General features: G+C 63.7%; 90 protein-coding genes (1 of these 90 running past the window's edge). 9 read left to right on the top strand and 81 right to left on the bottom strand.

Annotated features, from left to right (window positions below; all coding sequences use genetic code 11):
- Positions 1-146 precede the first annotated feature (146 nt).
- Genes H040_RS05125 through ccmA form a run of 10 tightly spaced genes read right to left on the bottom strand, consistent with a single transcriptional unit; the run spans position 147 to position 7,489 of the window.
- Entirely contained in the window at positions 147-566 is a 420-nt protein-coding gene (locus H040_RS05125; protein WP_027921219.1) for a hypothetical protein, read from the bottom strand.
- A 12-nt stretch (positions 567-578) separates the two neighbouring features.
- Positions 579-1,772, bottom strand: coding sequence for a c-type cytochrome biogenesis protein CcmI (gene ccmI / locus H040_RS05120; protein ID WP_027921218.1), 1,194 nt, complete (start codon positions 1,770-1,772; stop codon positions 579-581).
- Positions 1,765-2,241, bottom strand: coding sequence for a cytochrome c-type biogenesis protein (locus H040_RS05115; RefSeq protein ID WP_027921217.1), 477 nt, complete (start codon positions 2,239-2,241; stop codon positions 1,765-1,767). Before H040_RS05115 ends, ccmI begins: the two co-directional genes overlap by 8 nt.
- Entirely contained in the window at positions 2,238-2,774 is a 537-nt protein-coding gene (locus H040_RS05110) for a DsbE family thiol:disulfide interchange protein (protein ID WP_027921216.1), read from the bottom strand. Before H040_RS05110 ends, H040_RS05115 begins: the two co-directional genes overlap by 4 nt.
- Positions 2,771-4,744 carry a heme lyase CcmF/NrfE family subunit gene (locus tag H040_RS05105; protein WP_177326734.1) on the bottom strand — a complete coding sequence of 658 codons (1,974 nt, stop codon included), beginning with the start codon at positions 4,742-4,744 and terminating at the stop codon, positions 2,771-2,773. Before H040_RS05105 ends, H040_RS05110 begins: the two co-directional genes overlap by 4 nt.
- Before the next feature lie 11 nt (positions 4,745-4,755).
- Positions 4,756-5,211 (bottom strand): cytochrome c maturation protein CcmE, encoded by a 456-nt coding sequence (gene ccmE / locus H040_RS05100; protein ID WP_027921214.1) that lies wholly within the window; start codon positions 5,209-5,211, stop codon positions 4,756-4,758.
- The gene (ccmD, locus tag H040_RS05095) at positions 5,208-5,384 is read right to left on the bottom strand and encodes a heme exporter protein CcmD (protein ID WP_027921213.1); all 177 of its coding nucleotides are present in this window, start codon (positions 5,382-5,384) and stop codon (positions 5,208-5,210) included. The genes ccmE and ccmD overlap by 4 nt, the downstream gene beginning before the upstream one ends.
- On the bottom strand, positions 5,381-6,148 hold the full coding sequence (locus H040_RS05090) for a heme ABC transporter permease (protein WP_027921212.1): 768 nt from the start codon (positions 6,146-6,148) through the stop codon (positions 5,381-5,383). The genes ccmD and H040_RS05090 overlap by 4 nt, the downstream gene beginning before the upstream one ends.
- A 43-nt stretch (positions 6,149-6,191) precedes the next feature.
- Positions 6,192-6,860, bottom strand: a complete 669-nt coding sequence (ccmB, locus tag H040_RS05085; RefSeq protein ID WP_008096270.1) for a heme exporter protein CcmB — start codon at positions 6,858-6,860, stop codon at positions 6,192-6,194.
- A complete protein-coding gene (gene ccmA / locus H040_RS05080) occupies positions 6,857-7,489 on the bottom strand; it encodes a cytochrome c biogenesis heme-transporting ATPase CcmA (protein ID WP_027921211.1) in 633 nt (210 codons plus the stop codon). The genes ccmB and ccmA overlap by 4 nt, the downstream gene beginning before the upstream one ends.
- 132 nt (positions 7,490-7,621) lie before the next feature.
- On the opposite strand from ccmA, the gene fliK reads away from it, so the two are divergent.
- The 3 genes from fliK (at position 7,622) to H040_RS05065 (ending at position 12,359) form a co-directional block, all read left to right on the top strand.
- Positions 7,622-9,181: a flagellar hook-length control protein FliK gene (fliK, locus tag H040_RS05075; protein WP_027921210.1), complete on the top strand. Its 1,560-nt coding sequence runs from the start codon at positions 7,622-7,624 to the stop codon at positions 9,179-9,181.
- Complete coding sequence (locus H040_RS05070) at positions 9,178-9,516, top strand: EscU/YscU/HrcU family type III secretion system export apparatus switch protein (RefSeq protein WP_027921209.1); 339 nt, start codon at positions 9,178-9,180, stop codon at positions 9,514-9,516. Before fliK ends, H040_RS05070 begins: the two co-directional genes overlap by 4 nt.
- A gap of 83 nt (positions 9,517-9,599) precedes the next feature.
- The gene (locus H040_RS05065) at positions 9,600-12,359 is read left to right on the top strand and encodes a dermonecrotic toxin domain-containing protein (protein ID WP_027921208.1); all 2,760 of its coding nucleotides are present in this window, start codon (positions 9,600-9,602) and stop codon (positions 12,357-12,359) included.
- Between the two features lie 42 nt (positions 12,360-12,401).
- On the opposite strand, the gene H040_RS05060 is transcribed toward H040_RS05065, so the two are convergent.
- The 71 genes from H040_RS05060 to H040_RS04705 all read right to left on the bottom strand — a co-directional run bounded on the left by H040_RS05060 (position 12,402) and on the right by H040_RS04705 (position 87,078).
- Positions 12,402-12,797, bottom strand: a complete 396-nt coding sequence (locus H040_RS05060; protein WP_027921207.1) for a DUF2802 domain-containing protein — start codon at positions 12,795-12,797, stop codon at positions 12,402-12,404.
- A gap of 1 nt (position 12,798) precedes the next feature.
- A complete protein-coding gene (locus tag H040_RS05055; RefSeq protein WP_016393802.1) occupies positions 12,799-13,278 on the bottom strand; it encodes a chemotaxis protein CheW in 480 nt (159 codons plus the stop codon).
- A 43-nt stretch (positions 13,279-13,321) separates the two neighbouring features.
- Entirely contained in the window at positions 13,322-14,206 is an 885-nt protein-coding gene (locus H040_RS05050; RefSeq protein WP_027921206.1) for a CheW domain-containing protein, read from the bottom strand.
- Complete coding sequence (locus tag H040_RS05045; RefSeq protein WP_027921205.1) at positions 14,203-14,994, bottom strand: ParA family protein; 792 nt, start codon at positions 14,992-14,994, stop codon at positions 14,203-14,205. Before H040_RS05045 ends, H040_RS05050 begins: the two co-directional genes overlap by 4 nt.
- 193 nt (positions 14,995-15,187) lie before the next feature.
- Positions 15,188-16,045 (bottom strand): flagellar motor protein MotD, encoded by an 858-nt coding sequence (gene motD / locus H040_RS05035; protein WP_027921204.1) that lies wholly within the window; start codon positions 16,043-16,045, stop codon positions 15,188-15,190.
- 3 nt (positions 16,046-16,048) lie between these two features.
- Positions 16,049-16,789 carry a flagellar motor protein gene (locus H040_RS05030; RefSeq protein WP_027921203.1) on the bottom strand — a complete coding sequence of 247 codons (741 nt, stop codon included), beginning with the start codon at positions 16,787-16,789 and terminating at the stop codon, positions 16,049-16,051.
- Positions 16,789-17,919 carry a protein-glutamate methylesterase/protein-glutamine glutaminase gene (locus tag H040_RS05025; protein ID WP_027921202.1) on the bottom strand — a complete coding sequence of 377 codons (1,131 nt, stop codon included), beginning with the start codon at positions 17,917-17,919 and terminating at the stop codon, positions 16,789-16,791. The genes H040_RS05030 and H040_RS05025 overlap by 1 nt, the downstream gene beginning before the upstream one ends.
- A gap of 47 nt (positions 17,920-17,966) precedes the next feature.
- The gene (locus tag H040_RS05020; RefSeq protein ID WP_027921201.1) at positions 17,967-20,183 is read right to left on the bottom strand and encodes a chemotaxis protein CheA; all 2,217 of its coding nucleotides are present in this window, start codon (positions 20,181-20,183) and stop codon (positions 17,967-17,969) included.
- Positions 20,184-20,195: 12 nt separating this feature from the next.
- Complete coding sequence (locus H040_RS05015; protein ID WP_027921200.1) at positions 20,196-20,984, bottom strand: protein phosphatase CheZ; 789 nt, start codon at positions 20,982-20,984, stop codon at positions 20,196-20,198.
- An 18-nt stretch (positions 20,985-21,002) separates the two neighbouring features.
- A complete protein-coding gene (locus H040_RS05010; protein WP_104881405.1) occupies positions 21,003-21,377 on the bottom strand; it encodes a chemotaxis response regulator CheY in 375 nt (124 codons plus the stop codon).
- Positions 21,378-21,497: 120 nt separating this feature from the next.
- Positions 21,498-22,238, bottom strand: a complete 741-nt coding sequence (gene fliA, locus H040_RS05005; RefSeq protein ID WP_027921199.1) for an RNA polymerase sigma factor FliA — start codon at positions 22,236-22,238, stop codon at positions 21,498-21,500.
- Entirely contained in the window at positions 22,235-23,068 is an 834-nt protein-coding gene (gene fleN, locus H040_RS05000) for a flagellar synthesis regulator FleN (protein WP_016393812.1), read from the bottom strand. Before fleN ends, fliA begins: the two co-directional genes overlap by 4 nt.
- Positions 23,069-23,161: 93 nt before the next feature.
- The gene (flhF, locus tag H040_RS04995; RefSeq protein ID WP_027921198.1) at positions 23,162-24,469 is read right to left on the bottom strand and encodes a flagellar biosynthesis protein FlhF; all 1,308 of its coding nucleotides are present in this window, start codon (positions 24,467-24,469) and stop codon (positions 23,162-23,164) included.
- 11 nt (positions 24,470-24,480) lie between these two features.
- Positions 24,481-26,610, bottom strand: coding sequence for a flagellar biosynthesis protein FlhA (gene flhA, locus H040_RS04990; RefSeq protein ID WP_027921197.1), 2,130 nt, complete (start codon positions 26,608-26,610; stop codon positions 24,481-24,483).
- 350 nt (positions 26,611-26,960) lie between these two features.
- Positions 26,961-28,103 (bottom strand): flagellar biosynthesis protein FlhB, encoded by a 1,143-nt coding sequence (flhB, locus tag H040_RS04985; RefSeq protein ID WP_027921196.1) that lies wholly within the window; start codon positions 28,101-28,103, stop codon positions 26,961-26,963.
- A 2-nt stretch (positions 28,104-28,105) separates the two neighbouring features.
- Entirely contained in the window at positions 28,106-28,882 is a 777-nt protein-coding gene (fliR, locus tag H040_RS04980; protein ID WP_027921195.1) for a flagellar biosynthetic protein FliR, read from the bottom strand.
- Between the two features lie 7 nt (positions 28,883-28,889).
- On the bottom strand, positions 28,890-29,159 hold the full coding sequence (gene fliQ, locus H040_RS04975; RefSeq protein ID WP_027921194.1) for a flagellar biosynthesis protein FliQ: 270 nt from the start codon (positions 29,157-29,159) through the stop codon (positions 28,890-28,892).
- Between the two features lie 21 nt (positions 29,160-29,180).
- On the bottom strand, positions 29,181-29,960 hold the full coding sequence (fliP, locus tag H040_RS04970; protein ID WP_050437269.1) for a flagellar type III secretion system pore protein FliP: 780 nt from the start codon (positions 29,958-29,960) through the stop codon (positions 29,181-29,183).
- The gene (fliO, locus tag H040_RS04965; protein ID WP_027921192.1) at positions 29,960-30,418 is read right to left on the bottom strand and encodes a flagellar biosynthetic protein FliO; all 459 of its coding nucleotides are present in this window, start codon (positions 30,416-30,418) and stop codon (positions 29,960-29,962) included. Before fliO ends, fliP begins: the two co-directional genes overlap by 1 nt.
- Positions 30,419-30,883, bottom strand: coding sequence for a flagellar motor switch protein FliN (fliN, locus tag H040_RS04960; protein WP_027921191.1), 465 nt, complete (start codon positions 30,881-30,883; stop codon positions 30,419-30,421).
- A 47-nt stretch (positions 30,884-30,930) separates the two neighbouring features.
- Positions 30,931-31,899, bottom strand: a complete 969-nt coding sequence (gene fliM / locus H040_RS04955; RefSeq protein WP_027921190.1) for a flagellar motor switch protein FliM — start codon at positions 31,897-31,899, stop codon at positions 30,931-30,933.
- 9 nt (positions 31,900-31,908) lie between these two features.
- On the bottom strand, positions 31,909-32,406 hold the full coding sequence (fliL, locus tag H040_RS04950; protein WP_027921189.1) for a flagellar basal body-associated protein FliL: 498 nt from the start codon (positions 32,404-32,406) through the stop codon (positions 31,909-31,911).
- A 356-nt stretch (positions 32,407-32,762) separates the two neighbouring features.
- The gene (locus H040_RS04945) at positions 32,763-34,073 is read right to left on the bottom strand and encodes a flagellar hook-length control protein FliK (RefSeq protein ID WP_027921188.1); all 1,311 of its coding nucleotides are present in this window, start codon (positions 34,071-34,073) and stop codon (positions 32,763-32,765) included.
- Between the two features lie 71 nt (positions 34,074-34,144).
- Positions 34,145-34,492, bottom strand: a complete 348-nt coding sequence (locus H040_RS04940; protein ID WP_027921187.1) for an Hpt domain-containing protein — start codon at positions 34,490-34,492, stop codon at positions 34,145-34,147.
- A gap of 60 nt (positions 34,493-34,552) precedes the next feature.
- The gene (locus tag H040_RS04935; RefSeq protein ID WP_027921186.1) at positions 34,553-36,244 is read right to left on the bottom strand and encodes a fused response regulator/phosphatase; all 1,692 of its coding nucleotides are present in this window, start codon (positions 36,242-36,244) and stop codon (positions 34,553-34,555) included.
- A gap of 8 nt (positions 36,245-36,252) precedes the next feature.
- On the bottom strand, positions 36,253-36,558 hold the full coding sequence (locus H040_RS04930; protein WP_027921185.1) for an STAS domain-containing protein: 306 nt from the start codon (positions 36,556-36,558) through the stop codon (positions 36,253-36,255).
- Positions 36,559-36,759: 201 nt separating this feature from the next.
- Positions 36,760-37,212 carry a flagellar export protein FliJ gene (gene fliJ / locus H040_RS04925; RefSeq protein WP_027921184.1) on the bottom strand — a complete coding sequence of 151 codons (453 nt, stop codon included), beginning with the start codon at positions 37,210-37,212 and terminating at the stop codon, positions 36,760-36,762.
- Between the two features lie 6 nt (positions 37,213-37,218).
- Positions 37,219-38,577, bottom strand: coding sequence for a flagellar protein export ATPase FliI (fliI, locus tag H040_RS04920; RefSeq protein ID WP_027921183.1), 1,359 nt, complete (start codon positions 38,575-38,577; stop codon positions 37,219-37,221).
- Entirely contained in the window at positions 38,567-39,331 is a 765-nt protein-coding gene (gene fliH, locus H040_RS04915) for a flagellar assembly protein FliH (protein WP_027921182.1), read from the bottom strand. Before fliH ends, fliI begins: the two co-directional genes overlap by 11 nt.
- A gap of 189 nt (positions 39,332-39,520) precedes the next feature.
- The gene (gene fliG, locus H040_RS04910) at positions 39,521-40,540 is read right to left on the bottom strand and encodes a flagellar motor switch protein FliG (protein WP_027921181.1); all 1,020 of its coding nucleotides are present in this window, start codon (positions 40,538-40,540) and stop codon (positions 39,521-39,523) included.
- The gene (gene fliF, locus H040_RS04905) at positions 40,533-42,308 is read right to left on the bottom strand and encodes a flagellar basal-body MS-ring/collar protein FliF (RefSeq protein ID WP_027921180.1); all 1,776 of its coding nucleotides are present in this window, start codon (positions 42,306-42,308) and stop codon (positions 40,533-40,535) included. The genes fliG and fliF overlap by 8 nt, the downstream gene beginning before the upstream one ends.
- A 15-nt stretch (positions 42,309-42,323) precedes the next feature.
- Positions 42,324-42,656, bottom strand: a complete 333-nt coding sequence (gene fliE / locus H040_RS04900; RefSeq protein WP_027921179.1) for a flagellar hook-basal body complex protein FliE — start codon at positions 42,654-42,656, stop codon at positions 42,324-42,326.
- A gap of 104 nt (positions 42,657-42,760) precedes the next feature.
- Positions 42,761-44,137 carry a sigma-54-dependent transcriptional regulator gene (locus tag H040_RS04895; protein ID WP_027921178.1) on the bottom strand — a complete coding sequence of 459 codons (1,377 nt, stop codon included), beginning with the start codon at positions 44,135-44,137 and terminating at the stop codon, positions 42,761-42,763.
- Positions 44,137-45,354 (bottom strand): sensor histidine kinase, encoded by a 1,218-nt coding sequence (locus H040_RS04890; RefSeq protein WP_027921177.1) that lies wholly within the window; start codon positions 45,352-45,354, stop codon positions 44,137-44,139. The genes H040_RS04895 and H040_RS04890 overlap by 1 nt, the downstream gene beginning before the upstream one ends.
- Positions 45,355-45,729: 375 nt before the next feature.
- Positions 45,730-47,205 (bottom strand): transcriptional regulator FleQ, encoded by a 1,476-nt coding sequence (gene fleQ, locus H040_RS04885; protein ID WP_027921176.1) that lies wholly within the window; start codon positions 47,203-47,205, stop codon positions 45,730-45,732.
- Positions 47,206-47,372: 167 nt separating this feature from the next.
- Entirely contained in the window at positions 47,373-47,669 is a 297-nt protein-coding gene (locus H040_RS04880; protein WP_027921175.1) for a hypothetical protein, read from the bottom strand.
- An 8-nt stretch (positions 47,670-47,677) separates the two neighbouring features.
- Entirely contained in the window at positions 47,678-48,061 is a 384-nt protein-coding gene (gene fliS, locus H040_RS04875; protein ID WP_027921174.1) for a flagellar export chaperone FliS, read from the bottom strand.
- Positions 48,062-48,225: 164 nt separating this feature from the next.
- Positions 48,226-49,635 (bottom strand): flagellar filament capping protein FliD, encoded by a 1,410-nt coding sequence (gene fliD / locus H040_RS04870; RefSeq protein ID WP_027921173.1) that lies wholly within the window; start codon positions 49,633-49,635, stop codon positions 48,226-48,228.
- Between the two features lie 83 nt (positions 49,636-49,718).
- Positions 49,719-50,072: a flagellar protein FlaG gene (locus H040_RS04865; protein ID WP_027921172.1), complete on the bottom strand. Its 354-nt coding sequence runs from the start codon at positions 50,070-50,072 to the stop codon at positions 49,719-49,721.
- Positions 50,073-50,142: 70 nt separating this feature from the next.
- Complete coding sequence (locus H040_RS04860; protein WP_027921171.1) at positions 50,143-50,997, bottom strand: flagellin domain-containing protein; 855 nt, start codon at positions 50,995-50,997, stop codon at positions 50,143-50,145.
- 217 nt (positions 50,998-51,214) lie between these two features.
- Entirely contained in the window at positions 51,215-51,463 is a 249-nt protein-coding gene (locus H040_RS04855) for a hypothetical protein (RefSeq protein ID WP_027921170.1), read from the bottom strand.
- A complete protein-coding gene (locus tag H040_RS04850) occupies positions 51,460-52,752 on the bottom strand; it encodes a motility associated factor glycosyltransferase family protein (RefSeq protein ID WP_027921169.1) in 1,293 nt (430 codons plus the stop codon). The genes H040_RS04855 and H040_RS04850 overlap by 4 nt, the downstream gene beginning before the upstream one ends.
- A 53-nt stretch (positions 52,753-52,805) precedes the next feature.
- Entirely contained in the window at positions 52,806-53,750 is a 945-nt protein-coding gene (locus tag H040_RS04845) for a ketoacyl-ACP synthase III (protein ID WP_027921168.1), read from the bottom strand.
- A 280-nt stretch (positions 53,751-54,030) separates the two neighbouring features.
- The gene (pseI, locus tag H040_RS04840) at positions 54,031-55,083 is read right to left on the bottom strand and encodes a pseudaminic acid synthase (protein WP_027921167.1); all 1,053 of its coding nucleotides are present in this window, start codon (positions 55,081-55,083) and stop codon (positions 54,031-54,033) included.
- Positions 55,084-55,086: 3 nt separating this feature from the next.
- Positions 55,087-56,562: a UDP-2,4-diacetamido-2,4,6-trideoxy-beta-L-altropyranose hydrolase gene (gene pseG / locus H040_RS04835; RefSeq protein WP_027921166.1), complete on the bottom strand. Its 1,476-nt coding sequence runs from the start codon at positions 56,560-56,562 to the stop codon at positions 55,087-55,089.
- On the bottom strand, positions 56,559-57,284 hold the full coding sequence (gene pseF, locus H040_RS04830) for a pseudaminic acid cytidylyltransferase (protein ID WP_027921165.1): 726 nt from the start codon (positions 57,282-57,284) through the stop codon (positions 56,559-56,561). The genes pseG and pseF overlap by 4 nt, the downstream gene beginning before the upstream one ends.
- Positions 57,281-58,447 (bottom strand): UDP-4-amino-4,6-dideoxy-N-acetyl-beta-L-altrosamine transaminase, encoded by a 1,167-nt coding sequence (gene pseC / locus H040_RS04825; RefSeq protein WP_027921164.1) that lies wholly within the window; start codon positions 58,445-58,447, stop codon positions 57,281-57,283. The genes pseF and pseC overlap by 4 nt, the downstream gene beginning before the upstream one ends.
- Positions 58,444-59,445, bottom strand: a complete 1,002-nt coding sequence (pseB, locus tag H040_RS04820; protein ID WP_027921163.1) for a UDP-N-acetylglucosamine 4,6-dehydratase (inverting) — start codon at positions 59,443-59,445, stop codon at positions 58,444-58,446. The genes pseC and pseB overlap by 4 nt, the downstream gene beginning before the upstream one ends.
- Before the next feature lie 145 nt (positions 59,446-59,590).
- A complete protein-coding gene (locus H040_RS04815; protein WP_027921162.1) occupies positions 59,591-62,494 on the bottom strand; it encodes a TIGR00180 family glycosyltransferase in 2,904 nt (967 codons plus the stop codon).
- A gap of 55 nt (positions 62,495-62,549) precedes the next feature.
- On the bottom strand, positions 62,550-63,284 hold the full coding sequence (locus tag H040_RS04810) for a cephalosporin hydroxylase family protein (RefSeq protein WP_027921161.1): 735 nt from the start codon (positions 63,282-63,284) through the stop codon (positions 62,550-62,552).
- A complete protein-coding gene (locus H040_RS04805; RefSeq protein ID WP_027921160.1) occupies positions 63,281-64,375 on the bottom strand; it encodes a class I SAM-dependent methyltransferase in 1,095 nt (364 codons plus the stop codon). Before H040_RS04805 ends, H040_RS04810 begins: the two co-directional genes overlap by 4 nt.
- The gene (locus H040_RS04800) at positions 64,365-65,225 is read right to left on the bottom strand and encodes an NAD-dependent epimerase/dehydratase family protein (RefSeq protein WP_027921159.1); all 861 of its coding nucleotides are present in this window, start codon (positions 65,223-65,225) and stop codon (positions 64,365-64,367) included. Before H040_RS04800 ends, H040_RS04805 begins: the two co-directional genes overlap by 11 nt.
- Before the next feature lie 5 nt (positions 65,226-65,230).
- Complete coding sequence (locus tag H040_RS04795) at positions 65,231-66,454, bottom strand: class I SAM-dependent methyltransferase (RefSeq protein ID WP_027921158.1); 1,224 nt, start codon at positions 66,452-66,454, stop codon at positions 65,231-65,233.
- Positions 66,451-67,011, bottom strand: a complete 561-nt coding sequence (locus H040_RS04790) for a dTDP-4-dehydrorhamnose 3,5-epimerase family protein (protein ID WP_027921157.1) — start codon at positions 67,009-67,011, stop codon at positions 66,451-66,453. Before H040_RS04790 ends, H040_RS04795 begins: the two co-directional genes overlap by 4 nt.
- Positions 67,008-68,090, bottom strand: coding sequence for a CDP-glucose 4,6-dehydratase (gene rfbG, locus H040_RS04785; RefSeq protein WP_027921156.1), 1,083 nt, complete (start codon positions 68,088-68,090; stop codon positions 67,008-67,010). The genes H040_RS04790 and rfbG overlap by 4 nt, the downstream gene beginning before the upstream one ends.
- Positions 68,072-68,845, bottom strand: coding sequence for a glucose-1-phosphate cytidylyltransferase (gene rfbF / locus H040_RS04780; protein WP_027921155.1), 774 nt, complete (start codon positions 68,843-68,845; stop codon positions 68,072-68,074). Before rfbF ends, rfbG begins: the two co-directional genes overlap by 19 nt.
- Before the next feature lie 428 nt (positions 68,846-69,273).
- A complete protein-coding gene (locus H040_RS04775; protein WP_027921154.1) occupies positions 69,274-72,855 on the bottom strand; it encodes a glycosyltransferase in 3,582 nt (1,193 codons plus the stop codon).
- A 117-nt stretch (positions 72,856-72,972) separates the two neighbouring features.
- Positions 72,973-74,544 carry a flagellar hook-associated protein 3 gene (locus tag H040_RS04770; RefSeq protein ID WP_027921153.1) on the bottom strand — a complete coding sequence of 524 codons (1,572 nt, stop codon included), beginning with the start codon at positions 74,542-74,544 and terminating at the stop codon, positions 72,973-72,975.
- A 13-nt stretch (positions 74,545-74,557) separates the two neighbouring features.
- A complete protein-coding gene (flgK, locus tag H040_RS04765; protein WP_027921152.1) occupies positions 74,558-76,606 on the bottom strand; it encodes a flagellar hook-associated protein FlgK in 2,049 nt (682 codons plus the stop codon).
- Between the two features lie 12 nt (positions 76,607-76,618).
- Entirely contained in the window at positions 76,619-77,785 is a 1,167-nt protein-coding gene (flgJ, locus tag H040_RS04760) for a flagellar assembly peptidoglycan hydrolase FlgJ (protein ID WP_027921151.1), read from the bottom strand.
- An 11-nt stretch (positions 77,786-77,796) separates the two neighbouring features.
- On the bottom strand, positions 77,797-78,906 hold the full coding sequence (locus H040_RS04755) for a flagellar basal body P-ring protein FlgI (RefSeq protein WP_027921150.1): 1,110 nt from the start codon (positions 78,904-78,906) through the stop codon (positions 77,797-77,799).
- Between the two features lie 12 nt (positions 78,907-78,918).
- A complete protein-coding gene (flgH, locus tag H040_RS04750) occupies positions 78,919-79,614 on the bottom strand; it encodes a flagellar basal body L-ring protein FlgH (RefSeq protein ID WP_027921149.1) in 696 nt (231 codons plus the stop codon).
- A 61-nt stretch (positions 79,615-79,675) separates the two neighbouring features.
- Positions 79,676-80,461, bottom strand: coding sequence for a flagellar basal-body rod protein FlgG (gene flgG / locus H040_RS04745; protein ID WP_027921148.1), 786 nt, complete (start codon positions 80,459-80,461; stop codon positions 79,676-79,678).
- A 47-nt stretch (positions 80,462-80,508) separates the two neighbouring features.
- The gene (flgF, locus tag H040_RS04740; protein WP_027921147.1) at positions 80,509-81,249 is read right to left on the bottom strand and encodes a flagellar basal-body rod protein FlgF; all 741 of its coding nucleotides are present in this window, start codon (positions 81,247-81,249) and stop codon (positions 80,509-80,511) included.
- Between the two features lie 228 nt (positions 81,250-81,477).
- Positions 81,478-81,663 carry a hypothetical protein gene (locus tag H040_RS04735; RefSeq protein ID WP_027921146.1) on the bottom strand — a complete coding sequence of 62 codons (186 nt, stop codon included), beginning with the start codon at positions 81,661-81,663 and terminating at the stop codon, positions 81,478-81,480.
- Positions 81,664-81,798: 135 nt separating this feature from the next.
- Positions 81,799-83,151: a flagellar hook protein FlgE gene (flgE, locus tag H040_RS04730; protein WP_027921145.1), complete on the bottom strand. Its 1,353-nt coding sequence runs from the start codon at positions 83,149-83,151 to the stop codon at positions 81,799-81,801.
- Between the two features lie 31 nt (positions 83,152-83,182).
- On the bottom strand, positions 83,183-83,890 hold the full coding sequence (gene flgD / locus H040_RS04725) for a flagellar hook assembly protein FlgD (RefSeq protein WP_027921144.1): 708 nt from the start codon (positions 83,888-83,890) through the stop codon (positions 83,183-83,185).
- A 15-nt stretch (positions 83,891-83,905) separates the two neighbouring features.
- Positions 83,906-84,349, bottom strand: coding sequence for a flagellar basal body rod protein FlgC (gene flgC, locus H040_RS04720; protein ID WP_027921143.1), 444 nt, complete (start codon positions 84,347-84,349; stop codon positions 83,906-83,908).
- Between the two features lie 3 nt (positions 84,350-84,352).
- On the bottom strand, positions 84,353-84,760 hold the full coding sequence (gene flgB / locus H040_RS04715) for a flagellar basal body rod protein FlgB (protein ID WP_027921142.1): 408 nt from the start codon (positions 84,758-84,760) through the stop codon (positions 84,353-84,355).
- A gap of 509 nt (positions 84,761-85,269) precedes the next feature.
- Entirely contained in the window at positions 85,270-86,097 is an 828-nt protein-coding gene (cheR, locus tag H040_RS04710) for a protein-glutamate O-methyltransferase CheR (protein ID WP_027921141.1), read from the bottom strand.
- 51 nt (positions 86,098-86,148) lie between these two features.
- Positions 86,149-87,078 (bottom strand): chemotaxis protein CheV, encoded by a 930-nt coding sequence (locus H040_RS04705; protein WP_027921140.1) that lies wholly within the window; start codon positions 87,076-87,078, stop codon positions 86,149-86,151.
- 78 nt (positions 87,079-87,156) lie between these two features.
- On the opposite strand from H040_RS04705, the gene flgA reads away from it, so the two are divergent.
- The 6 genes from flgA to H040_RS04675 form a co-directional block, all read left to right on the top strand.
- On the top strand, positions 87,157-87,909 hold the full coding sequence (gene flgA / locus H040_RS04700; protein WP_027921139.1) for a flagellar basal body P-ring formation chaperone FlgA: 753 nt from the start codon (positions 87,157-87,159) through the stop codon (positions 87,907-87,909).
- A 150-nt stretch (positions 87,910-88,059) separates the two neighbouring features.
- Positions 88,060-88,374 carry a flagellar biosynthesis anti-sigma factor FlgM gene (flgM, locus tag H040_RS04695; protein WP_027921138.1) on the top strand — a complete coding sequence of 105 codons (315 nt, stop codon included), beginning with the start codon at positions 88,060-88,062 and terminating at the stop codon, positions 88,372-88,374.
- A gap of 50 nt (positions 88,375-88,424) precedes the next feature.
- Positions 88,425-88,892, top strand: coding sequence for a flagella synthesis protein FlgN (locus H040_RS04690; RefSeq protein WP_027921137.1), 468 nt, complete (start codon positions 88,425-88,427; stop codon positions 88,890-88,892).
- An 80-nt stretch (positions 88,893-88,972) separates the two neighbouring features.
- Positions 88,973-89,716, top strand: coding sequence for a flagellar brake protein (locus tag H040_RS04685; RefSeq protein WP_027921136.1), 744 nt, complete (start codon positions 88,973-88,975; stop codon positions 89,714-89,716).
- A 164-nt stretch (positions 89,717-89,880) separates the two neighbouring features.
- Positions 89,881-90,444 carry a hypothetical protein gene (locus H040_RS04680; RefSeq protein ID WP_027921135.1) on the top strand — a complete coding sequence of 188 codons (564 nt, stop codon included), beginning with the start codon at positions 89,881-89,883 and terminating at the stop codon, positions 90,442-90,444.
- A 170-nt stretch (positions 90,445-90,614) separates the two neighbouring features.
- Positions 90,615-90,978 carry the 5' portion of a hypothetical protein gene (locus H040_RS04675; RefSeq protein WP_027921134.1) on the top strand. It continues 200 nt past the right edge of the window, so only the first 364 of its 564 coding nucleotides appear in the window; it begins with the start codon at positions 90,615-90,617; its stop codon lies beyond the right edge, outside the window.

Below are 90,978 nucleotides of genomic sequence, written 5' to 3'. Positions count from 1 at the left end.
CGCCAAGGCAGGCAACCATGGCGTAACAGGTTCGGCACGTTGCAACAAATGTAGGAGCGGATTCATCCGCGATGCGCCGCGCGGGCGGCGCTCGATCCCACAGGCACCCAACTTCTAACGGCGAACACCCGCAAGCCTCAACAAATTTATTGCCCGTAAGCGCGCCCCAGCCCCCCGGGCACACCGCTGCTGTCAGTTTCCTGCCATGGCCCATCCGGGTTGAGCGACCAGCTCCAGCCATTGTCATAGCGGTAGTAGGTGCGCTGCCGGTAAAAGACATTGGTCTTTTTCTCCAGTACATACACCCCAAGCTTCGGATCCCAGTGGCTCGCTCCACCCGGTGGTGGTGCGAAACTGGCAGAGGTACGCGGCATCGGTTTGGGGATCGCCGCCGGTTTGCTCGGCTGTGTCGACGGCTGGCCACCCGGCAGCGGCTTTACCGCTGGCCCTTGATGCGGTGGCACGGTCTCGATCGGCGGCGACGGCTGCTCGTACGGTTGATGCGCCGTACACGCGGACAAACCCACGGCCAGGGTGATCAGGGTCAGGCGGACGGCGCTATGCATGGCGTGGCTCTCTTACGGGTCGGGGCTGTCGATGGTCAGGTGCTGGGTGGCCTGGGTGGTATTGGCCAGGGGCGCGCCCAGGCCGATCCACTCGCCGCGGGTCGGCTGGCCGGCGCGGGAAACACGTGCAACCAGTTGGACTTCGGCAAACTGGGACAGTTTCATCTGCGGCAGCATAGCGTCAGCGTCAGACAATTCCACCTCCAGTGGCAACTGCGCCACGGTCACCCGCTTGGCCGCCAGCGGCATTGGCGGGCCGTTGCTGGCACGGGCGAAGATGAACACGGTATCGTCAGGCTTGACCTTGTCCTTGAGCGCCGCTGCCAGCTCCACCCGCACCTTCAGGCGGGCTGGCGAAGAGGCCTGCGCTTTGGTGCCACCGGCACCACCCAGTCGCTCTGCCGCACGGTCGATGCCACCTTGCAGCGCCGCCCGCGAGGCATCACCTTCGGGCAGTTGCGCCAGCAGGCGGTTCCAGTAGTCGATGGCTTCCTGGTAACGCTCGCCCTCGAAGGCGGCGATGCCCCGCAAGCCAAGGCTGGTGACCTCGTTCGGGTCGGCCTTCAGTGCCTCGTCCGTCAGCGCCTGCACCTGGGGGCTCCACTGCTTGTCCGCCGCGAAGTACAGCGCCTGGGCCCACTGGCCAAGCAGCTCGGGCTGGCGGCCGGCAAGGGCCACGGCGCGCTCGTAGGCACGTGCCGCATCGGCCGGGCGTTGCTGGGCCATGTAGGCCCGGCCAAGGAAGTACAGGCCTTCGGCCGAGTCCGGCTGAGCCTCCACGGCGCGCTCGAGGCGCGTGGTCATTTCGTCCATGGTTTTCGGCGCCGCGGCAAATTCCTGGGTCAGTTCAACTTTGTCCGCCGCACCAAAGTGCAGGTACAGCCCCAGTGCCAGTGCGGGCACCAGCACGGCCGCGAGCAATGGCAAGGCCTTGCCCAGGTGCCCCTGACGCGCAGGTTCGGCGCCTTCGGTGTCGGCCAGCAGCTCGCGGGCAGCTTCGTCACGGCCCTTGGCCATCTGCGCCTCATCGAGTACACCGGCGGCCTGCTGGGCGGCCAGTTCGGCAACGCGTTCCTGGTACAGGGCGACGTTGAGGGCGGTGCGGTCTTCTTCCTGCTGCTGGCGACGGCCACGCAGGATCGGAATCAGCAGAAAGCCGAGGGCGGCGAGCAGCAACAGGCCCGCGCTAAGCCAGAATTCAGTCATGGGTCTGTTCTTTTTCCAGCAGTTTGGCGAGACGCTCGCGTTCTTCGACGGACAGTTGCTGTGCAACCTGGGCGGCCGGGCCACGGCGCCGGCGGACGATCACCGCCAGCACCACGAAACCACCCGCCAACAGAATGCCCGGGCCGAACCACAGCAACCAGGTGCGGCCACTGAGCGCCGGCTTGTAGCGCACGAAGTCGCCATAGCGGTCGACCATGAAGTCGACGATCTGCTGGTTGCTCTTGCCTTCGCCGAGCATGCGGAAGATCTCGCGACGCAGGTCCGCGGCAATCGGTGCGTTGGAGTCGGCGATGTCCTGGTTCTGGCACTTGGGGCAGCGCAGTTCCTTGGTCAACTGCTGGTAACGCTCGCGCTCGGCGTCGTCACGGAACTGGTAGGTATCGATGGCCGCCCTGGCCACACCGGCCAGGCTCAGGCCCAGCACGGCGGCTGCCAGCCAGCGCTTCATGGCTTGGCCTCGTCGACCAGGCCCTGGTACAGCGGTGCCAGCTGCTCGCGCCACACGCTGGCATCGACGATGCCGACGTGCTTGTAGCGAATGATGCCCTTGGCGTCGATCAGGAAGGTTTCCGGCGCGCCATACACGCCCAGGTCCAGCCCCAGGCTGCCCTGCTCGTCGCGGATATCCAGCTGGTACGGGTTGTGGAACTCGGCCAGCCACTTCTGCGCGGCGGCGTTGTCGTCCTTGTAGTTGATGCCGTGGATCACCACGCCCTGTTGGGCCAGCTGGTTCAGGTACGGGTGCTCGACCTTGCACGACGGGCACCAGGTGGCCCACACATTGACCAGTGCCGGCCGCCCCTGGAGGTCGGCCTGGGTCAGGTTGCGGTCACCCTGCGTCGAAGCCAGAGCGAACGCCGGGAACGGCTTGCCGATCATCGCCGACGGCAGCTCGTCGGGCTTGAGAAACAGCCCCTTGTAGAGGAAAACCGCCATCAGCAGAAACACCGCCAGTGGCACGACCATGATCCAACGCTTCATGCAGCAGCTCCAGACACGCCCAGGGCCTCACGCACCCGGGTCTTGACCTTGACGCGATAGCGCCGGTCGAAGGCCGCCAGCAACCCGCCCAGGCCAGTCAGCAGACCGCCCAGCCAGATCCAGCGGACATAAGGCTTGATATGCACGCGCACTGCCCAGGCTCCGTTTTCCAGCGGCTCGCCCAGGGCGACGTACAAGTCACGGGTGAAACCAGCATCGATGCCGGCTTCGGTCATCATCGATTGCTGCACGGTGTACAGGCGCTTTTCCGGGTGCAGGGTGGTCACTTCACGGCCGTCACGGGTGACCACGATGGTGCCCTTGTCGGAGATGAAGTTCGGCCCTTCGAAGTGCTTCGCCCCTTCGAACAGGAAGTGGTAACCGCCAAGCTCGACACTTTCGCCCGGCGCCAGGCGCAGGTCGCGCTCGGCGCTGTTGTTGCTCGACAGCACCACACCCAGGGCACACACCGCCAGGCCCAGGTGCGCCAGCTGCATGCCCCAGTAGCTGCGGGTCAGGCCGCGCACGCCCTTGGCCAGGCCTTTATGGCGGGTCTTGTCGAAGATGTCACGCAGGCCGCCCAGCACCACCCAGGCCGCCAGGGCGAAGGCGCTGAGCACCGGCCAGTCGAGGTCGTCGACCATGAAGCCGGCGATTGGCGCCAGCACCGCGCTGCCGATCAGTACCGGGGTCATCATGCTGACCAGCCATTTGACCGGGGTGTCTTTCCAACGCACCACCACGCCCAGGCTCAGCACCACCATCAGCAGCGCCATCAACGGCAGGAACAGGGCATCGAAGTAAGGTGGGCCGACCGACAGCTTGGCCCCGGTCAGGGCGTCGAGCACCAGCGGGTAGAGGGTGCCCAGCAGAATCATCGAGGCCGCCACCACCAGCACCAGGTTGTTGGCCAGCAGCAGCGTTTCACGGGACCACAGGGCAAAGCCGACCTGGCTCTTGACCACCGGGGCGCGCAGGGCGAACAGGGTCAGCGAGCCACCGACCACGAACAGCAGGAAGATCAGGATGAACACGCCGCGCGCCGGGTCGGCAGCGAAGGCGTGCACCGAGGTCAGCACGCCGGAGCGGACCAGGAAGGTTCCCAGCAGGCTCAGGGAGAACGCAGCGATCGCCAGCAGCACGGTCCAGCTCTTGAATACCCCGCGTTTTTCGGTCACCGCCAGCGAGTGGATCAGCGCGGTGCCCACCAGCCAAGGCATGAACGAGGCGTTCTCCACCGGGTCCCAGAACCACCAGCCGCCCCAGCCCAGTTCGTAGTACGCCCACCACGAACCAAGGGTGATGCCCACGCCGAGGAAGGCCCAGGCGACGATGGTCCAGGGCCGCGACCAGCGCGCCCAGGCCGCGTCCAGCCGCCCGCCCAGCAGTGCGGCGATGGCGAAGGCGAAGGCCACCGAGAAGCCCACATAGCCCATGTACAGCATCGGCGGGTGGACGATCAGGCCGAAGTCCTGCAACAGCGGATTGAGGTCACGGCCGTCGGTCGGCACCTGCGGCAGCAGGCGCTGGAACGGGTTGGAGGTGATGATCAGGAAGCTCAGGAAGCCGACGCTGATCATGCCCATCACCGCCAACACACGGGCCAGCATGACCTGCGGCAGTTGGCGGGAGAAGATCGACACGGCAAAGGTCCAGCCACCGAGGATCAGCGCCCACAGCAGCAGCGAGCCTTCGTGGGCGCCCCATACCGCACTGAACTTGTAGTACCAGGGCAAGGCGCTGTTGGAGTTGCTGGCCACGTAGGCGACCGAGAAATTGTCGGTCATGAACGCGTGGGTCAGGCAGGCAAAGGCGAACACCAGGAAGGTGAACTGGCCCCAGGCTGCCGGGCGCGCCAGGCTCATCCACAGGCTGTCACCGCGCCAGGCACCGAGCAGCGGCAGCGTGGCCTGCACGGCGGCAAAGCAGATCGCCAGGATCATCGCCAGCTGGCCGAGCTCGGGAATCACCAGTGCCGCATTCATGGCTTGGCCCCCGCGCCGCTGGCCGCCTGGCCGCTTTCTTTCAGGGCCTTGGTAACCTCCGGCGGCATGTACTTCTCGTCGTGCTTGGCCAGCACCTCGTCGGCGACCACCACACCGTCACCGTTGAGCTTGCCAAGGGCAACGATGCCCTGCCCTTCACGGAACAGGTCCGGCAGGATGCCGCGGTAGGTGATCGGCACGGACTTGTTGAAGTCGGTAACCACGAAACGCACGTCGAGCGAATCCGATGAACGCTGCACCGAGCCCTTCTCGACCATGCCACCGGCACGGATGCGCGTGTCCAGCGGCGCCTCGCCGTTGGCGATCTGGGTGGGTGTGTAGAACAGGTTGATATTCTGCTGCAGGGCGCTCAAGGCAAAGCCGACGGCAACCGCAACCCCGACCAGCAGGCCGAGGATCAGGAACAGGCGTTTCTTGCGCTGCGGATTCACTGGTTGTTCTCCCGGCGCAAACGGCGCGCCTCATCTTGCAGGTAGCGGCGACGGGCCAACAGGGGGGCGGCGACATTCAGCGCCAGCACCGCCAGGCAGATGCCATAGGCCGACCAGACATACAGGGCATGGTGGCCCATGGCGAGAAAATCGCCAAAGGAAGCGAAACTCATCGCGCGGCCCTCCGCCCCAGGCTGTTCAACACTTCATCTTTGACCCAACTGGCGCGCGCCTCGCGCTTGAGCACTTCCAGGCGCATGCGCAGCAGCAGCACGGCACCGAAGAAGCAATAGAAGCCCAGCGCCGTGCACAGCAGCGGCAGCCACATTTCGGCTGGCATCGCCGGTTTTTCGGTGAGGGTGAAGGTGGCGCCCTGGTGCAGGGTGTTCCACCACTCCACCGAGTACTTGATGATCGGAATGTTGATCACCCCGACGATGGCTAGCACCGCGCAGGCCTTGGCGGCGCTGTCACGGTTGCTGATGGCCTGGCCAAGGGCAATGATGCCGAAGTACAGGAACAGCAGGATCAGCATCGAGGTCAGCCGGGCGTCCCAGACCCACCAGCTACCCCAGGTCGGTTTGCCCCAGATGGCCCCGGTGACCAGCGCCACGGCGGTCATCCAGGCGCCAATGGGCGCTGCGCATTGCAGGGCGACATCGGCCAGTTTCATCTTCCACACCAGCCCCACCGCGCCAGCCACAGCCAGCAGTACATAGCAGGACTGTGCCAGCATGGCCGCAGGCACGTGGATATAGATGATGCGGAAGCTGTTGCCCTGCTGATAGTCCTCGGGGGCGAACGCCAGGCCCCAGACCACACCGGTGACCAGCAAAAGGGTGGCAGAGATGGCCAGCCATGGCAGCATGCGGCCGCTGATGGCATAGAACCATTTCGGCGAACCCAGTTTGTGGAACCACGTCCAGCTAATTTTCATCAGGTACATCCGGTATTAGCCGGGCTTGGGAGCCCGGGACTCGTTATTCGCCGACGCTGATCTTCAGGCCGGCCGCTATCGCAAAGGGTGCCAGGGTAACCGCCAGGGCTGTAAGGCTGGCGAGCCAGAGCAGATGGCCGGTGGCTGGCATATTCTGCAATGCCGCCTGCAACGCGCCACTGCCCAGGATCAATACAGGGATATACAACGGCAGAATCAGCAACGCCAGTAACAAACCACCACGTTTGAGACCGACCGTCAGCGCAGCGCCGACCGCCCCCAACAGGCTCAAAACCGGCGTGCCCAGCAGCAGTGAGCCGAGCAGCACCGGCAGGCAATGGCTGGGCAACCCCAGCATCAGTGCCAGCAATGGCGCCAACAATACCAGCGCCAGCCCGGAAAAGATCCAGTGCGCCAGCACCTTGGCCAGCACCAGCATGGCCAGCGGATGCGGTGACAGCACCCACTGCTCCAGCGATCCATCTTCAAAATCACTACGAAACAGGCCATCGAGCGACAGCAGCACGGCCAACAAGGCCGCGACCCAGACCAGCCCAGGCGACAAGGTTTGCAACAATTGGCTTTCCGGGCCAACTGCCAACGGGAACAGGGCCACGACGATGGCGAAGAATACCAATGGGTTGGCCAGTTCTGCCGGGCGGCGGAACAGCAAGCGCGCTTCGCGGCGCAGCAACAGGATGAATACGCTCATGCCGCCCACTGCCCCAGGTTGAGTTCGCGGTAGCCGCTCGGCTTGCGCTCCAGGCTATGGTGCGTCGTCAGCACGACCGTACCGCCCTGTTCGCAGTGGGCGGCCAGGTGCGCTTCGAGCTGGGCCACGCCCTGCTTGTCGAGGGCGGTGAAGGGTTCGTCGAGAATCCACAACGTCGGGCTGCTCAGGTGCAACCGGGCCAGTGCCACACGGCGCTGCTGCCCGGCGGACAAGGTATGGCAGGGGACGTCTTCGAAACCGCGCAGGCCGACCGCCGCAAGTGCCGCCCAGATGGCTTCACGGGTGGCCGGTTGGTGCAGGGCGCAGAGCCAGGTGAGGTTCTCCTCGGCGGTGAGCAGGTCCTTGATGCCGGCGGCGTGGCCGATCCACAGCAGGATGCTGGCCAGGGCATGGCGCTGTTCGCCAAGTGGCTTGCCACCCAGCAGGATCTGCCCGGCAGTTGGCTGCATCAGCCCGGCCAACAGTCGCAACAGGCTGGTCTTGCCGCTGCCGTTGGGGCCGCTGATCTGCAGCATGTCGCCGGGGCGCAACTCGAAATCGAGGTGCTCGAACAACAGGCGCCAGTCGCGCTCGCAGGCCAGGCCCACGGCTTGGAGGTGAAGGGTCACGGATTCGCCTTATCTATATGCTTCTCAAGTCGCCCACCCCGCGGCCGTTATACTGGCAGTGGCGGGCGGCAGGCATTATTACATGAGCTGCCGCGCTGCCAAGAGGGCGGGCTCCACAGGTTGTATACAATCATGACTGAAATCAATAGTCTCGGCGCACAAACCGCCATCAATCCGCAGGCGATCAAGGCCCAGCTGACCGGTGAACTGCTCAACCTGACCCAGGCCCAACCCGGCTTGCTCAAGCCAGGCGAAACCGCTCAGGCCGAAGTGCTGACCATGCGCCAGAGCGGCAGTACCTTCCAGTTGGTGCTGCAAGTGATTCAGGCCAACGGCAGCCAGACCCAGGTCCAGGCCAGTGCCAATCAGCCCATTCCACAGGGCAGCCAGCTCACCGTCAGCCAGCCCGAAGGCAGCCGCCTGGCCATCATGGTGCAGCAGGCCAGTGCCAGCAATGTCGCCACCCTCACCCAGCTCGACACCAGCAAGGTGCCGGTTGGTACCCTGCTGCAGGGCAAGGTGTTGACCAACCAGCCGTTGCCTCAGGCTGCGGGCGAGGCGGCCAGCTTCCGCTCGCTGGTCAGCCTGCTCAACACGGCTCAGGCTGGCGCCACACTCAGCATCGACAGCCCGCGCCCACTGCCGATCGGCAGCCTGCTCAGCGCCCTGGTGCAGGGCGATCAGTCGCTGCGTTTCGTGCCGCTCAGCGGTCGCCAGGAACAACTGAACATTGCCCAGCAGTTGCTGACCCAGCAAGGCCGCCAGGCGTCCCTGCCCGGCCTGCTCGCTGCGCTGCAGCAGATAGCCAGCAGCCCGAGCAGCGACGGCGAACTGCGCAGCACCGCCAGCAGCCTGCTGGCCAGCCTGCCGGATGCCCGTCAGCTCAGCGACGGCAAAGCACTGGCCCAGGCCCTGAACAACAGTGGCACCTTCCTCGAAGCAAAACTGCTGGGCGGCCTCGGTAGCGCCGTGCCCACTGACCTCAAGGCGCAGCTGATCCGGCTGGTGGCCCAGGCCACCGTGAGCGCGCCGACCAGTCCGGTGGTCGCCAGCACTGCCCTGGCCCAGGCCCTGCCGGCCATGGCCCGCAGCGCCCTGGGCATGCTCGACCGGGTCAGCCCGAGAACACTACCGGGCGCATTCCCGCTACCGTCACGCCTGCTGCAGGCCATGGAAAATGAAGGTGACCTGCAACAGCTGCTGCGCTTGGCCGCCGCCGCCATTTCGCGCCTGCAGAGCCACGCCCTGAGCAGCTTGCAGCAATCCGGCACGCTGGATAACGGCAACCTGCAGACCACCTGGCAGACCGAAGTGCCGGTGCGCCACGGCCAGGAGTTCATCCCCCTGCAAGTGAAGCTGCAGCGCGAAGAAACCCCGGAGCAGCAGGGCAAACGCCAGCAACGCGAACAGCCGGACCCGCTGCAGGCACTGTGGCGGATCGACCTGGCGTTCGACCTGGCCCCCCTGGGCCCATTGCAGGTGCAGGCACAACTGCTCGAGGGGCGCTTGTCCGGCCATCTGTGGGCCGAGCGCGAACAGACCGCACGGCTGATCGACAGCCAGCTCGGCGCCCTGCGCGAACGCCTGCTGGCCCGTGGCCTGGATGTCGGCGACCTGGAGTGCCACGCTGGCATTCCACCACAAGGCCCGCGCACACGGGTGGAACAACGCTGGGTGGACGAAAACGCATGATCGACAAGCAACCACGCCAGGCCATCGCCCTGAGCTACGACGGCCAGCAGGCCCCGACCTTGACCGCCAAGGGCGATGACGAGCTGGCCGAGGCTATTCTCGCCCTGGCCCGCGAGCACGAAGTACCAATCTACGAGAATGCCGAACTGGTGCGCCTGCTGGCACGCCTGGAGCTGGGCGAACAGATCCCCGAGGCGCTGTACCTGACCATTGCCGAAATCATCGCCTTTGCCTGGCAGCTGCGCGGCAAGGTGCCGTACGGCTTCGAGGATGCGCCCCAGGGGGAACGTGACGTGACCGAAGTGCAGCCACGTCTGGCCGGGCCACCCGCCTGAATCGCCGCGGCCAGCACTATTTACCGCTTTGCAGCTAACCGATCGTTCGACTCTGTGGCCTTTTGCTTGCCACGGAGACCGCAATGCCTACCCCCCCAATCAATGCTGCCGGTGTGCAGTTCGTTCGCAACCACCTGGCCGCTCTACCCCGCCCCGACCGGGAGGCCAGGCACGCGATAAGCAGCTGGCTGTCGGCACAAGGCGTGAACCTTGACCCCGACCAGATCGACGTCGTCACGCTGCATGTCCACCGAGCCGGGATCGCCAGCTACCAGGCAGTTGTGGTCCAGCGCCTCAGCCTGACCCAGGCCGTACTGACGAACTGGCAAGGCGAATCCAACAATGATTTTTTCGGCGGGCTGTTCAGGCAACCCTGGGCCGGGCAGCTTCCTGATGATGGCCCGATCGCTGTCGTCGACAAACTGCCTCAACAACCCATTGCCGATAACGGTGCATGGTACGAAGTGTTCAACGGCCTGTTCAGGCGCTCGGCGCCCGCCCGCTACGATCACTCGACGCTGCTCGATATTCGCGCCGAAGCCCTGTATGCGCATATCGAGGCGCTCGACTTCCACAGCGGCTACAAGGCCTCGCTCGACACGTTCTGGCACCAACACCTTCAGGACTACCGCCTATGCTGCAAACTCAATTTCATCGCGGCCTGCAACCAGCAGGTCGCCGAAGGTAGCCTGAGCGATGCCGCACGCAAGCTGGCCTGGCGTGCAGCCGAGCTGATTCCCCGAGGCAAGGGCTTGCGCCTGAGCACGTTGAGCATTTATGGCTATGCGGCCAGCGACCTGCTCTACATCAACGATGTCAGCAGCGACCTCACACTGCTGTACGCGCCCGGCAACAGTTCGCCCCTGCTGGAATTCGCCAGTGAAAACCTGCTCAAGGACTGGGTTGGCCAGCAGTGCAAGGAGGCGACCGGGCGTCAGGCGTTGAAACAGCATTTCCGCCTGGCCGACGGCCCGCAGGGTATCGACTTCAGCGGCCTGGACACCGCACTGGAAGGCTTGGGCGTATACCCGCGTAACCACAGGCTGCCCCCGGAACATGGCTTTTTCAATGACGACGGTACCTGGCCGCCGCGTACCTACGTCAACTACCGCCCCGGCAAGTACAACCCCAGAATCACCGGCGACCTGTTCCAGGCGATGGCCGAACGTCAGCGCCAGCGCAGCTACGACGATGCCGACTTCCTGATTACCAGCAACAGCGAAGTCATCACGTCCCGGTGGGCGGGCTACCTCAACACCACACTCACCTTGCTGGCCCCCCTGACCTTCGTGGTGCCGGGCCTCGCGCCTTTGCTGGCACTGGGCGGCATCGCCCAGGTCGGGTTCGGCCTGGACCAGGCAATCAACGGCAAGACCTTGCAAGATAAAAAGCAGGGCATAGGCAACATTACCTACGGCCTGTTGAATGCAACGCCTTTGGCCGCTGAAGCAGTACTCAAGGGCGACGCCCTGTTTAGCTGGCAGCAGGACGGTTTCGTTGCGCCGCGCCAGGTCAACGAGCAATGGGGCTACCCGCTGAGCCCAGTCAGCCCGCCCCACTTGCCCGAGCTGGATGTCGCCCCCTACTTCCGCCGCCCTGTACGAATCGCCCCATTGCCGGATGGCAACGCCGCAGTGGCCAACTCGGTGGAGCGCTTTGCACGCTACAACGGTGATGTCGATCATCTCCTGGGCTATCTGGAAGAGTCCCCTGGGTATTTGGAAACACTGGACCTGGTCTACGACGTGCAGGCCGACCTGTTCATCACCGAAGAAGGCACCAACGAAGTAAGCCCGACCTACTATGAAGCCGAGCCAGGGACCGGCAACATGCGCATCGTCAGCAACGCAGGGCGGCAGGTGACGGACGCGATGCGCATGTCGTCCCTTCGCGCGCTAGGCATCGACGTGCGGTTTCCGGTGCAACTCCCCGCTGCGGCAATCGAAGGCGCTCACCCCATACCCAAACTGATCTCCTCGCTTTGGGTCGGTGACAAGACGCTGGGCAACGCGCTGATCGATACCTTGTCAGCCAATGCGGCAAAGCTGCGAAACAGCCCCTATCAGTATCGGCTGTTCCTGTCGAAGGCAAACCCGGAGGCGTTCGCGCAAAACCTCGAAAAGCTGAGTGCAAACGTGCCTGGCTTGGAGGTTTTGGCACTGGAAGAACAACCGTTTTTCGAGGCCTTCGCACAGAGCGAGTACTTCGACCAATATCAAGCCGCGATCGCCGGCAATGGCGGAGTGGCCACCAACTACGCTTCCGCATCGGATGTATTGCGCTATCCCATGCTGCATGCCGAAGGCGGGCTGTACATGGACGTCGATGACCAACTGCTGAGCCAGGCGCTGACTGTAGGCGGCCCGCACGACAGTGCAGCCATCGACACGCTCGAACTGGCAACCAGCGATGATGGCCTGCTGCTGCATCCGCCCCTGCAAAACGAAAAGCTGGGCATGAACAGCCTGTACAACACCAGCATGATCGGCAGCCACCCGGGCAACCCGACACTGCGGGCCATTTCCGAAGAGATGCATGCGCGCTACAGGCTCAATACCGATTTCTATCACGCCCGCCCCACACTGGCCGACGATCCGGAAGGCTTCTACCGTTACGCCAGCCGCTTGAGCCAGCTGACCGGCCCGGCGATGTTAAGCGCCGTGATAGACAGGCTGTTGCCTGACCTTTACCAATTGCGCCAGTTGCACAACCTGTACATGATGCCGCGCATCAACAGCTACCTGTACATTGACCTGGACGCCTTCAAGGCCGTGCAACGTGAACGCCTGCCGCTCAACCGCCTGGCAAGGGTTGGCGGCCTGCACTCGTGGGCCAGCACCTGAAGCAGGCACAAAAAAGGCGACCTCAGGGTCGCCTTTTTTCTTTCATTCCGAGCGGTGCAACTTGCGCATCAGCTCCGCCTCGGCCTGGGTCAAGCCACAGGTCTCGGTCAATTCCGACACACTCGCCCCCATCCCCACCAGCTTGGCGGCCTGACTGAAGGTGACGTTGTTGGGGTCGCGCTGCTCCAGGCGTTCCAGGCGGTCAGGCAAGGTCGCCACTGCCGCGCGCAGCTCGTGGATGGCCTCACCCATGCGCACGGTACCGTTCTGGTAGTCGTCCAGGCGCTTGCCCAGGTCCTTGATGCGCTGGTCGCGCAAGGCATCGCCCGCGGCCTGCTGCGCCGCCAGTTCGCGCTGGCGCTTGCTGTAGTTGAGAAAGAACCACAGGCTCACAGCCCACAGCAGCGCCAGGAAAATTACCGCCACCTCGAAGATCAACTCAGATGTTCTCCAGCTCGGACCACTCTTCCTCGGTCATCATCTTGTCCAGCTCGACCAGGATCAGCAGCTCGCCATTCTTGTTGCATACGCCCTGGATGAACTTGGCCGACTCTTCGTTGCCGACGTTCGGCGCCGTCTCGATTTCCGACTGACGCAGGTACACCACCTCGGCAACGCTGTCGACCAGGATGCCAACCACTTGCTTGTCAGCCTCGATGATCACGATACGGGTGTTGTCGGTCACGTCCGATGGCATCAGGCCAAAGCGCTGGCGGGTGTCGATCACCGTCACCACATTGCCGCGCAGGTTGATGATGCCCAGCACGTAGCTAGGTGCGCCCGGCACCGGTGCGATCTCGGTGTAGCGCAGCACTTCCTGCACTTGCATGACGTTGATGCCGTAGGACTCGTTGTCCAGACGGAAGGTTACCCACTGCAGGATCGGATCTTCAGAACCTTGCGCAGACGACTTTTTCATTCCCCTAGCCCTCTAAATCCGCTGTTAACGGTTGTGTTCGGTGTCATTTCTGTTTGGCGTGCAACTGCTTGACCGCGCCGCTGGCGATCAGCTCGGCCAGTTTGGCGACGTCGAGCAGTGCACACATGTGTTCGATGACCGTGCCGGCCAACCAGGGGCGCTGACCACGCTGGCTGCGCCACTTGATCTCGGCCGGGTCCAGGCGCAGCGAACGGCTGACCTGATGCACCGCCAGGCCCCATTCGTAGCCCTGCACGGAAATCACGTAATTCAAGCCTTGGCGAAAGTCTTCGCGGTAGCGGTCGGGCATGACCCAGCGCGCGGTATCCAGCACCTTGAGGTTGCCAGCCTGGCAAGTGAGGATGCCAAGGAACCAGTCCGGCTGGCCGAACAGCGGTGTCAGCTCCTGGCCTTCCAGGCTGTAGATCGAGCCCAGGCATACCAGCGGTACGGCCAAGGTCAACCCGGCAACGTCAAACAGCAGGCATTCGAACGGCTCGGCAGCCCAGGCCGGGCGGCCATCGATGCTGGCCGGCGGGACCGGTGTGTCTGCCATGCCTGCCGCAGGCAGGTGTACTTCGACCAAGGGTGCGACCGGTTCCGGTGCTGGCGCCTCAATCAGCACCGGGATGCTGGCCTCGGCTACCACCTCAGCCTCGACCAGTGCCACCACGGGCTGCTCGACCGGCAACACGGCTGGCAGCACCTTCACCTGTGGCTCGGCGAAAGGCCTGGCTACCGGTGCTGGCTTACGTGCATCACGCGCCTGCTCTTCACGCACGGCAGCAGCGAATTCGTCGTTGGCCGTGGGCGCCTCGGCCGGCGCGGGCAGGTCGAGAATAGCTTCGGCCTCGGTGGCCTCCTGCAACAGCCCATCCAGGTACGACTGCAGCGCCAGTTGCGGCTTGGTGCCGACAGGACGGTTCATGAAGCCACCTGCGTGGCCGGCTTGTAGGTAAGCATGTGCTTGAGCAGTGCCCGGTAGGCGATCACCCCGCGGCTCTTGCCATCGAACTGCGACGGCGTGACCCCATTGCGGCTGGCATCGCGCAGGCGCGTATCGACCGGGATATAACCCTGCCACACCTGGTGTTCATAGGTGTCGCGCAGCACCTTGAGGGTGCCCAGCGAAGCCTGGGTACGTCGGTCGAACAGGGTCGGCACGATCTGGTACGGCAATGCCTGCTTGCGCGAGCGGTTGACCATGGCCAAGGTGCCGATCATGCGCTCCAGGCCCTTCACCGCAAGGAATTCGGTCTGCACCGGGATCACCAGCTGCTGGCTGGCAGCCAGGGCGTTGACCATCAGCACGCCCAGCAAGGGCGGGCTATCGATCAGGGCAAAATCGAAATCCTGCCACAACTGCGCCAGACTCTTGGCGATCACCAGGCCCAGGCCACTCTGCCCCGGCGACTGACGCTCCAGCACGGCCAGCGCGGTGCTCGACGGCAGCAACGAGATACGCTCATCGCTGGTGGGCAACAACAACTGACCTGGCAGGCCTTCAGGCACGCTGCCCTTGTGCAGGAACAGGTCGTAGCAGCTGTGCTCCAGGGCGTCCGGATTGTGCCCGAAATAGCTGGTCATAGAGCCATGCGGGTCGAGGTCGACGACGACCACGCGCTTGCCCGCCTCGGCCAGCAGGCCGGCCAGGGCGATGGTGGTCGTGGTCTTGCCAACGCCACCTTTTTGATTGGCTACTGCCCAGACTCTCATAGAACAACTCTTGTCTGATGTGGGAGCGGGTTTACCCGCGAAGCAGGCGACACAGTGGATAACACGGGCTTCGCCCGTGTTCGCGGCGGTTCGACGTCTCGATGAACCCGCGCCCACAATGATCTCGCAGGCTTCGAAAAATCGGACAAGACAACCGCCCCCATTAGGTTAGCTATGACAGAGTATTGACGGCTCACTGGGCCGTCGTCGCTGTTGGGGCTGGCGGTGCACTTTGTGTGCCAGCACGGCGCAGCGCTGCATCCGGGGTGGCATGGGCACTGCCCGAGCCGGTCAGGCTGCGGCGTACTTCAAGGTTACGGGAAATCACCAGCACCACCCGCCGGTTGCGCGCGCGCCCTTCGGCGGTGTCGTTGCTGGCGACCGGTTGGTATTCGCCATAGCCGACCGAGGCCATGCGCGCCGGGTTGACCCCTTCCATGGCCAGCAAACGCACGATGCTCGCCGCCCGCGCCGCCGACAGTTCCCAGTTGGTCGGGTACTGCGCCGTGCGAATCGGCAGGTTGTCGGTGAAGCCCTCGACGTGCACCGGGTTGGCGAACGGCTTGAGGATGTTGCCGACTTTTTCGATGATGTCGAACGCCTTGTCACTGGGCATGGCATCGCCACTGCCGAACAGCAAGGACGAGTTGAGCTCGATCTCCACCCACAGTTCGTTGCCGCGCACGGTCATCTGGTCAGACTTGATCAGGTCGCCAAAGGCATCGCGCACGTCGTCGCTGATGGTCTTGAGCGGGTCGACGTTGGTCTGCGCAAGGCCCGCATCGGTCTGCTCGCTGTCCTTGATCAAGGGTTCTGCCGGTTTCACGCTCAGCGGCTGCTCATCGCCGACCGGGATCGGCTTCATGCTGCGTTCAGGGTCGTTGAAAACCCCGAGCAGCGCTTGCGAGATGACCTTGTACTTGCCCTCGTTGATCGAGGAAATCGAATACATGACCACGAAGAAGGCAAACAGCAAGGTGATGAAGTCGGCGTACGACACCAGCCAGCGTTCGTGGTTCTCGTGTTCCTCGGTATGACGGCGACGGCGCATGGCTTACTCCATGAAGCCTTGCAGCTTCAGCTCGATCGAACGCGGGTTCTCGCCCTCGGCAATCGACAGCAGGCCTTCAAGCAGCATCTCGCGGTAGCGCGACTGGCGCATCACGATGGCCTTGAGCTTGTTGGCGATAGGCAGCAGGACCAGGTTGGCACTGGCCACGCCGTAGATGGTGGCGACGAACGCCACGGCGATGCCGTTGCCCAGCTGCGAAGGGTCGGCCAGGTTGCCCATCACGTGGATCAGGCCCATGACCGCACCGATGATACCGATGGTCGGGGCGTAGCCGCCCATGCTCTCGAACACCTTGGCGGCCTGGATATCACGGCTTTCCTGGGTCAGGAAGTCGACTTCGAGGATGCTGCGGATCGATTCCGGCTCGGCGCCATCGACCAGCAGCTGCAGGCCCTTGCGGGCGTACGGGTCAGGTTCGGCATCGGCCACGCCTTCCAGGCCGAGCAGGCCTTCCTTGCGCGCCACCAGGCTCCAGTTGACCACCCGGTCGATACCGCCGGCCAGGTCAACCCGTGGCGGAAAGAAGATCCAGCGCAGGATCTGCAGCGCGCGCTTGAAGGCCGACAGCGGCGACTGCAGCAATGCCGCCGCCAGGGTGCCGCCGAGCACGATCAGGCCGGCAGGGCCGTTGAGCAAGGCACCGACGTGGCCACCTTCAAGGAAGTTGCCGCCAACGATGGCGACGAACGCCAGAATCAGGCCAATCAGGCTGAGCACATCCATCAGACACAAGCCTCGACCAGGTGTTTGCCGATTTCATCCAGGCTGTACACCGCGTCGGCCAGGTTGGCTTTGACGATGGCCATGGGCATGCCGTAGATCACACAGCTGGCCTCATCCTGGGCCCACACGGTACTGCCGCCCTGCTTGAGCAGGCGCGCACCTTCACGGCCGTCGGCGCCCATGCCGGTGAGCACCACCGACAGCACCTTGTCGCCGTAGGACTTGGCCGCCGAGCCGAAGGTGATGTCCACGCACGGCTTGTAGTTCAGACGCTCGTCGCCTGGCAGGATCTTCACCGCACCACGGCCGTCGATCATCATCTGCTTGCCGCCAGGGGCCAACAGTGCCAGGCCCGGGCGCAGCATGTCGCCATCCTCGGCTTCCTTGACACTGATCTTGCACAGCTTGTCGAGGCGCTCGGCAAAGGCCTTGGTGAAGGCCGCGGGCATGTGCTGGATCAGCACGATCGGCGCCGGGAAGTTCGCCGGCAGCTGGGTCAGCACCCGCTGCAGGGCCACCGGCCCCCCCGTGGAAGTGCCGATCGCCACCAGCTTGTAAGGCTTGCGCTTGGGGGCCGGGGCATGCGCTACAGCAGGCGCCGGTGCCGCTGCACGGGCTGGCGCGGCGCTACGTGCCGGCGCTGCGCTGGCCAGGCTGCTGGCGGGGGCATGGCTGCTGGCCGGCGCTGGCGCGGTGGCCGGCGCGTGGCTGGCGTAGCCGCCGAAACGGCGGTTGCTGCGCGAAATGGTATGCACCTTCTCGCACAGCAGTTGCTTGACCTTCTCCGGGTTGCGCGAGATGTCTTCGAAGTTCTTCGGCAGGTAATCCACCGCACCGGCATCCAGCGCGTCAAGGGTGACGCGGGCGCCTTCGTGGGTCAGCGAGGAGAACATCAACACTGGCGTCGGGCAGCGCTGCATGATGTGCCGCACTGCGGTGATGCCATCCATCATGGGCATCTCGTAGTCCATGGTGATGACATCGGGTTTGAGCGCCAGTGCCTGGTCGATCGCTTCCCTGCCGTTGGTCGCAGTGCCGACCACCTGGATCGTCGGGTCCGCCGAGAGGATTTCCGAAACGCGGCGGCGGAAGAAACCGGAATCATCCACCACCAGGACCTTGACTGCCATAAACACTCCATTAGGCGGCGCAACCCGCCAGGGTGCGCCGCCGAAAATCAGATACGCCGTGCCGCGTAACGCTTGAGCATGCTCGGCACGTCGAGAATCAGCGCGATGCGACCGTCACCGGTGATGGTGGCGCCGGACATGCCCGGGGTGCCCTGCAGCATCTTGCCCAGCGGCTTGATCACCACCTCTTCCTGGCCCACCAGTTGGTCGACCACGAAGCCGATACGCTGGGTACCGACCGACAGGATCACCACATGGCCCTCGTGCTGCTCCTCGTGCACCTGGCCCTGAACCAACCAGCGCTTGAGGTAGAACAGCGGCAGTGCCTTGTCGCGCACGATCACCACTTCCTGGCCGTCCACCACGTTGGTGCGCGACAGGTCGAGGTGGAAGATCTCGTTGACGTTGACCAACGGGAAGGCGAATGCCTGGTTGCCCAGCATCACCATCAGGGTCGGCATGATCGCCAGGGTCAGCGGCACCTTGATGACGATCTTCGAGCCCTGGCCCTTGGCCGAGAAGATGTTGATCGAGCCGTTGAGCTGGGAAATCTTGGTCTTAACCACGTCCATGCCGACACCGCGGCCGGAGACGTCGGAAATCTCGGTCTTGGTCGAGAAGCCCGGGGCGAAGATCAGGTTGTAGCAGTCCGATTCGCTCAGGCGATCGGCGGCGTCCTTGTCCATCAGGCCCTTTTCCACGGCCTTGGCGCGCAGGATGTTCGGGTCCATGCCTTTGCCGTCGTCGGAGATCGACAGCAAGATGTGGTCACCTTCCTGCTCAGCCGACAGCACCACGCGGCCGGTTCGTGCCTTGCCGGCGGCTTCACGCTCGTCCGGCATCTCGACGCCATGGTCGACGGCGTTGCGCACCAGGTGCACCAGCGGGTCGGCCAGGGCCTCGACGAGGTTCTTGTCGAGGTCGGTCTCTTCACCGACCAGCTCCAGGTTGATCTCTTTCTTCAGCTGCCGGGCCAGGTCGCGGACCAGGCGCGGGAAGCGCCCGAAGACCTTCTTGATCGGCTGCATGCGGGTCTTCATCACCGCGGTCTGCAAGTCGGCAGTGACCACGTCGAGGTTGGACACGGCCTTGGACATGGCCTCGTCGCCGCTGTTCAGGCCCAGGCGCACCAGGCGGTTACGCACCAGCACCAGTTCGCCGACCATGTTCATGATCTCGTCCAGGCGCGCGGTGTCGACGCGCACGGTGGTTTCCGCTTCGCTGGCATGCTTTTCCGCAGCCGGTGCCGGGGTGCGGGCTGGCGCGGCAGGCTTGGCAACAGCCGGTGCAGCGGCCGCGGGGGCTGCTGCAGGCCTGGCGGCTGGCTTGCTTTCAGCCTTGGCAGCAACCGGCGCAGCTACCGCGACAGGCGCTTCGCCAGCAACGGTCTCAGCGGCAAACTTGCCCTTGCCGTGCAACTGGTCGAGCAACGCTTCGAACTCGTGCTCGGTGATCTCGTCACTGCTGGCAGGCGCGACAGTGCTTTGCACGGCAACCGTGGCGGCTGGCAAGGCATCGGCCTGGAAGGTGCCCTTGCCGTGCAGCTGGTCCAGCAACGACTCGAATTCTTCGTCGGTGATCTCGTCGCTCACCGGCGCGCTGGCAACGACCACCGCTTCGGCGGCAGCCACTTCGGGCGAGAACTGGCCCTTGCCATGCAACTGGTCGAGCAGCGATTCGAACTCGGCGTCGGTGATGTCATCACCCGAGCCACTGAGGGTCTCGCCCTGCATCTGCTCTTCGGCAGCGGCCGCTTCAGCCTTGACCGCATCGAGCGAGTCGAGCAGCTGTTCGAACTCGGTGTCGGTGATGTCGGCCTCACTGGCCACAGGCTCCGGCGCCGCTTCGACCACCGCCGCAGGGGTGTCGCCGCTGGCAGGTTCCGCCAGGCGCGACAGGGCCGCCAGCAGCTCCGGCGTGGCCGGGGTCACTTCACTGCGCTCACGCACCTGGCCGAACATGCTGTTGACCGTATCCAGTGCCTCAAGCACCACATCCATCAGTTCCGCGTCGACCCGGCGCTCACCTTTGCGCAGGATGTCGAACACGTTCTCGGCGATGTGGCAGCACTCCACCAGCTCGTTCAGCTGAAGGAAGCCGGCGCCCCCTTTTACAGTGTGGAAACCGCGAAAGATCGCATTGAGCAGGTCGGCATCGTCGGGCCGGCTTTCCAGCTCGACCAGTTGCTCGGACAGTTGCTCAAGAATTTCGCCGGCTTCTACCAGGAAATCCTGAAGGATTTCTTCATCGGCGCCGAAGCTCATTAAACGTGCTCCTTAAAAACCCAGGCTGGACAGCAGATCGTCGACGTCGTCCTGACCGGACACAACGTCTTCACGCTTATCGGCATGAATCTGCGGACCTTCACCCCGAGTCGGATGTTTTTCTTGATCTTTTTCAGCGCGCAGCTGCTGGTGGTCATGTTCGATACCGGCAAAGCGGTCGACCTGACTGGCCATCAGCACGAGCTTGAGCAGATTGCTTTCCACTTCGGTCACCAGCGCAGTCACGCGCTTGATCACCTGGCCAGTCAGGTCCTGATAGTCCTGAGCCAGCAGAATGTCGTTGAGGTGGCCGGCGACCTTGCGGTTGCCCTCGGCGCTGTGCGTCAGGAAACTGTCGACACGCTTGACCAGCTCGCGGAACTCCGGTGCGGCGACTTCGCGGCGCATGAAACGCTGCCAGTCGACGCTCAGGCCTTGTGCCTCGCTCGCCAGGTCGTTGAGCACCGGGGTGCTCTCCTCCACCAGGTCCATGGTGCGGTTGGCGGCACCCTCGGTGAGCTTGACCACGTACGAGAGGCGCTCGGTAGCGTCGGTGATCTGCGAAACTTCCTCGGCCTGCGGCATGCGCGGGTCGATCTGGAAACTGACGATCGCGCTGTGCAGCTCACGGGTGAGCTTGCCGACTTCCTGGTACAGGCCACGGTCGCGGGTCTGGTTGAGCTGATGGATCAGCTGCACCGCCTCGCCGAAACGCCCCCGCTCCAGGCTCTCGACCAGCTCCTGGGCATGTTTCTTCAGGGTCGTTTCGAACTCCCCCAAAGACGTTTGTGTTGATTCCATGGCGCCCCCTGACGTGACTCAGCCGTTGACGCGTTCGAAGATCTTCTCGATCTTTTCTTTGAGCACCTGGGCGGTGAACGGCTTGACCACGTAACCATTGACCCCGGCCTGGGCCGCTTCGATGATCTGGTCGCGCTTGGCTTCGGCGGTCACCATCAGCACCGGCATGCCTTTCAGGCGATCGTGGGCACGGACCTTGCGCAGCAGGTCGATACCGGACATGCCGGGCATGTTCCAGTCGGTCACCAGGAAGTCGTAATGGCCACTTTCGAGCATCGGCAGCGCAGTGGTGCCGTCATCGGCTTCATCGGTGTTGGTGAAGCCCAGGTCACGCAACAGGTTCTTGATGATCCGCCGCATCGTCGAAAAGTCGTCAACGATGAGGATTTTCATGTCTTTGTTCAAGTAGACCTCCAAGCAGTCTCAAACGCGCTCGGCCCCGAGCGCGCGCATTCATTCAATTCGGTACAACATGGAAAACGAACGTGGATAACGACCGCAACGACCCCGGGCTCAACGCGCCCGCCATTCCCCCAGGCGGCTGCGCAGGCGCGCGGCACACTGGCTGTGCAACTGGCTGACACGCGATTCGCTGACCCCCAGCACCTCACCGATTTCCTTGAGGTTCAGCTCTTCGTCGTAGTACAGCGCCAACACCAGCCGCTCACGCTCTGGCAGGTTGGCGATCGCATCGGTCAGGGCAGCCTGGAAGCGCTCGTCCTCCAGATCGCGCGACGGCTCGATCTGGCCACTGGCGCCGTCCTCGTGCAGCCCTTCGTGCTCGCCGTCCTGCAACAGGTCGTCGAAGCTGAACAGGCGGCTCCCCAAGGTATCGTTCAAAATCCCGTAGTAATCATCGAGACTCAACTGGAGTTCGGCAGCAACTTCATGATCTTTAGCGTCGCGGCCAGTTCTTGCTTCAACGGCGCGCATCGCGTCACTGACCATGCGCGTATTGCGGTGCACCGAACGCGGCGCCCAATCGCCCTTGCGGACCTCGTCGAGCATTGCCCCGCGGATGCGGATGCCGGCGTAGGTTTCGAAGCTGGCGCCCTTGCTGGCGTCGTACTTGTTGGCCACTTCCAGCAGGCCGATCATGCCCGCCTGGATCAGGTCTTCAACCTGGACGTTGGCTGGCAGGCGTGCCAGCAAGTGGTAGGCAATGCGCTTGACCAACGGCGCATAGCGTTCCACCAGCTCGAACTGGGCGTCTTTGGACGCCTTGCTGTACATCTTGAAGCCGCTCGCGTTCATAGCACGGGCCCTGCGCTGGTGGGTTGCACCAGGCGTTCGACGAAGAACTCAAGATGCCCGCGCGGGTTGGCGGGCAGCGGCCAGCTGTCGACCTTCTGCGCAATGGCCTTGAAGGCCAGGGCGCACTTGGAGCGAGGGAAAGCCTCGTACACCGCGCGCTGCTTCTGCACTGCCTTGCGCACGCACTCGTCGTACGGCACGGCGCCGACGTATTGCAGGGCGACGTCGAGGAAGCGGTCGGTGACCTTGGTCAGCTTGGCGAACAGGTTGCGCCCTTCCTGCGGGCTCTGCGCCATGTTGGCCAGCACGCGGAAACGGTTCATGCCGTAGTCGCGGTTGAGCAGCTTGATCAGCGCGTAGGCGTCGGTGATCGAGGTCGGCTCGTCGCACACCACCAGCAGCACTTCCTGGGCCGCGCGAACGAAGCTGACTACCGAGTCACCAATGCCCGCAGCGGTGTCGATCACCAGCACGTCGAGGTTGTCGCCAATCTCGCTGAAGGCCTGGATCAGCCCGGCATGCTGCGCCGGCGCCAGGTGCACCATGCTCTGGGTACCGGAGGCGGCCGGCACGATGCGCACACCGCCAGGCCCCTGCAACAGCACATCGCGCAGCTCGCAGCGGCCTTCGATCACATCGGCCAGGGTGCGTTTCGGGGTGAGGCCCAGCAATACGTCGACATTGGCCAGGCCAAGGTCGGCGTCCAGCAGCATCACCCGGCGGCCGAGTTCGGCCAGCGCCAGGGACAGGTTCACTGAAACGTTAGTCTTGCCGACGCCACCTTTGCCACCGGTGACGGCGATCACCTGTACGGGATGCATGCTACCCATGTTCGTTGTTTACCTTGTCTTGCCTGGACCCAAGCCACACGCGGGGCGACACTGCCAGCCCCGGAATGTAGGTACTTTGCATACGCTTCATCCTCAACCCGCGCGCCGCGGGTTGTGGTAGAGATCAGCGAACATGTCGGCCATCGCCTCTTCGCTGGGCTCGTCCTGCAACTGCACGTTGACTGCGCGGGTCACCAGCTGGTGCGGGCGCGGCAGGTGCAGGTCGTCAGGAATGCGGGGGCCATCGGTGAGGTAGGCCACGGGCAATTCATGACTGATGGCCAGGCTCAGCACATCGCCGAGGCTCGCCGTTTCATCGAGTTTGGTCAGGATGCAGCCGGCCAGGCCGCAGCGCTTGTAGCTGTGGTAAGCGGCGGTCAGCACCTGCTTCTGGCTGGTGGTGGCCAGCACCAGGTAGTTCTTCGCGGCAATGCCACGCCCGGCCAGGGTTTCCAGTTGCATGCGCAGGGCCGGGTCACTGGCCTGCAGGCCGGCGGTATCGATCAGCACCACGCGCTTGCGCAGCAGTGGCTCCAGCGCAGCGGCCAGCGACTGGCCCGGGTCGACATAGGTCACCGGCACATTGAGGATGCGCCCCAGGGTCTTGAGCTGCTCCTGGGCACCGATGCGGAAGCTGTCCATGCTCACCAGCGCCAGGTTCTGCGGGCCGTACTTGAGCACATAGCGCGCCGCCAGCTTGGCCAGGGTGGTGGTCTTGCCCATGCCGGCCGGGCCGACCATGGCGATCACACCGCCCTCTTCGATCGGTTCGGCCTCTGGCACTTCAATCATCCGCGCCAGGTGCGCCAACAGCATGCGCCAGGCCTGGCGGGGCTCTTCGATCTCGCTGGTGAGGTCAAGCAGTTCACGGGAGATCGGCCCGGACAGGCCGATGCGCTGCAGGCGGCGCCAGAGGTTGGCCTGTGCCGGCTTGCTGCCTTGCAGCTGGTTCCAGGCCAGCGAGCCGAGCTGCACTTCGAGCAGCTCACGCAGGCCCGACAGCTCCGAACGCATGGCGTCGAACAGGCGCGGGTCGACGGCCGGCTGCGCCGGCGCAGGCGCCGGGGCCGGTGCATCGACGTGCGGCTCGATCAATGGCTCGGACGCGGTCAGCGACTGGCCGGCAAACAATTGGCGGTTGCCTTCGCTGGCCTCGGCGCGGTTGTCCAGCTCGGCCTGGGCAGTGGCGATGCGCGACTGGGTCTTGCGCAGCTCTTCTTCCAGCTCGGCATTGGGCACGCGCGGGGCCAGCGCGGACAGCTTGTAGTCCAGCGCGGCGGTCAGTTCGACACCACCGGCGATGCGGCGGTTGCCGATGATGGCGGCATCGGAGCCCAGCTCATCACGAACCAGCTTCATGGCCTGACGCATATCGGCGGCGAAAAAACGCTTGACTTGCATAACCCACTACCTCAGCCGTTGGGGCCCACTGTGGCAACGATGGTGACTTGCTTGTTATCCGGTATTTCCTGATACGCCAGAACATGCAAATTCGGTACAGCCAGACGACCGAAGCGCGACAACATGGCACGGATCGGGCCAGCTACCAGGAGAATGGCCGGTTGGCCTTGCATTTCCTGGCGCTGGCAGGCGTCGATCAGCGAACGCTGCAGCTTTTCGGCCATGCTTGGTTCAAGAAGAACACCGTCTTCCTGACCTTGCCCGGCCCTTTGCAAACTATTGAGCAAGATCTGTTCCAACCTTGGCTCAAGGGTGATCACAGGCAGCTCGGGCTCAACACCGACAATGCTTTGGACGATGGCACGACACAATCCGACGCGCACCGCAGCCACCAGCGCGGCGGTATCTTGACTCTTGCCAGCGTTGTTGGCGATGGCCTCGGCAATACTGCGGATGTCACGCACCGGCACTTGCTCGGACAACAATGCCTGCAGGACCTTGAGCAGCCCCGACAAGGAAATGACACCGGGCACCAGCTCTTCTGCAAGTTTAGGCGAAGCCTTCGACAATACCTGCAACAGCTGCTGAACCTCTTCGTGGCCGATCAGCTCATGGCAGTGCTTCTGCAGGATCTGGTTGAGGTGGGTGGCAACCACGGTACTGGCGTCAACCACCGTGTACCCCAGCGACTGCGCCTGGGCGCGCTGGCCGACGTCGATCCACACCGCCTCCAGGCCAAATGCCGGGTCGCGCGCGGCGATGCCGTTGAGGGTGCCGAACACCTGGCCAGGGTTGATCGCCAGCTCGCGGTCCGGATAGATATCAGCTTCGGCGAGGATCACGCCCATCAGCGTCAGGCGATAGGCGCTGGGCTGCAGGTCGAGGTTGTCGCGGATATGCACGGTCGGCATGAGGAAGCCCAGGTCCTGGGACAGCTTCTTGCGCACCCCCTTGATCCGCGCCAGCAGCTGGCCACCCTGGTTGCGGTCGACCAGCGGAATCAGCCGGTAGCCGACTTCCAGGCCGATCATGTCGATCGGCGTGACGTCGTCCCAGCCCAGCTCCTTGGTCTCCAGTGCGCGCTGCGGCGAGGGCAGCAGGTCCTGCTGGCGCTGCGCCTCCTTCTGCGCATCAATCTTGACCTTCTGCTGCTTCTTCCACACCAGGTAGGCACCCCCCCCGGCCAGCAGGCCGAGGCTGAGGAAGGCGATGTGTGGCATGCCGGGTACCAGGCCCATGATGATCATCAGCGCAGCAGACACACCCAGCGCCTTGGGCGAGTCGAACATCTGGCGGTTGATCAGCTTGCCCATGTCCTCGGAGCCCGAGGCACGGGTGACCATGATCGCGGCGGCAGTGGACAGCAGCAGTGATGGCAATTGCGCCACCAAACCGTCACCGATGGTCAGCAAGGCGTAAACCTTGCCCGCATCGCTGAACGACATGTTGTGTTGCAGCATACCAATCAGCATGCCGCCGATCAGGTTGATGAACAGGATCAGCAGGCCGGCGATGGCGTCACCGCGGACGAACTTGCTGGCACCGTCCATCGAACCGTAGAACTCAGCCTCCTGGGCCACTTCGGCGCGGCGCGCCTTGGCCTGGGCCTGGTCGATCAGGCCAGCGTTGAGGTCGGCGTCGATGGCCATCTGCTTGCCAGGCATGGCGTCGAGGGTGAAGCGCGCGCTGACTTCGGAAATGCGCCCGGCGCCCTTGGTCACCACCACGAAGTTGATGATCATGAGGATGGCGAACACCACCGCACCCACCACGTAGTTACCGCCGATCACCACCTCGCCGAAGGCCTGGATCACCTTGCCCGCGGCGCCATGGCCTTCTTGGCCATGGAGCATGACCACGCGGGTGGACGCCACGTTCAGCGCCAGGCGCAGCAAAGTCGCCACCAGCAGGATGGTCGGGAACGCGGCGAAGTCCAGCGGACGCAGGGCGTACACGCAGACCAGCAAAACCACGATCGACAGGGCGATGTTGAAGGTAAAGAACACGTCGAGCAGGAACGGCGGTATCGGCAACATCATCATTGCCAACATCACCAGCAGCAGCAACGGCACGCCCAGGTTGCCCCGACCGAGCCCGGCCAGGTTGTTGCGGGCGTTGCTGATTAACTGAGTGCGATCCACCGCGATTCCTCTTCATGCAAAACTTTGACGCCCAAGGGGCGCTTGGGCGTGGCTTTGCAAGAAGCCTTCCAACTTTGCCCGCCTCCAGGTATTTGGCGCCTGCGAGACCGAGCGCCGCCCGCGCGGCGCATCGCGGATAAATCCGCTCCTACATTCGTTGCAACGTACCAAACCTGAAACGCCATGGTTGCCAGCCTTGACGCATGACTTGAGCCGTGCGAACCGGCTGACAACCATGGCCTCACAGACATGGCCACGTTGCAACAAATGTAGGAGCGGATTTATCCGCGATGCGCCGCGCGGGCGGCGCTCGATCTCACAGGCGCCAAAAGCACCAAGGCGAACACCTGTCAGCTATCACGCCGCAGGTCTGGCGGAATCGGCAGGTCTTCCTTGAGCGGCTCAGGCCGCTTGCCCTTGCCGGAGCGGTACTGTCGAATCTGGAACACATAGGCCAGCACCTGCGCCACCGCCAGGTACAGCCCCGCCGGAATTTCCCCTTCGACCTCGGTGGAGTAGTAGATCGCCCGCGCAAGGGCCGGCGATTCGAGGATCTGCACCTTGTGCTCGACGCCGATCTCGCGAATCTTCAAGGCAATGAAGTCGGTGCCCTTGGCCACCAGCAACGGCGCCACCCCACCCTTCTCCGGGTCGTACTGCAGGGCCACGGCATAGTGCGTCGGGTTGGTGATGATCACATCAGCCTCGGGCACGGCAGCCATCATGCGCCGCTGCGACACCTCGCGCTGCAGCTGACGGATGCGCTGCTTGACCTCGGGCTTGCCTTCGCTGTCCTTGTACTCGTCCTTGATCTCCTGCTTGGTCATCTTCAGCTTCTTGTGGGTCTGCCACAGCTGGAACGGCACGTCCGCCGCCGCGATCAGCAGCAGGCCGGCAGCCATCCACAGGGCACTCCAGCCAACCACTTGAACACTGTGGATGATCGCTTGCTCCAGCGGCTCGTTGGCAATGGCCAGTAGCGCCTGGCGGTCATTGCTCAACACCACCAGCGCGACGATCAGGATGACCATGAACTTGGCCATGGCCTTGAGCAACTCGGTAAGCGAGTTCAGCGAAAACATCCGCTTGATACCCGACAATGGATTCATCCTGCTGAACTTGGGCTGCAACAGGCTACCCGAGAAAATGAACCCGCCGAGGGCGATGGGTGAAACGAAGGCGATGACGAACAGCAGCATGAGAATGGGCTGCACTGCCCAGATCGCCATCTTGCCCGAGGCCAGCAGGAACATGCCCATCGAGCGCTCGTCGGTCAGCACCTCGCGGGTCAGGGAAAAGTTCATCCGCATCAGCGTCATCAACGTTTCCGCCAGATTGCCGCCGAATGCCAGCAGCGCACCGGCGCCGGCAAGGGTCGAGGCAACGGTATTGAGCTCCTTGGATCGGGCGATCTCACCTTTTTCGCGCGCGTCGCGCTTGCGCTTGTCGGTGGGGTCTTCTGTCTTGTCCTGGCCGCTCTCGCTCTCTGCCATGTTCAGGGCGCCCTCGCCAGTTCACGCAGCCACTGCAGCGCTTCGCTGGCCAACGTCTGGTAGTGCGAAAGCACATCGGCCAGGCCGATCCAGAAGATCCCCATGCCCAGCACCAAGGTCAGCGGGAAACCGATGGAAAAGATGTTCAGCTGTGGCGCGGCACGGGTCATCACGCCGAAGGCGATGTTCACTACCAACAGCGCGGTGATCGCCGGCAGGATCAGCAGCAGGCCGGCACCGAACACCCACCCCAGGCGGCCGGCCATTTCCCAGTAATGGCTGACTACCAGGGCATGGCCCACCGGCAAGGTGGTGAAGCTCTCGGTCATGACCTCGAACACCACCAGGTGGCCGTTCATCAGCAAGAACAACACGCTCACCAGCATGGTCATGAACTGGCTGACCACGGCCACGTTGACCCCGTTGGCCGGGTCGACCATCGAGGCGAAGGCCATGCCCATCTGCACGGCGATGATCTGCCCGGCGATGACGAAGGCCTGGAACAGCAACTGCAGGGAGAACCCGAACAACGCGCCGACGATGACCTGCTCGCCACACAGCAGCAGGCCGCGCAGGCTCAGCGGGTCGAACTCCGGCAGCGGCGGCAGCGCCGGTACGATGACCACGGTGATGGCCACCGCCACGTACAGGCGGATGCGCGCCGGCAGCATGCGCGTACCGAAGATCGGCATGGTCATCAGCACCGCAGTCACCCGGAACAGCGGCAGGATGAAGGTGGCGACCCAGGTGCCGATCTGCGCGTCGGTCAACTCCAGCATGGCAGGCTCAACCGATCAGCTGCGGGATGCTGGTGTACAGGCCGGTGATGTACTCCATGAACTTCTGCACCAGCCAGGGCCCGGCGACGATCAGCGTGACCAGCATCACCAGCAGACGCGGGAGAAAGCTCAAGGTCTGTTCGTTGATCTGCGTGGCGGCCTGGAACATGGCCACGATCAGGCCGACCAGCAGGCTCGGCACCACCAGCACGGCAACCATCAGGGTGGTCAGCCACAGCGCGTCACGGAACAGGTCGACAGCTACTTCAGGTGTCATGCGGGGCTCTCCTAGGCGGCGTCAGACGCCGCCGAAACTGCCGGCCAAGGTACCCATGATCAGCGCCCAGCCATCGACCAGAACGAACAGCATGATCTTGAACGGCAGCGAGATGATCAGCGGCGACAACATCATCATACCCATGGCCATCAGCACACTGGCCACCACCATGTCGATGATCAGGAACGGGATGAAGATCATGAAGCCGATCTGAAATGCGGTCTTCAGCTCCGAGGTGACGAACGCCGGCACCAGGATAGTCAGCGGCACTTGATCAGGGCCGGCGATGTCGGTGCGCTTGGACAGGCGCATGAACAGGTCGAGGTCACTCTGCCGGGTCTGTGCCAGCATGAAGTCCTTGAGCGGCCCCTGGGCCTTTTCGATGGCCTGCTGGGCTGTCATCTGCTCGCTCAGGTACGGCTGCAGGGCATCCTGGTTCACCCGGTCGAACACCGGCGCCATGATGAACAGGGTGAGGAACAGCGCCATGCCGGTCAGCACCTGGTTCGACGGCGTCTGCTGCAGGCCCAGGGCCTGACGCAGGATCGAGAACACGATGATGATGCGGGTGAAGCTGGTCATCAGGATGACGAACGCCGGGATGAAGCTGAGCGCCGTCATGATCAGCAGGATCTGCAGGCTGACCGAATACTCCTGCTGCCCGTCCGCGGTGTTGGACAGGGTAATGGCCGGAATCGACAACGGGTCTGCCGCCAGGGCCAGCGGCGCAACCAGCAGCAGCGCAAGTGGCAACAATGTGCTCAAGGTTCTTTTCAACAGCAGGCGCAAGGCGCGGGTCATCACTTCTTGTCCTTCTGATCCTTGCCCATCAGCTCCATCAGCCGCTGGGCAAACTCCGGCGTCGCCTGGCGCGCGCTGGCAGGTACTTCGACGGGTTCGGCCAGCACATGCAACGCCTCGATGCTGCCCGGGGTGTGGCCGATAAGGATCTGCTCCTTGCCAACCTGCACCAGCAACAGCCGGTCACGCGGGCCGATGGCACGGCTGCCGACGATCTCGATCACCTGCCCACCCTTGGGCGCGGCGCCCTGCATGCGGCGCAACGCCCAGGCCAGGAAGAAGATCAGCCCCACCACCAGCAGCAGGCCGAACACCATCTGCGCCAGCTGCCCACCCAGGCTGCCGGGCGCACCGGCCGGCGCTGCAACCGGGCTGGCAGCAGGCGTGGCGGTGGCGATGGCCATTTCACTGGCCAATAGCGCGGCCAGGGCCATCATGGCCCGTATCGTGCCTTTCACTCAGCGCAGCTTCTTGATGCGTTCGCTTGGGCTGATCACGTCGGTCAGGCGGATGCCGAACTTCTCGTTGACCACAACCACTTCGCCATGGGCGATCAGCGTGCCGTTGACCAGCACATCGAGCGGCTCACCGGCCAGGCGGTCGAGCTCGATCACCGAGCCCTGGTTGAGCTGCAGCAGGTTGCGGATGTTGATTTCGGTGCTGCCCACTTCCATGGAGATGTTCACCGGAATGTCCAGGATCACATCCAGGTTCGGGCCTTCGAGGCTGACGTTTTCGTTCGGCCGCGGGGAGCTGGCGAACTCTTCCATCGGCAGGCGGCCGGCACCGGGTTTGCCGCCGTCACCGGCGAGCAGTGCGTCGATGTCGGACTGGCCGGCATCACCGGTTTCTTCCAGGGCCGCGGCCCACTCATCGGCCAGGGCCTGGTCTTCCGCGGAAGTGATCTCGTTTTCGTTAGCCATGATGTCCTCGACAGGCATTCAATTCGTAAAGAGCGACCGGCACGCAGTCAGCGGCGTTCGATCGGGTCAATGATCTGCAGGGCCAGGTTGCCCTTGTGCGAGCCCAGGCGCGCCTTGAACGACGGCACGCCATTGGCGCGCAGTACCAGGTGCTCGGGCAGCTCCACCGGGATCACGTCGCCAGCCTGCATGTGCAGGATGTCGCGCAGTTTCAGCTGGCGGCGAGCAACCGTGGCGGTCAGCGGCACCGAAACGTCCAGCACGTCCTCGCGCAGGGCCTTGACCCAGCGCTCGTCCTGGTCATCGAGGTCGGACTGGAAGCCGGCATCGAGCATTTCGCGTACCGGCTCGATCATCGAATAGGGCATGGTCACATGCAGGTCGCCGCCACCGCCGTCCAGTTCGATATGGAAGGTCGACACCACCACTGCCTCGCTCGGGCCGACGATGTTGGCCATGGCCGGGTTGACCTCGGAGTTCATGTACTCGAAGTTGACCGGCATGATCGCTTGCCAGGCTTCCTTGAGGTCGACGAAGCACTGGTCCAGCACCATGCGCACCACGCGCAGCTCGGTGGGGGTGAATTCACGGCCCTCGATCTTGGCGTGACGGCCGTCACCCCCGAAGAAGTTGTCCACCAGCTTGAACACCAGCTTGGCGTCGAGAATGAACAGCGCGGTGCCGCGCAGCGGCTTGATCTTGACCAGGTTGAGGCTGGTCGGCACGTACAGCGAATGCACGTACTCGCCGAACTTCATCACCTGCACGCCGCCCACCGCCACGTCGGCCGAACGCCGCAGGAGGTTGAACATGCTGATGCGGGTGTAGCGGGCGAAACGCTCGTTGATCATTTCCAGGGTCGGCATGCGACCACGCACGATCCGATCCTGGCTGGTCAGGTCGTAGCTTTTGATGCTGCCAGGCTCGGCAACGCTCTCGGTCTGTACCAGCCCATCGTCGACGCCATGCAAGAGGGCATCGATCTCATCCTGGGACAGCAGGTCCTGTACGGCCATTGCGGACTCCTACTGCAATACGAAATTGGTGAACAGCAACTGGTCGACCACCGGCCTGCCGACTTCTTTCTGCGCCACTTCCTGAACCACTGCGGTGGCTTTCTGACGCAGCATCTCCTGGCCCACCGAACTGGCCGCGAGGGTATCGAAGCCCTGCCCGGAGAACATCATCACCAGGTTGTTGCGGATGACCGGCATGTGCACCGAGAGTGCGTCCAGGTCGGCCTGATTACGGCCCTGCATGGTGATGCTCAGCTGCATGTAGCGCTGGCGGCCGTTCTGGTTGAAGTTGACCACGAAGGCGGGCGCCAGCGGCACGTAGATCGCGGCGGCCTTGACGTTGGTAGCGGCCGCTTCAGGGGCGGGTGCCGATTCACTCTTGTGCATGATGAACCAGGTGGCGCCCACCGACAGGCCGACCGCCAGCAGCAGCGCCAGCACCAGCAGCAGGATCAGCTTGAGTTTGCCTTTTGCGGCGGGGTCTTTCACTGCGTCGCTCTTCGCCATGCCAATAATCCGTCGTCCATCGGGGTTTCAAAGGAGGATGACGTGGCTTGAGCAAGTGTTATGCCAGATTTGGTTTGTGAGGGGTTTGGCTTGAGAGGTGTGGCGCCTGTGAGATCGAGCGCCGCCCGCGCGGCGCATCGCGGATGAATCCGCTCCTACATTTGTTGCAACGTGGCCATGCCTGAAAGGCCATGGTTGTCAGCCTTGTTTGCAAGGCTCAAGACATGCGCCAAGGCAGGCAACCATGGCGTGACAGGTTCGGCACGTTGCAACAAATGTAGGAGCGGATTCATCCGCGATGCGCCGCGCGGGCGGCGCTCGATCTCACAGCCGCTGCATATCCAAAGCCAAACCCATCAAGCGTAATAATCGACCGCACTGTCGCCAATCACCACCTGCTGCTCCACTGGCCGGGAAACTTCAGCCGGCTCACCCTGCTCGCCCCCGCCACCCTGCGCCCGCCGGGCGGCGACCCCGGACAACTGCGAGCCATCCTGTTGCGCCTGCTGCTGTTGCTGGCGGGACTGGTCGGCGACATTGACGTCCGGCTGCGCCAGCCCCTGCTGAGCAAACAGCTCGCGCAGGCGATACACCTGGCTGTCCAATGCATCTCGTACGCCAGCATGGCCGCTGACGAAGGTGATCTGGGTGGACTGGTCAGTCGCGACATTGACGCGGATATCGAGGCGACCCAGCTCGGCCGGTTCCAGCTGGATATCCGCCGACTTGAGGTTCTGACTGGACAGGTACATGACCCGGTTGACCAGGCCTTCGGCCCACGCTCCCTGGTTCATCTGCAAGGGCTGATGCAAAGGGTTGGCGCTTACCGGCAGGGCATTGGCGGTCTTCGCGGTAACTGCCTGGGTCAGGCTGGCCAGGCGGTTGGCAAAGTCATCGACCCGGGTATCGCTGCTGGCGCTCTTGGTGTCCTTGAGCCCGTCATCGAGCAAGGCGCCGAAGGCCTTGTCGCCGGTCTCGGATTGGCCTGCCTGGCCCTCGACCTTGTCGATCAGGGTCGCCAACGGATTGACGGCCGCCTGACCATCTTCGGGCTGCGCCTTGGAGGCGTCGGCAGCATGCGCCGAGGTCGTACCTTTGGCCTGAGCAGTCTGCTCCAAGGCCAGGCGCAAGGTCGGCAGGTTGGCCAAAGGATCGGCATCCGGGTCGAAGGCATCAGCATCGGCCTCGGGCGCTGCCGGCAACGGCGCGGCAACCGCGGCCACCGGCTGCTGCATCGCGGCCTGCAACACCGGCGCGACTGCTTCGGCCTGAGCCTGCAGCAACTGCGCGCCGGGCTGTGCATCAGTCACCTGGCCAGCAACCAGGTTGGCATCAAGCGACCCCGAATCGCTGGGCGCTGCAGCATCGGCAGTGTCCGGCGCTGCATCGTCTGCTGGCAATTTGTTGCCGTCATCGGCAACCGCCGGTTTATCGGCGTCCTGCTTCTTGCCGCCTTGGGCAATGTCGGGTTTGTCTTTCGGGCCGGGCTGAGCAACCTTGTCGTTGCCCGCAGGCACCTTGTCACGCCCCTGCCCGGCCATGACCTTATCGAAGCCGCCGCCCAGCCCGCCCGCCGCCTGCAGCGGCTTGTCCGCCCGCGAGGAACCTGCGTTCGACACCTTGCTCACGGTGTTGGCTTGCATCAAAGGGTTGGGTGCGACAGGCATTGAGCGTTCTCCGCGCCAGAAACAGGAATATCATCTGGCCACAGAGAGGCAAAAGTCGCGCCAACTTGCCATCAGCTCGCTGAGACGCGCTCACGCTCGCCGCGATAGAAGCACTGCACTTCCAGATATTCCTCGTCGATCCGGTTGATCAGGTCTTCGATGCCATACATCGGTCGCACCTTTACCCGTTCTTCCAGTTGCTGGCACAACCGGGCGAGGCCAACAGCCCCCATGTTGCTGCTGCTGCCCTTGAAGCTGTGCGCGGCCATGCCGAGTTCATCGGCGCTTTTGGCCTCATGGAGCTGGCTCAAACGCCGCTCGGAGTCTTCCAGAAAGGTTTCCAGCAGCTGCAGGTAGCCATCTTCCATGACCTCCTGCAAATCGCTGAGTACCTTGTGGTCAATATGCATGTCAGTCACTTGCTCACTCCTTGATCAAGCCGGATTATGCCTGAGCCGCCCTGCGGCCCTCCAGGCGCATCACCAATCGAACTGAACGTGGGCGCAACGGCCACCTTCGCGCCATTCGGCGCGGCTGCCCAGCCGCTGCACCAGCTTCAGCCCGCGACCGCTCAAGTCCTGCTCAAGGGACGGGCGCGACAACACGCCGCACACATCGAACCCCGCGCCACTGTCGCGAACCTCGATGGTAAGACGCCCGCCCGCCCCTGACGGTTCCACCTTCAGGTCGATGCGCACGAAACCTTCGGCCAACGCCAGCAGGCGCCGGGCCCGCTCCTGATAGTAGTCGGCAAACCCCTGCACATCACGCTTGAGCTGCGAATCCAGGCCCAGCACACCATGCTCCAGGGCATTGGAATACAACTCGCTGAGCACACTGTGCAAGGCGCCGGTGCGCGGCCGCAAGCCATGGATCTCCTGCAACAGCTGCACCAGGTAGGGCACCGGGTTGAAACGCTTGAGGCTTTCGCCACGCAATTCAAACCCCAGTGACCAGTCCAGCGGGCTGGAGCGCCCGCTATCGGAATACAGGGTCGGAGCAGGTACCCGGTCATCGCCACTGAACATGCGAATGTCACACAGGCTGATGTCATCCCGCGGGCGCCCGCCGAAACGCTCCAGGGCCTGCATGACCTCATCGAACAGCCGAGCCGGGTCGCGATTGGCAGCCAGCACCTCGCGCAAGCGCTCGACACCGAACAGGCGCTCCTGCTCGTCTGCGGTATCGACCACGCCATCGGACAGCAACAACAGCCGCTCCCCCGCCGCCAGCGGCAGCACTTCGGTGCTGTCGTCGAAGCGCTCTGGCGCCAGAATGCCAAGCGGCAGGTGCCGCGACCCCAGGCAACCCAGCACTTGCCCGCCAGCCGACAGTCGGTAGCCATCCGGCATGCCGCCATTCCACACTTCCACGGCACCGCGCTGCACGCTCATGTTTAGCAGCAGTGCGCAGCAGAACATGTCCACCGGCAGGATGCGCTTGAGCTTGGCATTCATCTCGCGCAGCATCTGTGGCATGCCGTAGCCTTTGGCAGTCATGCCGTAGAACACTTCCGCCAGCGGCATCGCACCGACTGCAGCAGGTAGACCATGGCCGGTGAAATCGCCGAGCAGCACGCGCATGTCACCGGCCGGGGTGAACGCAGCCAGCAGCAGGTCACCATTGAACAGGGCATAGGGCGACTGCAGGTAGCGGATGTTCGGCGCAGTGATGCAACCGGAGTGGGCGACCTTGTCGAACACCGCCTTGGCCACCCGCTGCTCGTTGAGCAGGTGGTGATGGTGGCGGGTGATCTGGTCACGCTGCTCGAGCACGGTCGCCTGCAAGCGACGCAGGCGGTCCATGGCGCGGATCTTGGCACCGAGGATCACCGCACTGTAGGGCTTGGCCATGAAGTCGTCACCCCCAGCCTCCAGGCAACGCACCAGGGCATCCTCCTCGCTCAGCGAGGTCAGGAAGATGATCGGCACCAGCGCCTCGCCGGCCAATGCCTTGATCTGGCGCGCGGCCTCGAAACCATCCATCACCGGCATCAAGGCGTCGAGCAAGACCAGCTGCGGGCGCTTCTCGGCAAACAACGCGACGGCCTGTTCGCCATTTTCCGCCGTGAATACCTGGTGACCCTGGCGACGGACGATCTGCGCCAGCAGCAGGCGGTCGACCGCCCCGTCCTCAGCCACCAGTACGGTCAACGCCTGCTCGGCCGGCATCTGGGCACTCAACTGATATCGAACAGTTTTTCGAAATTGGAAATGGCCAGGATCTTGCGCACGTCAGAACTGGCATGTACCACGCGCACGTCCGAGTCGTCACCGCCGGCATGGTCACGCAGCAACAGCAGCATGCCCAGCGCGGAGCTGTCCAGGTAGGTGGCATCCTTCAGGTCGACCACCACCGAGTCGGGCTTTTTAGGGTGGCGCTCATAGGCATCACGAAATTCCTGATGCTTGCCGAAATCGAAGCGCCCCTTGACCTTGATCGTGAGTTTTTTCCCGTCCTGCGAAAAATCAGTCTCGACTGCCATGCTAGCGATTCCTTCGATGATGGCGAATGCAACTCTTCAAGGTTTAGCAGCCCGCGGCTGGACTATCAAGGCAAGCCGGCACAGGCCCCTTCGCGGCGGTTCGGCACCCCCGACAATCCCACTCCCACAGCGACCGCACTGCTCCCGGGCCTTGCGCTGTTCCCGTGGGAGCGGGTTTACCCGCGAAGAGGCCGGCACAGGTTACAGATGACCTTGCCTGGGCAAGCGCTGCGACAGTTCGTCCAGCAAACGCTGCTCGCGCTTGTCTTCCGCCCGTCGCGCCTCCTCCAGATAGCGCTGCACCAGCTTGCGCAGCCCCTCCACCCGGGCATAGGCCTGCTGCCAGGTGCCGCGGGCGTTCTTCAGGTTGTTCTCATGCCAGGCCAGGCTCTGACGTTGCTGGGTCATGGCCGTTTCCAACTGAGCCAGGAAGCGCTGGTAATTGAGCAGCCAACTGCCATTCACGCCCTGCCCGCCACGGCTGATCCACTGGGCCTGATAACCTTCGCGGAACGACTCCAGCTCAGCCAGCTTGGCCTGGGCCTGAACCATCTGCTGCTGGAAGTGCCCCACGCGCTGGGCGGCCTTGCGTTCAGCCTCTTCGGCCATGTTGACCACAGGGGCCAGGCGGGCAGCGCGACCGGGCAGGCTCATGGCCTATCAACCCTTCGCCGGCGGCGTGAAGATCGCCCCCAGCTCGTCGCGGCTCTGGCCCATGCCGACATTTTCGTCCAGCCCCTGGCGCAGGAAGTCCACCAGCCGCGGCTGCAAGGCGATCGCCAGGTCGGTTTCCGGGTCACCACCGGCCACGTAGGCGCCGACGCTGATCAGGTCACGGCTCTGCGACAGCCGCGACCACAGTTGCTTGAATTTCTGTGCCTGGCGCAAGTGGTCGGGATCCACCACCTGCGGCATGACCCGGCTGATAGAGGCTTCGATGTCGATGGCCGGATAATGGCCCTCTTCGGCCAATCGCCGGGACAGCACGAAATGGCCGTCGAGCACACCCCGCGCCGAGTCGGCGATCGGGTCCTGCTGGTCGTCACCCTCGGACAACACCGTGTAGAAGGCGGTAATCGAGCCGCCACCGGGCTCGCCGTTACCGGCGCGCTCCACCAGCTTGGGCAACTTGGCGAACACCGACGGCGGGTAGCCGCGGGTGGCAGGTGGCTCGCCGATGGCCAGGGCGATTTCGCGCTGTGCCTGGGCGAACCGGGTCAGTGAGTCCATCAGCAGCAGGACGTTCTTACCCTTGTCGCGGAAGTACTCGGCAATGCGCGTGCAATACATGGCCGCGCGCAAACGCATCAGCGGTGCGTCGTCAGCAGGCGATGCCACGACCACCGAGCGCTTGAGCCCCTCTTCACCGAGGATGTGCTCGATGAACTCCTTGACCTCGCGGCCCCGCTCACCGATCAGGCCGACCACGATGATGTCCGCTTCGGTGAAGCGGGTCATCATGCCCAGCAGCACCGATTTACCGACGCCGGTACCGGCGAACAGGCCCAGGCGCTGGCCACGGCCGACGGTGAGCAGGCCGTTGATGCTGCGGATGCCCACGTCCAGCGGCTTGCTGATCGGGTCACGGTTGAGCGGGTTGATGACCGGCCCATCCATCGGCACCCAATCCTCGGCACGCATGCCGCCCTTGCCGTCGAGGGCGCGCCCGGCGCCGTCGAGCACTCGGCCCAGCATGCTCATGCCCATGGGCAGCCGACCACTGTCGTCCAGCGGCACCACGCGCGCGCCCGGCGCGATGCCGGCAATGCTGCCCACGGGCATCAGGAACACCTTGTTGCCGGCAAAGCCCATCACCTCGGCCTCGACCTGCACCGGGTGGTAGCTGTCGTCGTTGATGACCAGGCAACGTCCGCCTACCGCGGCGCGCAGGCCTTCGGCTTCAAGGGTGAGGCCGACCATGCGCAGCAGGCGGCCTTCGACCACCGGTTGCACCGGCAGCCCGATCGCGTCGGCGTAGCCGCCCAGGCGCTTGCCGAAGCTGGTGCGGTCAAGGCGCATCGCTGGCGTCCAGTTCGACCGACATGTCCGCCGCCGCCGGGTGCAAGGCCTGATCGTGCAGCTGGTCGAACAACTGCGCCACGGCTTTCTCGATGCGGGTTTCCATGGTCGCGTCGATGCGACTGTGCAGGGTCTCGATCCGGCAGCCACCTGGCAGCAGGGCCTCATCTTCGAGCAGCTTCCAGCTTTCTTCATGGCGCTCGCGCAGGGCCTTGGCCAGCTCGAAATCCTGCGGGTTGAGGTGGATGCGGATGTTATCGGCCCCCATCGGCAACAGCTTCAACGCTTCGCGCAACACTTGGGTGATCTGGCTGGAGTCGCTGCGCAGTTCGCGGCCGATGACCTGGCGCGCCATGTGCGCGACCAGGTGCACCACGCTGCGTTCGATCTGCGTGTCCTGCTCGGCGATCGGGTCGAGCAGATGCCCCATCAGCTGCTCCAGGCTGGCCAGCTTGGCGGCGAGCGCTTCCTCGGCCTCCTGGCGCACCTTCAGCTGCGTGCTGTGGAATCCCTCACGCTCACCGGTGGCAAAGCCTTCGTTGTAGGCCTCCTGGCGGATCGCTTCGAGCTCTTCGAGGGTCAGTGGCTGGACTTCTTCCAGCGGCACTTCCTCGACTTCTTCCTCGACCACTTCCGGCGCAGGCTCAGGTTCCGGCTCAGGCTCCGGGTCGAAGCTGGGCAGCGCCCAGACGTCGACGCCCTCGAGGTCGCGGGCACGGATCAGGTCGCTGGGGTGGGATTCTTTGGTGGGCATGTTCTCGGCTACTCATCTGCGAGCGACACGATCCTTGTAGGAGCGGCCTTGTGTCGCGAAAGGGCTGCGAGGCAGCCCCAGGATTTCAGCGTTGTCGCATAAATTGCTGGGGCTGCTTCGCAGCCCTTTCCGACCGGTCCGGCGTCCCGGCAAGGCCGCCCCCACAGGAGGGTCGTGTCACCTGATGGATCAGATCATTTCCTCGGCACCCTTGCCGCCGAGCACGATCTCGCCGGCCTCGGCCATGCGACGGGCGATGGTGAGGATTTCCTTCTGCGCCGTTTCCACGTCGCTGACGCGCACTGGGCCCTTGGCCTCGAGGTCGTCGCGCAGCAGTTCCGAGGCACGCTTGGACATATTCTTGAAAATCTTGTCCTTGACCCGCTCGTCGGCGCCCTTGAGCGACACCACCAGCACGTCGGACGACACTTCGCGCAGCAGCGCCTGGATACCGCGGTCGTCGACATCGGCCAGGTTGTTGAAGACGAACATCAGGTCTTCGATCTGCTCCGACAGGTCGTTGTCGATCTCGCGGATCGAGTCCATCAGCGCACCTTCCACGGAGCTGTCGAGGAAGTTCATGATGTCGGCGGCACGCTTGATGCCACCCAGGGTGGTGCGCGCGGCATTGGAGTTGCCCGAGAACTGTTTCTCGAGGATCTGGTTCAGCTCCTTCAACGCTGCCGGTTGCACGGTGTTCAGCGAGGAAACGCGCAGGATGATGTCCAGGCGCACCTTGTGGTCGAAGTTGCTCAGCACTTCACCGGCCTGGTCAGGGTCGAGGTAAGCGACCACGATGGCCTGGATCTGCGGGTGCTCGTAGCGGATCACATCGGCCACGGCGCGCGGCTCCATCCACTTGAGGCTGTCCAGGCCGCTGGTGTTGCCACCGAGCAGGATACGGTCGATCAGGCCATTGGCCTTGTCCTCGCCCAGGGCCTGGTTGAGCATCTTGCGGATGTAGCCATCGGAGCCCACGCCCAGGCTGGTCTGGTCGCCGACGATCTCGACGAACTCGCTCATCACCTGCTCGACCTGCTCACGGTGCACGTTGCCCATCTGCGCCATGGCCACACCGACCCGCTGCACTTCTTTCGGGCCCATGTGTCGCAGGACTTGCGCAGCATCGGTCTCACCGAGCGACAGCAGCAGGATCGCAGCCTTGTCGACGCGGCTCAGCTTGGCGGTAATGGCTCGATTGTCACTCATCGGCGTTGATCCACTCTTTCACGACCTGGGCCACGCGGCCCGGGTCTTCGGCCACCAGGCCTTTGATTGCGTTGAGCTGTGCTTCGTAACCCTCGCTCGGGCTCGGCAACAGAATGCTTGACGGGCCACCGAGGCTGACACGGTCGTTGGCCAGTTCGCCATCCAGACCGATCATCCCGCCCAGTTCCATGTCGCTGTCCGCAGCAGCCTGCTTGCCGCCACCGGTGATGTTGTTCAGGACCGGACGCAGCACGCCGAACACCAGCACCAGGATGAACAGTACGCCCAGCACCTGCTTGACGATGTCCCAGAACCACGGCTGCTGGTAGAACGCGATATCAGCGATCTCCTCGCCACGGTCGGCGGCGAACGGCACGTTGATCACCGTCACGCTGTCACCGCGACTGGCATCGAAGCCCACCGCGTCCTGCACCAGGCGGGTGAAGCGCGCCAGGTCTTCAGCGCCCCATGGGGCACGGGTGCTCTCGCCATTGGCGCCAACCTTGACCTGGTCGTCGACCACCACCGCCACCGACAGGCGGGTCAGGCGACCCTGCTGCTGGCGGGTGTGGCTGATCGAGCGGTCCAACTCGAAGTTCTTGGTAGTCTGCTCACGCTTGTCCGACGGGTACGGGGCGAGCATCGGCTGGCCGGTGGCCGGGTCCATGATCTGCTGGCCGTTGGCATCCACCAGCGGCTGGCCAGGCTGGATGGCAGCGGCCGGCGCGGCAGCGCCACCAGTGGTTTGCGGTGCCGACGCCGGGCCTGGCGGCTGGTTGCTCAGCGCGCCGGGTACGCCCTGCGGGCCCTGGCTGCTCGCGCGCTGCTCGTTGACCGCCTGCTCGCTGCGCAGCGCCGGCTGGTCCGGGTTGAACTGTTCGGACGTCGATTCGACCGCACTGAAGTCCAGGTCGGCGGAAACCTCGGCCTTGTAGCGGTCATTGCCCAGCACTGGCTGCAGGATGTTGTGCACACGCTGGGTGAGCATGCCTTCCATGCGGCGGCTGTAGTCGAACTGCTTGCCGGCCATGGTCAGCGCGGTGTCCTGCAACTGCTCGGAGAGCAGGTTGCCGCGCTGGTCGACCACGGTGACCTGCGACTTGTCCAGCTCCGGCACACTGGTGGCCACCAGGTTGACGATCGCCATCACCTGGCCCGCTTCCAGCGAACGGCCCGGGTACAGTTCGACCAGCACCGAAGCGCTTGGCTTGCGCTCGTCACGCACGAAAACCGAGCTTTTCGGAATGGCCAGGTGCACGCGGGCGGCCTTGACGTTGTTCAGGCTGGAAACGGTACGCGCCAACTCACCTTCCAGGCTGCGGCGATAGCGGGTGGCTTCCATGAACTGGCTGGTACCCAGCCCTTGCTCTTTGTCGAGCAGCTCGAAGCCGACATTGCCATCGCTCGGCGCCACGCCGGCCGCCGCCAGTTTCAGGCGCGCACGGGAGAGGTCGTCGGCCTTGACCAGCAGAGCACCGGAGTTGGGCTCGACATGATAGGGAATGTCTGCGGAGGCCAGGGTATCCATGACCTGCTTGGTGTCCATGCCGGCCAGGCTGCCGTACAGCGGACGGTAATCCGGCTGCTGCGACCACAGCACCACGGCGAAGCCGATCGCCACGCTGGCCGCCAACCCGACCAGCAGGCCGACCTGACGCAGCATGGGCATCTGCGAGATGTTTTCCAGAAACGCCATGTTCAACAGCGGCGGCTTGGAACCTGGCGCGCTGCTCTTGGCAGGGGCGTTATCGACAACTGCATCAGCCATGACTTACTTCCGTCCTCAAACCGGCATCTGCATGATGTCTTGGTACGCCTGGACCAGCTTGTTGCGTACCTGGGTCAACGCCTGCATGGACACGCTGGCTTTCTGCGAGGCGATCATCACGTCGGTCAGGTCAACGCCGCTCTTGCCGATCTCGAAGGCATTGGACAGCTGGGTCGACGCCTGCTGGGTCTCGTTGACCTTGCCGATGGCCTGGCCGAGCATGTCGGCAAAGGTGCTTTGGCCAGGCGCCAGCTCGGGGGCGGCGGTGGCTTTGGGCAACGACATGGCATCGGCCTGCATGGCACGCATGTCCAGCATCAGACGATTGAATTCAACACCTTGGCTCATGACCTTCTCTCTCCGGCGGCCGCATTTTTTTGACACTCATGCGGCGGATAGCCCTGAACTAGCAACACGTGTGCCAGCCCTGCGCAAACATACAAATGAATGCTTCAGCCGAACAGGCTGGCTTCCACGTCGAGCCCGGCATCACGCATCTGCGCCAGCTTATAGCGCAGGGTACGTGGGCTGATGCCCAGCTTTTCGGCAGCTTCCTTGCGCCGCCCGCGCTCGGTGCGCAGGGTATCGATGATCATCTGGAATTCATGACGACGCATATCGTCGCCCAGGCCTCCGGAGTCGCCCACCGCTTCCGCGGATAGTGGCGATACAGTGGCCACCGCCCCGACTGACAATGGAATGGCGCCCGCCAGACAAAAATCCGCCGCCTCGATCACCCCGCCCTGCTGCAGGATCAGCGCCCGTTGCAAGGCGTTGTCCAGCTCACGCACGTTGCCCGGCCAGGCATGCGCCTGCAGGCAGGCGCAGGCCTGGGCAGACAGCCGCACTGGCGCGTGCTTCATCTTCGCCACGTGGCGCGCCAGCAGGCGCTCAGCCAGCGGCAGGATATCGCCAGCGCGCTCGCGCAGTGGCTGCCAGGCCAGCGGGAAAACCGAAAGCCGGTAGTACAGGTCTTCGCGGAAGCGCCCCGCCGCCACTTCGCCCGCCATGTCGCGGTTGCTGGTGGCCAGCACACGAATATCCAGAGCGATCGGCTTGCGCCCACCGACCCGCTCCACCTCGCGCTCCTGCAGCACGCGCAGCAGCTTGGCCTGCAGCCCCAGGGGCATCTCGGAAATCTCGTCGAGCAGCAAGGTGCCACCCTCGGCCTGCTCGAACTTGCCGGCCTGGGCGGCGATGGCGCCGGTGAAGGCCCCCTTCTCGTGGCCGAACAGCGTAGCCTCGAGCATGTTGTCCGGGATCGCCGCGCAGTTGATCGCAACGAACGGCTGCGCCGCCCGCGGCGATTGCTGGTGGATATAGCGCGCCAGCACTTCCTTGCCGGTGCCCGACTCACCGGAAATGAGCACGGTCGAATCGCTGCGAGCCACGCGTGCAGCCAGCTCCAACAGCTGTCGACTGGCGGCCTCACAGGCTACCGGCCCTTCATTGTCAGTGGCCGTCAGGCGCCCGGCGGCGTGGCGCTCGACCAGGCTCAACAAGGCTTTGGGCTCGAACGGCTTGACCAGGTAATCCGCAGCCCCTTGGCGCATGGCCTCCACCGCACGCTCGACGGCCGCGTGGGCGGTCATCAGCAACACCGGCAACTGGGGATGATGACGGCGTAGCTGCGCAAGCAACTCATGACCATCCATCCCCGGCATGTTCACGTCACTGACCACCAGGCTGTAAGCCTCGCCTGCCACTGCCTGCAGCGCCTCTTCGGCACTGCCGACGGCATCGAAGGCGAAGCCACCGATCTCCAGGGTATCGCCCAGCGCCTGGCGCAATACGCGGTCATCCTCGACCAGCAGCACCTTGATTGCCATCACACGACCTCCGTTGCCTGCCCGTCGATCAACGGCAGCTCAACTTTTACACAGGTGCCACGCCCGACCTTCGAGCGCAACTGCAACTTGCCCTGGTGCGCACGCACCACGGCCTTGACCACCGCCAGCCCGAGCCCGGTGCCGGTGGCCTTGGTAGTCAGGAACGGTTCACCCAGGCGCCCCAGCAACTCGGCATCGATGCCACTGCCGGCATCGCTGATGTTCAGGTGCAAGGTGCGATCACGGCGGAACAGGTGCACCTTGAGCCGCGCCGGGCTGTCGCTGGCCTGCAAGGCGTTCTCGATCAGGTTGAGCAAGGCACCGACCAGGGTGTCGCGATTGCACAGCAACTCGCCCAGGTGGCTGTCGCACTGCCAGCGCACGGCGTGCCCTTGCACATGGGGCTGAGCCGCTTGCTGCAGGGCCTGGAACAGGGCTTTGGGTGTCAGCCGATCCCCCAGCGGCAGCTCGCCACGGGCGAACACCAGCATGTCGCGCACCTGGTGCTCCAGCTCGTGCAGGCGCTCTTTCAGGCTGCCGGCGAAGCGCTGGCGGGTTTCTGGCGCGAGCTCGCGCTCACCGTCGGCCAGGTGGCTGGCATAGAGCATGGCGGCCGACAGCGGCGTACGGATCTGGTGCGCCAGCGAGGCGACCATGCGCCCCAGCGAAGACAAGCGCTCATGCCGGGCCAACTGGTCTTGCAAACGGCGGGTTTCAGTCAGGTCGTTGAGCAACACCAGCTGGCCTGGTTCGGCATCCAGCGAACGCGTGGCGATCGACAACCGCCGACCATCGCGCAGCGAGACCTCATGGCCGTCGTCCTTGCGCGGGGCGAAGCTGCGCGCGATCACTTGGCGCCACAGCTGGCCGACCACAGGCTCGCCGAGCATTTCGCAGGCTGCCGGATTGGCCTCGCGCACCAGGCCTTGGTCGTCGATCACGATCACCCCGCCCGGCAGCAGGTCGAGCAGGTTCTGCAGGCGGTTGGCCAGGCGCTCCTTTTCGTTCAACTCGGCCATGCGCTGCGCACCGACCACTGCCAGCTCGCCCTTGAGCTCGCTGACGCGGGCTTCGAGCATGCTGTAGGACTGGTTGAGCTGGCTGGAAACCTGATTGAACAGGGCGAACGCCTGCTCCAGCCCCTGTCGACTCTCCTGTTCGACCGGGGTACGCCCCTGCGGATCAGGGACTCGGGAAAAGTGGGCGGCCTGGGGCATCGTGCTCTCTCGCGTGGCTGACCGTCATAAAAACGGTGTGGTGCCAGCGGAGTAGCAATAGCCGTGCCGGGGTTGGGGGGGGCCGGAGAGGGAACAGTTTGAGGCTTGTGGTGTGGCACAGATCGAGCGCCGCCCGCGCGGCGCATCGCGGATGAATCCGCGCCTACATCTGTTGCAACGTGGCCATGCCTGTCAGGCCATGGTTGTCAGCCTTGTCTGCAAGGCTCAAGGCATGCGCCAAGGCTGGCAACTATGCCGTTACAGGTTCGGCACGCTGCAACAGATGTAGGCGCGGATTCATCCGCGATGCGCCGCGCGGGCGGCGCTCGATCTACGCCCCAACATCCACCTCAAGACATGCGCCCAAAAAAGCAATCAGTCTTCTGCCTGATCCTCGCCGCCCTGGCGGCTCATGCCGTACTTGCGCATCTTCTCGACCAGCGTGGTGCGGCGAATACGCAAACGTTCAGCCGCACGCGCAACGATACCGTTGGCATCGTCCAGCGCTTGCTGGATCAGGCCCTGCTCCAGGCTACCGAGGTAGTCTTTCAGGTCCAGGCCCTCTGGCGGCAACATCGCATGGTTGCTGAAGTTCGGCGTATGGCCGTTGATCGCCACGCGCTCTTCGAGGTCGCTGCGCAGGCTGTCGACCAGCTGCTCGTCCTCGTCATCGATGTAGCGGAACTTCTTCGGCAGCTCCGACACCCCGATCACCCCGTACGGGTGCATGATCGCCATGCGCTCGACCAGGTTGGCCAGTTCGCGGACGTTGCCCGGCCAGCCGTGGCGGCAGAGCGACATGATCGCGGCCGAGTTGAAACGGATCGAACCGCGCTTCTCGTGCTCCATGCGCGAGATCAGCTCGTTCATCAGCAGCGGGATGTCTTCCACGCGCTCGCGCAACGGCGCCATCTCGATCGGGAACACATTGAGGCGGTAGTACAGGTCTTCGCGGAACGTCCCATCCTCGATCATGGTTTCGAGGTTCTTGTGGGTCGCGGCGATGATGCGGACGTCGATGCTCTGGGTCTTGTTGCTACCCACGCGCTCGAAGGTACGCTCTTGCAGCACACGCAGCAGCTTGACCTGCATCGGCAACGGCATGTCGCCGATTTCGTCGAGGAACAGGGTGCCGCCGTTGGCCAGTTCAAAACGCCCGGCACGGCTGGTGATGGCACCGGTAAAGGCGCCCTTCTCGTGGCCGAACAGCTCGCTCTCGAGCAACTCGGCCGGGATCGCCCCGCAATTGACCGGCACGAACGGCGCTTCGCGGCGTTTGGAATGGTAGTGCAGGTTGCGCGCCACCACTTCCTTGCCGGTACCGGACTCACCAAGGATCAGCACGCTGGCGTCGGTGTCGGCCACCTGCTGCATCATCTGCCGAACATGCTGGATGGCACGGCTGGTGCCGACCAGGCTGCGGAACAGGTTGGGCTCGCGTTGACGACCGCGCTCACGGGCCTGATCGTACATCTCGCGATAGACCTGGGCACGGTGCAGCGAATCGAGCAGCTGGCTGTAGCTCGGCGGCATCTCGAGATTGGACAGCACCCGACGGCGTAGCTCTTCTGGAAACTCCGCAGAAGAAATTTCACCAATCAGCAGAACCGGAAGGAACTCATCCCACCCAGCCACTGTCTTAAGAAGCCCAAGCACACTGCCCGGGGCGTTGACGGTACCGATCAGGACGCAGAGCACTTCACGACTCGAAGACAGGCTCCCTGCTACCTGCTGCCAGTCCTGGCTGGAGCACGGGAGGTTTTCTTCGCCGAGAAAGTTCAGGACCACCGCCAGATCGCGGCGGCGGGCGCTGTCGTCATCGATCAGGAGAATCTTGGTTTCACGCCACATGCAATAGCAACTTCCCTAGTCATATCGGCGCCCTTGTCAGGGCATGCTCGACATCTCCGACTGAATGGTCAGTGTTCGGACGTCTGAAATTCGAAAACAGCCACTAGTAAAGTCAAAAAACCCCGTACAGTCAAATTAATGGCGCACGGCTTTTTGTACATCTGTGGTCAAGTGAACAGATGGTATACCTTGGCGGCGTTTTTCGCCTGACGGATTTGCGTCATCTCGTCGACTATTGATTGACGCTCGCCACTTGCAACGTCAATCAACTGCCCGTAGACCACAAGCAATTCCTCAAGACTTGTACGCACCGCGGCCTCATTGCTCAGCGCTTCAGCCAGCACATCCTCGACACAGACGCGACACGCAAGGTCAAGCTCACCGACCGCCTGCCAGTCACGGCTGGCCAGTGCAGCCAGCAACTCGTCACGGGTCTGTTCGATACGCTCGATCACCTTGCTCATATACCCTCCTACTGCGCGCCGATCGCGTCCCAGCCTTCCTTGACAGTGATCAGCAGGTCCCTGACCTCGTCAAGGATCGCCGGATCGTTCTGCATGTTGGCCTCGCTCAAGCGGCGGGTCATGTACAGGTACAGGCTGTCGAGACGGTTGAGCTCTTCGGTCATGTTGTCGCGGTCCAGGCCTTCACGCAGCCCGCCGATGATGCCGATGGCCTTGCCGATGGCGATACCCTTGGCAGCGATGTCCTTGCGCTGCATCGCGCCACTGGCCTGGGCAATGCGGTCCAGGCCGCCTTCCATCAGCATCTGCACCAGACGATACGGGCTCGCCTCGGAGGTCTGCGCCTGGGCGCCAATCTTCTGGTACTGCCGAAGGGCTAACATTGGATTCATGGGGTACCTCGTCACCACGGGGTTGCTGTATGACCGGGCTATCGGCGCGGCGTCAAAAAACTTTAGAGAGAATACAAAAAGCCCGACAGAGCGTCACGCGCTGCCGGGCTTTTGGCACTGGCGCGCAGCGCGATGACTGCGCTGGCGCTACGTATCACGCCTCGTCAGGATTTCTTCTGCTGGGCGGTCATGGCATCGAAGATCGACAGCACGCTGTCTCGCTGCGAGTTCAACTGGCCCACCAAGGTGTCCATGTTGTTGTACTTCTTGGTCAGCGAGGCCTCCAGGTCCTTGATGCGGGCATCCAGGGAGCTTTGCTCGATCTCCAGGCTCTTTTTGGTCGATTCGAGCGACTTGTTGCGCTCATCCAGCACACCACCGGTCGCAGAGAACGGCTCCATGGCCTTGTTCATGCGATCGAGCAGGCCGCCATCACCATTGAACAGGTTCTGGACTTCGCCACCGAGCTTCTGATCGTTGATCGCCTTGGTGAACTTGGTGCTGTCGAATTCCAGCAGGCCAGTCCCCTGGGCAGTGTTGATACCCAACTGCGAGAGCACGCTGAGCTGCCCCGAGCCATTGTCGCCCGGCACCACCAGCTCGTTGCGCAGCGCCGTCAGCATGCTGCGCACTGCCGGGTCACCCGACAGCGCCGGGGTCTTCCAGGTGCCATCTGTGGCCTTGGTCGAAACACTGACCGTGTTGATCGCGCCCACCAGGGCGTTGTAGGCATCGACGAAAGACTGCACCGACTTCTTCAGGCCGTCGGTGTTGGCGGTCACGCTGATGGACACCGGCGACAGCGTTTCGGTCTTGGACAGCAACTCGAAGGTCATGCCGCTGATGGCATTGTCGACCTTGTTCGACTTGCTGGTCAGCTTCATGCCGTCGATTTCGAACTCGGCATCCTTGGCCAGGTCACCGATGCGACCGGCACCACCGGCATCGGTCATCTGCGCCGACGGGTCGATGGTCATGACGCCGGATACGGAAATATCCGAAAGCTCACCCATGGTCTCGGAGCTCAGCACCAGGCGCGAGCCGGTACCGTCGTTGACGATGTTGGCCGTGTAGCCCTTGGACGTGGCCTGGGCGTTGATCGCGTCGCGGGTCTGCTGCAGCGTGGCATTGGCCGGGATGGTAACGTCGAAGCTGACGTTATTCTGAGTGAGCGTCAGGGTGCCGCCACTGGCGGACACCACCGAACTGCTGTCGGTGTAGCGCTGACTGGCCACGCGCGACGCGGTGGCCAGCTGCGAAACCTGCACCGAATAGTTGCCGTTGACTGCCGAACTGCCGGCAGTGGCCTTCACGTACTTGTCGTTGGACGTGGCCGCCACCGAGCCAATGAACGCCGGGTTGGCGCTGTCATTGAGCTTGTCCATCGCCGTCTTGTAGGCGGCCAGTGCGCTCTTGAGGCTACCCACCGCCGAAATCGAAGCGGTGTTTGCCGACGTGCGGCGATCGAGCTGCCCCTGCTTGGGAGTTTTCTCGGCATCAACCAGGGCCTTCACAATGGCCGTAGTATCGAGACCGGAACCCAGCCCCAAACTCGGTAGAATTGGACTTGCCATTACATCCTCCTTTTCTGGTTGACGCCGAAAAGCTGGGGTGCCTCTTTGGCACCCGTACAACCGTTCAAATGACCTGCGGGCCGTCAGGCTTTCTCATCGAAAAGCAGACTGTTGACGTCATGCAGGCTGCGGGCCAGTTCGAGGGCGGTCTCCGACGGAATCTGACGGATTACCTCGCCGCTGTCACGGGCAACGACCTTGACGACCCACGTACCGGTGGAATCATCCACCGAAAACTCCAGGTTGCGCTGCAACGACTGGACGAAATCCTGTATTTCCTTCACGGCCGAATGCAACTCGACCTCGCTCTTGGGAGCGTCCTCCTGCGAAGCCTTGCGCACTTGCCCGGAGGCTTTGTCGGCCGCGTCATCCTTCTGGATGCTGGCGACTAGCGAAGACATCTGATACGACGGGCTTGACTTGACGCTAATGTCCATCGCACTTCACCTCTGAAAGTAAAAAGCGAGAGAGTGCGCATGCACTCCCTCGCCAAACTTCATCGCGCTATTACTGAAGCAGTTTCAGTACGGCGGATGGCAGCTGGTTGGCCTGGGCCAGAACTGCGGTCGAAGCTTGCTGCAGGGTCTGCTGCTTGGTCAGCTGAGCGGTTTCTGCGGCGAAGTCGGTGTCCTGAACACGGCCCATGGCGGCAGCCGAGTTCTCGTTCATGCTCTGCAGGTTGTTGATGGTCGACTGGAAGCGGTTCTGGATAGCACCCAGGTCCGACTTCTTGTTGTCAACGGTTTGCAGGGCGGCGTCGATGGCGGTCAGAGCGCCGTCAACAGCAGCGTGAACTGCGGAGTCCGAAGTACCCGAGATTGCCAGGGTGCCGGTGCCGACAGCCAGGGTCGAAGCGGCGAACGACGAAGTCATGCTAACGCTCAGGATCTGGCTGGTGCCAGTCATCGCGCCAACCTGGAACTCCATGGTGCCAGCGGTGCCGTTCAGCAGCTGCTTGCTGGTGCCGTAGGTGGTCGACGAAGCGATACGGGTGATCTCGTCGGACTTGGCCGCGAACTCTTTGTTCAGAGCAGCGCGTTCAGTGGTGCCGTTGGAGTCGTTACGTGCTTGCAGAGCCAGCTCACGCATACGCTGCAGGATGTTGGTGATTTCCGACAGCGCGCCTTCAGCGGTCTGGGTGATCGAGTTACCGTCGTTGGCGTTCTTGATCGCAACGGTGGTACCGGTGACCATGGTCTGCAGCTTGTTGGCGATCTGCTGGCCAGCGGCGTCGTCCTTGGCGCTGTTGATGCGCAGGCCGGAAGACAGGCGGGTCATCGAGGTGCTCAGCGAGTCGGAAGCTTTGTTCAGGTTCTTCTGCACGCCCAGCGAAGTGGTGTTGGTGTTTACGGTTAATGCCATGACGAATTCCTCGTTGGATGGATACTGCGGCTTCCGGCCCTGGCATCCGCCGGGTGTGGCCTAGAGAACCTTCGTAATGGTTATCGTCGGGTTTGCACGTTGCTTTAGGGGTTTTCCAAAAAAAAATGCCATCACGGCGCCACCCCTTGTAAATCGGGCCTTGCAGCCCTGCCCTGCGGCGCGACGGCCGCAGGCAATATGTGATATGGATCACATTTCAGCGCAAAGGGCCTCGCTCGATCAGGTGCAGCAACTCGTACTCGAGGTAGTCGGCCAGCGCCAGCCAGTCCTGGCGCTGTTGCGCATCGAGCATGGCCTGCAGGACCACCGCCCCCGCCTGGGGCTCGACCCGCGGCAACACCCCGTCGAACAGCTCGACCATGCGCAGCGCCCCTTCCACATCCCGCCCCAGACGGAACAGCGCGGCGCATTCGCGGGCCGCGGTACAGTGCCTGGCAGCATTCATGGGCAGAACTCCGGGTCGTAGGTGGTGCCGGCGATCAGCGCGCCAGCCCGGCTGGTGTTATGGAAGCGCACCTCGGGATGCTGCGCGATGAAGCGCTCCAGCTCGATCAGGTAGCCACGGAAGTTCAACTGGGTACGCACACGCTGGCCATTGCCATCCAGCACCCAGTGGCGCGCAGCCGAAACGGCCGGACCAAGCACGCCATCGTCCCAGCCGGTGTGGGTACGGTCGCCCGGGAAGGCGAAATCGGCACCGAACAGCGTGATGCTGCTCGCCCCCATTTTCACCGCCAGGTCCGTCGCCGGGTGAATCACGCTGCCACCCACGAACAGTTCCGCACGCGGTATCGCTTCACGCACCGCGGCATACAGGGGGCTGGCGGAATAGGCGCTGTAGCGCGGCCCGCGCCAGTTGCCGAGCAGCTCGACATCCAGCATCGGCATGTACACCAGGGCAGTTGCCGCCGAAGCGTCTGGTGGCAAGTGGTGGATGCGGATCTTGTGGTCGACGCTGACCACGATGTCCGGCTGGATTCCGGCGCGCAGCAGTGGCAGGTAGGCGGTATCGACGCAGATGAACAACGGCCTCACGGCCTGCGCACGAACCCTTGCCAGGGCCGGCAGATGCCCGGCCAGGCTCGGGCCCGTGGCGATCACGTAGCAGTCACGCCCCGCCTGGGTAGCGAACAGCGCGGCCACATCAGGATCCTGACGCAGCAGCGGCAAGCTGTCATCAAGCAGTTGCTGCAGGCGCGGGTCGGCCACATCGAAGGCGCGGTTGTTGTCGGCCAGGTGCGCTTCACTGATCAGCCGGTCGCGGATCTTGGCATTGAAGTCATCGGCCAGCACCAGCTCCGAGGGCAAGGCGAAGAACGGCAGGGCAATTTCCCCGCTGTCGCCGGCACAGGCCAGCTCGACCCGGGGGTCGGCCAGCCAGTCGGACTGATCGAGCAGTTGCAGCACCAACTGGAACAAGGCGCCGTTGAGCAGGTACACCCGCAACCGCGCAAGCCCTGGCCGCTCCAGCAGCACGCGCTGCAGATCGCCCAGGCCAGCGCCATAGAGGTGAAGGGTGGGACTGTCGGCTGGCAGGCTTTGCGCCTGCAAGCGCGCTTCGGCGAGCCGGTCGTGGCGGCTGGTGAGCTGGATGCCGGATACGCTCAGGGTCGACCCCAGGCCCTCCACCAGCTCGGCCTCCAGAGCCTCGCCCGCTTCGCCCTGCAGGCGCGCCAGCAGCGCCGGCCAGCGGCGCTGCAGCACTTCAGTGTTACGCTGGAAAACCTCGCTCATGGGTTGAGCTTCCCTTGCCTGCGAAACACCGAAGGTTAACCTAATGGCAGCGGTTATTCAGCCTTGTAGAGAATTGCCGAGCCCCACGACAGGCCAACCCCGAAGCCGCTGATGGCCACGCGCTTCCAGCTGCCGTCGAACATATGCTTCTGCAGCAGCAGCGGCACACTGGAAGATACCGTGTTGCCGGTCTCCAGCATGTCTTTGACGAACTTGTCGGCCTGGGACTTTTCTGGGTCTTCCTCGAAGCGCCGCGCCACGGCATCGACGATCGCCGCGCTGCCCTGGTGGATGCAGAAGGCGTCGATGTCCTTGTTCTCCAGGCCCGACTCGGCCAGCAGCTCATGCAGGTGCGCCGGCACCTTGATCAGGGCAAAGTTGAACACCTGACGACCGTTCATGTAGAACTCGCCATCGGTCACCTTCAAGTGCGGCGCGCCAGAGCCGTCGGTGCCAAACTTCGACTTGCCCAGCTGCCAGGTGGCATCCTCACCCATCCAGGTGGCGGTGGCGGCGTCGCCGAACAGCATGGTGGTGTTGCGGTCTTCCGGGTTGACGATCTTGGAGTACGGGTCAGCCGTCACCAGCAGGCCATTCTTCAGGCCTGCGGCCTCCATGAAGCCCTTGAGCGCATAAATGCCATAGACGTAGCCAGAGCAACCCAGGGAGATGTCGAAGGCCGCAACGTGGGTCGGCAGGCCGAGCTTGTGCTGGACGATGGCAGCGGTGTGCGGCAAGCCTTCCTCGTCGCCATTCTGGGTAACGACGATCAGCGCATCGATCGACTCGCGCTTGAGTTGCGGGTTGGCAGCGAACAGGTTGTTGACCGCCTCCACGCACAGATCGGACGTTTCCTGCTCATCGTCCTTGCGTGGCAGGAAGCTCGCGCCGATCTTGCCGAACATGAACTCTTCGTCCTTGCCGAATTTCGCGCCTTGCACATAGTTGTCCAGGCCGGAAGCGGGCACATAGCTCGCGATGCTTTTAATGCCGATCATCATGGCTTCCCAAAAAATAACAGCTCAATACCGCCGCCCGGATGACTCGAGCAGCGCCAGAATAACGGGCTCTGCTGCCGGGTGGACCGGGCAGCAGGCGGGGCAGGCTAACGACGGTTGGTGCGCCTGCCCCATTAACGGTTACAGAGGGAGATGCCCGCTCTGACCGATAGGTCACGAATATTTCCAGACAATCGCATATTTTGCCTGGGTGCGTCACCTCGACTTTGCGCTGGCGCGCCCGCGCATGCTGGCAAACAAGCCCCGACCGGGGCGTGCTTCAGTCGAGCAGCGACCAGTTCAGCGCCGTGCCACGCTTGAGCGGCTGCCGGGCCTTGCGCCCAAGCACTGCGTCGAGATGCCCCGGCGCCAGCCCCAGGCCCGGGCGGATGGCGCGCACATTGCTGCCATCGAAGACCTCGCCTGCGGCCATGTCGCGCACCACATACAGCGAGCGCCGGAAGCGCCGCGAAGCCTGCTCGGCCTCGGTTGCCCCATAGTACACCCGCCCCAGTGCCTGCCAGCCGCGCTCGGTTTCCTGCACCAGTGCGGCCATTTCCCCGGGCTCCAGGGAGAACGCCGCATCCACGCCCCCCTCGCTGCGATCCAGTGTGAAATGTTTTTCCACCACCGTGGCCCCCAAGGCCACCGCCGCCACAGCTACGCCGACACCCAGCGAGTGATCCGACAACCCGACCTGGCAACCGAACAGTTCACGCATGTGCGGGATGGTCAACACGTTGCTGTTGTGCGGGCTCGCCGGGTAGGTGCTGGTGCACTTGAGCAGCACCAGGTCGCGACACCCCGCCTCCCGCGCCACCTGAACGGTACGCTCGAGCTCCGCCAGGCTGGCCATGCCGGTCGAGATGATCAGCGGCTTGCCAGTGGCCGCTACCTTGCGGATCAGCGGCAGGTCGGTGTTTTCGAAACTGGCGATCTTGTAAGCAGGCACATCCAGGCTTTCGAGGAAGTCCACCGAGGTTTCGTCGAACGGCGTGGAAAACGCCAGCATGCCCAGCTCGCGGGCACGCTCGAAGAGCGGCTGGTGCCATTCCCACGGGGTATGGGCTTGCTGGTAAAGCGCGTAGAGCGACGAGCCCTGCCAGAGGCTATCCGGGTCGGCAATGAAGAACTCGCCATGGGCCAGGTCCAGGGTCATGGTGTCGGCGGTGTAGGTCTGCAGTTTCAGTGCATGGGCACCTGCAGCAGCGGCCGCTTCGACGATCTGCAGGGCGCGCGCCAGCGATTGGTTGTGATTGCCGCTCATCTCCGCGATCACCAGGGGTGGCTGGTCCGCGCCGACGCGGCGGTGGCCGATAGTGAAACTGTGCATGGACTACTCCTGGAAAACCCGCTCGAACGAGCACGGCGACTGCACGTAGCCGGCACCCGCGAACAATTGTAATGATGCCTGATTGTCAGGCAGCACCTGGGCCTCGATCGCCTGCAGGTCTGGCCATCGTTGACGCGCGCAGGCCTCGCCACGGGCGAGCAGTGCCCTGCCCCAGCCGAGGCCGAAACGCCCGGCAAAGAGGTACAGCGACACCCGCGCACGCTGGCCTGGCAAGCGGTCGTAGCGCACGCTGCCGACCGGACCGTCGCCGCTTTCGGCGATCAGCAGCAGGCGCTGCCGGTCGGCCAGGGTCGCGGCCAGCCAGGCTTGATGCTCGGGCCACTGCAACGCTTGCCCCTGTTGCGAGCGGCGGCGCACTTCGGGCGCATCGCGCCCGTCGAACAACAGCCGCGCGTCTTCATTGCGGGCCGGGCGCAGCACCAGGTGCGCGCCCAGCATGGCTACCGCCACCCGTTGTGCACCGCGCCCATCGACCAGCGCACGGCTACGTTCGGCAAAGCTCTGGCGCAGCGCCTGGTTGCCCAGCAGCAAGGCGATCGCCTGGCGCAGCGCCGGCACATCGACCTGCCCGGCATCGCCCAGATAGAGGTGCATGCCCGCCCGGGCCATGGCCTGGGCAGCGGCCTGCTGGTTGTCCGCCACACTCACGCACAGGCTCGGCAAACCCAGCGCGGCGCGCTCCCAGGTGGTGCCGCCAGCGGCGCCGATGAACAAATCCGCCGCCGCCATCCGCGCCGGCAGGTCATCAACATAGTCATGCAGCTCCCAGCCCGCCCGCCCGGCGCATAACTGGCTCAACACCTCGCGCTGCGTGTTGCCGAGCCCGGCGACACAGGTCACCTGCAGCCCCTCCAACCCGGCCAGTGCCTGCAAGGTTCGCGGCAGCATGCCTGCCACGTCGAAACCGCCAAAGCTGACCAACACCCGCCGCGCCTGCTGTGGCGGCGTCATGGCCGGCCGCTGGAACGCCGGCCGGACCAGCGCGTAACGTGGCCCCAGCAAGCGCCGACAGGCTGCCGTCAGCCGCGGCGCGTAGCGCGCCTCGCTGGCGCCGAAGTTCTGATCCAGCAGCAGGTCAGCTGCGTGATCGCGGTCGGCCAGGTCATCGATGACTGCGATACGCCCGGCGAATGCCCGGGCAGCCTGCTCCCAGCGCGCATCCAGGGCGTAATGATCGACAACCAGCCAGTCGAACCCTGCGCCAGCCGGCAACGCGTTGCGCAGCGCGGCGATGTCCGCCGCCCAGTCCTCGATGCCCGGCGCTTGCTCAGGCTGCGGCCAGGCAAAGACCTCGAAGCCTTCCTGTTCAATGGCCGCCCGGCGGTGACCGTCAAGCAGGCAACAGGCAAAGCTGACCTGCGCCCCCTGCGCGCGCAGCGCCTGGGCCAAGGTCAGGCAACGGGCCGTGTGGCCGATACCGATGGTCGAAGACGCGTCAGCCCGCAACAGCACCTTCATGACTCCAGCTCCCCTCCTGCCTTGAGCGCTGCGTACAGATATTGCGCGCGCAGCCAGTCGTCTTCGGTGTCGATGTCCTGCACCAGGTGCCGGGGGATGATCACTGGCAAGCTGCGTTCGGAGTAGAGCACCTCGTTCTGCAACCAGGCCTCTACCCGCCCCCAGTAGAACTGGCCGGCATCCTGATAGGCCGGTGCCAGGTCTTGCGAGCGGGTCTCGCGATACTGCGGATTGAGCGGCACCAACGCGCCCTCGGCGTCCAGTGTCAGCGCCCGCTGGACAGGGAAGCCGAAACCACTCACCGAAAAGGCGAAAGCGCGCTCCGGGTGTTGGCGCAACAGTGCCAACCCCTCATGCAGGAACCGCTGCTGCAGGAAAGGCGCAGTGGCATAGATGCAACAGGCATGGGTCAGCACCTGGCCCTGGCTGGTCAGTACCTCCAGGGCATGGCTGACCACAGCATGGGTGGTCGCATGGTCGTCGGCCAGGTGCGCGGGCCGACGAAACGGCACCTGGGCACCATGCTGCCGCGCCACCGCCTCGATTTCCGGATCATCGGTGCTGACGACCACGTGATCGAACAAGCCACTGGCGAGCGCCACGCGAATCGAATGGGCAATGATCGGTACGCCGGCGAATGCCTTGAGGTTCTTGCGCGGGATCCGCTTGCTGCCACCGCGAGCCGGAATGATTGCGACCCTGCTTTCCGGGCACTCATTCATGCGGACGGCTCCAACAGCTCGCGCAGGCAGCTGCACACATGATCCTGCTGCGCCTCGCTCAGGTCCGGATACAGGGGCAGGCTCAGGGCCTCAGCGTAGTAAGCCTCAGCCTGCGGAAAGTCCCCGGGCTTGAAGCCCAGGTCGCGGTAGTAGGGCTGCAGGTGAATAGGGATGTAATGAAGATTGACCCCAACCCCGGCAGCGCGCATCCCATCGAAAATTTCCCGGTGAGAACGCTGTATGCGATCTGTTTGCAGGCGCACCACAAACAGGTGCCAAGCTGATTCCGCTTGCGCCTGGTGCTGCTGGAGCGTCACCGGCAATTGCGCCAGCAAGCGCCGGTAACGGGCCGCCAACTCACGACGGCGGGCGAGAAACGCATCCAGCCGGGTCAGCTGGGAAAGGCCCAGGGCTGCCTGCAAATCAGTGATGCGGTAGTTGAACCCCAGTTCGAGCTGCTGGTAATACCACGCACCATGGCTCTCTTCACGCATCTGGTCGGCATCACGGGTGATGCCGTGACTGCGTAGCAAACGCAAGCGACTATCGAGATCGGCACGATTACAGAGGACCATGCCACCTTCGCCTGTGGTAATGATCTTCACCGGGTGAAAACTGAACACTGTCATATCGGCGAACTCGCCGCAGCCAACCGCTTTGCCGGCATAGCGCGCGCCGACCGCGTGGGCCGCATCCTCGATCAGGGTGAAGCCGTACTGCCGGGCCAGTGCCGCGATCGCTCGCAGGTCAGCACTCTGACCGGCGAATGCCACGGCGACCACGACCTTGGGCAAGCACCCTTGCCGAGCCGCCTCTTCGAGCTTCAGTGCCAAAGCGGCTACGTCGATGGTCCAGGTCTGCGGGTCGATGTCGACGAAATCGACGCCCGCCCCGCAGTAGCGCCCGCAATTGGCAGACGCGACGAAACTGATCGGGGTGGTCCACAGCCAGTCGCCACTGCCCAGGCCAGCGGCAAGGCAGGCCAGGTGCAGGCCGGCGGTGGCGTTGCACACCGCCACCGCGTAACCGGCGCCGCAACGCTGGGCGATGGCCTGCTCGAAGCGCTCGATCAATGGCCCCTGGGTCAACCATTCGGACTGCAGCACCTCGACCACTGCGGCGATGTCAGACGCATCGATGTTCTGCCGACCATAGGGAATCACGCCGGCAGCCCTGCGTGCAGGTCGGCCAGTTGGGCCTTGCTCAGGAAGGCGGGATTGGTATCGGAACGGTATTCGAAATCCTCGGCAACCCAGCGCCCGGTTTCACCGACGCGATCGACCGCAAAATCGACATCCGTGTGGTTGAAGCGGATCGATGGAACGATGGTGAAATGATCGCCGAACTCCAAGGTCATCCGCGCATCATCCAGTGGGATCATCAATTCGTGCAGTTTTTCGCCCGGGCGTATGCCAACCACTTTTTGCGGCAAGTGCCCAGCCATGCCGCTGGCAAGGTCGACAATGCGGATGGACGGGATCTTGGGCACGAATACTTCGCCACCGTGCATGCGGGCAAAGCTGTCCAGCACGAACTGCACGCCATGCTCGAGGGTGATCCAGAACCGCGTCATGCGCGGGTCGGTAATCGGCAGCTCGCAGGCCCCCTCTTCGATGAGGCGCTTGAAGAACGGCACTACCGAACCCCGCGAGCCGGCTACGTTGCCGTAACGCACGACGGCAAAGCGGGTATCCTGCTGCCCGGCGAAGTTGTTGGCAGCCACGAACAGCTTGTCGGACAGCAGCTTGGTCGCACCATACAGGTTGATCGGGCTGGCCGCCTTGTCAGTGGACAGCGCGACGACTTTCTGCACGCCATTCTCGATCGCTGCGGCAATGATGTTCTCGGCACCGTTGACGTTGGTGCGGATGCATTCTGTGGGGTTGTACTCAGCAGCCGGCACATGCTTGAGCGCCGCGGCATGGACGACATAGTCGATACCGCGCATGGCCTGGCGCACACGCTCGGCATCACGCACATCGCCGAGGAAGTAGCGCATGCACGGCGCATTGAAGCGCTGCTGCATTTCGTACTGTTTCAGCTCGTCGCGGGAGAACACCACGACCCGGCGTGGTCGATAGACCTCGAGCAGCCGTTCGATGAAGCGGCGCCCGAACGAGCCGGTTCCTCCGGAGATGAAAATGGACTTGTCGTCGAACATGCGTCGATCCTAGGGGCGGCGCCATCGACTGACGACGGCGCCCGGTTGCAGGGTCAGGCCAGCACGCAGCCTACAAATTTCTGACTCGCGCGCGTTGTACCCCAGCTCGAAGCAAGATACAGGCCAGCCCCGCAACCCGCCGTTTTCAGCCGATCAGCCCGACCCAGTCCAGCGCCGCCTTGGCAGGGGCCAGCACCTGGTGCTGGGCCGCCCCTTGCCACTGCGCCGACCATTTGGCGCTCAGCGCCGCCAGCAGCGCCGGGTCTGAGGCCACCTCGCCGGGGTGAATCACCTGTACCTGCGGTGTCCAGACCGTCAGCAAGCCAGCTGCAGCGGCTTTCAGGCACAGGTCAACATCGCCGAACGCCTGGGCAAAGGTGGTTTCGTCCAGGCCACCAAGGGCCTGGAACACCTCGTTGCGAACCATCAGGCAGCTGGCCGAGACCGCCGCACGGTTCTGCTCCACAGCCAACCGGTTCAGGTAACCCGGCGCATTGGCCGCCTCGCCGGCGCAGGCTGGCGTGACGGCGCCTTCGGCATCCAGCAGCAAGCCGGCCTGGGTGAGCTTGCCATCAGCATCCAGCAGCTTGCCGCCGACCACGCCCACCTCCGGGCGCTGTGCCTGGTTCAGCAGCGCCTCGATCCAGTTGGCGTTGACCACTTCGGCATCCGCCGCCAGCAACACCAGGTAGTCGCCCTTGGCCTCGGCACTGGCAGCGTTGCACAGCGCAGCCGGGCTGAGGCGCTCGGCGCTTTGCAGCACGCGCACCTTGCCACCCGCCTGCTGCTGTTGCGCCAGCCATTCCAGCAACTGTGGCGACTGGCTGGCGTTATCGGCGATCAGCACCTCGTAGCGTGCATAGCGGGTGCGCTGCAGGATGCTCTTCAGGCAGCGCTGCAGTGCATCCAGGTTGTCCTGGCTGCGCAGCAGGATGCTCACCAACGGCCGCTCGACGTGCCGGTAGTCGATACGCAAGGTACCGGCCACCGGGGTACTGACCTGGGCCTTGTAGCCACGGCTCGCCAGGTGCCGGATCAGGGCCTGGCGGGCATGCTCGCTGGCCGAGGCTTGCGGTGCCGGCGTGATCAGCACTGGCTCGTCGAGGTGGGCCAGGCCATTGAGGCCGCCAGCCTCGATCAGGCGCAGCAGCAGGTCGAACTCCAGCGCCTGGTCGTACTGTTTGTCGAAACCGCCCGCCTCCACCAGCACTTCCCTACGCAGCAACCAATGCCGCGCCATGAGCGCGGGGTTGGTCTGCAGCAGGTCGAGGTTGACCCCCGGACGCAACAGCTCACGCCAGGCGCCATCGGCCTGCTGCTGGATCTCGTCGACCGCGACCGCACGGCAATCCGGTGCGTTGAGCAGTTCGAGGCTGGCGCGCAACAGGCCGGTTGCAGTGAAACGGTCACCGGCCTCGGCCAGCAGCAGCCATTGGCAAGAGGACTGCCGGGCGAGCTGGTTGATGCGCTCGACATAGTCCTCGCGGCTGACCTTGATGAAATGCAGGGTGTTGTGCAGCGAGGTGGCCATCGGCGGCTCACCGGTGGTGAAGACCATGATCCGGAAGGCCTTGCTCAGCCCGGCCAGCAGGCTGTCGAACGTGTCCTGCAAGGCGGCCTGGTTGTTGTTCAGGTCCAGCAGCAGGATACCGAACTGCGGGCCGCCCTGGTGCAGCGCCAGGTGTTCGTCGATCGCGGCCAGTGCCGTGGCATCTGGCTTGCGCGCCTCCAGCCAGTCGAGCAGGCGGCCTGAAGGCATGCTGCCGAGCAGCTCGCGGCCGCTTTGCTTCAGCACAGCTTCCAGGCGCGCCAGCCAGGCGAACAGTGCCTCGCTCTCATCGGCTTCGCCGTTGTCGCGCAGGTGCCCGGCCAGGCGACGCACCACCTCGCGGTTGAAGGCGTTGTGCCCCAGGGCAGCCCAAAGGCGGCTGCCGACGGTGCCCGGGGTGTCGCTGGCATGGGCTTGCAACAGTTGCTCCTGGCGCAGCAGCAGAGGCTCCAGTTGCTGCAACTGCAGGCGACCGGCCGGCATGGCATGAATCAGGAATTCGAACGCGGTGAGCTGATCGAAGAACGCCTGGTTGTAGAAAGGCAGCTCGACATACTGGGCCGGCTCGAAGGTGCGCACTGGCGGCTTCAGCGGGTCGGTCCAGCTTGACCCCCAGACCAGGTCCAGCGTCACCGCCCGCCCCTGGAACAGGCCTTCGGCCATGGCGGCAAAGCTGTCCAGGGCCAGCTGGCGCCGCGCCGCATGGTCCAGCCCCTCGATAGCGGTAGGCAGGCCAGCGAGGAAATCGGCGAACTGTTCACGCTCGGCCACCGACTTGGCGTCGGTGAAGGCCAGCACATGAATGACCTCGGTCCGATGTTCGGAAACACCGTAGTTGGTTTCACGCACGGCATAGGCGATCGGCAGGACCCGCGCCTTGGCGTTGGTCAGCAGGAAGTAGGCATGGCCGATTTCTTGCCACTCGAAGCTGGTGTTCTCTGGCAGCAACTCGAACCACTGGCGCAGCAGCGCGGTACGGGTGACGGCAAAAAACGGCGGGAGGAATTCGCCCATGTAATCCAGCAGGCGCTGTTCAGCGCGCGGGGCGTCATAGTCTTCGCGAACCTTCTTGTTGCGCCGGTAGTAGTTGACCTTGGTGGCTTCGGCCAGGTAGTTCAGGCAGTAGCCATGGCAGATGCCGTAATCCGGGTTGGCGTCGAGGAAGTCCAGCGACTGGTTCAGCCCGTCGAACAGCAGGAAGTCGTCATCGGCGGCAAAGGCCATGTACGGCGTGCTTACCCGGTTCACGCCATAGGTCAGCTTGGCCTGGAAGCCCATGTAGGAAAACTGCGGCAGGTGCAGGTACTCGACGCCCGGGTACTGCGCTGCCATCGCTTCGGCCGACTCGGTCGAGGAGTCCAGCACGAGGATCGAGCACGGGTAATCGCTGTAGTACTGCAGCGTGCGCCGCAGGAACGCCGGCCGGTTGTGCGTCATCAATACCAGCGTGAACCGCTCACGCAGTGTGGCTGCCTGGTCTGCCGCGAAATTGCCTTGCATAGTCTTCACCACCATTGGCGTTGCCGCCGAAGAAATCGAACCGTTGTTGAGTGTCTCAGCGAACCCGGCGCAGGTAGCCGTCCGGTGCCACAGTGACCAGTAGCTTGTTCTGCAACGGGTAGTCGATCTCGAAGCTGTCGTTGCCCTTGAGGTACTCCCAGACCGCGGTCTTGGGGTTGTCGCCATGGCCCCACGGGCGATCGGGGAAGAAGTCGGCCGGCATGTCCTCGACCACGGTGTCCATCACCACGCAGTAGCTGCCCACCGCCACCAGCGGCGCATACAGTTCCAGTTCCTTGAGCACGTGCGCGTGGGTGTGGTTGGAATCGAGCACCAGGATGACCTTCTTGCCTTCGGCAATTGCGCGGACCTGCGCAGCGATGCCGGCGTCGATGCTGGAACCTTCGATCATGCGCACGCGCTTGCTCATCGGGTGCGCCTCGATGGCCTCACGGTTGTGCGGGCGGATGTCGATGTCGATGCCCAGCACCTCGCCGTGGCCCTGCAGCTCCAGCAAGGATGCGTAGTAGAGGATCGAACCGCCGTGGGCGATGCCGCACTCGATGATCAGGTCTGGCTTGACCTGCCAGACGATCTCCTGCATCGCCATCATGTCCTGGGGGAGCTGAATGATCGGCCGGCCCATCCAGGAGAAGTGGTAGGTGTACTTGTGCGCGGCGGACTGGTTGAAGAAGTCGCGGGCCACTTGCTGCAGTGCCTGGTCTTCACCCTGGGCGGCGATTTGCGCGGTGCATTCGGCTTCGAAGGCCTTGATCGGCGAGTCGGTCATTGTGCGGTCTCGGTTGGCAGGTGTGTGAAATCAGCGCTGTCGACGGCGTGGTAAGTGAAGCGGCCTGCGGTCATGCGGCGGATTTCATCGAGGTAGTTGGAATTCATCACGAACAGGTGCGCACCGTCCGGCAAGGCGTCCAGCGCCTCCTGCGGCGAGCTTACCCGGGCGCCGCTGAGCGGCAGATAACGGCCCTGCTTGGCCGGGTTGATGTCGATCACCCAGTCCACCGGCGCACCGGCGCGTTGCAGGAACAGCGAATAGATCACGCCTTTGGACGAGGCCCCCCAGATCGCCGAACCGCGCCCGGCGTCACGCTGCACGATGCCCACGGCGTGGTCCAGGCTGGCGCTGAAGTCGGCTGGCAGGGTCAGTGGCGGCACCGGCTGCAGCGTGGTGCGCAGGCTGGCGAGGTCGGCGACGATGTACAGGTACTGGCCATCGAACAGGTGCCCGGCCTCGGCGACCGTGCCAAACAGCCGGCGCAGGTCGTCCAGGCGGAAGTAGTTGACGTGCTCGTAGAACAGGTCGAACCAGGCCTTGTGCTCGATGATCCAGTCCAGGCACGGCACCTCGATGTAGATCTGCCCAGCCCCGCCGTTGGCGTCGGCGATGGCGGCCAGGAACGCCTGCGGGTCCTGGATGTGCTCAAGCACATGGCGCAGCACGATGCCCTCGGCCCGGCGATTGAGCGCGCGGGTAAACGGCGCCTTGACCACGTCCGGGCTGTCGCCCTCATAGGCCGGGTCGATCCCAGTGACGGCATAGCCACGCTGGCGCAGCAGTTCGAAGAACCAGCCCTTGCCGCAACCGACCTCAATCAGGCTGCGCCCCTTGAAGTGCCGGGCGATCACGCCTTCGACGTCGTCCAGGTGGCGCTGGAAGCGCGCCGAGTGGCCCTGCTCGTTCTGGTAGTCGCTGTCGTAGCTGAGCTTGTCGGCATCGAAGGCGTCGTTGTAGACCAGGCCCGTGCGGCCATCCTGTACCAGGCGCATGTCGGCACTGGCCGAAGCGCGCGCCGACGCCGCATCGGCGAAGGTGCGGTTCTGCAGCACCGGCAAGCCGGTGGCGCGGTATAACTCATGCTTCATTGCAAGCCACTCCCAACAGTGCCCGCAGCCGGCGGGCATCACCCCAGAACGCCATGGGTTCGTGGGCCGGATAGGGGTAATGCCCCAGGTTCAGCGCGATCTGCACGCCGCGCTTGGCGACATGCGCCTCGACCAGCGTACGTACTGATATCGGCTGACCGCTGCAGCAATTGACCACCCCGCTGAAATCAGTCCGTTCAAGCAGGCCGGCCAGGTAACCAGCGGCCGTTTCGATGGGCAGGAAATCGCGCAATTGCTCCCCGCCAGACATATCGAACCGTGGCTGCCCTGCATCAATGGCCCGGTCCAGCGCCGCCAGCAGGCTGTTGGGGTTCTGGCCTTCACCGAACAGGTAGAACAGCCGCACCCATTGCAAGGCGAATGGCTGCTGCCGGGCCAGGCTTTCGAGGAACAGGCGCAGGCTGTGCTTGGCCAGGCCGTAGGGGTTGCCCGGCTGGCAGACCAGCGACTCGCCCAGTTCGCCGTCCTGCAGGCCGTATTCCAGGCAGGTACCGGTAACCTGCACACGGGCAACCCCGGCTTGCACCACACGCTGGATGAACCTGTAGTCGGCCATCAGGTTGTGCTCCAAGTGGAACAACCCCTGATAGTTGGGCAAGCCGGGCCAGGCCAGGTGCACCAGCGCATCGACGCCTTCGCACAGCGCGCCGACGTCCAGCTGCGGGTCATGCACATCGGCGCCGACGAACTCGACCTGGTCGAACCACGGCATCGCCCGGGCAGCATCCACGTGGCGCGCAACGGCACGCACCCGGTGGCCGCGCGCCAGCAGCGCGCCGACCAGGTGCCGGCCGACAAAACCACTGGCTCCGGTAACCAGCACTGTCAGGCAGCTCACAGGATGGTCAGCTCCGGCACGGCGATCACGAATCGCCCGCCCCACTCACGCACCTGTGCCTGCTGCTGGCTGACCTCCTGAAGCAGGTTCCACGGCAACACCAGCACGTAATCGGGCTGTTCGATGGCCAAGCGCTCCGGGGCCACCACCGGAATACGGCTGCCCGGCAGGAACTTGCCCTGCTTGTGCGGGTTGGCGTCGGCCACCCAGGCCAGCAGGTCAGGCTTGACCCCGGCATAGTTGAACAAGGTGTTGCCCTTGGCCGCCGCGCCGTAGCCGACCACCCGTTTGCCTTCGGCCTTGGCCTGCAGCAGGAAGCGCAGCAGCTGGTGCTTGATGCGTTCGGCGGCCGGCGCCAGGGTGTTGTAGAACGCCGCCGTGGTCACCCCTACCCCCAGCTCGATACCGAGCAGGTCATCGACGCTGGCGCGGCGCACCTGCGGGCCGCCAGCGCGCTGCACGAACACCCGCAGCGAGCCGCCATGGGTCGGCAGCTCACTGACATCGAAGATCTCCAGGCCGTTGCGCTGGCACAGGGTGTTCACCGCAGTCAGCGACAGGTAGGAGTAGTGCTCGTGGTACAGGGTATCGAACTGATGCGCGGCCATCAGGCAGAGCAGGTGCGGGAATTCGAACGTGGCGACGCCATCGGCCTTGAGCAGGGTCGCGAAGCCGCGCAGGAAGTCATTGATGTCCGGCACGTGGGCCAGCACGTTGTTGGCCGCCATCAGGTCGGCCGACCAGCCCTCGCCCGCCAGCGCCTCGGCCGCCTGCTGGCCAAAAAACACTTCGCGGATTTCGAGCCCCTTTTCCCGCGCCGCCTGGGCGGTGCTGCGGGTGGGTTCCACGCCCAGGCATGGGATGCCGCGCTCGGCCACGTACTGCAGCAAGTAGCCATCGTTGGCGGCGATCTCCACCACCCGGCTCTGCGTGGTCAGGCCGAAGCGCTCGACCATCTGCGCCACGTAGTCGCGGGCATGGGCCAGCCAGGAGCTTGAGTAGGAACTGAAGTAGGCGTAGTCGGCATCGAACAGCGCATCGGCGCGGGTGTAGTCCTCGGTCTGTACCAACCAGCACTGCTCGCAAACCGCGACCTTCAACGGCACCCAGGCCTCGGCCGCGCCCAGTTGCTCGGCACGCAGGTAGGCATTGGACGGCGGGGCCGTGCCGAGGTCGATCAGGGGCAGGCTCAGGCAAGTACCACAGCCACGGCAATTCATGGACACACTCCGGTGAACGATGGGGCCAGCCAGGGATGCTCGGCATCCCTGGCTGACAGATTCTTGACAGCCAGCGGCCAGCTGATGGCCAGCCTTGGGTCGTGCACCGACAGCCCGCCCTCGCGGCCCGGGGCATAGTCGGCGCTGTGCAGGTAAAGCAGTTCGGCTTCGTCGCTCAACACCTGAAAACCATGGGCGAAGCCGGCCGGGATCAACAAGCTGCGCCCATCCCCGGCCTGCAGGTGCTCGGCATGCCAGTGCAGGAAGGTCGGCGAGCCCTGGCGCAGGTCTACCGCCACATCCCAGACTTCACCGCGCAGGCAGGTGATCAGCTTGGCCTCCGGCATGTCGCCAAGCTGGTAGTGCAGGCCGCGCACGCTGCCCTGCCCGACGGTATGCGAATGGTTGATCTGGCGCACATGGAACGGCGCCCCCAGTGCGCCCAGGCTGGTTTCGCAGAACAGCCGGGCGAACTGGCCGCGGGCATCGCCGTGGCGCTTGTGCCGGACACTGAACAGACCGTCGAGGGGCAAGGCGTGCAGCAGCAGATCAGTCACGACAACTCCGCGTACAGGTTCAACTGGTCAAGGGTGACGGCACGCATGTTGTCGCCGCGCTGCCAGGCCAGGTGCCAGTCCAGGGTGTGCTTGAGGCAATCGTGCAGCGACCAGCGCGTGCGCCAGCCCAGCAGCTGTCGCGCACGCGAGCTGTCCAGGCGCAGCAGGCCAGCCTCGTGCAGCTCGCTCGGTTCCACGTGCATGCCCGGTGCCTGCGGCCACTGGCGGGCGAGATGCGCCACCACCTCGCCAACGCTGCACATGTCCTGCTCAGCGGGCCCGAAGTTCCAGGCACCCGCGTAAGCCGGGCCTTGGCGATACAGGCGCTCGGCCAGTTGCAGGTAACCGGCCAGCGGCTCCAGGGCGTGCTGCCAGGGGCGCACGGCCTGGGGGTAGCGCAGGGTCACAGGCGTACCCGCCGACCAGGCCTTGAGTACGTCCGGGATCAGCCGATCGACCGCGAAGTCGCCACCGCCCAGCACATTGCCGGCGCGTGCGGTCGCCAGCGCCAGGCCATGTTCGGCATGTTTGTCCGCCGGGAAGAACGACGCGCCGTAGGATTGCGCCAGCAGCTCGCAACAAGCCTTGCTGCTGCTGTACGGGTCATGCCCGCCAAGGGCTTCGTTCTCGCGGTAAGGCCAAGGCCACTCCTGGTTGGCATAGACCTTGTCGGTGGTCACCAGCACGCAGGCCCGCACGCCACCGACCTGGCGCATGGCCTCCAGCAGGTGAAGGGTGCCCATGACATTGCTGGAGTAGGTACCCAGCGGGTCGCGATAGGCTTCGCGCACCAGCGGCTGCGCCGCCAGGTGCAGGACGATTTCAGGCTGTGCCTCGGCCACGGCGTCGAGCAGCGCACCAAGGTCTCGCAGGTCGCCGCGCACATCGGTGATCTCGCGGCCGACCTGTGCCAGCTCGAACAGGCTGGGCTCGGTTGCCGGGTCCAGGGCAAAGCCTGTGACCTGCGCGCCCAGTTCACGCAGCCAGAGGGCCAGCCAGCTGCCCTTGAAGCCCGTGTGCCCGGTCAGCAGAACACGCTTGCCCTGCCAGAACGCCGGGCTCAGTCCCATTGTTTCCATGGGGCCTCCCCGGTTTGCCACAGGTGCTCCAGGTGGTTCTTGTCGCGCAGCGTGTCCATCGGGTGCCAGAAGCCGTCATGCTGGAAGGCATTGAGCTGCGCCGCTGCGGCCAGCCGGGCGAGCGGCTCGGACTCCCAGGAAGTCTGGTCGTCGTCGATGTAGTCGATCACCTTGGGCGACAGCACGAAGAAGCCGCCGTTGATCCAGCCGCCATCGCCACGGGGTTTTTCGACGAAACCGCGCACCTGCTCACCGTCGCGCTCCAGTGCGCCGTAGCGCCCCGGGGGCTGTACGGCGGTTACCGTGGCGAGCTTGCCATGGGCCTGGTGGAAGTCCACCAAGGCGCCGATGTTCAGGTCCGAGACGCCGTCACCGTAGGTGAAGCAGAAGGCTTTTTCGCCCGCCAGATAGCGCGCGGCACGGCGCAGGCGGCCGCCGGTCATGGTCTCTTCACCGGTGTCGACCAGCGTGACACGCCATGGCTCGCTGTAGTTCTGGTGCACGTCCATGCGGTTGGCGCGCATGTCGAAGGTGACGTCGGAGGTGTGCAGGAAGTAGTTGGCGAAGAAATCCTTGATCGCGTAGCCCTTGTAGCCCAGGCAGATCACGAAGTCATGGATGCCGTGGGCCGAGTACTGCTTCATGATGTGCCAGAGAATTGGCTTTCCGCCGATCTCGATCATGGGCTTGGGCTTGAGATGGGACTCCTCGCTGATACGCGTGCCCAGTCCACCGGCCAAAATTACCGCCTTCATGTTGTCCCCTCTTGTTCGTCACCGGCCACGGATCGTGTGACTGCACGATTTATGGCGATATGACAGGGGGCTTGCAGGAAACGCGCCAGCTGGTGGTTTTTGTTTGATGTGAGTTGTTTGGCGTGAATTATGTGGCGCCTGGGAGATCGAGCGCCGCCCGCGCGGCGCATCGCGGATAAATCCGCTCCTACATTTGTTGCAACGTGGCCATGCCTGTGAGGCCATGGTTGTCAGCCTTGTTGGCATGACGGGATTTCGAGGTGGACATTGATGCCGCCTCACATGCCTCGAGGCATGCACCAAGGCTGGCAACCATGGCCTGTCAGGTTCGGCACGTTGCAACAAATGTAGGAGCGGATTTATCCGCGATGCGCCGCGCGGGCGGCGCTCGATCTCACAGGCACCACACGACGAACGTCAGGCCCCAATCAGTTCGGCATCCACCCGCCGTACCAATGCTGCACATGCTCTTCGCGCAGCACATAATCCCGCAGCACTTCCTGCTTCAAGCGGTCACCAAGGCGGTAGCTTTCGTCCGGGTCGGCCAGGTGCATGCGAATTGCCTCCAGCCACTCCGCCGTGCTGTTGGTCTTGATCCGCGTGCACGGCAGGTAGCCTTCATAGGCACGGGTGTCGGTGACGATCACCGGGTAGCCGCAGGCCCCGTACTCCAGCAAGCGCAGGTTGCTCTTGCAGTCGTTGAAGATGTGATATTCCAGCGGCGCCAGGGCCAGGTCCAGGTTCAGGCTGGCCAGCTTGGCCGGGTACAGCTCCAGCGGTACCGGCGGATGGAACTCGCTGATGTAGGGCCGCAACGCCGGCGGGCACATGCCGAAGAACACCCATTCGACCTCGTTGGCCAGGGTCTTGACCACCTCGGCAATCACTTCCAGGTCACCGGTGTGGCTGGTGCCTCCACCCCAGCCGACCCGCGGTTTGCGAGAGGCCCGGCGCTGGCTGCGCAAGCTGGTCCAGAGCTCCTCGGCCAGCATGTTCGGCATCACCCGGATATCGCTGTGGGCATCATGCAGGGCATCGGCCAGTGCCTGGGTCGAGACCACCAGCCGGTCGCAGCGCTCGATCCCCCGGCGCAGCGACCGCTCCAGATCCTTTGGCGTGTGCTTGAGGTGGCCGTTCTTCTTCGGCACGTCGATCACGTAGTCGTCCAGCTCGTAGATGCAGAAGCCCTTGGAGAAGGTCTTGAGCCGCTCGATCTCCTTGACGAAGCCCTCGGTATAACGCCCCTGCAGAATCGCCACGTCCGGCGAGCAGCGCTCCAGTTCGATGCTGGAGGGAATCTCGAAGTACTGTTGCTGGGTGACCCAGCCTGCCTTCTCCAGCTCAACCACCGGCTGGATCACCCGGTAATGGCCGACGGCGGTCTTGTTCATCGGCAAGGCCAGCACGTGGGGTAACGGCCGGCTGACGAATGGCGTCCAGGCGGCCTTGAGGCCAGGATCCAGGCAGAAGCTGGAACCGTTCAGCGACAGGTTGATGTTGTAGGCCGGGTCACGCGCCACCACCGGCATCCAGGTACGGAAGAACGCATCATGCTGTTCCACCAGCCGCGCCTGGCGCTCGGCCTCGCGCTGTGGATCAGGCGCTGGCGCCGCTGGCGGGTCGAGGATCAGCCGGGCATCGGGCGCCCACACCACCAGGTAACCTGCCTCACCCAGGCGCAGGCCCAGGTCGACATCGCTGAAGGCAAGGCTGAAGGCGCTGTCGTCGAGCCCGCCCAGCTCCAGGAACAACTGCTTGCGCACCAGCAGGCAGTCGGCACCGACCACCGAATAATTCTGCGCCACCTGCAGACGCTGCATGTAACCGCCCGCCTCCATGGGCTCACCGACAAACGGCGAGCCCACGGCGCCCCGCAGGCCCAGTACGCCGCCAGCATGGACGATCAGGCCGTGGCCATTGCACAGCTTGGCGCCAACTGCGCCGACTTCATGGCGCTGGCCATGGCTGAGCAGGGCGTCGAGCCAGTCGGGCTCGGTGGCCAGGGCGAACGGGCTGAGCATCAGCAGGTACTCGCCCCGCGCCTGCTGCGCGGCCAGGTTCTGCACGGCGGCGAAGCTGCTTTCCTGGTCCAGCCTCAACACCCGCAACTTGTCGCCACCCAACTGTTCCAGAGCGGCCAGCCAGGCGTGGGTATCCGCACCCTGGCTGGCATTGTCGACAATCAGCACTTCGTAATGGGCGTAGGCCGTGTTCTGCAGCACGCTTTCCAGGCAGCGCTCCAGCGCCGGCAGCTGGTCCTGGGCACTGAGCACCAGGCTTACCAGTGGCTGCGAGGCGTGCAGGTAACGAACCTGATTGATCGCCCCGCCGCTGTTCTGCAGCCGATAAGCCACACCCAGACGTGCCAGGTGGGCCGCCAGTACCTGCGGGTTTTCCTCGATCACCGCCGGCGAGGACAGCCAGGCGGCGTAGCTGAATGCACTTTCGCCCAGCACTTCCGGGATGTGCTCGATGGTCTGCGGGCCACGGCTTTCAACCAGGCGCCAAAGCAGGTCGTGGGGCGCCAGCTCGCGGTAGCCGGCAGCGAAACCGCCCAACGCATGCAAGGCCTCGCAGGAAAACGCCAGCATGCGGCCGGTGTAGGGGTAGCCGCGCATCAGGTCGAGGTTGAAGTCGGGCTTGAACACCGGCTCCACCGACGCTTCGTTACGCAGGCCACCTTCGTCACCGTAGCAACAGGCGATCTGCGGGCGCGACACGATCCGCTCGGCCAGCAACATCAGGCTGAAGGCATTGAGCCGGTCACCGGCACGCAGCAGGTAGACCCAGTCGGCGCCATCGCGCTGCGCGACCAAGGTGTTCAGTTGCACGGCCCAGTCGGCCTGCAAGGGCTGGCTGTCGACGCGGCCTTCCAGGTTGGCGGCCAGGCGCGCGCTGGACAGCACCAGGGTCGCCTCGGCGGCATAGGCCTGGCCGGCAATGCTGTCCAAGGTCACGTGCAGGGCCTGGGCATCGCCGTCGCTGTCGATCACCACCGGCACGATGCGCGGGCGCTGCGGCCAGTGCTCGCTCAGCCGCATCAGCCGCGCCAGCACCAAAGGGTCCTGGCGACAGGCCAGCCACTTGGCGTACAGCTCGGCGAAACTGTCGCTGTCGCTGCCGACATGGGACTCCTGGATCGCCTGCAGGCAGCGCAGGGTATGGACCAGGAACAGGTTCTCCCACGTGCGCCCGGCGTCTCGCTCATCGCCCTGCAGGATCTGCACACGCACCCAGCCGGAGAACGGCTCGCGCTCGGCGACGCGGGCCGCGAACATGTCACGCAGGTGTTGCGCCTCGCCGACCGCTGCCGCCTTGACCTCGCTTTGGCGACGCAACTGGTCGGGATGAATCCGCTCCATGCAGTGCACCCCGGCAGTCACCCCCAGGTGGCCACGACGCAGCAGGCACACGAACAGCACGAAATCGAGCATGGCCACAAAGCCAGGGGCCAGTGCCGGCAGCAGTTCGCGAAGGTCGCTGGCGCGCAGCAGCACGCTGCTGAGCCCGCCGATGAAATTGAGCTGGCGGGTCTCGAAGAAATCCAGCAAGTCGTCGCCGTTGAACAGGGTATCGCCAAAGGTGACCGGGCTGGTCTCAAGGCGTTGCGGCAGGATGTGGTCCTCGGCATCCACCAACTGGCGCCTGGCCGCGACCAGGCTGACATCGCCATGGGCCTCGAACAGCCGCACCTGGCTGGAAACGCAATCGGCCATCAGCCGGTCATCGTCGCAGAGGAACTTGATGTAGTGCCCCTGGCTTTGTTCAAGCCCCTGCTGCAGGTTGCCGGCAAAGCCCAGCGGCTGTGGGTTGCGCACATACATCAACGGGTGACGGGCCAGGCTGCGCAGCTCCTCGACCACCGCCTCGATCTGCGGGCCCCGGCTGTCGTCGCAGACGATGACTTCGAGGTTGTCGTAGTCCTGCGCCAGGGCACCGGCCAGGGCGGCACGGAAGAACTCAGGGTTGCTGGCGGGGATGACAAGGCTGACTAGGGGGGCTTGGCTCACGAGGAAATCTCTCGACAGGTGACTGCCCGCGGAGAATTCAGAACAGTCGCTAGCAGGTTGGAACATCGCACCATCCCCCTCCTCCGGTCAGGAGAAAGGGGACGGCAACAGGCGCACTCAGAGTGCGTTGAACAGGCTCAGCTGGCTGATTCGCGCAAACGCCTGCTGGGAGGCTTCGAGCGTGGTCTTCTGCTGGGTAAGGCGGATCAGCACCTCGGCCGGGTCGGAGTCGCGGATCGACGACTGCGTGGTGCTGTTGGCGATGCTCAGGCTTTCGTTGGTGTTCTGCTGGATCTCCAGCGCCTTGCCCCGCGCACCGATATCGGTAACGGCGCGGCTGAGCGTGTCCTGGCCACTCTGAATGTTGGCGATGGCCGAATCCAGGTCGGCACGCAGCTGCTGGTAGGCCGCATTGTCGCCGTCGATCGGCTGGCTCAGGGCGGTGCGCAGCTTGGCCACGCTGTCCAGGACGTTCTGGGTCTGGTGGTTGTCGACATTGACCATGTACTGGTCACCAGACTGTTGCGGTGGGGTGCTGCTGAACGTGAAGTCCACACCCGCGGCCGAGGCGACGTTGCCCGCCATGGTGCCACTGGCCACCGGCCGGCTGTCGGCGGTCAGCGGCTGGGCATACAGCTCGAAGTCGGTGGCGCTGGTGAACTTGATCACCGCACCGCCGCTCGGGAACATCGCCTTGTACTTGCTCTGGTCGGTGACGTTGATCGAAGACACCTGGGCGCTCGACGGGTTGCCTGGGCTGCGGGTGGCGGTGATGGTGTCCGGCTTGCTCTGCAGGGTGAAGGTATGGCCTGCCACGGCGGTGTCCGGGACATCGCCATCCTGCAGGTTGATGTTCAGGCGCAGGTCCACGCCACGGAAGCTGACCATAGAGCCGCCCGTGGTGTTCGGGTCGAAGCTGCCACCCTGGGTGGCTTCGGCGGTGACGTCGTTGCCCTGGCTGTCGGTGATGCTGAACTTGGTGCTGCTGAGCAGGGTGATGGTGTACGGCTGGCCACTTCTGAAGCGGTCGTTGTAGGTCACGCTACCCGAGACCTGGCCATTGGACAGTTTCACCCTGCCGTCATCCACTGCCGGCGCGGTCATGCTGGTGGACGTGCGGCTGGTGTTCAGGGCCTGCTCGAACACGCTGTAACCGGAGCTGTTGCCGGCCATCTTGAGCATGTCGCCGACCTGCAGCTCTTGCTGGGTCTGGTCGCCCTGGTAGGTGTAGGTGCCATCGGCATTGCGCACGAACGGCGCGGTGTCGGTCTTGGACCCGGCGAACAGGTACTGGCCGTTCTCGTCGCGGCTGTTCATCAGGCTCAGCAGCTGGTCTTCCAGTTGGCCCAGTTCGGCCGCCTTGGCCTTGCGTTCGGTGTCGGTATAGCCGGCGTTGCCCGACTCCAGCGCCAGCTCGTTCACCCGGGTCAGGATGGTGTTGATCGAGTTGAGCGTGGTCTCGGTCTGGTTCAGCGAGTTGGTGATGTTGGTGGCGTTGGTCTTGTACTGCGCCAGCATGTCGGCTTGGTTGCCCAGCTGCAGCAGGCGCGCTGCCCCCACCGGGTCATCGGCTGCGGTGTTGACGCGCACGAAGGAGCTGGCCTCCTCGTTGGTCTTGATCACGTTGGAATAGTTGCGCTGGTAGTTTGCCGCGCTGGACGCATAGAACTGGGCCGTGGAAATACGCATGGGTCAAGACTCCTTAAAGCGCGGCGATCAGGGTGTTGAAGATTTCCTGCGCCGCCTTGATGATCTGCGACGAGGCCGTGTAGTACTGCTGGTACTTGACCAGGTTGCCGGCTTCTTCATCCAGCTGCACACCCGACACCGAATCACGGGCGCCGGTTGCCTGGGTCAGGATGACGCCGGTCGCCTGGGAATCCATCTGGCCCTGCTTGGCCTGTGCCCCGACGTTTTCCACCAGCTTGCCGTAGGCATCGGTGATGCTGATACCCTTGGTCGAACCGATGTCCATGGTCTGCTTGGTCTGCAGCTCTTGCAGGGACAGCGCGTTGCGGTTGTCCGAAGAACCGGCGCCAGTCAGCGACACGGTGAAGCTGTCGCCGTCCTTGGGGGCGCCGGCGACATCCATTTCGAAGCTGAATGACTTCTGGTTGCCATTGGCATCGTTGATCGGGTTGCCTGCGGAGTCGACCATCGGCACATCGAACTTCAGGGTGTTGCTCTGCCCCGGGACGAAGGTACCGGTGCCAATGCTGTTGCCCTTGGCATCGAAGGCTTCGTAGCTCTGCGGCGAGGTGGTTTCGTTGCCGAACACCAGGCGCACGGGCGTGGAATACTTGATGCCGGTCTGCAGCTCCTGGCGCTGAGCCGGGTCGGCGATATCCAGCACCGAAGTCAGCACCGGCTGGGCAATCACACCGGTACCGGTATTGCCGCTGCCCGAGGTGGCGGTCAGCGGCGCGGCCAGCGCCAGGCGCTTGGCGTCGGTCAGCACCACGCCGATCTCCGCCGAAGCATTGCGCGTCGGGGTGATCTTGAAGCTGTCGCCCACCGCCGCGGTACCGCTCTTGAGGTCGAGGCTGAAGCCGTCGATCACCGGCGCCGGGTCGTCATTGGTGCTGTAGGTGCCCATGTCGGTGCCGTCAGGCAGCTTCTTGACCTGATACTTGTCTGCGCCCGGGCCGACGAAGGTCACCTGGTAGTCACTGGTGCTCAGCTTGCCGGTGTCACGGATGACAACGTTCAGCGCGGCGCTGCCGGTGTTGCCGGCCTTGGGCGTGCTGCGCGCGGACATGGCCTTGTCGCTGTTGATGTCACCAAACAGCGCCGCGCCGAAGTCACCATTCTTGTCGATGCCCTGGCCGAGCTGCGAGTTGATCTGCTGCGACACCACCAGCGCGATACGGCCCAACTCGTTCATCGCCGGTGCCAGGGTTTCGCTGCGGTAGCGCAGCAGGCCGCCCATTTCGCCACCGCTGATGCTGCTGGTGACATCCATGGTGGTGCTGCCACGATCGAGCTTGACCGAGAACTGCGTCGGGTCGGTGGCGCTTGGCTCGGCGCTCATCTTGTTGGTGGTCTTGCCCAGCACCAGCGACTGGCCGTTCTTCAGGTAGACGTCGATGCTGCCGTCACGCTCGACGGTCTGCACGCCCACCAACTCGTTGAGCTGGCGCACTGCCTCGTTGCGCTGGTCGAGCAGGTCGTTCGGCTGGCCTGTGTTTGCCGAGACCCTGGAGATCTGATCGTTCAATTGGGCAATGTTGGAAGTCAGTTCGTTGATCCGCGAGGTCATCGAGCTGAGGTTGCCGTTGATGTTGCTGTTCTGCTCCTTGAACTGGGCAGAAAGGCTGTTGAAGCGGCTGGCCAGGGCCTGGGCATTACTCAGCAACAGCTGGCGCGAGGCATCCTCGGTCGGCTTGTTGGCGGCGCTTTGCAGGGCAGAGAAGAAGTTGGTCAGCGCGCCGGTGATACCGGTGTTGCTGTCGGACAGCAAGTTGTTGAGCGGCGTGACCTGGTTCAGGTAGGCGGTGCTGTCGCTGTTGAGCGAGGTGGCGGTCTGCAACTGAGCATCCAGGAAGGCGTTGTACACCCGACGGACATCGCCCAGGGTGGTGCCGGTGCCCATGAATACCTGGCCTTCCTGGAGCGAACCCTTGGCTCGCTGGACGTTCTGCTGGCGGGAATAGCCGGCGACATCGGCGTTGGCGATGTTGTTGCCGGTGGTATGCAGGCCCGCCTGGGAGGCCGACAGTCCCGACATGCCAATATTGATCAGACTCGCCATGGTTCCATACCCTTAAAGTTTCGTTGTGGTACCGAGCATTGCGTAGCTCTCGTACGACTTCATCTGTCTTGCGATCTGCGAGATCTTGCTGGCGTAGTTCGGGTCGGTGGCGTACCCGGCCTTTTGCAGTTCTCGCACGAATTGTTCTGGGTTATCGGCCGACTTCACCGCATCTTGATAGCGCGAATTGTTCTGCAGCAGGCTCACCAGGTCGTGGAAACTGTCCTGGTACGAATCATAGGAACGGAACGCTGCCGTCTCCTTGACGAACCGCCCGTCACGGAATTCGCTGGTGATCGCCCGCGCCGAATCTCCTTCCCAGTTGCCACTGGCCTTGATGCCGAACAGGTTGTGGCTGCTGCTACCGTCACTGTTGCGCATGACCGACTTGCCCCAGCCGGTTTCCAGGGCGGCCTGAGCCACCAGGTAACGCGGGTCAACACCAATGCGCTTGGCGGCCTGCTCGGCCATCGGCAGCATGGTGGCGACGAATTCGTCGCTGTCGGCAAAGGCCTTCTTCGGCGCCAACGGCGGCTGCGCCACGGCGCGGCCGGTGATGCGCAGGCCGTTGTCCGGGATGGCGATGGCCTTGGCCAACTGCTGCCCGTCACGGGCTGGCACGGCAGCGGTATTGGTGGCAGCGGCCGGGCTGGTGGCCGAGGGCACGATACCGGCCAACAGGCGGTCGGTCAGCTTGCCTGGCAGCGCCAGGCGCCGCGAATTGAGGGCAGCGACGTCGTTGCGTGCGGCCGTGGACTGGGTGGCATGCACCGGGTCGGCCACCTTGTTGCCCCACAACGTCGGCGCGGCGCCATCGACACGCGGGAACGGGCTGGTGTTGGCCGGGGTGCTCTTGTTCTTCGACAGCTGGCGCACCAGCACGTCCTGCAGGCCGATACCGCCACCTTCGCGGGACATGCTCACGGCCAGCTGCTGGTCGTACATGTCGCGGTACTGCTTGACCGTCTCGGAGTTCATCGGGTTGTCGTCGGCCAGCACATCGCTGGCCTTGCGCGAGGCCTTGAGCATTTCGCTGATGAACAGCGACTCGAACTCCTGGGCCACCTTGCGCACGTTGGCGTCACTGTCGCGATCACCGTGCTTGAGCGAGCTCAGGCGGTTGAGGTCGGTGTAGGCACCGCTGTCGGCGTGACTGGAGACCAGGCTTTTCGAATTCATCCGTGGCGTCCTCAGATCACGATCAGGTCGGCCTGCAAGGCGCCGGCCTGTTTCAATGCTTCAAGGATGGCCATCAGGTCGCCCGGTGCCGCGCCGACCTGGTTCACCGCGCGGACGATCTCATCCAGCGTGGTCCCCGGGCCGAATTTGAACATCGGCTTGGCTTCCTGTTCGGCATTGACCCGCGAGCGCGGAACCACCGCCGTCTGGCCATTGGAGAATGGCCCCGGCTGGCTGACGATCGGGTCTTCGGTAATGGTCACGGTCAGGCTGCCGTGGGTCACCGCCGCCGGCGAGACCTTGACGTTCTGGCCGATGACGATGGTGCCGGTGCGCGAGTTGATGATGACCTTGGCCACGGCCTGGCCCGGGTCGATCTCGAGGTTTTCGAGGATCGACAGGTAGTCGACGCGCTGGCTCGGGTCCATCGGCGCGGTGACGCGCACCGAGCCGCCGTCCACGGCCTGGGCCACACCAGGGCCGAGCAGGTCGTTGACTTTGTCGACGATGCGCTTGGCCGTGGTGAAGTCCGGGCGGTTGAGGTTAAGGGTCAGGCTGTTGCCCTGGTTGAAGCCGCTCGGCACGGCGCGCTCGACCGAGGCACCGCCAGGAATACGGCCGGCCGACGGAACGTTGACGGTGATCTTCGAGCCGTCACGACCTTCGGCATCGAAGCCGCCGACCACCAGGTTGCCCTGGGCGATGGCGTAGACGTTGCCGTCGATGCCCTTGAGCGGGGTCATCAGCAGGCTGCCGCCGCGCAGGCTCTTGGAGTTGCCGATCGACGAAACGGTGATGTCCACCACCTGGCCCGGCTTGGCGAACGCCGGCAGGTCGGCATGCACCGATACCGCGGCGACGTTCTTCAGCTGCACGTTGCCGGAGCCTGGCGGCACCTTGATGCCGAACTGCGACAGCATGTTGTTGAAGGTCTGCAGGGTGAACGGCGTCTGGGTGGTCTGGTCACCCGTGCCGTTGAGCCCCACCACCAGGCCATAGCCGATCAACTGGTTGGAACGCACACCAGAGATGCTGGCAATGTCCTTCAGGCGCTCGGCGTGGGCACCGAACGCGCAGGACAGGAGCAGGGTCGCGGCAATCAGCTGCCTAACGTTGAACATGTTCATCCGTACTCAGAAGGGCCAAAGCGGGCTCATGAAGAAGCGGTCCAGCCAGCCGGGCTGGCTGGCATCGGCGAACGAACCGGTGCCCGAATAGGTGATGCGCGCATCGGCCACGCGGGTGGACGGCACAGTGTTGTCGGTGGCGATGTCGTCGGCGCGGATCAGGCCGGCGATACGCACCAGTTCTTCACCGGTGTTCAGGGTCATCCACTTCTCGCCGCGCACGGCGATGATGCCGTTGGGCAGCACCTCGGCGACAGTAACGGTGATCGAGCCGGTCAGGGTGTTGCCCTGGGTGGCCTTGCTGTCGCCCTTGGTGGTGCGGTCACCGCTGTAACCCGCTTCCAGCGACAGGTCGCCGCTGCCAAACGGGTTGTTGGTGTTCGGGTTGGAGCCAAACAGCGAAGTCAGGCCGATGTCAGCCTTGCTGTTCTTCTGGATCTGCGAGCCTGCGTTCTTGCTCGCCGAGGTGCGTTCGTTGAGGGTGATGGTGATGATGTCACCCACGCGGAACGCTTTGCGGTCGGTGTACAGGCCCTGCTCGAAACCGGCCTGGTAGATCGAACCGTTGTTGGCTGCGGCCGGCAGCGGGGTGCGCGGCAGAACCGGCGCATAGTACGGGTCGTTCGGCTTCGGCGTCGGCGCGACGCAACCTGCCAACACAACCGCCCCCCCCAGGGCGAACACAGACAACAGACGCTTCATGACACTTACCTCACGGTGTAACGGGAGTAGAACCTGGACCAGGGCTTGCAACTGCCGGGCTTTAGAGCTGCTGAGTGACGAACGACAGCATCTGGTCGGCGGTGGAGATGACCTTGGAGTTCATCTCGTAGGCGCGCTGGGTGGTGATCATGTTCACCAGCTCTTCCACGGTGCTGACGTTGGAGTTTTCCAGGGTCTGCTGCAGGGTGGTGCCGAAGCCGTTCAGGCCAGGGGTACCGACCTGTGGCGCGCCACTGGCAGCGGTTTCCAGGAACAGGTTGTCACCAATCGCCTGCAGGCCGGCCGGGTTGATGAAGTCGGCGGTCTGCAGGTTGCCGATGACTTGGGCAGCCGGGTTGCCGGCGGTGGTGATCGACACGGTGCCGTCCTGGCCGACAGTGAAGGTCTGGGCGTCGTTCGGCACCACGATCGCAGGCTCCAGGGCAAAGCCCTGGGCGGTGACGATCTGGCCATCGGAGTTCAGGTGGAAGGTACCGTCACGGGTGTACGAAACGGTGCCGTCCGGCTGCAGCACCTGGAAGAAGCCACGGCCGTTGACCGCCATGTCCAGCGGGTTTTCGGTGGTCTGCAGGCTGCCGGTCTGGAAGTTCTTCTGGGTGCCGACAATGCGCACACCGGTACCGACTTGCAGGCCCGATGGCAGCTCGCTGTCCTGGGTCGACTGCGCGCCTGGCTGACGCTTGATCTGGTACAGCAGGTCGGCGAACTCGGCGCGGTCACGCTTGAATCCGGTGGTCGAGACGTTGGCCAGGTTGTTGGAAATGACGGTCAGGTTGGTGTCCTGGGCGGACAGGCCGGTTTTAGCGACCCAAAGAGCCGGAAGCATCAGTATTCTCCTCGTGCGCCTGTTTTACGGCACCCGTTCAAAGTTGGTTAGCCGATTTGCAAAACACGCGCCATGGCTTCATCGCCTTCCTTGGCCGCGTTCATCATTTTCACGTGCAGCTCGAACTGGCGGGACAGCGCCAGCACCGAGGTCATTTCTTCCACGGCGTTGACGTTGCTGCCTTCGAGGAAGCCCGACACCACACGCACATTGACGTCGGCGGCAGCCGGTTGGCCGTTCTGTGTGTGGATCAGCCCGTCCAGGCCCTTGGTCATGCTCTTGATGTCCGGGTTGACCAGCTTGATGCGGTCGACCTCGGCCATCACCCGCGGGTCTTCGCCCATCGAGCGGATGCTGAGGGTGCCGTCGGCACCGACCTCGACCTTCTGCTCTGGCGGAATGGCAATCGGGCCACCGTTGCCGATTACCGGCATGCCGTTGCCGGCGCGCAGCACGCCAAGGGCATCGATGTTCAGGCTGCCGGTGCGCACGTAGGCTTCGCTGCCATCCGGCGCCTGCACGGCGATGAAGCCCTGCCCGGCCACGGCCACGTCCAGGTCACGCCCGGTCTCGACCATCGGCCCTTCGCTGAAGTCGGTGGCCGGGCGTTCGGTCATGGCAAATGCCCGCGACGGAAAGCTGTCACCGAACACAGGCATCGAGCGAGCCTGCTCCAGGTCGCGCTGAAAGCCATTGGTGGAAACGTTCGCCAGGTTGTTGGCATGGGCCTTCTGCGCCAGCGCGTTCTGGCTGGCGCCGGTCATGGCCACGTAAAGCATCTTGTCCACAGTCATCCTCCGCTGCACTGACGATCGTTTGCCGCTCGCCGCTGCTGTGCAGGCTCTAAAGCAAGTTCCGAACCAACTTTTTGAATTCACGAAAAAGCCCGTGAATACGGGCCTTTTCGGGGTTTTGCGATTGGCGTGCCGCCGGATATCCGGCGCCGGGTTGCCGATAGCGGCAAACCTGTACCGGCCTCTTCGCGGGCAAGCCGCGAAGAGGCCGGTACAGGTGAATCAGGGCTCGCGGCAACCGCCATTGCTGTAAGGGCCGGCGAATTTCCTCCAGCCATCACCCGGCGACCACTGCGAGCACACCAGCCGGCCATCCGCCTGGCTTTCCCAGCGCCACCAGGGCGCGGTGCCGGCCTGGGCCTGGTACAGGCAGAAAGCGGCGATCAGCGTGATGACCAGTTTGTGCATGCTTCCTCCAAGTCGCCGGGAGCGCTTTGCGCCCCTTTCGCGACACAAGGCCGCTCCTGCCAGGCACCGCGTAATCCTGTGGGAGCGGCCTTGTGTCGCGAAAGGGCTGCGCAGCAGCCCCCTACCCAGCGACCATCAGGTCATCTGGATGATGGTCTGCATGATGGTGCTTTCGGTGGAGATGGTCTTGGCGTTCGCCTGGTAGTTGCTCTGCGCCTTGATCAACTCGACCAGCTCCTGGGTCAGGTTGACGTTCGAAGCTTCCAGCGAGTTGGACTCAACGCTACCCAGGGTGCCAGTCTTCGGCGAGTCGATGCCGGGAATGCCCGAAGAATAGGTTTCGGTCCAGCGCGTGCCGCCAATTTGCTGCAGCCCCTGCTCGTTGGCAAAGCTGGCCAGGGCCACCTGGCCGATGGCGCGAGACTGCTGGTTGCTGAAGCTGGCGAACATCACGCCGGTGGAGTCGATCGACAGGCTCGACAGGATACCGGTGGCATAACCATCCTGGGACTGCGACATGCGCGCGGTCTCGGTGTTGTACGAGCTGGTGCTGTTCATCGACAGGCGCATGCCGTTGGCGCTCTCGGCCGAACCGTTGGAGGCCCAGTTGCCTGCTGCGTCCTTGGCGGCCGGGATCCAGCCCTTGAGGGTAAAGGTGTTGTTGGTCACCGCCCACTCGGCGTTGGCCGGAGCACCCGGCGGAATGCTGGCCGGGTCGGTGGCCATGGACGCCACGCTACCGTCGGAGTTGAAGGACATGGTCGCTTCCAGCGGCGCAGTGGAAGTCGGGTCCATCGGGTTGCGACCGTCTACCAGGGTGTACATGGTCCACTGGTTCGTACCGGTCTTGCGGTAGAACTGCTCCATGGTGTGCTCGTTACCCTGACTGTCGTACACCTTGGTCGGGAAAGACTTGGTGTAGGTGGTGTCATCCGCCGGGTCGAACGTTGGGCCGGCAGGGGTGGCTCCTGGCAGCGGGATGATGGTCGCTTCGGAGTTCAGGTTGATGCCCTGGTCGATCAGGGTAGTGGCCTTTGGCGCAAGCGACGAGGTATCGATCTTCAGGTCGGTCAGCACGCCGCGCTTGATGTTGCCGTTCTCGTCAGCGGCATAGCCCTGCAGACGCAAACCGTCCGAGGTGACCACGTAGTTGTCCTTGCTGTTCTGGAAGGCGCCGGCACGGGTGTACACGCGCGCACCGTTGTCGGACAGCACGAAGAAGCCCTGGCCCTGGATACCCATGTCCAGCACGTTGCCGGTGTTGTTGACGTCACCCTGGCTGAACTGCTGGGAAATCGCCGCCAGGCGCACACCGTTGCCGACCTGGTTCTTGCCCACGCCCAGGCGGTTGGCGCCGGCGTACACGTCGGCGAATTCGGCGCGCGAGGATTTGAAGCCAGTGGTGTTGACGTTGGCAATGTTGTTGCCGGTAACGTCCAGCTGCTTGTTGGCTGCGTACAGACCGCTAAGGCCGATATTGAAAGACATGCTGTTGCTCCTTTTTGCCGTTCTGTCGGCCTTAGATACCGATGGTTTGTACGTCGGACAGGGAAACCTTACCCACGCCCGCCAGGTTCAGCACCATCTCGCCGGTGGTGTTGAAGCTGACACTGGTGACCTTGGCTGGCAGCAAGGTATTCATCTGCACCGCCTTGCCGTCCACCGTGGTGGTGGCAGTGAAGGTGTAGGTACCCGGGTCGACTTTCTCGCCCTTGTTATTGGTGCCATCCCAGATGAAGTCGCCGTAACCGGCCTTCTGCTCGCCCAGCTCGATGGTCTTGACGGTGTTGCCATCCTTGTCGGTGATGGTGACCTTCGCTTCGCTGATGGCCTGCGGCACTACAAACTGTGCATTGAAGCTGTCAGCGGTATCGACGATCGCCTTGTCGTTCTGCACGATCACCGAACGACCCACCAGCGAAGATGCCTGCAGCGCCTGCGACGAGGCCATGGCACTGGTGATCGCACTGACCGACTCGTTCAGCGAAGTAATGCCTTCAAGGCTGCTGAACTGCGCCAGCTGGGCGACGAATTCGCTGTTGTCCTGCGGATCCAGCGGGTTCTGGTTCTGCATCTGGGTGACCAGCAACTGCAGGAACGCATCCTTGCCCAGGGCCTGACCACCGGTCGCGGAACTGGTCGTGGAGGTTTTCTTGGTGCTGGAGCTGACACCGGACGCCGCGATGACGTCGTTGAGGTTCACACCGCTGCTGCTATCGACTGCCATGGTCTGGATTCCTTATCACTGACCCAGGGTCAGTACTTTCTGCATCATGTTCTTGGCGGTGTTCATCAGCTCGGCGTTGGTCTGGAACGCACGGCTGGCAGAGATCATGTCAGCCATCTCCTCGACCACGTTGACGTTCGGGTAGTAGACGTAGCCGTCCTTGTTCGCCGCCGGGTGGTTGGGCTCGTAGCGCGCTTCCAGGTTGCTCTGGTCTTCGACGATACCCTTGACCTGCACACCCTGCCCCGCCTCGCCCTGGTCCTCGAACAGCGACTGGCTGACGCCGCTTTGCGCGTTCTGGAAGGTGGTGGCAAACACCGGGTGGCGCGCACGGTAGGTCTGGTCGATGCTCGACGACACGGTCTCGGCGTTGGCGATGTTCGAGGCGACGGTGTTGAGGCGGGTGTTCTGCGCGCTCATGCCGCTGCCGGCGATGTTGAAAACACTGGAAAGGGACATGAATTACTCTCCGCGCAGGGCCGAAACCAGCCCTTTGAATTTACTGTTGAGCAAGGTGAAGCTGGCCTGGAAGCCAATGGCGTTCTCGGTGTAGTTCGACTGCTCGATCTGGGCGTCCACGGTGTTCTGGTCGATCGACGGCTGGGTTGGCACGCGGTATTGCACCGTGTCATCAGCCATCGCCAGGCCTTCGGCCTCGATGTGGCGGCTGTTGGTGCGGTCCATGGCGAAGCGGCCGCCCTGCTGCTTCTGGCTCTCGGCGGCGAGCACCGAAGAGAAGTCCATGTCACGCGCCTTGTAGTTGGGCGTGTCGGCGTTGGCGATGTTGTTGGCCAGCACTTCGGCGCGCTGGGCGCGGAAGCCCAATGCCTTTTCGTGAATGCCAAGCGCCTTGTCGAAACTGATGCTCATGTCGGGGAAACCTTCGAAGGTTGGCCGGAATTTCGTTGAGCAAGGTATAGCAAGGGCTGTGCCAGAATCCTCAAACCCCGGAAACACTGGGCTGCGACGCGGGTGACTGATGGCGCGATGCCAGAAAAGCGGCAAAGTGCTTCCGCCTGGCGAAGCGAAAGCGGCAATTGCCGGGCGGCAAAAGGGGCAAAACAAAAAATTGACGTCAGATGAGGGGCGCGGGTGATTGGCGTTGGATGTGTGTCGTTTTCGAGATCGAGCGCCGCCCGCGCGGCGCATCGCGGATAAATCTGCTCCTACATTTGTTGCAACGTAGCCATGCCTGTGAGGCCAAGGTTGTCAGCCGGTTTGCACGACTCAAGACCTGCGCCAAGGCTGGCAACCATGGCGTAACAGGTTCGGCACGTTGCAACAAATGTAGGAGCGGATTTATCCGCGATGCGCCGCGCGGGCGGCGCTCGATCTGATAGGCGCAGAAAGCATCAAGGCGAACACCTGTCAGCCCAAACTCACTTGGCCTGGTAGATGATCCCCGGACTGCACTGGACCATCTGGTAATGGTCCGGCAACCCGTTCAGCGCTTCCGAGGCGCCGAGGAACAGGTAGCCCCCAGGCTTCAGCGTGCTGTGGATACGCATCAGGATGTCCTTCTTCACCTGCGCCGAGAAATAGATCAGCACATTGCGGCAGAACACGATGTCGAACTTGCCCAGGCTCGCATAGCTGTCGAGCAGGTTGAACGAGCGGAACTCGACGCGGCTGCGGATCGCCGGCTTGACCGCCCAACGCCCCGGCGCCTTGGTGTCGAAGTAACGCTGCAGGCGCTCCTGGGACAGGCCACGGGCAATTGCCAGGCTGTCGTACTCACCGGTCTTGCAGTTGGTCAGCATCGAGCCGGACAGGTCGGTGGCAACGATCTGCGCCCCCATCTTCAACTGGCCCAGGTTGCTGCGCTCGAACTCGTCGATGGCCATCGAAATCGAGTAAGGCTCCTGCCCCGACGAGCAGGCCGCCGACCACATGCGCAGGCGCTGGCCGGGATTGTTCCTGATGAACTCGGGGATGACCTTGTTCTTCAGCACTTCGAACGGGTAGGTATCGCGAAACCATAGGGTCTCGTTGGTGGTCATCGCATCCACCACCTGCTCGCGCAGACCGCCCCGCGGCTGGGTCTGGATACGTTGCACCAGCTCGCCCAGGCTCTTGATGCCCTGCTGTTCCATCAGCTTGTTGAGACGGCTGGAAACCAGGTACTGCTTATTCTCCCCCAGCAGGATGCCACAGGCTTTTTCCAGGAAGACCCTGAACTGTTCGAACTCCAAATTACCCGTAGACACTACTGCCGCCTCTTTTCAATCACTGGTGCCGGGGGCATGCCCCCGGCTGCTTCAATGCGTTGCCTTGATCCGGTCGACCACGCGCTGGGCCAAGTCGTCCGGCTTGAACTTGGCCAGGAAATCATCGGCCCCGACCTTCTTGACCATCGCCTGGTTGAATACTCCGGACAACGAAGTATGCAGGCAGATGTGCAATTTTTGCATGCGCGGGTCACTTCGGATCTCCGCGGTCAGCGTATAGCCGTCCATTTCCGGCATCTCAATGTCGGAGATCATCATCAGGAACTCTTCTTCGGGCTTCTTGCCCTCGTCCACCAGCTTGCGCAGGTAGTCCAGAGCCTGCCGGCCATCGTTGAGCGCCACCACTTCCACACCCACCGTCTGCAGGCAACGGCTGACCTGCTTGCGCGCCACCGACGAATCGTCGACGGTCAACACCCGCAGCAGCGTGGCCTTGTCCTGCACCTCGGCATCGACCACTCCGGCAGACACCGACTCGGACGACGGCGCCACTTCGGCCAGCACCTTCTCCACGTCGATGATCTCGACCATGCGGTTGTCGACCCGGGTGACGGCGGTCAGGTAATGATCGCGGCCGGTACCCTTGGGTGGCGGATGAATCTCTTCCCAGTTCATGTTGACGATGCGCTCGACAGAGTGCACCAGAAAGCCCTGGGTCTTGGTGTTGTACTCGGTGATGATCACGAAACTGTTGCGCGTGTCTTCCTGCAACCCTGGCAGGCCGGTCGCCATCGACAGGTCGAGGATCGGGATGGTCGCCCCGCGAATGTTAGCCACGCCTCGCACCACCGGGTGCGACCTGGGCAGCACGGTCAGCTCAGGGCACTGCAGCACCTCGCGGACCTTGAATACGTTGATGCCGTAAAGCTGCGCCCCGTTGAGACGGAACAGCAGCAACTCCAGGCGATTCTGCCCGACCAGCTGTGTGCGCTGGTTGACTGAATCCATTACCCCCGCCATGCCTGACTCCTTATGCTTTCTGCCTTTTTGGTGCTACATGGTCACCAAGTCGGCACGGGCTTTGCTTTTTTGAGCGCCATGTACACGAAAACGACAAATTTCCGACGACTGACGCACCTGCTGAGCGGCTCGCTCGCCGTGCTGTGCCTGCTGGCACCCGGCGTTCGCACGCTGGCGGACGCGGTTACCTTGCCTGAACAGCTTATCGGTGTCACCCAAGGGTTTCTTGAATTCAGCGTCGAAGATTACCTGGCCACCACCCAGACCCCAGGGCGTTACGAAATCCAGGTCAACCCGCTCGACCCGCGCCTGCGCATGCCGCTGTGCAGCCAGCAGCTGGACGCCTCGCTGGAAAGCCCGGCGCAACCACTGGGCCGGGTTACCGTGCGAGTGCGCTGCGACGGCAGCGCACCGTGGACGATTTTCGTGCCGGCCACCGTACGGTTGTTCCGCGACGTGGTGGTGGTGACCCGCCCACTCAAGCGCGACAACCTCATCGGCGAGGGCGACGTGGCCCTGCGCGAACGCGACGTCGGCACATTGCCCCAGGGTTTTCTCACCGACCTCGACCAGGCGGTTGGCATGAAGATGCTGCGCCCGACGGTGCTCGACCAGGTCCTCACGCCGCAGCACCTGGAGCAAGCCGAGGTGGTGCGCAAGGGCGATCATGTGGTGATCACCGCGCGCAGCGGCTCCCTGAGCGTGCGCATGCCTGGCGAAGCCTTGGCCAAGGGTGGCCAGGGTGAGCAGATCCGCGTGCGCAACCTCAATTCGCAGCGGGTAGTCAAAGCCCGGGTCACAGGCCCCGGCCAGGTCGAGGTCGCCATGTAGATTACGCTGGCGGTGTGCAACTGCTTTTCCTAAACTGTGCGGAAACGGGTTCGCGAGCTTGCTGACAGGCGGCTAAGCATTTGTGCCTAAAGTTTCTTTCGGGTTGGCCGAAAACAAGGCAAGCGTCCAAATACCCAGAGGTTTCTGATCATGGTCATCGACTTCAGTCGTTTGAATAACTCTCCGTCGGTTACGGGCGGCGTTCGTGGCAATGCCACGCCTGGCAACGCCGAAAAAACCGGCGAAACCCAAGACGCGCCAAAAAGCGCCAGCGCCAGCGGAGAAGCGGTACACCTCAGCCAAGAGGCCCAGCAGTTGCAAAAGGTCAGCGACAAGCTGCGCGACCAGCCCGTCGTCAACAGTGCCCGAGTGGCGCAGTTGAAACAGGCTATCGCAGACGGCAGCTACCAGGTCGATGCCGGCCGGGTCGCCAGCAAACTGCTCGATTTCGAAGCCCAGCGCTGACCGTTCGGCGCGCTGACTTCACGGACGCTATGTAAAGCCAAGAGTTAGCCATGCACGACATCACCTTGCTGCAACTGATCGAAGACGACATCGCCCCGACCCAGGAACTGCTCGACCTCCTCCAGCAGGAGTCGATGGCCCTGCACGGCCGCGACATGGCACCGCTGGAGGGCATCCTGGCCCGCAAGCAGTCGCTTATCGTCCTGCTCGAGCAGCAAGGCATGCGCCGCAGCAACCTGCTCACCAGCCTCGGCCTCAGCGCCAATCGCGCCGGTGTGCAGGCACTGGCGGCGCAGTCGGACAACGGCGAGCTAATCATGCAGCAGCTCGAAGTGCTGAACCAGCTGATGAACGACTGCCAGAAGACCAACGAGGCCAATGGCCGGATCATTCAGGTGCAGCAGCACGTCACGGCAAACCAGATCAGAATCCTCCAGGGCGGTGAAGCACCATCGCTCTATGACAGCCGTGGCACCACTTCCCCACTTGCCAAGCCCCGGGCGCTCAGCCAAGTGTGATTACTTCTATCAAGGCACGGAACATACTGGCAAAATGCCGTTACTTGCGTGTGTCGTTTTTGCCTGGAGATTGAAAACCCGTGTTCAATGAAACCGATGCCCCGCAACCGCCAAAGGTGCTGAACACGCCCTTGGAGATCGCGGCCAACCTGCGCCAGCTGCAAGAAAGCCATGATCCACTGATCATCACCTTCCACGAGCGCAGCCAGCGGTTCCAGAGCTATGTGGTGCATGTGGACCGTGACAGCAATACCCTGGCACTGGACGAAATGATCCCGCGCGATGGCGAAAAATTCATCGAGAACGGCGAACCGTTCCGCGTTGAAGGCTTCCACGACGGCGTGCGCATCGCCTGGGAATGCAATCACGAACTGAAGATCAGCGAAGTCGACGGGCACCGCTGCTACCGCGGCGCGATGCCGGAAGAGATGACCTACCACCAGCGCCGCAACGCCTTCCGTGCCGCGCTGAAGCTGTCGCAACTGGTCGACATCATCCTCGACGGCAGTTTCCTCAAGGGCAACGGCGCCCTGCGCGGCAAGCTGCTGGACATTTCCGCCACTGGCTGCAAGCTGCGTTTCGAGGGCAACGTCGAGAACTGCCTGCAACTGGGCCAGGTGTACGAACGCTTCAAGGCCAGCAACCCGCTGGGGCTGGTCGACACCATGGTCGAGCTGCGCCACTTGCACTATGAAGAGCGGATCAACACCACCTTCGCCGGCGTGCGCTTCCATAACCTCAATGGCCAGGCGCAGCGCAAGATCGAAAGCTTCGTGTACCAGCTGCAGCGTGAAGCGCGGCGGTTCGATAAAGACGATTACTGATCGTTTAGCCGCAATCATTCCCAGCATACCGGCCCAGGCGTGCTGGGCGTGCAGGTTGCGCCCTATGCGTTCAAGGAAGACCTTCCCGCTTCTGGATCCCCCCCTTGCCTAAATAGGATTTCTGCGTCGCCCTGTTTCAGGGCATTCAAGCGTAGAGGCCCAACATGATCCGTTCCCACTTCACTGCCGAACTTCACAGTCAACATGGCCACGTGGGAGTAATCGAAACCTCGGCAGGCGTCCCACTGATCTACGCCCCGCTGGAGAACGAAGACAGTGGATGGCTCTGCCACAATCAACCTGAACGGATAGGGACATTCGTACCTGTCAGGTTTCAATTCCAGTTCCTCAAGGCTACAGATAACTATGTGCACTACAGCCTTACAGCTACCGGTGCTGGAGCCTATGAAGGCGCTCGACTTGAAGCCAATAAATTCGACTGGCTGGGGCTGTATGGCACTCACACCTTGGGCACAATTGTCGATGCTCTCAACCCTGTGAAGCTACTGGAGCGTCACTACTGGAAAGTCGAGCCGCTGCAGGACTGGGATGGAGAAGTCACCAGTGCCGCCAGCGTGGATTTCAATCTGCGCGACAGGCACGGCTACCGGGTTTGCGAAGCAATGAATGATCCTCTTATCGGCAGCATCAAAGGCAAGTTCCTGCGCGCCGGTGATAACGACGGAGAAATCCTCACGTTCCGCTTGCACGACATTCAGCTCACCTGACGCCTGAGGACGCTGACACCGAAACCGGCCCCTGACGATTACATCTGATCGCAGGGCGCGCGCGGCGCATCGCTTTTTACCCACCCACCGTTTCCAGCTGATACATTGACCTCCGCTTTATTACGATCACCGCTCCGCCCCACCAGGGCATGGGTCATTCGGAGATCATAATGATTCGCTCTAACTTTACTGCAGAGTTGCACAGCCAACACGGGCAAGTCTTGGTCACAAGCTACGGCACGTTAGGAACAAAATCTGAGGTGTTGCTTCCCCTCACCGGCTTCACCAATGGCTGGCTTTGCCACCACCCTGGCAAACGCAACAACCTCATCCCTATGAAGTTTCACTTTGAATACATCAGATCGGAAGAAAACCGTGTCATTTATCAAATCACGGCAGGCGAAACACTTGAATTCAAATGGGCCAGGCTTGACAAAGACAATGCCGACCGCCTTGGCCTGTATGGTACCGGCCTAATAGGCAGGATTACAGATAACCTGAGTCCGGTAAATGTGGTCAAGAACACGCTGGACT

It is taken from the genome of Pseudomonas sp. URMO17WK12:I7 (genome assembly GCF_003269045.1).
In the GTDB taxonomy this organism is placed as follows: Bacteria; Pseudomonadota; Gammaproteobacteria; order Pseudomonadales; family Pseudomonadaceae; genus Aquipseudomonas; species Aquipseudomonas putida_J.
The sequence above is the reverse complement of the archived record's forward strand: the minus strand, read 5'-3'. Positions and strand labels throughout refer to the sequence as shown.

Bases quoted from the DNA above. Each gene is read 5' to 3' on its own strand.
- H040_RS05125 (WP_027921219.1), bottom strand. From the start codon at position 566: ATGCATAGCGCCGTCCGCCTGACCCTGATCACCCTGGCCGTGGGTTTG.
- ccmI (WP_027921218.1), bottom strand. From the start codon at position 1,772: ATGACTGAATTCTGGCTTAGCGCGGGCCTGTTGCTGCTCGCCGCCCTC.
- H040_RS05115 (WP_027921217.1), bottom strand. From the start codon at position 2,241: ATGAAGCGCTGGCTGGCAGCCGCCGTGCTGGGCCTGAGCCTGGCCGGT.
- H040_RS05110 (WP_027921216.1), bottom strand. From the start codon at position 2,774: ATGAAGCGTTGGATCATGGTCGTGCCACTGGCGGTGTTTCTGCTGATG.
- ccmD (WP_027921213.1), bottom strand. From the start codon at position 5,384: ATGAGTTTCGCTTCCTTTGGCGATTTTCTCGCCATGGGCCACCATGCC.
- H040_RS05090 (WP_027921212.1), bottom strand. From the start codon at position 6,148: ATGAAAATTAGCTGGACGTGGTTCCACAAACTGGGTTCGCCGAAATGG.
- ccmB (WP_008096270.1), bottom strand. From the start codon at position 6,860: ATGAGCGTATTCATCCTGTTGCTGCGCCGCGAAGCGCGCTTGCTGTTC.
- fliK (WP_027921210.1), top strand. From the start codon at position 7,622: ATGACTGAAATCAATAGTCTCGGCGCACAAACCGCCATCAATCCGCAG.
- H040_RS05070 (WP_027921209.1), top strand. From the start codon at position 9,178: ATGATCGACAAGCAACCACGCCAGGCCATCGCCCTGAGCTACGACGGC.
- H040_RS05065 (WP_027921208.1), top strand. From the start codon at position 9,600: ATGCCTACCCCCCCAATCAATGCTGCCGGTGTGCAGTTCGTTCGCAAC.
- H040_RS05055 (WP_016393802.1), bottom strand. From the start codon at position 13,278: ATGAAAAAGTCGTCTGCGCAAGGTTCTGAAGATCCGATCCTGCAGTGG.
- H040_RS05050 (WP_027921206.1), bottom strand. From the start codon at position 14,206: ATGAACCGTCCTGTCGGCACCAAGCCGCAACTGGCGCTGCAGTCGTAC.
- H040_RS05045 (WP_027921205.1), bottom strand. From the start codon at position 14,994: ATGAGAGTCTGGGCAGTAGCCAATCAAAAAGGTGGCGTTGGCAAGACC.
- motD (WP_027921204.1), bottom strand. From the start codon at position 16,045: ATGCGCCGTCGCCGTCATACCGAGGAACACGAGAACCACGAACGCTGG.
- H040_RS05030 (WP_027921203.1), bottom strand. From the start codon at position 16,789: ATGGATGTGCTCAGCCTGATTGGCCTGATTCTGGCGTTCGTCGCCATC.
- H040_RS05025 (WP_027921202.1), bottom strand. From the start codon at position 17,919: ATGGCAGTCAAGGTCCTGGTGGTGGATGATTCCGGTTTCTTCCGCCGC.
- H040_RS05020 (WP_027921201.1), bottom strand. From the start codon at position 20,183: ATGAGCTTCGGCGCCGATGAAGAAATCCTTCAGGATTTCCTGGTAGAA.
- H040_RS05015 (WP_027921200.1), bottom strand. From the start codon at position 20,984: ATGGAATCAACACAAACGTCTTTGGGGGAGTTCGAAACGACCCTGAAG.
- H040_RS05010 (WP_104881405.1), bottom strand. From the start codon at position 21,377: ATGAAAATCCTCATCGTTGACGACTTTTCGACGATGCGGCGGATCATC.
- fliA (WP_027921199.1), bottom strand. From the start codon at position 22,238: ATGAACGCGAGCGGCTTCAAGATGTACAGCAAGGCGTCCAAAGACGCC.
- fleN (WP_016393812.1), bottom strand. From the start codon at position 23,068: ATGGGTAGCATGCATCCCGTACAGGTGATCGCCGTCACCGGTGGCAAA.
- flhF (WP_027921198.1), bottom strand. From the start codon at position 24,469: ATGCAAGTCAAGCGTTTTTTCGCCGCCGATATGCGTCAGGCCATGAAG.
- flhB (WP_027921196.1), bottom strand. From the start codon at position 28,103: ATGGCAGAGAGCGAGAGCGGCCAGGACAAGACAGAAGACCCCACCGAC.
- fliR (WP_027921195.1), bottom strand. From the start codon at position 28,882: ATGCTGGAGTTGACCGACGCGCAGATCGGCACCTGGGTCGCCACCTTC.
- fliQ (WP_027921194.1), bottom strand. From the start codon at position 29,159: ATGACACCTGAAGTAGCTGTCGACCTGTTCCGTGACGCGCTGTGGCTG.
- fliP (WP_050437269.1), bottom strand. From the start codon at position 29,960: ATGACCCGCGCCTTGCGCCTGCTGTTGAAAAGAACCTTGAGCACATTG.
- fliN (WP_027921191.1), bottom strand. From the start codon at position 30,883: ATGGCTAACGAAAACGAGATCACTTCCGCGGAAGACCAGGCCCTGGCC.
- fliM (WP_027921190.1), bottom strand. From the start codon at position 31,899: ATGGCCGTACAGGACCTGCTGTCCCAGGATGAGATCGATGCCCTCTTG.
- fliL (WP_027921189.1), bottom strand. From the start codon at position 32,406: ATGGCGAAGAGCGACGCAGTGAAAGACCCCGCCGCAAAAGGCAAACTC.
- H040_RS04945 (WP_027921188.1), bottom strand. From the start codon at position 34,073: ATGCCTGTCGCACCCAACCCTTTGATGCAAGCCAACACCGTGAGCAAG.
- H040_RS04935 (WP_027921186.1), bottom strand. From the start codon at position 36,244: ATGCCGGCCGAGCAGGCGTTGACCGTACTGGTGGCTGAGGACGGGGCG.
- H040_RS04930 (WP_027921185.1), bottom strand. From the start codon at position 36,558: ATGGCAGTCGAGACTGATTTTTCGCAGGACGGGAAAAAACTCACGATC.
- fliJ (WP_027921184.1), bottom strand. From the start codon at position 37,212: ATGAGCCTGCCCGGTCGCGCTGCCCGCCTGGCCCCTGTGGTCAACATG.
- fliI (WP_027921183.1), bottom strand. From the start codon at position 38,577: ATGCGCCTTGACCGCACCAGCTTCGGCAAGCGCCTGGGCGGCTACGCC.
- fliH (WP_027921182.1), bottom strand. From the start codon at position 39,331: ATGCCCACCAAAGAATCCCACCCCAGCGACCTGATCCGTGCCCGCGAC.
- fliG (WP_027921181.1), bottom strand. From the start codon at position 40,540: ATGAGTGACAATCGAGCCATTACCGCCAAGCTGAGCCGCGTCGACAAG.
- fliF (WP_027921180.1), bottom strand. From the start codon at position 42,308: ATGGCTGATGCAGTTGTCGATAACGCCCCTGCCAAGAGCAGCGCGCCA.
- fliE (WP_027921179.1), bottom strand. From the start codon at position 42,656: ATGAGCCAAGGTGTTGAATTCAATCGTCTGATGCTGGACATGCGTGCC.
- H040_RS04895 (WP_027921178.1), bottom strand. From the start codon at position 44,137: ATGGCAATCAAGGTGCTGCTGGTCGAGGATGACCGCGTATTGCGCCAG.
- H040_RS04890 (WP_027921177.1), bottom strand. From the start codon at position 45,354: ATGCCCCAGGCCGCCCACTTTTCCCGAGTCCCTGATCCGCAGGGGCGT.
- fleQ (WP_027921176.1), bottom strand. From the start codon at position 47,205: ATGTGGCGTGAAACCAAGATTCTCCTGATCGATGACGACAGCGCCCGC.
- H040_RS04880 (WP_027921175.1), bottom strand. From the start codon at position 47,669: ATGAGCAAGGTGATCGAGCGTATCGAACAGACCCGTGACGAGTTGCTG.
- fliS (WP_027921174.1), bottom strand. From the start codon at position 48,061: ATGAATCCAATGTTAGCCCTTCGGCAGTACCAGAAGATTGGCGCCCAG.
- fliD (WP_027921173.1), bottom strand. From the start codon at position 49,635: ATGGCAAGTCCAATTCTACCGAGTTTGGGGCTGGGTTCCGGTCTCGAT.
- H040_RS04865 (WP_027921172.1), bottom strand. From the start codon at position 50,072: ATGGACATTAGCGTCAAGTCAAGCCCGTCGTATCAGATGTCTTCGCTA.
- H040_RS04860 (WP_027921171.1), bottom strand. From the start codon at position 50,997: ATGGCATTAACCGTAAACACCAACACCACTTCGCTGGGCGTGCAGAAG.
- H040_RS04855 (WP_027921170.1), bottom strand. From the start codon at position 51,463: ATGAATGCTGCCAGGCACTGTACCGCGGCCCGCGAATGCGCCGCGCTG.
- H040_RS04850 (WP_027921169.1), bottom strand. From the start codon at position 52,752: ATGAGCGAGGTTTTCCAGCGTAACACTGAAGTGCTGCAGCGCCGCTGG.
- H040_RS04845 (WP_027921168.1), bottom strand. From the start codon at position 53,750: ATGATCGGCATTAAAAGCATCGCGAGCTATGTGCCCGCTTCCGGCCTG.
- pseI (WP_027921167.1), bottom strand. From the start codon at position 55,083: ATGCACAGTTTCACTATCGGCCACCGCCGCGTCGGCGCGGACCAGCCA.
- pseG (WP_027921166.1), bottom strand. From the start codon at position 56,562: ATGAAGGTGCTGTTGCGGGCTGACGCGTCTTCGACCATCGGTATCGGC.
- pseF (WP_027921165.1), bottom strand. From the start codon at position 57,284: ATGAATGAGTGCCCGGAAAGCAGGGTCGCAATCATTCCGGCTCGCGGT.
- pseB (WP_027921163.1), bottom strand. From the start codon at position 59,445: ATGTTCGACGACAAGTCCATTTTCATCTCCGGAGGAACCGGCTCGTTC.
- H040_RS04815 (WP_027921162.1), bottom strand. From the start codon at position 62,494: ATGCAAGGCAATTTCGCGGCAGACCAGGCAGCCACACTGCGTGAGCGG.
- H040_RS04810 (WP_027921161.1), bottom strand. From the start codon at position 63,284: ATGACCGACTCGCCGATCAAGGCCTTCGAAGCCGAATGCACCGCGCAA.
- H040_RS04805 (WP_027921160.1), bottom strand. From the start codon at position 64,375: ATGAAGCATGAGTTATACCGCGCCACCGGCTTGCCGGTGCTGCAGAAC.
- H040_RS04795 (WP_027921158.1), bottom strand. From the start codon at position 66,454: ATGAATTGCCGTGGCTGTGGTACTTGCCTGAGCCTGCCCCTGATCGAC.
- rfbG (WP_027921156.1), bottom strand. From the start codon at position 68,090: ATGGAAACAATGGGACTGAGCCCGGCGTTCTGGCAGGGCAAGCGTGTT.
- rfbF (WP_027921155.1), bottom strand. From the start codon at position 68,845: ATGAAGGCGGTAATTTTGGCCGGTGGACTGGGCACGCGTATCAGCGAG.
- H040_RS04770 (WP_027921153.1), bottom strand. From the start codon at position 74,544: ATGCGTATTTCCACGGCCCAGTTCTATGCGTCCAGCGCGGCAAACTAC.
- flgK (WP_027921152.1), bottom strand. From the start codon at position 76,606: ATGGCGAGTCTGATCAATATTGGCATGTCGGGACTGTCGGCCTCCCAG.
- flgJ (WP_027921151.1), bottom strand. From the start codon at position 77,785: ATGAATTCGAAAAGCCTGGTCTCCAGTCACGCCGACAGCGGTGCCTAC.
- H040_RS04755 (WP_027921150.1), bottom strand. From the start codon at position 78,906: ATGTTCAACGTTAGGCAGCTGATTGCCGCGACCCTGCTCCTGTCCTGC.
- flgH (WP_027921149.1), bottom strand. From the start codon at position 79,614: ATGAAGCGTCTGTTGTCTGTGTTCGCCCTGGGGGGGGCGGTTGTGTTG.
- flgG (WP_027921148.1), bottom strand. From the start codon at position 80,461: ATGCTTCCGGCTCTTTGGGTCGCTAAAACCGGCCTGTCCGCCCAGGAC.
- H040_RS04735 (WP_027921146.1), bottom strand. From the start codon at position 81,663: ATGCACAAACTGGTCATCACGCTGATCGCCGCTTTCTGCCTGTACCAG.
- flgE (WP_027921145.1), bottom strand. From the start codon at position 83,151: ATGTCTTTCAATATCGGCCTTAGCGGTCTGTACGCAGCCAACAAGCAG.
- flgD (WP_027921144.1), bottom strand. From the start codon at position 83,890: ATGGCAGTCGATAGCAGCAGCGGTGTGAACCTCAACGACGTCATCGCG.
- flgC (WP_027921143.1), bottom strand. From the start codon at position 84,349: ATGTCCCTTTCCAGTGTTTTCAACATCGCCGGCAGCGGCATGAGCGCG.
- flgB (WP_027921142.1), bottom strand. From the start codon at position 84,760: ATGAGCATCAGTTTCGACAAGGCGCTTGGCATTCACGAAAAGGCATTG.
- H040_RS04705 (WP_027921140.1), bottom strand. From the start codon at position 87,078: ATGGCGGGGGTAATGGATTCAGTCAACCAGCGCACACAGCTGGTCGGG.
- flgA (WP_027921139.1), top strand. From the start codon at position 87,157: ATGTACACGAAAACGACAAATTTCCGACGACTGACGCACCTGCTGAGC.
- flgM (WP_027921138.1), top strand. From the start codon at position 88,060: ATGGTCATCGACTTCAGTCGTTTGAATAACTCTCCGTCGGTTACGGGC.
- H040_RS04690 (WP_027921137.1), top strand. From the start codon at position 88,425: ATGCACGACATCACCTTGCTGCAACTGATCGAAGACGACATCGCCCCG.
- H040_RS04680 (WP_027921135.1), top strand. From the start codon at position 89,881: ATGATCCGTTCCCACTTCACTGCCGAACTTCACAGTCAACATGGCCAC.